Source organism: Mesorhizobium sp. CA7 (genome assembly GCF_020165015.1).
In the GTDB taxonomy this organism is placed as follows: Bacteria; Pseudomonadota; Alphaproteobacteria; order Rhizobiales; family Rhizobiaceae; genus Mesorhizobium.
In genome coordinates this window covers 1-110,886 of the sequence record NZ_JAIUHH010000019.1, presented here as the reverse complement: position 1 = coordinate 110,886, position 110,886 = coordinate 1, and the positions used below count along the sequence as shown (strand labels likewise).

Here is a 110,886-nt window from a genome sequence, read left to right as displayed (position 1 = left end):
GCGGCAGTTTTGCCATGGCGCCGACCGCGGTGACCGGCGCGACCATCGCGCAGCTCAACGACACCTGTGGCAACCTCATTCAGCTTTCGCAACTGGCGCACTGGTAGAGAGCTCGATCCGTATCGTCATTCGCAAGGGAGGTTATATTGAACTGGAGCAAGTGGATCAGGCAGCTTCACCGCTGGCTTTCGATCATCTTCACCGTCACCGTCATTGCCAATTTCGCTGCCATGGCCATGGGCCCGCCGCCCGCCTGGATCGTCTATTCGCCGTTGATTCCGCTTTTCCTGCTGCTGTTCAGCGGCCTCTATATGTTCGTGCTGCCCTATGCCGCCAGATGGCGCGGGGAGCCGGCGGGCGAGCGCACGGGATCGGCCTGATGGCAAAGACGAAATCGAAGGCTGCCGGATCCGCGGACGCCAAACCTGTCCTGCTTTCGGGCGGCAACCCGCAGATCGCCAAGGGCTATGGCGATGCTCCGGTGCAGGCCTATATCGCGGCGATGCCGGGCTGGAAGAGCGAGGTCGGGCGCCGGCTCGACCAGCTCATCATGCAGGCCGTCCCTGGTGTGCAAAAGGCTGTCAAATGGAACTCTCCCTTCTACGGCATGGAAGGCGAAGGCTGGTTCCTCGGCATCCATTGCTTCGCCAAATACATCAAGGTGGCGTTCTTCCGCGGCCTGTCGCTGAAGCCCGTGCCGCCTGTCGAATCCAAGAGCAAGGACACACGCTATTTCCACATCCACGAGAACGAGCCGATCGACGAGGAGCAGTTCGTCTCCTGGGTGAAGCAGGCAAGCCGGCTGCCCGGCGAACGGATGTAAGCGCACGAAAAATCAAGCGCCATCTCCCCGAAAGGGCCATGGTGGCGATCTCTTATTCAGCATCGAGGAGAACCGTACATGCAACAAGGCGACGTACAGGACGGCAAGTCTGCGTCCGAACTGATCGACGGACGAATCAAGGAGCTGGGCGACTGGCGGGGCGAGACGCTTGCCCGACTCCGCGCTCTTATCAGGGAGGCGGCGCCCGAAGCCGTCGAGACATGGAAATGGCGCGGCGTCCCTGTCTGGGAGGATGCCGGCATGATCTGCACCGGCGAGACTTACAAGGCAGTCGTCAAGCTGACCTTCGCCAAAGGCGCGGCGCTGCCCGATCCCAAGAAGCTCTTCAACTCCAGCCTGGAAGGCAACACCCGGCGCGCCATCGATTTCAAGGAAGGCGACAAGATCGACGCCGACGCCCTGAAGGCGCTCGTCCGCGAGGCCGTTGCGCTCAACAAATCCAAGACCAGGCGCTGAGACGAGACTGTCGCGCGGCGCTATCGGATTGATGTTGCCGGCTTTTCTTCCGCGCCCTCGCACCGTAAACCGATATTAGGCACGAAATATCGGCATCAAGCGTGTAAGCGTCCTTCTGTTGCTGAGCAATAACTCATGAAACAAATACTGGGCAAATTTATCGACCGTTAATCCAGGCACGTTATTTGGATTGATGTCGCCAGTAACCGGACGACATGTGGGGAAGAACATCGTCTCAACCGGCGGATGAGCCAGTCGGACAGACACCGAGGGGGCCTGCGCACGCGCCATGGGAATGGGATGAAGCTCTCATCGACCGATGCCGCCCCGCGTCTCATCGGGCTGGTCTGGCCCTTCGTCGCGGTCGTCCTGATCCAGGCGCTGATTGCGACCCTCAGCCTCCACACGTTGTCAGCCGTCCGCGCCTATGTCGGCGGAGAAAGCCAATGGTCGAAGGGGCAGAAGCACGCCATCTATTTCCTCAGCCTTTATGCCGACACCGGCCGGGAAGAGTATTTCAGCGAATATCGTCAGGCCATCGCCGTGCCGCTGGCCGATCGCGCCGCGCGGCTTGCGCTCGAACAGGCTGAGCCCGACACGAATGCGGCCAGGCTTGGCTTTCTCGGCGGCAACAACCATCCCGACGATGTCGCCGGCCTGATCTGGCTGTTCCGGAATTTCCGCGGCGTCAGCTATCTCGACACGGCGATCCGCCACTGGACGGCTGCCGACGAGATGATCCTCGCCATCCAAAGACTTGGCGACGACATGCATCGCAGGCTCGAAAAAAGGCCGCCATCGTCAGCCGAGATCGCTCTCTGGAAAGTGCAAATCCACCAGATCGACCATCGGATCGGGCCGCTCGCCAAGGACTTTTCGGACAGTCTCGGCGAGGGATCGCGCTTCATCAAGACGGCGCTGACGGCGGCCAATCTCGCGACAGCCGCGCTGCTTATCCTGCTCGCCGTCTGGCGCACGCGAAAGCTGATGAAACAGCGCCAGGCATTTCAGACAGCCCTCAGCGCCGAGCGCGAGCGGGCTCAGATCACATTGGCCTCGATCGGCCAGGCTGTCATCAGCACCGATGCCAAGGGGCGGCTGGACTATATGAATGCCGGAGCGGAAAGGCTGCTTGCCTGCTCTTTACCCGCCGCCAAAGGCAGATCGGTCGCCTCGTTGTTCCGGCTCGTGGACAAGGACAGCGGCGTCGAGGAGACCGATCTGATCCCGCGCCTGCTGGCGGGCGAGCCGCGCCGCTCCAATGTTCGCCCGCAGCTTCTGGAGCGCCCCGACGGTTCGGTCGTGCCGGTGGCGCTGAACGGCGCTCCGCTGATCGTTTCCGGCTCGATCCTGGGTTGCGTCCTGGCCCTGCAAGACATGACGCGCGAGCAGGACTATATCGAGCGCCTGTCGTGGCAGGCATCGCATGATGCGCTGACCGGTCTCGTCAACCGCCGCGACTTCGAGAAGCGTCTGGCGAGTGCGATCTCCGAAGACCCGGAGAAGTCGCGCCGGCACGCGCTGATGTATCTCGACCTCGATCAGTTCAAGCTGGTCAACGATACCTGCGGCCACGCCGCCGGCGACCAGTTGCTGCGCCAGATCTCGGCGCTGCTCGCCAACGAGCTGCCGCCCGGCGACATCCTGGCGAGACTGGGCGGCGACGAGTTCGGCGTGCTGCTCTTCGATTGCGATGCCGACTGTGCCGCCGCCACCGCCGAACGATTGCGCGCCACGGTCCAGGATCTGCACTTCTCCTGGGAAAGGCGTCCCTTCAACATCAGCGTCAGCATCGGCATGGTCGAGGTCGCCAATGTCGGCATGACGCTGGAGGAGGTGCTGCGCGCCGCCGACGTCGCCTGCTACATGGCCAAGGAAAAGGGCCGCAACCGCGTCCAGCTCCACAGCGACGGCGACACCGCACTTCGCGAGCGCTTCGGCGAGATGGCCTGGGTGCAGCGCCTGCATGCTGCGCTGGATGAGAACCGCTTCCGGCTGCATGCGCAGGAGATCGCGCCGTTGCGCGACGATATTGCCGAGGCAGGCGCGCATGTCGAAATCCTGCTCAGGCTGACCGACGAGGACGGCAGCTTCGTCACCCCGCAGAGCTTCATTCCGGCGGCGGAGCGCTACGGACTGATGCCGGCGATCGACCGCTGGGTGGTACGCAACGCCTTCGCCATATTGGCGTCGCGACGCACCGATCCGCACGCGGCGCCGATATCCACCTGCGCGATCAATCTCTCCGGCGCCACATTCGGCGACGAGACGTTTCTCGGCTTCATGCGTGAGCAGTTCGCCGCGCACGCCATTGCGCCCGAAACGATCTGCCTGGAGATCACCGAGACCAGTGCCATCGCCAATCTGACCGAGGCCATGCGCTTCATCGCCGATCTGCGCAGCCTGGGCTGCCGCTTCGCGCTCGACGATTTCGGCTCCGGCATGTCGTCCTTCGCCTATCTGAAACATCTGCCGGTCGACTACCTCAAGATCGACGGCGGCTTCGTCAAGGACATGCTCGACGACCGCATCGATCGCGCGATGGTCGAGATGATCCATCACATCGGCAAGGTGACGGGAAAACGCACCATCGCCGAATTCGTCGAAAGCGATGGCATCGTCGAAGCCTTGAAGGCGATCGGCGTCGACTACGCGCAGGGCTATGCCATAGCGAGGCCTCAGCCATTCGACGCGACGACGGTGCTGGGCAGCCTTCCAGGTGCAAAGGCGGACGCGTGGAACGGAGTGGCAGGGGCCTTGCGCCGCAAGGCGGGTTAAGCGCTTTGCTTTCCGGATCCGGCCTGCCGTTCCAGCAGGATCGTCGGCTTCTCGTGGTAGGTGGTCCGCAAAATTTCTTTATAGCCGTTCCTTTCGGCCAACTTCTGCGAAGCGCCGTTTTCCGGATCGATGATGCAGACGGTTCTTGCCTGTCCGAACGTCTCGTCACTCCAGGCGACGATCCGCCCCACGACTTCGCTCGCAAGCCCTTGGCCATGCGCCTCCGAGGCCAGCGCCCAGCCGGCCTCCGGCACGCCTTCGAGAGACGGCACGATCTCGCGCTTGAGGTCGTGGAAGCCGGCCTCGCCGATGAAGCTCCCCCTCGCCTTGTCCTCGATCGCCCAGAATCCATAGCCGATCAGCGACCATAGGCCGGCATGGCGCAGGAAGCGCATCCAGCTCTCCTCCCGCGTGCGCGGCTTGCCGCCGATGAAACGGGTGACGGCGGGCTCCGCCCACATGGCGGCATAGGCTTCAAAATCGTCCAGCCTGTGCGGCCGCAAAACGGTGCGCGCCGTTTCGAGAAGCGGCACGCCGGCTTCGATCTTGATGCTCATGGCATTGCCCTCCATTGACGCGACCGCGCTTAGCAAAACAGCACGCTCGATCAAGAGCCAGGCCAATGCGTTGGCTCTTCCAGCCATAAAAGCCATGGCACGGCAGCATCGCTATGGGCTTTTTCCCCGGCGATGCTAGTTTGCGCGCGAAGCCGACCCAGACGCAAGTCGACCGAAGGAAGAACCATGGACACCACAGACCTGTTGCTGGCGATCGCGCATCACCTTCTGGTGTTCTCGCTGGCCGGCATCATCGGCGCCGAGTTCGTGCTGGTGCGCGGCGATTTGGCAGCGGCGACGCTGAAGCGCCTTGCCGGCATCGACCGCCACTACGGCATTATCGCCGCGCTGATCGTCATCGTCGGTATCTGCCGGGTGTTCTTCGGTCTGAAGGGCTGGGAATTCTACGTCTACAATTGGGTGTTCTGGGCAAAGATGGCGGCCTTCGTCATCGTCGGCCTGCTGTCGATTGTGCCGACTATGCGCTTCCTCTCCTGGAACAGGCAGGCGAGCGGCAATCCGTCTTTCGCGGTGCCGGCGGCGGAACTGGCATCGGTGAAGAACTATGTCCGCGCCGAGGGCTTTATCTTCCTGCTCATTCCAGTTTTTGCCGCGGCCATGGCGCGCGGCTACGGATATTAAAACTTTACTGAGTCAGACGGCCTCGACCGGAAACGTCTCATCCAGCGGCGCGATCGGCACCAGCGGGGCGGGCACGTCGGTGGTCTTTTCCTTCGACTTGCAGATGTCGGCGATGACGCAGACCGGGCAATCGGGCTTGCGCGCCTTGCAGACATAGCGGCCATGCAGGATCAGCCAGTGATGCGCATGGCGCATATATTCGGCGGGGATGACCTTGAGCAGCCCCTGTTCGACCTGATCCGGCGTATTGCCGGGCGCCAGCCCGATACGGTTGCCGATGCGGAAGATATGCGTGTCGACCGCCATGGTATGCTGGCCGAAGGCGACGTTGAGCACGACATTGGCGGTCTTGCGCCCGACGCCCGGCAGCTTCACCAGCTCGTCGCGATCCGGCGGCACCTGGCCTGCATAATCGTCGATCAGCGCCTTGGACAGCGCGATCACGTTCTTGGCCTTGTTGCGCCACAGACCGATGGTGCGGATATAGTCGCCGACCTTGGCCTCGCCCAATGCCAGCATCTTGGCCGGTGTGTCGGCCGCGGCGAACAGCGCCTTGGTCGCCTTGTTGACGCCGGCGTCCGTCGCTTGCGCCGACAGCACCACCGCGACCAGCAGGGTGAAGGCGTTGACATAGTCGAGCTCGCCTTTCGGCTCAGGCCGCTGCACGGAAAAGCGCTGGAATATCTCATGCACCTCGGCGGGGCTGTAGAGCGACCGCGTGGCGGCTTTTCGCGGCCGTCGACCAGGCGCCCGTCCGCCGCCCGGGATAGCGGGCTGAGGTTTTTTGACAGCTGCGGATTTTTTCGACTTGGGAGGCGCCATTTCCCTCCTATAATATTCCCTCATGAGCGACACAAACGCCTCGTTCCAGGCCGACGAGCCATTTTTCCAGGCCTTGCTGACGCCGCACCGCTCGCTCGGCCGCACCGGCTTCCTGATCCTGATGGGAGCGCTTCTGTTCGGCTGGGCGGTCACCGGCGCGTTCTTCCTGGCGCATGGCGCCTGGCCGGTGTTTGGCTTCTTCGGCCTCGACGTGGTCGCCGTCTACATCGCTTTCCGCGCCAATTACCGGGCTGCGCGCGCCCGTGAGGAGATCTCGGTCTCGCGCACCAGTCTCGACATTCGCAAGACAGCGCCTTCCGGCCGCTCGGAAAACCATCGCTTCAACCCGTTCTGGACGCGGTTCTCGATCGCCCGCCATGCTGAGATCGGCATCACCAAGATGGCCGTCGAGGCGCAAGGCAAGAGTGTCGCGATTGGCGGCTTCCTCAATCCCGACGACCGCGAAAGTTTTGCCACCGCCTTTTCGCGCGCGCTGGCGACCGCCAAGACGCGCTGATACGTCCAGTGTCTTCGCCCGGATGCAAATCTTAGCCCGAGGTTGCCGCCGACCTTGAGCCTTGAGAAATCATAGTCGATCCTGCGCACCGCCTCGTCGGCAAAGCGATCCTGGAGCAGCGAATTGGCCAGCCGGCTCTCCAGCGCCTTGCCGTAGAGCGTCATCAGCAAGGTCTCTCTTGCCCCGGTCAGATCAACCTTTTCGACGGTCATGATCGTCCTCTTCGGCGCGAAGCTGACTCTATCTGGGTGCGGATGGCGGGAAGGCAAGTTTCGGGTGGTGGCAAAGCTCTGGAGGACCGATATTCGCGGTCAAGGAGATATTGCCATGAACGCTCAGATGACCATGAATACGCGGATGAAACCAACCGCGATCCTTGAGAACGACATCACACCGGAAGGCAGCGACTACGACGTCGTGCGCCGCGCCATCGAGAAGATCAGCCTCGACTATCGCGACCAGCCCTCGCTCGAGGTGCTGGCCGAGGAAGTCGGCGAGACGCCTACCGGCCTGCAGAAACTGTTCACGCGCTGGGCCGGCCTGTCGCCCAAGGCCTTCCTGCAGGCGGTGACGCTCGACCACGCGCGCAGGCTGCTCGATTCAGGCATGCCGCTGCTGGAGACCTCGTTCGAACTCGGCATGTCCGGTCCGGGCCGGCTGCACGACCTCTTTGTCACCCATGAGGCGATGTCGCCCGGCGACTATAAGACCCGGGGCGCGGGTCTCACCATCCGCTACGGCTATCACATCTCGCCTTTCGGCATCGCGCTCATCATGGTCACCGACCGGGGCCTGGCGGGCCTCGCCTTCTGTGACGCCGGCGGCGAGCGGGCTGCCTTCGCCGACATGTCCGGCCGCTGGCCGAACGCGACTTACGTCGAGGACATGTCCGCCACCCAGGCTTACGCCGCGCGGGTCTTCGACCCGACGCAATGGCGCGCCGACCAGCCGCTGCGCGTGGTGATGATAGGCACTGATTTCCAGCTTCGCGTCTGGGAAGCATTGCTGCGCATCCCGATGGGTAGGGCCTGCACCTATTCCTCGATCGCGGCAAGCATCGGCGCGCCAAGCGCGAGCCGGGCCGTGGGCGCGGCGGTGGGCGCCAACCCGATGTCGTTCGTGGTGCCCTGCCACCGGGCGTTGGGCAAGTCCGGCGCGCTCACCGGCTATCACTGGGGCCTGACGCGCAAGCGCGCCATCCTCGGTTGGGAAGCGGGACAAGTGACGTCCTGAAAACAATCGATTTTTTCGCGCCTCCTTGCGAAAAACCGCGCATCAAATATAAAGCGGCACAAGCTAAACAAATAAACAGCCTTGTTCATGAAATGCAACCGGCGACAACCTCCGGTTATCGCCGCTTTCTTTGAAGTTGCTTTCCGTTGTTATTTCACTTAACGCTAAATTAACCACGATAAAGAGAAGATAACCCTACATTGAGCCGCATTATCCGGCTCGAAAGCGGGGTCTCAATGAAGTTCTTTCGCGCCGTCATGGCTGCGAGCGTGCTCGCCGCCTGCGGCGGCCAGGCAGCATCGGCCGCCACCACCGGAAATGTGCTGTTCAATGGTACGATCACCGCGACCTGCACGGTCACGATCAACTCCAACGGTACGATGACCGTCAGCAGCAATCTTCAGTCGCTGAGCTCGCATAATGCCGGCGGCTCAGCCGGCAGCGCTCAGGTCGATACCACGGGCGGCGTCTCGCTCAGCGTAGACCCGGTAACCACGACGACCGTGCCGGCTTCGGACGTTACGGCGACGACATGGACCCCCACCTTCGCCACTTCCGGCGCCCAGACGATTGCGGAAACCGGCACTGCGACGGCCCTGACGGTGCCAGGCACATCCACTGTCGCCGTCAATCTTTCCGGCACCAAGAGCGGCACGAACCGCTTCTCCGCCGGCAACTACCAAGCAACGGTGACGCTGCGCTGCGAATAGTCTTGTCGCGAAAGGAGTGATCCTTGAGAACGATTGCAATTCTGGCGGCGGGCCTGACTGCCGTGCTGTTTCCCATCGCCGCGACCGGCCAGTCGATGACGCCGATGCGGGGTGAGGTGCGATCCTTCGCGGATGCCTTCGCCGTTCGTGTCTTCCCAGGCAACCCGTATAACCAGCGCATACGTGTCGAGGTTCATGTCTATGACCAGGATTTCCAGCCGGTCGACGCCAAGATCACGCCAAGCGCCTTCCTTCTGGCCGGCCAGGCGTCGCGTCCGGTTCTGGTGGTCGTCCCGTTCGACGGCGCGAACGAGCGCAAGGTGCGTATCTGTACCGAGAGTATCCCCTTTCCAAGCGAGCAGACCCAGATAAGGGCACAGATATGCGGAAAGTTTTTCGGGCATCGCAGGTTCTGACCTTGTCCCTGTTGTCCGCCTTGGCTGTCGTAAGTCAGGGGCTTGCCGAGGACATCCTGAACCTGAATCAGAACCAAACCGGTTTCAGTCTGCCCGGCGTCAGCCTGCCTCAGGGCCAGGACGAGGTTCATGCCAGCGACGGCACGACCTGCCGCTCAGCCGTCTCCGGCAGCGGCGCCTATCTCGACCTCGGCGTCATCCGGGGCAACAACAGCAGCAATCAGGCCAATAGCGACATCGCAACATACGGCCGCGTGGTGATCCCGATCGGGCGGACGCCGAAACGCGTCGATTGCAGCCGCCTCTACGAGCTGGAAGTCGAGCGCCTGCAGCTTGAATTGAAGCTCCTGAAAATGGGCCTTGGCGCCGATGGTCAGACAACGGGGAGCACGACGGGCATCGCTGCCACGGCTTCCGAGGCTCCTACGGCTCGCTCGGCCGCATCGGCGGGATGGGCCAACGAAGGCTGGAGCATCAGAGGCACGACCGGCAATGAAAAGAAAAAGAAGAGGAAATAGCCGCGCGCTGCTTACGACGGCAGCGCTTGCCGGCTTCTGTCTCCCAGCACAGGCGGCGATCATCGGCACCTGCACCATCATGATCGGTGCCTCGGGAACGATGAAGTCGAACCCCTCTATCAACATATTCGGTTCCAAGCAGGCGGGCGGGTCGAGCGCCGGCGCCACCATCATCGCGAACTCGACGCTGTGTTCGATCCTGAACCTGCTAGACTGCTATACCGTCTCCGCGCCGGCGCCGATCGCCTTCACCTCGGCTCCGAGCGGCGGCGACACCGACGTCTCTTTCGCCTCAGTCTTTCGCCTCGACGGCTCGGGGCTGGATAACCCAGGCGGCTCGCCGCAGCGGCTGACCAACGGCACCCATACCATCCAGGTCGATCTGACCGCCACGAAATCGCCGGGCATCTTCCCGGCCGGCAGTTACCAGGCGGAGGTCACTGTCCGTTGCGAATGATGCTGTGGGCCAGACCGCGCCAGCGACGACATGATCTGGCAACCGGCGGGCTTTGCGGCTAGCTTCGCGCCCAGCCTGCAATTCCAGGGGAAAAAACACGCCATGCATTTCCCCTGGAATTGCGCAAGAAAGCAGAAGTCTTGGAGCAGGTCCGCCTTTCAGCACAGGCTGACCCGCCTCACCGGGAGGCAGTTTTTTGATTATCGTTGTCGGTTCGATCAACCTCGACCTCATCGCCAATGTCGACCGCTTGCCGGAACCCGGCGAGACGGTGCGCGGCTCCGGCTTCGCCACCGCGCCCGGCGGCAAGGGGGCCAACCAGGCGCTGGCCGCGGCGCGCGCCGGCGCGCAAGTGCGCATGGTGGGCGCGGTCGGCAAGGATAGTTTTGCCGCCGAGGCGCTCGCCCTTCTCAGGGCCGGCAATGTCGATCTGTCCGGTGTCGGCGAGACCTTCGCCTCCACCGGCACGGCGTTGATCCTGGTCGGCGGCGACGGCGAAAACGTCATCGCCGTCGTGCCGGGCGCCAATGATTCGGTTGTGCCGGGCGATGTCGCCAAGGCCTATCTCAAGAAAGGCGACGTCGTGCTCCTGCAGCACGAGATCCCGTTGCAGACCGTCGAGGCCACGCTCGACGCGGCGCGCGCGGCGGGCGCCGTCAGCGTGCTCAACACCGCCCCCTTCCGTGCCGAAGCCGCCGACCTCCTCGGCAAGGCCGACTATGCCGTCGCCAACGAAACCGAGTTCGATCTCTATGGCGAGGCGCTCGCGCTTTCGGGGCGCGACCGCCCGGCCCGCATGCGCGACTATGCCAAAAAGACAGGCCGCATCATCGTCGTCACGCTCGGAGGCGACGGGGTGCTGGCCGCCACACCGGGCGATTTCCTTGCCGTTCCGGCGCTGAAGATCACCCCGGTCGACACGGTGGGCGCCGGCGATACGTTTTGCGGCTATTTCGGCGCCGGCCTGTCGTCCGGTCTCTCACTTCAGGATGCGCTCACCCGCGCCGCCGCGGCCGGGTCGCTCGCCTGCCTGAAGCCAGGCGCGCAACCGGCGATCCCACTGGCCAAGGATGTCGACGCGACTTTGGCGGGCACCCGTTGAGCGATGCGCCCCGTCACAAAACATGCCGTGCCGCCGGCCGGCGATATCTGCCGCCTCTCCGCCGTTGAGCTCGCTGAAGGCATCAGACGGCGTCGCTTTTCGGTTCGCGAGGTGGTCGGCGCGTTCCTCGACCGCATCGAGGCCGTGAACCCACAGGTCAATGCCATCGTCTCGCTGCGCGAGCACGCCGACATCCTTGCCGAGGCCGACAGGGCCGATGCTCATCTCGCCCGTGGCGGCGAGGCCGGATCGCTGTACGGCCTGCCGATCGCCATCAAGGACCTTGCCCAGACCAAGGGGCTCAGAACCACCTTCGGCTCGCCGATCTTTGCCGATTTCATTCCCGACACGGACGACTTCTTCGTCGAGCGCGTCCGCGAGGCCGGGGCCATCATCATCGGCAAGACCAATGTTCCGGAATTCGGCCTCGGCTCCAACACCTACAATCCGGTTTTCGGGCCGACGCTCAACGCCTTCGACCCGGCGCTGACCGCCGGCGGCTCGAGCGGCGGCGCGGCCGTGGCGCTGGCGCTCGATATGGTGCCGATCGCCGACGGCAGCGACTTCGGCGGTTCGCTGCGCAATCCGGCGGCCTACAACAATGTCTACGGCTTCCGCCCCTCGCAGGGCCTTGTGCCTGCTGGCCCGGACTTCGATGTCTTCCATTCCCAGATGGGGGTCGAAGGGCCGATGGGCCGCAACATTCGCGACATCGCGCTGCTGCTTGATGAGCAGGCCGGCTATCACCCGCATGCACCGCTTTCGCACGACAAGACGGGCTCGTTCCTTGAAGGTTTGCGGACCAAAGCGTCAGGCGGCCGCATCGCCTGGCTGGGCGACCTCGGCGGTCGCTTGCCGACGGAGCCCGGCGTGCTTGACCTTTGCGAGGCCGCGCTTGCCCGCTTCGCCGATGCTGCCTTCCACAGCGAGGCCTTGGTGCCGGATGTTGACTTCGAGGCGCTGTGGCAGGCTTTTGTCACCTTGCGCCAGGCGAGCAGCGGCTGCGGGCTGAAGGCGCATTACGACGATCCGGCAAAACGCAGGCTTCTGAAGCCCGAGGCTGTCTGGGAAGTGGAGCAGGCGATGCGCCTGACCGCGCCGCAGATCCATGCCGCGACCGTCCGGCGCACCTCGTGGCACCGCACGCTGCTGTCGCTGTTCGAGCGCTTCGACCTCATCGCCCTGCCGACCGCGCAGGTCTTTCCGTTCGACGTGACCACCCATTGGCCGCGCGAGGTCGCGGGGCGAACTATGGACAGCTATCACCGCTGGATGCAGGTCTCTGCCTTTGCCACGCTGGGCGGCTGCCCGGCGCTCAACGTGCCGGCCGGCTTCGACGAGAAGGGCCGGCCCATGGGCATGCAATTGATCGGCCGCCCGCGCGGCGATCTCGCCGTACTCAAGGCCGGCGCCGCCTACGAGGCAACCCTGCCATGGGCGGCGGGAGCTGCATGACGGGCCGCCCTGCCCGGCCAGCTTGCGCCAGCGTCAATCCCGTGCATTGATCGCGCTCCGCCCAAGTCGGCGCTGTCCTGTTCGGGGGAAGATCATGTCGCTGGAACTCTACGCCACCTACGTCGTCGCCTGCATCGTCATCATCCTGGTGCCGGGACCCACGGTCACGCTGATCATCGCCAACAGCATCCGCCACGGCTCGCGCTCCGGCTTGGCCAACGTCGCCGGCACGCAGGCCGGGCTCGCCATCATGATTGCCATCGTCGGCATCGGCCTCAACACGCTGATCGCCGGCATGGGCCACTGGTTCGAATGTGTGCGGCTGCTCGGCGCCGCTTATCTCATCTGGATGGGCGTGCAAATGTTCCGCGCGAAAGGCGCGCTGAACCCCGACGGCTCGGCCAAAAAGCCGCGCGGCGGCTTCTTCCTGCAGGGTTTTCTGGTGGCGATCTCAAATCCGAAGACTTTGGTGTTTTTCGGCGCCTTCTTCCCGCAGTTCATCGCGCCGCAGGGCAATTATACGCTGCAGATCGTCGTCATGGGCCTGACAGCGATGATCTTCGCTGCCATGTCGGACTCGACCTATGCCCTTGCCGCAGGCCGCGCCGGGCGCGTTCTGTCGGCCAGCCGCGTCAAGCTGATGTCGCGCATCAGCGGCAGCTTCCTGGTCGGCGGCGGACTGTGGCTGGCGTTCTCGAAGGCGAAATAGCACCCCACCTTCTCCCCTTGTGGGAGAAGGTGTCGCCGAAGGCGACGGATGAGGGGTGTTCCAGGGAATGCCGACGTCTCACTCCGCTGGAGCACCCCTCATCCGTCTCGGCGCTTCGCGCCGATCCACCTTCCCCCACAAGGGGGGAAGGAAGAAGCGGCCCTTATAGCCGCCCGAGCCGCTCCACCAGCAGCGCGAAGAAGCCGTCATGGTCGATGTCGCGCATCACCATGGCGTTCTTTTTGCGCTTGGCGACGCCCCACCAGTCGATCACCGTCATGCCCATGGTGAGCTCGGAGGTCGTCTCGACGCTGACATTGCAGTGGCGGCCCTTGAACAGCTCCGGTTTGACGAGATAGGCGATCACGCACGGGTCGTGCAGCGGCCCGCCATCAGTGCCGTATTTTTCCTCGTCATAGCGCTCGAAGAACTCCAGCATCTCGGCGGTCGCGGTGCCGACCTTGGTGCCGAGCTTGCGGAAGGCCTGGATGCGCTCGGACGTGGTCAGCGCCTGGTGGGTGACGTCGAGCGGCATCATCACGATCGGAATGCCCGATTTGAACACCAGATCGGCGGCCTGCGGGTCGACATAGATATTGAATTCGGCGGCCGGCGTGACATTGCCGCCCTCGAAGAAGCCGCCGCCCATCAGGACGATTTCCTTGATCCGCGGCGCGATCCTGGGCTCGCGGATCAGCGCCAGCGCGATGTTGGTGAGCGGTCCGAGCGGGCAGAGCGTGATGGTGCCGCTTTCCTCGCGCATCAGCGTCTCGACGATGAAATCGACGGCATATTGTTCCTGGAGCGGCATGGTCGGCTCGGGCAGCTGCGGGCCGTTCAGGCCGGTCTTGCCATGCACCTCCTCGGCGGTGACGAGTTCACGCGCCAGCGGCCGGATGGCGCCGGCATAGACCTTGATGTCGGGCCGGCCGGCCAGCTCGCATATCTTGCGGGCGTTGTTCTGGGTCAGATTCAGCGGCACGTTGCCGGCTACCGCGGTGATGCCGACGATCTCCAGCTCGGAACTGCCGAGCGCCAGCAATATGGCGACGGCATCGTCCTGGCCGGGATCCGTGTCGATGATGATCTTTCTGGACTGGGGCATTTCAATTCCTTTTGGGAAGTCTTTTTGGGCGGGTTTTAGAGCATGGTTCCCGAAAGGTGGGAACCGGTTTTCGGACGAAATCATGCTCCAATGAAAGGCTGGATGAAGATGACGGTTCGACGAAACGCCATCCTGATTTGGCGGCTTGAACTTGATCGCGCGACGGACCATATCAAGACCATCGGGAAAAATGCCATCCGGGTTTTTCCAGTTTGTGTCGCTCTTCAGAGGACAGTGTAACAATGAGTCGAATGACGCCTTTCTCCAGCCCGCTTCTCCTGGGTTTTGATGCCATGGAAAAGACGCTTGAGCGTCTGGCGAAGTCCGGCGACAGCTACCCTCCGTACAATATCGAGCGCCTCAATGCCGCCGACGGCAAGGCCGAAAGGCTGCGCATCACGCTGGCCGTTGCCGGTTTTGCAGAAAGCGACCTCGATGTCACCACGGAGGAAAACCAGCTGATCGTGCGCGGTCGTCAGACCGACGACACCGAGCGCGAATTCCTGCACCGCGGCATCGCCGCGCGCCAGTTCCAGCGCTGCTTCGTGCTGGCCGACGGCATGCGGGTGATCGCGGCGGAACTGAAGAACGGTCTGCTGTCGATCGATCTCGATCGGCCGGAGTCCGAGCGGATGGTACGGAAAATAAACATATCGGTGAAAGACTGACCTTTGCCGATGGCTCTATGCGAGGCGGCCGATCCTGGCGTCCTCGCGCCAAGGAGGCTTGAAATGACCAGAACTGACGAAACGATCACCATGACCAGCGGCGAACTCGCCCATCTCGGCGAAGGTTCGGTCGCTTATCTCAGGAAAGTGTCGAGCGACGACCTGCGCGGCCGCTTCCCCGGCCTCGGCGAGATCGCGCCCGGCCTGGAGCTGTGGGCGCTGTTTGCCGCCAACGGCCAGCCGATCCTGCTTTCCGACGCCCGTGACCGGGCACTGGCGGGCGCGCTGGAGAACGACCTCACCACCGTCGCCATTCACTAAGGCGATTGCTGGCAGCCTGAAATGGAAAGGGCCGCTCCCGGCGGCCCCTCTAGGGTTTCATCCCAAAAACCAGGTTCGATCCCAAAACGTCAGGCCGCGTGCGAGGCCTGCGTATCAGACAAGAGCGCGTGGATCGCCACCGCGTCGCGCGTTCCCCTGATCTTGGCCACCGTGTCGGCATCGCGCAGCACGCGCGCGATGCGCGACAGCGCCTTGAGATGGTCGGCGCCGGCGCCTTCCGGCGCAAGCAGCAAAAACACTAGGTCGACCGGCTGGTCGTCCAGCGCCTCGAAATCGACCGGCGTTTCCAGCCGGGCGAAGACGCCGGCGATTCGCTTCACGCCGGCGAGCTTGCCGTGCGGAATGGCGATGCCGTTGCCGACGCCGGTCGAGCCCAGCCGCTCGCGCTGCAGGATGGTGTCGAACACCTCTCGCTCCGGAATCCCCGAAATCGCCGCCGCCCTCTCCGACAGCAATTGCAGAAGCTGCTTTTTGGAATTCGCCTTCAACGCCGGCATGATCGCCGGAACGCTGATGAGATCGCTGAGATCCATGCTTGAAACATCCCTTGCTCGCCTGCCGCGCCAGTCGTCGCCCCCTTGCGCGGCTGGCTTTTTAGCCTTGCGCGACTTTGGTCGTCGACGGATCGATCCAGCCGATGTTGCCATCCGGCCGGCGGTAGACGATGTTGAGATGGTCGGTTCCGGCGTTGCGGAACAGGAAGACCGGGCTGTCGCTGTTGTCGAGCTCGATGACCGCCGAAGCCACCGACATGGTCCGCAGCGTCAAGCTTGATTCGGCGACGATGACCGGAGCGAAGTCCTCCGGAATGTCTTCCTCGTCGTCGGCGAGGGGAGCCATCACGGTGTAGGCGATGTCGGTCGGCTCTTCGCCATTGCCGTTGCCGGTGTTGCGCGACTTCAGCCGGCGCTTGTAGCGCCGCAGCCGCGTTTCCAGGCGCTCGGCCGCCGCCTCGAAGGCAAGCGTCGGGTCCTGGGCATCGCCGGTCGCCTGCAAAGAAGCGCCGGAATCGAGCCGGACCATGCAGTCGGCGGAGAAACGCGACCCCGATTTGATGACCGTGACATGTCCTGAAAAACCCCGATCGAAATATTTCTCGATCGCCTCGCCGACCCGGTCGTTGATGCGCGTGCGGAACGCATCGCCGATGTCCATGTGTTTTCCCGAAATGCGTAGATTCATCTGAAAACTGACCTTCCTTGCTCAGGCTTCAAACTGTTCCCGAGTTTATACCCGTGGTGCGCGCGCACAAGCTTTGCAGCGGCATGCGCGCCGATTTTAGACCCGAACTTTCCGGTTGATCACAAGTCGCCTTCTTGGCCGTCCATGGCCGTGTCTGACGGACCCATTCGCTAGCGGGCATCACCGCCCTGCTCCATGCGGGCGGGCTTCTAGACACTTCATTGCGGCTTGTCAATGAAACTCGGGAATTGTGGGAAATCAGCACCGTCTCGCACCGGCCAGGGCTTGTCGAGATTCGCATCGGCTTAGCGGCCGGCGTTCGCGAGCGCCCGCTTCTCCCGCCGCCGCTGCACCGACGAGGGAATGTTCATGCCTTCGCGATATTTCGCGACGGTGCGGCGCGCGATGTCGACCCCGCTTTCCTTGAGCATGTCGACGATGGCGTCGTCGGAAAGCACGTCGATGGGCTTTTCCTCGTCGATCATCTGCTTGATGCGGTCGCGCACGGCCTCGGACGAATGCGCTTCGCCGCCTTCCGCGGAGGCAATTGACGCGGTGAAGAAATAGCGCAGCTCGAAGACGCCGCGCGGCGTCAGCATATATTTGTTGGCGGTGACGCGGCTGACCGTCGATTCATGCATGCCGATGGCGTCGGCCACCGTACGCAGGTTGAGCGGCTTGAGGTGACGCACGCCATGGACGAGGAAAGCGTCCTGTTGCCGCACGATCTCGGACGCCACCTTGAGAATGGTTTTGGCCCGTTGATCGAGACTGCGCGTCAGCCAGTTGGCGTTCTGCAGGCATTCGGCGAGAAACTCTTTTTCCGCCTGGTCCCTGGCATGGCTCGAAATGCGGGCGAAATAGACATTGTCCACCAGCACGCGAGGCAGCGTATCGGCATTGAGCTCCACCGCCCAGCTGCCGTCATTGGCGGCGCGCACCTCGACATCGGCGACGATCGCGTCGCTCGCGCCGCCCGAAAACGCCAGGCCGGGCCGCGGATCCAGCGCGCGGATCTCGGCCAGCATGTCGAGCAGGTCTTCCTCGTCGACGCCGCAGATGCGTTTCAGCGACTGGAAATCCCGCCGCGCCAGAAGCTCGAGGTTGGCGACCAGCGCCTTCATCGCCGGATCGAGCCGGTCGCGCACCGCCAGTTGCAGCGACAGGCACTCGGCAAGGTCGCGCGCGAAAAGTCCTGCTGGCTCGAAGGTCTGGCACACGCCAAGCACCCGCGCCACCGCCGCGCCGTCCGTGCCGAGCCGAACCGCGATCTCGTCGAGTTCGGTGCGCAGGTACCCGGCTTCGTCGAGCCCTTCGGCTAGCTCACCCGCGATAAGGCGTTCGCCGGGGCTCAAGGAGGCAAGCGCGATCTGCTCGCCGACATGTTCGCGCAGTGTGATGGCGGCCGCGGCCATGTCGCCGACGTCGAACCCCTCGGACGATGCTGCGCCCGCGCCGCCCCCGGCGGCCGACTTCCATTGCGCCGAGAGATCCGGCCCCAGCCTCTCGCTGGTGCCTGGGTCGTCGGGAAACAGGTTCTCCAGGGAAGAATCGAGCTTTTGCGAGATCGCTTCCGCGCTCCACTCCATCTCGCCCTCGAACCAGTCGCCTTCTCTGTCCTTTTCCGGGGATGTCTCGCTTTTCTGGGATAGATCGCCGGCGGCATCGTCCTGCGGCTCGGCCCGTTCCAGCAGCGGATTGCGCTCAATCTCCTCGTCGATGAAGCGCTCGAGCTCGACATGGGTGAGCTGCAGCAGCCGGATCGACTGCATCAGCTGCGGCGTCATCACCAGCGACTGGGATTGTCTGAGCTGCAGTTTGGCTGCCAGCGCCATGATGGACTTCAAACGCCTCGTCTACGCGTCGACTGTTTTTCGGTCGGGCATAGAAACTGGCCCGGCTTTTGCTTGTCAAGCAAAACGCTAGCAGCTGCGGCTTACCGGAGCGTTATCGAGCGCTAAAATGACCGAAAGCCGTGACGCGGTCATTGAAACCGCATCGAAACCCGCGGTCAGAGCGTGAAACCCTCGCCCAGATAGAGACGCCGCACATCGGCGTTGGCGACGATCTCGTCGGCGCGGCCATGCGTCAGCACCTGACCGGCATGGATGATGTAGGCGCGGTCGATCAGGCCGAGCGTCTCGCGCACATTGTGGTCGGTGATCAAGACGCCGATGCCGCGCGCCGTGAGATGGCGAACGAGTTGCTGGATGTCGGCGACGGCGATCGGGTCGATGCCGGCGAAGGGCTCGTCGAGCAGCATATAGGCAGGCCGCGTCGCCAGCGCCCGCGCGATTTCGAGGCGACGCCGTTCGCCGCCCGACAGCGACATGGACGGCGCCTTGCGCAGATGGCTGATGTGAAACTCCTCGAGCAGCTCGTCGAGCGTGCGCTCGCGTTCCTTGCGGCTCTTTTCCACCACCTCCAGCACGGCCCGGATGTTCTGCTCGACATTCAGGCCGCGGAAGATCGACGCTTCCTGCGGCAGATAGCCGATGCCGAGGCGGGCCCGCCGGTACATCGGCATCGAGGTGACATCGAAGCCGTCGATCTCGATCGAACCTTCGTCGACGGGAACAAGGCCGGTGACCATGTAGAAACAGGTGGTCTTGCCAGCGCCGTTGGGGCCGAGCAGGCCGACAGCCTCACCGGCGCGCACGCCGAGCGTCACACCGCTCACCACCTTGCGGCCCTTGTAGCTCTTGGTCAGCCCCTTGGCGATCAGGGTGCCCTTGAACTTCGCCTTGTCGGCGCCGACCGTCGCCGGCGCAGCGGGTTGTGCGGCTGCCCGTCCCGGGAGACGGGCCAGCAGCGAAGTCACGCCGGCCATTACTTGCTCGACGCTCCCTGCTGCGCGTCCTGTTTCTGCGGCTTGAACATCATGATGACGCGAGGACAGCCTTCGACATTGCCGAGGCCGCTCTTCATCTGCACGGTGAGCTTGCAGCCTTTGAGCACATTGTCGCCCTGCGACAGCACCACTTCCTTGCCGGAAAGCACCAGCACCTGCGTCTTCATGTCGAATTTGCCGGTGTCGCCGGTGGCGATCTGGTCGTTCGATTTGATGTAGACTTTGTTCTCGACCTCGAGATGGTCGATATTGGCGGCGCCCGTCATCGCCGATGCGCCTGCTGCGGCACTTTTGCCGGCATTGGCATCCTTGACATAGTAGACCGTCATCTTGCCGGCCTTGAGCAGGGTCGGCCCCTGATTAACCGTCACATTGCCGCTGAACACGGCCATGCTTTCGGCCTGGCGGACCTCGAGCTTGTCGCTTTCGATCTGGATCGGCTGGTCACCCGACAGCTTGAGCCCGGGAATCTGGCTGGTCGCGCTCGACTGCGCGAACGAATGCGCCGTTGCCAAAAACAGCAATGCGGAAGCAGCGCCCGGAAGCCATGCGGATTTACTGCGACGCATTCTGTTCTCCACCGTTTACCCCCGCTGCCTTCAGCGCAGTTGGATCTATGTTGACGCGAACCCGGCTCTCGAAGACCACGAGCCTGCCATTGTCCTCGACCGACATCGAGTCCGCGGTGATGCGCGACCCGCCACGGCTGACGTCGACCGGATTGCTCGTCTTCATAGAGCCTTTGCCCATGTCTAGGAAGATCGATTTGAACTTCGCCATCAGGCCGTCCGTCGTCGTCACGCTGACTTCGCTGGTCAGATCCATCGTGTTGGCGTCGCGATTGTAGATACCGTGCGCGGCATCCACCGACACGATGTTGTCAGTGGCGACGGGCAGTCTGGCGTTGATGCCTTCGAGGTCGATGACGGCCTGCTGGCCGACATCCTGCGTCGCCCTGGTCGCCGTCAGCGAATATGGCAGCTTCTGCTTGGTGAAGCCGTTGAGCTTCGGATTGGCCATCACCAGCTTGCCGTCGGAAAACGCCGTGCCGTCGGCCTGCACCGATACCGACAGCGGCGCTTTGAGGTAGGAATAGACCGGAAAGGCGACGGCGATCGCGACCGCGACCAGCGGCACCGCAAATTTCAGCACGCGGACGCGGCGCGAGTGCCGCCGGGCGCGGTTGAACGCATCGCCACGCGTGCCGCCTTGGTTCGCGGGAGCCGATGCCTCACCGGCATCGCTCGTTTCGTCAGATCGCGCCAACATCACTTTTCTAATGGACCTTTGCCCGCCCAAACACCGCCTATAGGTGGTATGCCGGCACCTACAAGCAAGCACAAGCGGAGGAAAACTGCAAAAATGTGACAGCTGCCGCCCGCAAAATCGAAAGGAATTCGGCGAGATGGCCTGTACTTCATAGCAGATACGGACTGCTTGCGTTAATTTTTCGTGAGCCTGGCGTCGACGCCCGAGGCCGAAGCCGGGCCTTTCGGAACAGTTCCGGGAAAGCTGCGAGCGGTTTCCGACAGGAATTGCATCAGGACAAGAAAGTAGAGGGGTCACCGTTCTGTGAAGCGGATGACCCGCGCCAGGAAACGGTAGCCGTGCGTAGAAGCTTGCTTTAAAAGCGTGCTTTCCCACCACCCACGAGGCTGACAATGGCAATGAGAGCCGACGACTTGATCGACCGCCGCCGCTTGCGCCGCAAGCTGACGTTCTGGCGCGTGGTCGCGTTTCTGGTTCTGGCGGCAGCGATCATCGCTTTCTCGAGCTGGGTCTATGACGACAATTTTACCGGCCGGGCGGTCCCCCACATCGCCAAGGTCAAGATTGAAGGCACCATCACCGAGGACGAGGAACTGCTCAAAAGACTGGAATCGATCCGCAAGTCGCCGGAGGTGAAGGGCGTCATCCTGTCGATCGATTCGCCCGGAGGCACCACGGTCGGCGGCGAGTCCACATTCGACGCCGTGCGCAAGCTTGCCGGTGACAAGCCGGTGGTGGCCGAAGTCGGCACGCTGGCGGCATCGGCCGGCTATATGATCGCAAGTGCAGCCGACCACATCGTCGCCCGCAAGACATCGATCGTCGGCTCGATCGGGGTGCTGATCCAGTATCCCGACGTCAGCGGTCTCATGGACAAGCTCGGCATCAAGCTGGAAGAAGTGAAATCCTCGCCGCTCAAGGCTTCGCCCTCGCCCTTCAAGCCGACCAATGACGACGAGCGCGCCATGGTGCGCAAGCTGATTCTCGACAGCTACGACTGGTTCGTCGGCATCGTCGCCGATCGCCGCAAGATGTCGCATGAGCAGGCGCTGGCGCTTGCCGACGGTTCGATCTTCACCGGCCGCCAGGCTTTGGCCAACCACCTGGTCGACGCCGTCGGCGGCGAGCAGGAGGCGATCGACTGGCTGGCGACGAAGGGCGTGGACAGCAAGCTCAAGGTCGTCGAGTGGAAGGACAAGGACAGGCGTGGCGGTTTCCTGTTTTCCCAGTCGATGGCAAAAGTGGCGGCCAAGGCGCTCGGCCTGCCGGATGCCGGCGGCGATATCATTCACGAACTTGGCGCCGACCGCTTGTTTCTTGACGGTCTCGTTTCGGTCTGGCACCCTTAAGGTGCCGTTGGGACGAGCCGAAAAAGCAATAAAATCATCCTGATAATCGGTTGCAGTGGTTTTACGGGGAATGTTCTATGATCAAATCCGAGCTTGTGCAGATCATTGCTGCACGCAACCCGCACCTTTTCCTGCGCGACGTCGAAAACATCGTCGGCGCGATCTTTGACGAGATCACCGACGCGCTTGCTGAGGGCAACCGGGTCGAGTTGCGCGGTTTCGGCGCCTTTTCGGTGAAGAACCGTCCGGCCCGCACCGGCCGCAACCCGCGCACCGGCGAGTCCGTCGAGGTCGAGGAAAAATGGGTGCCGTTCTTCAAGACCGGCAAGGAGTTGCGCGAAAGGCTGAACGGCGGCAAATAGGCGCCGGGCCGGCGGGTCGAAACGGCATCTTGGCGCCTAAAGGCATGTCTCCCGAAAGTGGAGACCGGTTTCAGGACAAGGACATGCGCGCCTCAAGAAGCCTCTCCATGGAGATTTGATGTTCAATCGCTTCGTCCTCGTCGTGGTCTTCGTGCCGCTGGCCGTCATCCTGATCGCGCTCGCCGTCGCCAATCGCGGCCCTGTCGCCTTCACGGTCGATCCATTTCATCCCGGCAATCCTGCGCTGACGCTGAACCTGCCGCTTTTCATCTTCCTGTTCCTGGCTTTGGCCATCGGCATGGTCGTTGGAAGCCTGGCCACCTGGGTGAAGCAGGGACGCTATCGCAAGCTCGCGCGCCAGCGCGGCCTCGAGGCGGAAAACCTGCGCCAGGCGGTGAGCCGCACGCCCGTGGCGCCCAAGGGACCGGCGCTGCCCAGCCCGACGAATTAATGCATGTCGCCCAGAAGTGCGCAGCGGTTCTGGGACAACGGCATGCATCGAACAAAGGCTTAAAGCGCGTCGCCTGAATCTGTTTTCAGCGCGACGCGCTTTAGCAATTCCAGGCAAAGTGCGTAGCGGTTTTCCGTCCGGAATTGCTTAGAAGACAGTCGAGCGTCATTTCGACACCACGGAGCTTTGAATGCTGACCATTTCGGCCGCCGAGGTCGACCGCGCGCTGACCTTTCCGGGCCTTGTCGAGACTCTGCGCACCGCCTTCCGCGATGGCGCCGTGCAGCCGGTTCGCCACCATCATGGCGTCGAGCGGCCGGACGGCGCCGCCTCGACCTTGCTTTTGATGCCGGCCTGGACCGACTTCAACGCCGCCGGCACCTCCGAGGGAGGCCATATCGGCGTCAAGATCGTCACCGTGTCGCCGGACAACAATGCCATCGGCAAGCCGGCGGTCATGGGCCTTTACCTTTTGCTCGACGGCGTCACCGGCGAGCCGCAAGCGCTGATCGACGGCCAACGGCTGACGCAGTGGCGCACGACCTGCGCCTCCGCGCTCGCCGCCTCCTATCTCGCCCGCAAGGACGCCTCGCGGCTTCTGGTGATCGGCGCCGGCGCGCTGTCGCCCTTCCTTGCCAAGGCGCATTCGGCGGTCAGGCCGATCACATCCATCCGCATCTGGAACCGCACGCCGGCCAATGCCGAAAAAGTGGCCGCCGCGTTGCGCGCCGAAGGCCTTCCGGCAAATGCCGCCGGCGATCTCGACGCGGAGCTTGCCGAGGCTGACATCGTCGCTTCCGCGACCATCTCGAACACGCCGCTGGTCAAGGGCGCGCTGCTGAAGCCGGGCGCCCATGTCGATCTCGTCGGCGGCTTCACGCCGACGATGCGCGAAAGTGATGACGATGCGATCACGCGTGCCCGCGTCTATGTCGACACCCGCGCCGGCGCCACCAAGGAGGCAGGCGACATCGTCCAGCCGCTGGCCTCCGGCGTGTTGAAGCCGGAAGCGATTGTCGCCGACCTGCACGAGCTCGCGCGCGGCGAGAAACAGGGCCGGCAAACCGACGACGAGATCACGCTGTTCAAGTCGGTCGGCGCTGCGCTTGAGGACCTCGCCGCAGGCGTCGCCGTCTACAAGGCGCTCAAATAGGCAATAGGGATTGGGCAGTAGGCAATAGGGAAGATAGGCCTGCTGCCTACTGCCCATTCGGCCAATAGACGCGCAGGCGATGATTGTCAGGATCGAGGGCAACGAAGGTGCGGCCGAAGTCGAGATCTAGTGGCGCCTGCAGTACCTTAAGGCCCCTGCCAGTCCAATCCGCATGGGTGGCGTCGACCGCAGCCGCATTCTCGACCGCGACCACGAGCTCGCCGCCACCGCCTGCCGCCGCCGCAGCCGGCTCGACCGTGTGGCGCGACCAGAGGCCGAGCTTGAAACCTTTGTCGAGCACGAACATGACGAAGGTCGGCGAGGATTCGACCGGCTCGCGTCCGAGCAACCTGGCGTAGAAAGCGCCACTGTTTTCAGGGCTGTCGACATAGAGGATCACGAAATTCGGCGTGGTCATATCTGATCTCCAAAGCTGTCTGAACCTTGGAGACCATACGCGGGCATGCTGCCAAATTCTGGCAGCAGCGATCAGCCGGAGGCGTCTTTCGCTCCATTTTGGCCCGGCGCATCGAGGGTTGCCCGCCACTCCTTCAGCATTGCCTGTCGGCGGCGCGGATAGCGGATGTCTGTCACCGTCAGGCCGGACATCCGGTCGGCGCGGAAATGCCGGAAATCCTGGCGCGTTTCGCACCACGCCACCATCACCCGCACCTTGTCGAAAAAGGCGAGCGCGAACGGCCAGACCAGACGCTTCGATGTCGCTCCCCCGGCGTCGCGATAGAGGAAGCCAAGCTTGCGCTCGTCGCGGATCGCCTGCCGCACGATGCCGAGGTCGATCGCTTCGGCATTTTCCGAGCGCGGCCCGACGAGCAGCGTCGTCGCGTCGAGATCGTTGCGCAGATCATCCGGCAGCACCGCCGCGATCTTGGCCAGCGCATCCGCCGCGGCCGCCGCCAGCCTTTTGTCCGGCTGCTTCGCCACCCAGCGCGAGCCGAGCACGATCGCCTCGATCTCCTCGTCGGTGAACATCAGCGGCGGCAGCATGAACCCGGGCTTCAGCACATAGCCAAGCCCCGCCTCGCCCTCGATCGGCGCGCCCTGCCCCTGCAGCGTCGCGATGTCGCGATAGAGGGTGCGGATCGACACGCCGATTGCGTCCGCAAGCGTGCGGCCGCTCACCGGCCGGCGATGGCGGCGAAGGATCTGGACGAGGTCGAGCAGGCGGGCTGAACGGGACATGAATGGCTAACCGGCGTGCCGGACAATAGGGCTGGCCTGCACATCGCGGCAAGCGACCTTCTGCCAGGGAACGCCCGCGTCCCGTTCCCGTTCTCCCCACAATGGAGATGCGCGGGACCCTGCTGTTCTGGTCGGTGCTGACCGCTTTCGTCGCGGCGCTCAGCCTTGGGCCGTCCTTTGCCCATGTGCTGGAATCGCTGCCCAGGCTGACGAAATGGTCGCCGGCGCTCTGGCGAGAGGCGACGGTCTTCAACGGTCAGTTCCTGCTCTTTGCCGTCATTGGAGCGCCGCTCGATATCGCAGCGATCCTCTGTCCGGCGTTGCTTGCCTGGATGCTGCGCGGCCAAGCGACAGCTTTCTGGCTCTTGCTCGCCGCCACACTGCTTTATGCCGTCTCGCTGGCGCTCTGGTTCGGACTGGTCAAACCGGCCAACGACATTCTTGCGACCTGGGCGCCCGGACCGATCCCGGACAATTTCGAGGCCGTCCGGCTGCGTTGGGAGACCGGCCACATGGCGGTGGCCGCGGCGAAGGCGCTTGGCTTCGTTTCGCTTTGTTTCGGCCTGCTCGGTATCCGGCATGGTTGATGACAGCACCATTGAATGAGCCAGGCTTTGTTGCGCCGGTGGGCTGAGCTGTGGCAGAAGCGGGCCGAACCGCCGGAGATGACCCTTCTTGAAATCTTTTCGCGACAAACGCCGCGATGGCCGCCCGCATCCCGCAAGGGCGGAACAGCCCCGCCCGCGTGATGCGTTCGCGGCCGGACGGCAGCAGGCCGCGCCTGCCGAGCGCCGCGAAACAAAGCCGGCGGAGCGGCAGGAAGCCAAGCCGGCGCCGCGCGTGCTTGCGCGCCGCGAAGGCGCGTTGCCTGCCGAGCGCCTGCCGTTGATCCTCGAAGTCGCGCCAAACGCCGATTACGCCCTGCTTGACAGCGGCGCCGGCGAGAAGCTCGAGCAATACGGCCCCTACCGCATCGTGCGCCCCGAGGGCCAGGCAATCTGGCAGCGGGCCCTGCCGGCGAAGGAATGGGAGCGCGCCGACGCCATCTTTACCGGCGACACCGACGAAGAAGGCATCGGCCGCTGGCGGTTTCCCAAAACGCCGCTCGGCGAAACCTGGCCGATGAAGCATGACGGCATCGATTATCTCGGCCGCTTCACCTCGTTTCGCCATGTCGGCGTCTTTCCGGAGCAGGCGTCGCATTGGGACCATATGGCGGGACTGATCGCGTCGGCGAGACGCCCAGTCAAGGTGCTTAACCTGTTCGGCTATACCGGCCTCGCCTCGCTGGTGGCGGCCCGCGCCGGCGCCGAGGTCACCCATGTCGATGCCTCGAAGAAGGCGATCGGCTGGGCGCGCGAGAACCAGGAGATGGCCGGCCTTGCCGACAAGCCGATCCGCTGGATCGTCGAGGACGCGATGAAATTCGCCGAGCGCGAGGAACGCCGCGGCAGCCGCTACGACATCGTGCTGTTCGATCCGCCGGCCTATGGCCGCGGACCCAAGGGCGAGGTCTGGCAATTGTTCGAGGACCTGCCGGGCCTCACCGAGCTTTGCCGCTCGATCCTGACGCCGAAACCGCTGGCTGTCGTTCTCACCGCCTATTCGATCCGCGCTTCCTTCTTCGCCATCCATGCGCTGATGCGCGATACCTTCGCCGGTATGGGCGGCACGGTCGAATCCGGCGAGCTGATCATTCGCGAGAAATCCGCCGGCCGCGCGCTGTCGACTTCGCTGTTCTCGCGCTGGGTGGCTTGAATGACGGCACATGACGGCGCTCGCCCGGTCGGGCAGGTCAAGGAAGTCACCAGCCTTGCCAATCCCCTGGTCAAGGACATCAAGGCGCTGGCGCTCAAGAAATTCCGCGACCAGCAGAACGCCTTCATGGCCGAGGGCCTGAAGCTGGTCATCGATGCCCTCGACCTCGGCTGGTCGATCAGGACCTTGGTCTTCGCCAAGGCCGGACGCGGCAACCCGGCCGTCGAAAAAGTCGCAGCGCGGACCGTTGCCGTCGGCGGCATGGTGCTCGAAGTTTCCGAAAAGGTGCTCGCTGCCATCACCCGCCGTGAGAACCCGCAAATGGTGGTCGGCGTCTTTGCGCAGCAGACGGTGCCGCTGAAGGACATCCGCGCCAGGGACGGCGATGTCTGGGTGGCGCTCGACCGGGTGCGCGACCCCGGCAATCTCGGCACCGTGATCCGCACCGTCGACGCCGTCGGCGCCAAGGGCGTCATCCTGGTCGGCGACACCACCGACCCGTTCTCGCTGGAGACGGTGCGCGCCACCATGGGCTCGATCTTCGCCGTGCCGGTCGCCAGGGCGACCGAGCAGGCCTTCCTCGCCTGGCGCCGCGATTTCTCCGGCCTTGTCGCCGGAACCCATCTCAAGGGCGCGGTCGACTATCGCTCGGTCGATTTCTCCAGGGGACCGGTCCTGCTGCTGATGGGCAACGAGCAGCAGGGCCTGCCGGACAGTCTCGCCGAAAGCTGCGACCGGCTGCTCAGAATTCCCCAGGCAGGCCGGGCCGATTCGCTCAATCTGGCGGTCGCCACCGGCGTGATGTTGTTCGAGATCCGGCGCGGCGCGTTGAAGCTCGAGCCTGCCAATGACATGCGATGAGGACCGCCAAATGAAATACTGGTCGCCTTACGTCGTGCTGGTCGTCATCGCCATTGCGCTCGACCAGTGGATCAAGCAGCTGGTCGAGAACGGTCTCGCCTTTCAGGAGAAGGTCGATCTGCTGCCATTCCTGGCGCTGTTTCGCACCTACAACACCGGCATCGCCTTCTCGATGTTCCAGTCCTTCGGCGATACCGGCCTGGTGGTCATCGCCGTGCTCGTCGTCGCCTTCGTGCTCTATCTCGCCACGCGCACGTCGGCCGGCCATGTCGTCGCTCGTATCGGCTTTGCGCTGATCATCGGCGGCGCGCTCGGCAACCTCATCGACCGCGCCGTTTACGGCCACGTCATCGACTACATCCTGTTCCACACGCCCGTCTGGTCCTTCGCGGTCTTCAATCTCGCCGACACCTTCATCTCGGTCGGCGCAGCGCTTGTCGTCTTCGACGAACTGATCGGCTGGCGGCGCGAAGCCAAGTCCCAGGACCTTGGCAATTGACCTCACGCTGTTGAAACCGCAGACTTCCTCATCAGCCAGAGGCGAGGAGAAAATCATGCCCGACACCTTCAAAGCCATCCTCGTCTCGCGCGATGCGGACAAGAAGCAGTCCGTCGATGTCGTCGACCTCGCCGAGGCCGACCTGATGGAAGGTGACGTCACCGTCGCCGTCGAGGCGACGACGGTGAACTACAAGGACGGGCTCGCCATCACCGGCAAGGCCCCGGTCGTGCGCCGCTGGCCGCTGGTTCCAGGCATCGATTTCGCCGGCACCGTGATCTCCTCCTCGCATGCCGACTGGCGCAAGGAAGACAAGGTGATCCTCAACGGCTGGGGCGTCGGCGAGACGCATTACGGCGCCTATGCCGGCCGCGCCCGCGTCAAGGGCGACTGGCTGGTGCCGCTGCCCGAGGGCATGAGCGCGCATGATGCGATGGCTGTCGGCACGGCGGGCTACACGGCAATGCTCTCGGTCATGGCGCTGGAGCGGCACGGAATCGTGCCGGACCGCGGTCCCGTGGTGGTGACGGGCGCTGCCGGCGGCGTCGGCTCGGTCGCCATCTCGATCCTGTCGAGCCTCGGCTATCATGTCATCGCCTCGACCGGCCGCAACGCCGAGAGCCCGTATCTGATCGATCTTGGCGCGGCCGAGGTGATCTCGCGCGAAGAGCTCAGCCAGCCCGCGAAACCGCTCGCCAAGGAGCGCTGGGCAGGCGGCGTCGACTCGGTCGGCAGCCATACCTTGGCCAATGTGCTGTCGATGACCTCCTATGGCGGCGCGATCGCCGCTTGCGGCCTGGCCGGCGGCATGGACCTGCCCGGAAGCGTCGCGCCCTTCATTCTGCGCGGCGTCTCGCTGCTCGGCATCGATTCGGTAATGGCGCCGAAGCCGGTACGCCTGGAAGCATGGCGCCGCATCGGCACCGACCTCGACTCCAAGAAGCTGTCGACATTGTCGCGCACGATCGGTTTCGACGGCATTGTCGCCGCCGCGCGCGATATCGTCGAAGGCAAGATCAGGGGTCGCGTCGTTGTCGATATGTAGCTCGCAACGACCTCGCGAAGCTCGGTTTCGCCCGCGCATGCGGGCGGTCGGAATCCGCGCGATTCGCTAAAATTCGAACGATCCCTCCCAGCCTTCCATAATTTCTGTCTGGCATGGTCTGCGCATGGTCGCGGACTCCGACATCAGACAGGACACCAAAGCCGCCGGCGCTGACAGGCTCATCCCCGATGCGCCGAAGCGGCAGGTGCTCGTCGCGCCGCCGCTGGCTCCCGACCTGCCGGGGGCCAGCCACGACGGCCTGCCCTTCCTGACGATCGTCGCTATCGCCATCATGGCGGGGCTCGCGCATCTCACCGGAGCGCCGCTCATCATCACCGCCGGCCTCGCCGCCATAGCCTTTGCGGGCTTGGCCATGCATCTGCGCAGCCGTCGCGATGAGCGCCGCACCGCAGCGCTTCTCGACGAGACCGCCGCGCGCAGCCGCGCCGAGATCGAAACCCTCGCCGACCGCATGTGGGAGATGCAGGAGAGCGAGGAGCGCTTCCGCGGCCTGATCGACGCGCTTGGCGACCTCGTCGTCCATCGCGATCGCGACGGCCACATCGTTTATGCCAACAGCGTCTTTGCCTCGCTTGTCGAGCTCGATGCGCGCGATCTTGCCGGCAAGACCTTGTCCGAGCTTGGCATCGATGTCGGCATCGTTCCCGACGCCGCCTTCTCCGATCATGAATGCCTGAGCTCGACCGATGTCGCGATCCGCACCCCGAACGGACCACGCTGGTTCTCCTGGATCGAATTGTCGGTGCGCGACAAGGACACGGGCGCAGTCTCGCACCGGGCGATCGCCCGCGACATCACCGCCCGCAAGCGCGCCGAATCCTCGCTGATCACCGCGCGCGAACGGGCCGAATATGCCAGCCAGGCCAAGTCACGCTTCCTCGCCACCGTCAGCCATGAGATCCGCACGCCGATGAACGGCATCATGGGCATGGCGAAGCTGCTTGCCGATACCGACCTCTCGCCCGAACAGCGCACCTATGTCGGCGCCATTTCCACCTCGGCCAGCGCGCTGCTCGCGCTCATCGAGGACCTGCTCGACTATTCCAAGATCGAGGCCGGCCGCTTCGAACCCGAGCCCCAGCCGACCTCGCTGCGCGAGATCGCCGACAACATCATCGAACTTCTGGCCGCAAAGGCCTTCGCCAAGAACATCGGCCTCGGCTGCCATGTCGAGCCCGATGTGCCGCAGATGATCACCGCCGATCCAGGCCGCGTGCGCCAGGTGCTGCTCAACCTCATCGGCAATGCGGTGAAGTTCACCGACACGGGCGGGGTGCTGCTGACCGTGGCGCGCGCCCGCAGCGAAACCACTGACCGTATCTGCTTCACCATCGCCGACACCGGCCCGGGCCTGCGCGAAGAGGACATGGAGCGCATTTTCGAGGAATTCGAGCAGTCCGACGGCACCTCGACCAGGGTGCATGGCGGCGCCGGCCTTGGGCTTGCCATCTCGAAGCGGCTGGCGACGGCGATGGGCGGCTCGATCTCGGTTTCGAGCCGGCTCGGCGAAGGATCCGAATTCGTTTTGGAGCTTCCGGCGGTCGCCGCGACCGAGCCGCCGCCGCATCGCCACAACATCCTTGCCGACCGGCGGGCGGTGATCGTGTCGAAAAACGCCATCGAGGCCGATGCCATCGCCCGCGCGATCAGGGCCCATGGCGGCATCGTCGAGGTTGCCGCGACACCGGGCCAGGCCGCCACCTTCGCTGCGGGCTGCAACGTCCTTCTGATCGATGCCGCGCTCGAAAACAGCGACGGGAGGCTGCTCAAGCGGCTGCGCGATTCTGGCTTTGCTGACTGCGAGGCCATCACCCTGATTGCGCCGACGGATCGCGGCATGCTCGGCGAATTCCGGGCCAGCGGCTACGCCACCTTCCTGGCCCGGCCGGTGCGGGGCGAGACCCTGCTGCGTGTGCTGTTGACCAGCCATGGCTCGGCGCTAGCCAAGCCGCTGCCGAAGCCGCGCGGTGCCCCCTCGGTGCGCAAGCGCGACCAGGGCCTGTCGGTGCTGATCGCGGAAGACAATGACATCAACGCCATGCTCGCCCGCGCCACGCTGCTCAAGGCCGGACACCGCGTCAAGATCGTCGGCAACGGCAAGGCCGCGGTCGATGCCGTTACCGATGCCGGCCTCAAGTTCCGCTTCGATGTGGTGCTGATGGACCTGCATATGCCTGTCATGGACGGGCTGGACGCGATCGCCGCCATCCGTCGCCATGAAGAGTCCCTGGCCATGCCCCCGATTCCGATCATGGTGCTTTCGGCCGACAGCCAGGAAAAGACCCGGCATGCCGTGCTCGCCCATGGCGCCAGCGGTTTCGTGACCAAGCCGCTCGACCCGGACGCGCTCGTCCAGGCGGTCGAGGGCCAGGTTGCCGCCTGAGGAAATTTCTAACCGTTGAACGCCTTGGCTTGCTTGGCTTTCGCGATCACAAGATAGCCGGTTGAGTGTATTGCCCAGCCGACAAAGTATTGCCCGCCACGTCGTATCACGGTACTGTCACAATCCTGTTGCACCTACACCGTATCCCCGTGCCAAGAGGGATGGCTCGAAGGAGAATCACTCGTGCATACAGTCGTGCCTGAATGTGACACTCGGCCGAATGCCGGCGGCGCCCTGCTCGCCGCCCGCACCGCCGACGCCGTCGCAAGCGGCGCTCCGCTGGGCCGCATCGGCAATCTCGAAGTGCGGCTCGCCCGCAACGAGGCCGAGATCGCCGCCGCCCAGGAAGTGCGCTACCGGGTATTCTACGACGAGCTTGGCGCGAGGAAGGACCTGTTCCAGGCGCAGGACCGGCGCGACGCCGACCGGTTCGACCCGCTCTGCGATCACCTTCTGGTGTTGGACAATTCCCTTCCCGGCCCTGAGCACCGCCGCATCGTCGGCACCTACCGCCTGCTGCGGCAGGAAATCGCCGCGACGGCCGGCGGCTTCTATTCCGAGGGCGAGTTCGAGCTTACCAAGCTGATCGCGCGGCATCCCGGCCAGCGCTTCCTCGAGCTCGGCCGTTCCTGCGTTCTGCCGGAATACCGCTCCAAGCGCACCATCGAGGCGCTCTGGCAAGGTATCTGGGCCTATATCAACCACTACGACATCGGCGTGATGACCGGCTGCGCCTCGTTCCACGGCATCGTGCCGGCGGCGCATGCCGAGGCGCTGACCTATCTCGCCCATCATTGCCGCACCAACTCCGCCTGGGATGTTCGCGCGGTTCCGGGACGCTACTGTTCGATGGACCTGATGCCGATCGAGGCGGTGAACGCCAAGGCGGCGATCGCCGCCATGCCGCCGCTGGTCAAGGGTTATCTGCGTGTCGGTGCCCGCATCGGCGACGGCTGCGTCATCGACCACGAATTCTCGACCGTCGACGTCTTCGTCGTCATGCCGGTCAAAGAGATCGGCGCCCGCTATGTCAACTACTATGGCGGCGAAGGGCAGCGTTTCGCGGCATAGCGGATAGCGAATAGCGAATAGCGAATAGCGAATAGCGAATAGCGAATAGCGAATAGCGAATAGCGAATAGCGAATAGAAGAAAGTGGCGGGATCTGTTCCGTTCAACCCCTATTCGCTACTCCCTATTCGCTCCTCGCTCCCTCAGGGAATATCTTCCGGCCTTCGCCCCGGCCGGCTCTTATAGGCCGGAAACGACCAGCCGAATTTAAGCGCTCCGCCGCGCACCGCGAATGCCCCCGCGAAGCCGAGCAGGCTGGACGCCAGCTCCGGCAGGCCGGCAAGATCGCCAAGGGTGAAGATGGCGGCGCCGGCAAGGGCGGCCGTGACATAGATCTCGGGCCTGAGCAGCACCGACGGCTCGCCGGCAAGCAGATCGCGCAGAATGCCGCCAAAGGTCGCCGTCAGCACGCCGGTGATGACCGACACGACGGGCGAGCCGGTGATCGCCAGCCCCTTGGCCGCGCCCATCACCGAAAAAGCGGCAAGGCCGACGGCATCGAGCCACAGCAGCAGCTTGTAGCGGGATTCGAACCGGTGGGCGCTGAAGAAGACCAGCACCGCGACGACGGCGCAGATCAGCACATAGCCGCTGCTGGTGACCCAGAACACCGGCAGGTTGAGGATGACGTCGCGCAGCGTCCCGCCGCCGATGCCGGTGACGCTGGCCAGGAACAGAAAGCCGATGATGTCGAGTTCTTTGCGCGATGCGGCAAGCGCACCCGTCGCCGCGAACACGGCGACGCCGGCATAGTCGAGCAACGCGATGGGATTCATGGGCGAGCGAGTAGCGAGTAGCGAATAGTGAGTAGGGAAATAGCACGAAGCCGCGGATAAATATCAGCCCCGACTCACTACTCCCTATTCGCTACTCCCTCTCACGCATCCTTCTCGGCCTGCTCGTTCACCGGGCCCGGCTCGACCTTGGCCTCGGCGGCCGCCTTCGGGCCGCCCTTGGCGACACCGACCATCGCTGGCCGCAGCACGCGCTCGCCGATCGAATAGCCCGGCTGCACCACCTGGACGACAGTGCCTGCGGGAACATCCGGATTGGGGATCTCGAACATCGCCTGGTGGAAGTTCGGATCGAACTTCTCGCCTTCGGGCGCGAGTCTCTTCACGCCGTGGCGCTCCAGCGCCGAAAGCATGGCGCGCTCGGTAAGGTCGACCCCTTCGATCAGCGATTTGAAGCCGGCGTCGCCGCTGGCCTTTGCCTCGGCGGGAATCGCGTCCAGCGCGCGGCGCAGATTGTCGGACACCGACAGCATGTCGCGCGCGAAGTTGGCGACGGCATAGGCGCGGGCGTCCTGCACGTCGCGCGCGGTGCGCCGCCGCAAATTCTCCATTTCGGCCGCCGCGCGCAGCGCACGGTCCTTCAGTTCCTCGTTTTCCTTCAGCAGCCGCACCAACGCTTCGTAGTCGCCGTCGACGCCGCCCTCCGCACGCTCGCCGGAAGCCTCGGCGGCTTCGATCTCTTCGGGCGTGCGTTCGTCTTTTGCCTGGTCGCTCATCGCGTTTCCCGTCATTTCGAATTGCTCTGGATTTGCGCCCGATATCGAGGTTTGGAGGGCAAAAATCAAGGGGCAAGCGCAGGCGGCTGGTGGCAGGCTGCCGTTCCAAATTAATTCAAACTTTACCGTATCACGCAGCTTTGCTTGCTCTCGAGCACTGCCACGGGAACCATGAACCGCCCGCGGGAGTTTCGAAGCCGACACAGGATTTTGGGACGATGAACGGCAACAACGGCAACAGGCGCGCCGAATTGGCCAACGATATCAGGCGGCAGGCGGGCAGCGAAGCGACGAAGCGCTTTCTGCGCACCTTGCCGGTATTTCGCCTGGAAAGGGAGATGCCCCGGCAGTTGACCGACCTGCTTGACCGCCTCGACGGCGCCGAGGCGGAGAACGCGGACGACCCGCGGCGTCAGTAGCCGCGCGCCGCAACTGACAAGTTTCAGGCCGCCTTCCTGTCGTCGCGCATCAGCACTTCGCCGTGACGGATCTCGGTGCCGAGCACCTTCAGGCATTCCCGCATGAAAGCGGCTAGGCCCGGCCAGCCCTTGGCTGAAACCAGATTGCCGTCGACATGGGCGCCGGTCGGCGCGACATCGATATAGATGCCGCCGGCAAGCGTCACTTCCGGCTCGCAATAATGCAGCGCCGCCACTTCCTTGCCGCGCACCACGCCGTCGACCGCGATCAGGATCTGCGCGCCATGACAGATGGTGAAGATCGGCTTGCCGGTTTCATGGAAATGCCTGACCAGCGCCTGCACGCGCTTGTCGATGCGGATATATTCCGGCCCGCGGCCGCCCGCCGCATAGACAGCATCGTAGTCGGCAGGGTTCACTTCGGCGAAGGTCTTGTTGAGGATGTAATCGTGACCGGGTTTTTCGGTATAGGTCTGGTGGCCCTCGAAGTCGTGCAATGAGGTCTTGAGCACGTCGCCGGCCTTCTTGTCCGGGCACACGACATGGACGGTGTGGCCGACCGCGTGCATGGCCTGCTCGAAGACGAAAATCTCGTATTCCTCGCTGAACTCGCCAACGAGCATCAATATCTTCTTGCCTGCCATGCTGCTTCCTCCCTTAGCTGGCCGTTATTTCGTGGTCCGAAGTAATGGCCCTATCCTAAGGGCAGGTCGGCCGAAGCGGAAGCCCGAATCGCCAATGTGGTCTGACCAGACCAGCGCAGCGAGCTTTCCAAACCTATCTTGAGCTGAGCTGACCAACAAAATGTGTGACGCTGGTCGGACCACAGCGATTTCATTTGCCCTATGAAATGCCGCGTCAGCTGGGGCGCTTGCGCCGCCAGGAATATTTTGGACCCTTGGCCTCCGGTTCGACGGCCGGCTGGTAGTAAAGCGGCAAGCCGCCGGTTCGGCCTTCCTCCAGTCGCTTCAGCAGCACCGGATTGGAGACCTCGAACTCGTCGAAGCCGAGCCGCAGCATATGCGGCAGCTGGTCGACCAGCACCTGCCCGGTGGCGCGCACCGCGCCCTTGAATTGATGCCGGGCGCGCAGCAATTCGCCTTTGGAAAAAGAGCGGCCGTCATTGAAGGCCGGGAAGGCCAGCGCCACCAGCGACAGCTGGTCGAGCAGGCTAGTTATCTTGTCCAGCTCGTCGCCGGGCTGCAGCAGGACGCCGAGACGCTCCTTGGCTGACTTACGAACGTCTTCATCCAGCCCGAGAAAGGCCTGCAGAGGCAGGATGAAGCGGCCGTTGCCGGCAAGCGCCTCGGCGCTTTCGGCGTAGGTCCACTCATCCTCGCGAAAACCGTCACGGGTCCAGAGGCGGGTCCCCGCTGTCGTCGATCCTGTCATCAAAAATCCCAAAGTCACAAAATTTCGAGGCGAGCCGGCAGGCCGCCAGCAACCGGAAGCCGCTTGCGGACCGGCATCACGTGAATAGCGATATACCCTAAAGCGAGGCGTCGGTCAGCGACTTCTCCAAACCGGAGAGGTGAATACCGCACTCGGTCTTGGCGTGGCCCGCCCAGCGGCCGCTGCGCGCATCCTCGCCCGGCTGCACCGGCTGCGTGCAGGGAAAGCAGCCGATCGAGAGATAGCCATAGGCGACCAGCGGATTTTCGCGCAGCGCATGCGCCCGCATATAGTCGGCCTGGTCCGATGTCGTCCAATGCGCCAGCGGATTGATGCGGATGCGCGAGCCGACGGCCTCGAAGACGGGCAAAGCCGTGCGCGTCGAAGCCTGGAAGCGCTTGCGCCCCGTGAACCAGGCGCGGAACGGCTCGACGCCGCGCGCCAGCGGCTCGACCTTGCGCACATTGCAGCAGGAATCGGTGTCGGTCTCGTGCAGCCTGCCGGTCGGATCGACGCGTTGGAGCGCGGTCTCTTCCGGCTTGATCACCCTGATGTCGGTGAGGCCGAAATCGGCGACCAGCGCGTCGCGATAGCCGAGCGTCTCCTCGAAATGCTTGCCGGTGTCGAGAAAGATGACCGGCAGCGCGCGGTCGATCTCCGAAATCATGTGCAGCAGCACGGCGGAGTCCGCGCCGAAGGAAGACACCGCGGCGACCGCGCCGCGGAATTCGTGCGCCGACCGTTCGATGATCTCGATCGGCTTCAGATGGCCCAACAGCGCGTCGAGCCCCGCTGCCTCGGCGGCAACGCCGGTCTCGACTTCGCCTGTCCGGTCAAGCGGCCTTGGTTTCGCCAGCATAGAGCGCCTCCTTGAACGGCGCGGGACCGACACGGCGGTAGGCGTCGATGAAACGTTCGTCGGGACTGAGCCGAAGGCCGAGATAGGTATCGACGATCTGCTCGATGGCATCGGTGATCTCATCGGAGGAGAAGCCGCGGCCGATGATCTCGCCGACGGATGTGTTTTCGTCGGCCGAGCCGCCGAGCGTCACCTGATAGAGCTCGGTGCCTTTCTTCTCCACGCCCAGAATGCCGATATGACCGACATGGTGGTGGCCGCAGGCATTGATGCAGCCGGAGATCTTCAGCTTCAACTCGCCGATTTCGCGCTGCCGCTCCAGCGAGGCGAAGCGGCGCGAGATTTCCTGCGCTACCGGGATCGAGCGCGCCGTGGCCAGCGCGCAATAATCGAGGCCCGGGCAGGAGATTATGTCGCTGATCAGATTGGAATTGGCTGTCGCCAGGCCGATCTCGACCAGCGCGTCGTAGACCGCCTTGAGGTCGGCGCGCGCCACATGCGGCAGGATCAGGTTCTGTTCGTGGCTGACGCGCAATTCGTCGAAGGCGTATTTCTCGGCGATGTCGGCAACCGCTTCCATCTGGCTGTCCGTCGCGTCGCCGGGCACCTCGCCGATGCCCTTGAGCGAGATCGTCACCGCCGCATAGTCGGGATGGCGATGCGTCACGACATTCTGGTCGAGCCATTCCGAAAAGCTCTTGGAATCGAGCCTGGCCTGTTTCACCGCGTCATCGCCTTCCGGCCGGGAAACCAGCGCCGGCGGCGCGAAATAGGCGTTGATCGCCTGGATATCGGCTTCCGGCAGCTTGAGCTCGGCGTCCTTCAGCTCTTGCCACTCGGCCTCGACCTGGCGGGTAATCTCCTCCACGCCGGTCTCGTGCACCAGGATCTTGATGCGCGCCTTGAACTTGTTGTCGCGACGGCCGTAGAGGTTGTACACGCGCAGGATGGCCGTGCAGTAGGACAGCAACTCCGCCTCCGGCAGGAAGTCGCGGATCTTTCTCGCCACCATCGGCGTGCGGCCCTGGCCGCCGCCTATGTAGACGGCAAAGCCCAGCTCGCCGGCGGCGTTCTTTTTCAGATGCAGACCGATGTCATGCGTCTGGATGGCGGCGCGGTCGCGCTCGGCGCCGGTCACCGCGATCTTGAACTTGCGCGGCAGGTACGAGAACTCGGGATGCACCGACGACCATTGGCGCAGGATTTCCGCATAGGGGCGCGGATCGGCGACCTCGTCGGCGGCGGCTCCGGCGAAATGGTCGGCGGTGACGTTGCGGATGCAGTTGCCGCTGGTCTGGATGGCGTGCATCTCGACGCTCGCCAGATCGGCGAGGATCGCAGGGATGTCCGACAGCGCCGGCCAGTTGAACTGGATGTTCTGGCGCGTGGTGAAATGGCCGTAGCCCTTGTCGTATTTGCGCGCGATGTGGCCGAGCATGCGCAATTGCCTGCTGTTCAGCGTGCCGTAGGGCACGGCGATGCGCAGCATATAGGCGTGCAGCTGCAGATAGACGCCATTCATCAGCCTGAGCGGCCGGAACTGGTCCTCGGTGATCTCGCCGGCAAGCCGGCGCTGCACCTGGTCGCTGAACTCGGCGACACGGGCGTGAACGAAATCCTGGTCGAACTCGTCGTAACGGTACATGCTTCGTCTTTCAGGGCGCGTCCGCCCGCTGCTTTTCTTGGGTTTAAGCCGCCCGCGCCGCTTCCGGGCTTGCCTGCTTGCCGAGATCGGTGCGGATGGTCGGGCCCGCGGCGCGGATCTTTTCGCGCAGCCGCACCGGCTCGACCAGGCCATCGACCACCGTGACGTCGATCAGGTTGACGTCGACCACCTCATTGTTGGCGCCAGCCGCGGCGCCGATCGCTTCCAGCCGGTCCTCCGCCGTCTTGTCATGCGCGATATCGGCGTGACCAACCGTCTCCGCCCAGCCGCCGGCGGCGTACCAGACGGCGATGCCGTCGGAGAGCCTGTTCGCGGTGAGAACCTTCATTGCCGGACTCCTTCGGCCACGGCTGAAGCCGCGCCCTCATGCTTATGTGCCGCGAGCGGCTCGGATTGTTCAAAATTGGCGCCGGCGACGGCGTCGCCGATGATCGTCATCACCGGTCCGGTGAGATCGGCGCGCTCCTCCAGCGACGGCAGGTCGGCAAGCGTGCCGTGGAAACGGCGGCGGTTGACGAGGCTGGCATTCTCGACGACGGCAACGGCAGTATCCGGCGACAGTCCCGCTTCGATCAGCCGGCCGGCGACTTCGGCAGCGACCGAACGGCCCATATAGACCGCAACGGTCGCGCCCGAAATGGCAAGCTTGGCCCAGTCGGGCAACGAGTTGCCCTTGAGGTCGTGGCCGGTGGTGAACACCATCGAGGACGAAACGCCGCGCAGCGTCAGCGGCAGCTCGAAGTCGGCGGCGGCGGCGAAGGCGGCGGTGACGCCCGGAACCACTTCATAGGCGATCCCGGCCTCGCGCAGCGCCGCCATCTCTTCGCCGGCACGGCCGAACACCAGCGGATCGCCGGACTTCAGCCGCACCACGCGCTTGCCGGCGCGGCCCAGCTCGATGAGCAGCGCGTTGATCTCTTCCTGGCTCTTGGAATGGCAGCCCTTGCGTTTTCCGACCGGCAGGCGCTCGGCGTCGCGGCGGCCCATGGCGACGATCACCTCCGGCACCAGCGCGTCGTAGACGATGGCGTCGGCGTCCAACAGCAGGCGATGCGCGCGCAAGGTCAAAAGGTCCTCCGCACCCGGACCGGCGCCGACCAGCGCGATATGTCCCTCGACCGGAGCATCGTGAGCCAAAAGCTCGAGCGCCGCGTCATGCGCCTCGGCGAGGTCGCCGGCTTCGATGGCCTTGGCCGGCGAACCGGCGAAGAAATCGCTCCAGAAGCGGCGGCGGCGATTGCCTTTCGGCAGCGTCTCGGCGGCGGCGCGGAAAGACGCGGCAAGTGAAGCCAGCCGGCCGAGCGACGGCGACAGCATGCGGTCGATGCGCCCGCGCAGCATCTGCGCCAGAACCGGTCCGGCGCCCTCTGTGCCGATGGCGATCGCCACCGGCGCCCGATTGACCAATGCGGGCGTGAAGAAATCGCACAGCTCCGGACGGTCCACGGCATTGACCGCAATGCCCAGCCGCCGCGCGTCCTCGACGACGCGGCGATCGAGCGCCTCGTCGCCGCTGGCGGCGAACACCAGGGCGGCACCTTGGAGATGCGCGGCCTGATAGGCTGCGTTGATGTGAACAGCGCCGGCCGACGCGATGAAATCCAGCAGGCCGTCGCTGGCATCGTCGGCAACGATGCGCAACACCGCGCTCGATTGCGAAAGCAGCCGCGCCTTGGCGAGCGCCTCCTCGCCATTGCCGATGATGGCTACGGCTTCGCCGTCGACCCGCATGAAGACGGGAAAGGCATTGAGCTTGGCGTTGGCTGGCGACATGGCAATGAGCAATATTGGAATAGTTTGGCAGTTTTACGCGGCCACGCCCAAAATCAGAAGGCAAGCACTCGCGCGTCGCCGAACGGCAGGCAATCGCTTTTTCGCAACTGCGAAGGCCAAGAGAAAAAAATTCTACTTTGACGGTGAGACGGCCGGAGCGGCATAAGAAACAGCCTTGATCCGTCGTAATTTTTAGCGCCTGACCGAGAAAGCCGCAAAACAGTTTATTCTAAATTCTACTAACTTAGTAGATTAAAGCTGACCCTGCGGGATAGGCGCTCGACCGAGTCTGCCGGAAGCGATCGAGACGCCATCGCCGGATCGGAACAATCATGCCTCGCGGCTCGTTTGCCTAGCAATCCATTTGCGGATCCCAAGCTCCATCTATCGGCAAGCAGCAAGCAAGGAGGAACGCCATGAGCATCAAGCTGAAACACGGACTGTGGGTCATCGTGGCTGATGGCGAAAAGGCGCTTTTCCTGCGCAACCAGGGCGACGCCAAGTTCCCGAACCTGGAAGTGGTGCAGGAGATGGAGCAGGAGAACCCCGCCACGCGCGAGCAAGGCAGCGACAAGCCGGGCCGCCAGAGCAACGAGGGTCCCCGCAGCGCCGTCGAGGAAACCGACTGGCACCGTCTCGGCAAGGAGCGCTTCGCCGTCGAGATTGCCGACCGGCTCTACAAGCTGGCGCACCGCGGCGCGTTCGACGCGGTCGTGCTGATTGCGCCGCCGCAGGTGCTTGGCGAGATGCGCCAGAAGCTGCACAAGGAGGTTTGCGAGAAGGTGCAGGCGGAAATCCCGAAGACACTCACGAACCATACGATTCCCGACATCGAGAACCTGTTGCAAGCGGCATAAGGCGCCGAAAAAAAGCGGCTTCGAGGCTGGGTCGCGTCCCGAAGCCGTCTCTTTGTCGGCGCGGCGCCGATTTCCGGTGCGCGCCGACTTCAGCGTCGAATTCTGCGCGGCGGCGGTTGCATCATCGCCGCTGCGTCCATCATATTGCCGAAGGCGACGGCCTCGGCGGGCGCCCATCCGACATCGTGAATTTTCGAAAGGCGCGCAAAAGACAATGCCGCATGACACGCCCCTTATCGCCACCATCGTCGCCGGTCTGGGGCTTGCATTCGTCTTCGGGGCGCTAACCAACCGTTTCCGCATCCCGCCGCTCGTCGGCTATCTTGTCGCTGGCGTCCTTGTCGGTCCGAACACGCCCGGCTTCGTCGCCGACGCCAGCCTTGCCAATGAACTCGCGGAAATCGGCGTCATCCTTTTGATGTTCGGCGTCGGCCTGCATTTTTCGCTGAAGGACCTTCTGTCCGTCCGCGCCATCGCCGTGCCGGGCGCCATCGTACAGATCGGCTTTGCGACCTTGCTCGGCGTCGGACTTGCCTGGCTGCTCGGCTGGTCGCTTGGCGCCGGCCTGGTCTTTGGCCTGGCGCTTTCGGTCGCCTCGACCGTGGTGCTTTTGCGCGCCATGCAGGAGCGGCGGCTGATCGAAACCGAGCGCGGCCGCATCGCAGTCGGCTGGTTGATCGTCGAGGATCTCGCCATGGTGCTGGCGCTGGTGCTGTTGCCGGCGCTCGCCGGCGTGCTTGGCGGCCAGCCGCAGATCGACGACCATGCGAGCCTGCTCTCGCTGCCCGCCAGCTACGGCATTTGGGGCGTGGTCGGCGTCACGCTTGCCAAGGTCGCCGCCTTCGTCGTCGTCATGCTGGTGGTCGGCCGCAGGGTCATTCCGTGGATCCTGCACTACGTCGCTCACACCGGCTCCCGGGAATTGTTCCGGCTCGCGGTGCTGGCCATCGCGCTCGGCGTCGCCTTCGGCGCGGCGAAGCTGTTCGGCGTCTCGCTGGCGCTCGGCGCCTTCTTCGCCGGCATGATCATGAGCGAATCCGAGCTCAGCCACCGCGCGGCGGAAGAATCGCTGCCGCTGCGCGACGCCTTTTCGGTGCTGTTCTTCGTCTCGGTCGGCATGCTGTTCGACCCGTTCAGCCTGATCAGCAACGGCCTGCCGATTCTCGCCACCTTGGCCATCATCATTATCGGCAAGTCGATCGCCGCTTTCGTTATCGTGATCGCCTTCCGCTATCCGATCGCGACCGCGCTGATGATTTCGGCGAGCCTTGCCCAGATCGGCGAATTCTCCTTCATCCTGGCCGAGCTTGGCGTCGGCCTGAAACTGTTGCCCGAGCAGGGCCGCGACCTGATCCTCGCTGGCGCCATCCTCTCGATCCTGCTCAACCCGCTGATGTTCCTCGTTGTCGACTGGATGAAGCCGTGGCTGGAAAAGCGCGCCGGCAAGGCCGCGCCGGCCGAAGAGCAAAGGCCTATCGGCCCGGCGACCGAGCCCGGCCAGGTCGCTTCGGTGTCGGCGGCTCCAGAAAAGGAAGACGGCCCGCCGCCGAAGACGACCCTCGCCGGCCATTCCATCCTCATCGGCTATGGTCGGGTCGGCAGCCTTGTGGGCGCTGCGCTGAAAGAAGCCGCCCTGCCCTTCCTGGTGATCGAGGACGCCGACAAGACGCTGGCCAAGCTGCGCGACGACGGCGTCGAGACCATCGCCGGCAACGCCGCCAATGCGGACGTCTTCGCGGCCGCCAACCCGGAGGGCGCGAAGCGGCTGATCCTCGCCATTCCCAACGCCTTCGAGGCAGGACAGATCGTGCTTCGGGCCCGCAAGGCCAATCCGGCGATCAACGTCATTGCCCGCGCTCATTCCGATGCCGAGGTCGAGCATCTCAAAGGGCTCGGCGCAGACATCGTGATCATGGGCGAGCGCGAGATCGCTCGCGGCATCGTCGAGGTGGTGACCGGCAAGACCACCGATCCGGCCGCGCCTGGCATGGAGATCGATCCGCAGCCCGCTTGATGGATGTCAGGCCAGGAACGCGGAGCCGCCATTCTGCGCGATATCGCTGAGGTATTTTGCCGGCGGCTTGCCCAGCGCCTTTTTGAACATGGTGATGAAAGCGGTCACGGATTCATAGCCGAGATCGCCCGACACCTGCTGCACGCTGGCGCCGGAAGACAACTCCCTAAGTGCCACGATCAGATGCAGCTGCTGGCGCCAGCGTCCGAAACTCAGGCCCGTCTCCTTCACAACGAGCCGCGCCAGGCTGCTCTCGCTGAGCGCGACGCGGCCGGCCCATTGCGCCAACGTGCTGCGATCGGCGGGGTCGTCGGCCAGCGCTTCGGCGATCCGCCGCAGCCGCGGCTCGGCCGAGATCGGCAAATGCAATTGCTGCACAGGCATACGCGGCAGTTCCGCGAGCAGCACGCTTCCCAGGAAGTTGCCGCGTGCATCGTTCGGCGCGCACTCCGACAGTTCGATGATCAACTCGCGCAGCAGCGGCGAGATCGAAAGCGTGCAGCACCGGTCCGGCAGGTCGGCGGCGCCGGGCTCGATATAGACGAAGAAAATCCGCGCATTCGCCGTCGCGATGTTGCTGTGTTCCATGCGGCTCGGCACCCACACCCCGCAATGCGGCGGCACCATCCAAAGCCCGCTCGGAACGCGGCAGGTGACGCCGCCGCCGAGCGCGAAGACGAGCTGCCCCTTGCGGTGCCAGTGCTCGCGCACCTCGGCCCTGGTCTCGGTCACATCGACGCCAACGGCGATCGCCGGCGCAGCCACGTCGTCGACGTCGAAATCCAGCCACGGCCAGCGAAGCGGCTGTCTCATCCTTGACTGCTTTCAGCGATCATCTGGCCTTATCTCTAAATTCTTCGAGCGCGAAGGTCGATAGGCTCCAGCCGTTTCGTCATCGAAATCGCGATTCCCAAGCCAATTTCAAAAGGAGGGCCCTGTGCTCGCTCTCGCTATTTCTTCCGACAGCCCCAACCGGCTGAAGCTCACCGGAGCCGAGGAGCCAAACTGCAATGGAAATGAAGCGATGGTGGCAGTTCATGCAACATCGTTGAATCGTGGCGAGCTGCGCCTGCTCGGCATCCGACCTGACGGGTGGATACCTGGCCAGGACATCGTCGGCATTGTCGAGCGCGCGGCGGCCGATGGCTCGGGGCCGACCGCGGGCACGCGCGTTGCCGCCTTGGTCGACCAGGCCGGCTGGGCTGAACGGGTGGCCGTTCCGACCGATCGTCTCGCCGTCGTGCCGGATGCAGTCAGTTTCGCGTCCGCAGCCACGCTTCCGGTGGCGGGCACGACGGCGCTCAGGACCTTGCGCCACGGCGGCGATCTCGCCGGACAGCGGGTCCTGATCACCGGCGCGAGCGGCGCGGTCGGCCGCTTCCAGGTCCAGATCGCCCGCGAGCAAGGCGCTTCAGTGACAGCGGTCGCTTCGGCCCGGCACCACGATGATCTTCGCGATCTGGGCGCCGAGCAGGTCGTCGCGTCGATCGAACTGGCCGAGGGATCGTTTTCATTGATCACCGAGTCGGTCGGCGGCAAAAGCCTTACCGACGCAATCGAACATGTCGCGCCCGGCGGGACCATCGTCATGTTCGGCTCGAGCAGCGGCGAGCTCACGCCGATTGGGTTCCGCCAGTTCGTTCCGGGCCACGAAGGCGCGAGGCTTCAGACCTTCGCCTATTACACGTCCGGTTCAGCCATCGGCGCCGACATCGCCGCGCTGCTCGATCTTGTCGCGGTCGGCAGGCTCGAAACGCGCGTGGCCATGACCGTGCCGTGGACGGAGATCGGCCGGGCCCTGGACGCGCTGCGGCAACGCAGCTTCAGCGGCAAGGCCGTTGTCACCATGATCTGAAGTCAGCCATCAAACGTGCTGGCCGCCATTGATGTGGATTTCCGAGCCGGTCACGTAGGACGCCTGGCCCGAGCACAGGAAGAAGATGATGTCGGCCACTTCCGAAGTGGCGCCCAGTCGTCTCAGCGGGATCGTCTCGACTATTCTGTCGGTGCCGGGCGAAAGGATCGCGGTGTCGATCTCGCCCGGCGCGATCGCGTTGACGCGGATGCCGTGCGGGCCGAAGTCATGTGCCATCTCGCGCGTCAGCGAGCCGAGCGCCGCTTTCGATGTGGCATAGGCCGTGCCGGCGAACGGATGCACACGTGTGCCGGCGATCGAGGTGACATTGACGATCGAGCCCTTGGCAGCGGCGAGTTCCTTGAACAGCCCCCTTGCCAGCATGATCGGCGCGAAGAAATTGACCTGGAACACGTCGCGCCAGACATGCATCGGCGTCTCGATCGAGTCCATGCGCCTGCCGTCTTTCAGCTTCGGCGAAATGCCGGCGTTGTTGACCAGGGCGTGCAGCTGTCCGCCATGCGCCTCAAGCCGGTGACGGATTTCCGAAACGGCGATGCCGACATCCTCCTGGTCGGCGAGGTCGACCTTGATGTGGTCCTCGGGGCCGGCCGGCCACGGGCAATCCTCGGCGAAGGCCTGGCGCGAGCAGGTGATGACGCGCCAGCCCTCGCGCGAAAAGCGCTTCACCGTAGCATGGCCGATGCCGCGGCTGGCGCCGGTGAGCACGATGGTTTTTCTGCTGTCGGTCTCGGCCATGGTTTTGTCTCCGGCCGGACATGTAGCCGAAGGCGCTTGCCATTGCGAGAGGCGAAGTTGCCGCTCTAACCGCCGCCCAGAATATCGAGGATCGAAGTCTGGCGCTTTTTCGTCGGGCCGCCGACATTGCCGGGCGGCACCGGATGCTTGATCGAGGCGGTTTCGCCGCTGTCGCTCGGCATATCGAAGCCGGCGGCATCGACGGTCTCGGCAGGTCGCGCGGTCCGCACCGGACGCGCGGGCGCCTGGGCGACAGGCTGCGATCGAGCAGCAGGCTGTGACTGGCCGACAGCCGCGGGCGGCGCAGGCGGCGGCTGCGAGGCATCGGCCGACGGGATCTCGTCCGGCACGATCGTATCGGACGGCGTCGACTTCCAGGTGCCGGGCAGCGGCCGCACAGGCACGCCCTCATGCGCGGCCACCATGAATTCGTGCCAGGCCTGCGCCGGCAGGGCGCCGCCGGTGACCTTCTTCGTCGGGCTGCCGTCGTCATTGCCGAACCACACGCCGGTGGTGAGATTGGCGGTGTAGCCGACGAACCAGGCGTCGCGCGAGTTCTGGCTGGTGCCGGTCTTGCCGGCCGACGGCCAATTGAAGGCCGCCTTCTTGGCGGTGCCGATCTCGACCGTGCCGGTCATCATCGAATTCATCATGCCGACGGTGTCGGCCTTGACGACGCGCGGCGCGCTGCCGCCGCTGTTCTCGTAAAGCACCTTGCCCTCGCCGGTGGTGATGCGCCGAATGAAATGGACGTCCGGCTTGTAGCCGCCATTGGCGAACGGGACGTAGGCGGAAGTCAGCTCCAGCGGCGTCACCTCCGAGGTGCCGAGCGCGATCGAGGTGTTGGCCTGCAGGTCGGACTGGATGCCCATGCGATGCGCGGCTTCCACCACCGCGTCGGGCCCGACTTCCATGGTGAGCTGCGCCGCCACTGAGTTCAGCGACTTGGCCAAAGCCGTGGCCAGCGTCACCTTGCCGTAATATTTGCCGCCGTAATTGTCCGGCGTCCATTTGCCGATTTTGATCGGCGCGTCGTTGCGCACGCTGTCCGGCGTGCGGCCGGCCTCCAGCGCCGCCATGTAGACGAACGGCTTGAAGGCCGAGCCCGGCTGCCGGCGCGCTTCCGAGGCGCGGTCGAACTGGCTGGTCGAATAATCATAGCCACCGACCATGGCGCGCACCGCGCCGGAATCGTCGATCGACACCAGCGCGCCTTGGCTGACGTTGAGCTTCTTGCCGCTTTCGTCGATCAGCCGGCGGATCGACTGTTCGGCAAGCTTCTGCAGGGTCAAGTCGACGGTGGTGTCGACGATGATGTCGCCGCGCACCTCGCCGATGAGATCGGGAAGCTCCTCCATCACCGTGTCGGCGACATAGTTCTCGGAGCCGGTCCAGTAGGACGGCGCGCGCGTCGCCGGCGCGCTCAGCGCCACCTTGTATTCCTTGTCGCTGATCTTGCCTTCCGCGCGCATGGCCGCGAGCACGAGCTGCGCCCGCTCCTCGGCCGCCTTCGGGTCGCGCGCCGGCGAAAGCTTGGACGGTGCCTTGAGCAGCCCCGCCAGCAGTGCTGCCTCGGAAAGGCTCACGTCGCGCGCGCTCTTGCCGAAATAGCGCCGCGAAGCCGCTTCCACGCCATAGGCGCCGGATCCGAAATAGACCCGGTTGAGGTACATTTCGAGGATCTGGTCCTTGCTGTGCTTGTGTTCGAGCCACAGCGCGAGCAGCACTTCCTGCACCTTGCGCTCCAGCGTGCGGTCCGGCGTCAGGAACAGGTTCTTCGCCAGCTGCTGCGTCAGCGTCGAGCCGCCCTGCGAGAAATGACCGCCGAGAACGTTGGTGACCATGGCGCGTGAAAGCCCGATCGGGTCGATGCCGAAATGCGAATAGAAGCGGCGGTCCTCGATGGCGACGACGGCTTGCGGGATATAAGGCGACATTTCGTGCAGGCCGACGGCCTCGCCGCCCGACATGCCGCGATTGGCGATCAGCCCGCCATCGACCGACACGATCTTGATGTTGGGCGCGCGGTCGGGGATCGACCAAGTGGTCGCCGCCGGCATCTTAGCACCGTAATAGACGACGATGCCGGCCGCCGCGATGCCGCCCCAAATACAAAGCACGAAGCACCAGTAGACCAGGCGGGTTGCGATGCCGAGCAAGCCCCGCCGGCTGCGGTCGCGGCCGCGACCGCGTGATTTCTTTGCGGATCTGCCCTTTGCAGTGGATTTACGGCTGCGCGGCACGACGCGATCCTCCTCGCTCACCGAAAAGCCTTCGGAGGATTTCGCGCGCGGCGCCTCCTCGAAGCTCGGTTCGATGCGACTGTCTCTGCGGTTCGCCATGCGCTCTTGCTAACCTGCCCCGGGTGCCGATGGCGTTCGGGTTGAAGACTAGATGCGGCGGTTTAAAGGCGGGTTAAAGCAGGGTTTATGCAGCGTTTTGAAAACCCTTAGGATTTTCTAAATCCAACGGCATCGCACTATCCTTCGCTGTCGAATTCGCGCCTGCGGGACGCCGTATCATCGCGGGTGGACGGTTGCTCAAAGTCCCGCTGCCTTGGCCAGGTAGGGAGCCAGCGCCAGCGCGTAGGTTGCCGTGAGATGATGGTTGTCGCGCAGCACGACGATGTTGCCGACCACCGCCGGGCAACTGTCCTTGCCGCAGAGCGCATCGTTCATGTCGACCACGGTCACCCCGGCCACGGACCGGGCGGCGAGCGCGTAGATGTTTTCCCGTTCGACCTCGGCGCGCGGGTTGATGCATTTGGCCGGGTCCGTGCCCAGGCAGGTGCGCGGGTCGAACAGGCTGAAAGGTGTGTTGCGGATGGCGACGACGCGCACGCCCTGACTTGTGAGCTCGCCCCAGACGCTGCGCAATCCCTCAATCATCGCGCCCTGGGCAACGCTGGTATAGTTGCTCTGGCTGGTGATCACGAAATCGGGCTTCAATTTGGCGATTTCAGCGAGAACTTTCTCCCGCCACAGCGCGCATTGCTGATACGGCTTGCCGTCGTCAAGGATAGTGACCCGGGTTACCGGGCATGCCGCCTTGGTGAAGGTGACGAGCCTCCATTTTCTGTCTTTGGCGATTTTGTCGACTGCCGGCACCCATTGCGCCGCGTGGGAATCGCCCATCACGACAATGGTCCTCGTCCCCGCCGGGTCGCCGAGCTGGCAACCGGTCGCGTCGGTTCCCTTCTGCTGCTGATGACACTTCATCCTGTAGATGACGGGCACGTCGCTGCCGATCTTGCTCAAAGGCGGCAACGGCTTGACGCCCTGGGGCACGACAGCGTTCGCCAGCAAGGCCGCAGGTCCTGGATAATTCGGCGTTCCGATCAGTCCGGTGTCGATGGGCTGCCGGTCGATCGCGTAGACGAGTCCGCCGGCCACCGCCACGCACAACCCCACCGCCACCGTGCCGTCGATCAGTGGCCGCCATGCCGGGGACGAGCGCGAATGGCGATAGGGCTGTTCGACGAATCGGTAGGAGAGTTCGGAAACCACTAGGATGGCGACGATCAGCAGAACACCATCGGCAAGGCCGATCGCGCCGCGTTGCGCGGCATAAAAAATGATCAGCGGCCAATGCCACAGGTAGATCGAATAAGAGCGATCGCCGACATAGCGCAGCATGGCGATGTCGAGGCCGCGAAAGCGGCCCATGCGTACATTGCCGGCCGCAATGATCAAGGCCGTGCCGAGTGTCGGCAGCAGCGCCTTGAAACCCGGAAAATCGGTCGAGCTTGAAAACAGCATCGCCGATGCGAGCGCCGCCAAGATGCCGGCGACAGCCACCGCTGTCCGCACGCGGCCGTTTGGCCGGAAGCGGTCCGAGGTCAGCGCCAGCAGCCCGCCGAGGGCCAGTTCCCAGACCCGCGTATGGGTGACGAAATAGGCCCAAGCCGGATCGGAACGGGTGAGAGCGACGGAAGCCGCGAGCGAGCCCGCCATGACCACGCCGAGTACGAAGACGAGCGTCTGCATCGGCGAACGTCCGCGGCGCCTGGCCCACCACAGGGCCGCCATCATCAGCAGCGGCCAGACGATGTAGAACTGCTCCTCGATCGACAGCGACCAGAAATGCTGCACGGGGCTCGGCGCGTCCTCGGCGCCGAGATAATCCACGGCCTGTTCGGCAAGCCGCCAGTTCTGCATGTAGATCGCGCTTGCAATCACCTGTTTGGCGGTTTCTTCCCACCATGCGTCCGACACGAACAGCAGCGTTCCCGCGAGCGTGACCAGGAGGGCGACGATCGCCGCGGGCAGCAGCCGCCTGACCCGGCGCGTGTAAAAGCCGACCAGCGAGATGCCGTCCTCGCTGAGCGCCATGCGGGTGAGCAGGCCGGTGATCAGGAAGCCGGAGATGACGAAGAAGATGTCGACCCCGACATAGCCGCCGGGAAGCGCTGCCGGCCAGACGTGGAAAATCACCACAAAGGCGACGGCAAGCCCGCGCAGCCCCTGTATCTCCGGCCGAAATCCCCCCGGCGCAATGTCGTCTCGCAAAGCCGGTCTAGCCCCTCACCGCGCCGGTCTCCCGGCTGGCCACATGGTCAATTCTGCTGGATCGAAATGCCTTTGTCGTCGATCTTGAGTTCGACGCCTTTCGGCCTGGTCTGCTCGCGATAGACATAGATGCCGAGCGCGATGACAACCGCGACCAGCGCCCCGATGATGAGATAGAGCGTGTTCTGTCTCATTGCGCCCCCTTGTTGCGGCCAAGCCTCGCACCCGCCCTGAAATTGTCAGGTGAGGATCGCCTACTGGCCGTCGTCCCCATCATCGGTTGCCGGCCGCCAGCTCGTCGGTTCGACTTTCTTCTGCGTGTCGCTGTCGGTGTAGACCCACCAGCCGCCGTCGCGATATTGCCCGACGGATTCGTTGACGACGCCGTCGCGGTCCTTCCACATGATCGTTACCTTGGAGCCGTCCTTGGGCGCGCTCGCGATCGGTTTGCGCTCTGCCATTTCACTTCTCCACGGGCTGGGTCGACGGACCTTCGTCCCTCAACTATGCGCGAAAATATCTTCCTCCGCCCAGCCCATCAGGTCGAGCTTGGCGCGCGTCGGCAGGAAACGGAAGCAGGCGTCCGCCTCCTTGGTGCGGTTCTCGCGCGCCAGGCGCGCGCCCAGCACCTCGCGCAACCTGTGCAGGTAGAGCACGTCCGAGGCGGCATATTCGAGCTGTTCGGGCGAGAGCGTCTCGGCCGCCCAGTCGGAGGATTGCTGCACCTTGGACAGCCCGATGCCGAGCAGTTCGCCACAGAGATCCTTCAGCCCGTGGCGGTCGGTATAGGTGCGGGTGAGCCGTGAGGCGATCTTGGTGCAGAACACCGGCTCGGCCATCACGCCGAAGGCATGGTAGAGCACGGCGATGTCGAAGCGGCCGTAGTGAAACAGCTTGGTGATCGTGTTGTTTCTCAGCAGGCTGGCGAGGTTCGGCGCCTCCTTCTGGCCTGGTGCGATCTGGATGACATCGGCGCTGCCGTCGCCGGGCGAAATCTGCACCACGCAGAGCCGGTCGCGATGCGGGTTGAGCCCCAGCGTTTCCGTGTCGATGGCCACCGCCCCGACATTGTATCGCGACAGGTCGGGCAGATCGTTTTTGTGGAAACGGATATCGGTCATTCTCTTCTCCGGGTCGCGCCTGCGGCGTTGGGGCATCCTCGCAACACCGCAGCACTTCGCGCTAGCTAATTCGTCCTCGCCGCGATCCGGAGAAAAATCAACAGAAAGTTGAATCTCAAGGCTTTCGTGATTTTCGCTCAGCGGGTCAGCGCGTCGAGAATGCGCGCCCAGGACCGCTGCCCCTTGTGGAACGAGGTCAGCTCATACTTCTCGTTCGGCGAATGGATGCGGTCGTCGTCGAGGCCGAAGCCGACCAGCAGCGATTCCATGCCGAGATAGGTCTGGAAATCGCCGACCACGGGAATGGAGCCGCCGCCGCCGGTGGTGACCGCCTGCTTCTCCCATTCGTCGGACAGTGCATCCTTGGCCTTGGCCAGGAACGGCGAGTCGTAGGAGAGCTGGATCGCCGGCGAGCCGCCATGCGGGTGGAATTCGACCGAGCAGTCGCCGGGGATACGTTCGCGTACGAAGGCCTGGAAGGCGGCGCGGATCTTCTTTGGATCCTGCTTGTGAACGAGCCGGAACGACACTTTCGCCGACGCTTGCGCCGCGATTACCGTCTTGAAACCCTTGCCGGTATAACCGCCGATGATGCCGTTGAATTCCGCGGTCGGCCGCGCCCAGGTGAGCTCGAGCACCGAGCGGCCCTTCTCGCCGGCGGGAATGGAAAGGCCGACCGGTCCGAGGAAGGTCTCGGCCGTCTCGCCAAGTCCCTCCCAGGATTTCAGCACCTGCGAGGGCGTCTCCTCGACGCCGTCATAGAAGCCCGCAATGGTGACGCGGCCGTCCTTGTCGTGAATATCCGCCAGCACCTTGGCCAGGATGCGGATCGGATTGGCGGCCGGGCCGCCATAGAGGCCCGAATGCAGGTCGCGGTTGGCCGCCTTGACGGTGACCTCCTCGCCGACCATGCCGCGCAGCGACACGCAGATCGACGGTGTCTCGCGGTTCCACATGCTGGTGTCGCAGACCAGCGCGAAATCCGCCTTCAGCTCGGCCGCGTTGGCTTCCAGGAACGGCTTCAGCGACGGCGAGCCGGATTCCTCCTCGCCTTCGAACAGGATGGTGACGCGGCAAGGCAGGTTGCCATGCACCTGCTTCCACGCGCGGCAGGCCTCGACGAAGGTCATCAGCTGGCCCTTATCATCGGCCGAGCCGCGGCCGGTGATCACTTTGCGGCCGGGCTCGATCTCCTTGATCGACGGCGCGAACGGATCGGTTTCCCACAATTCGATCGGATCGACCGGCTGGACGTCATAGTGGCCGTAGAACAGCACATGCGGCGCGCCCGCCGGTCCCTCGTGATGCGCCACCACCATCGGATGTCCGGGCGTATCGCGCACACTGGCGTCGAAGCCGATCAGCTTGAGCTCGGCGACCAGCCATTCGGCGCCCGCGCGGCAATCGGCGGCAAAGGCCGGATCGGTGGAGATCGACTTGATGCCGAGCAGGCCGAACAGCCGCTCCAGGCTCTGGTCGAGATTCTGGTCGAGACGGTCGAGGACGGGGGAAATTCTGGACATGCTTTTTGCCTTTCGATTTTGGGCAGACCCTAAAGGGCCATGCCGAAAACGAAAAGCCCGCGATCATTGGACCAAGCGGCAAAGGCTTGCCTGAAGGCAAAAAAGAACCGCCGTGGTGGAGGGGGAACCACGGCGGTCTCTACTCGAAACGTTGCGGCAGCCCGGAGAGGGGGGATAGGCTGCCGCAGTTTGCCCGGGATAGGCGGGGGACGGGCCTTACTCCGGACTTCGGCGAAAAACTGCCGATGACGTGTATTTGGGTCTGTGAACATGGCGATTCAAGGGCACGAAAATTACACTTTTGTAACATACCCGTGAGCGGCAAATTTCCAGCCGGACAAGATGTGTCAGGGGTGTTGCCCGAACCGGTGGGTTCCACAGCCTTAGCCATGGACCGCGAAGCCGGGCCGCGCTATCCCTGCCGGCATGAAAAAAGGCGATCACCTCTTCCTCGTCGACGGCTCCGGCTACATTTTCCGCGCCTATCACGCGCTGCCGCCGCTCAACCGCAAATCCGACGGCCTGCCGACCAGCGCCGTGCTCGGCTTCTGCAACATGGTGTGGAAGCTGATGCAGGACGCCCGCAACACCGATGTCGGCGTGGTGCCGACGCATTTCGCCGTCATCTTCGACTATTCGTCGAAAACCTTCCGCAGCGATCTCTACCCCGAATACAAGGCCAACCGCTCTGCGCCGCCGGAAGACCTGATCCCGCAATTCGGCCTGATCCGCCAGGCGACCGCAGCCTTCAATGTCCCTTGCATAGAGACGGAGGGTTTTGAAGCCGACGATATCATCGCGACTTATTGCCGGCTGGCTTGCGAAGCCGGCGCTGATACCACCATCATCTCCTCCGACAAGGATCTGATGCAGTTGGTCGGTCCGACGGTCGGCATGTACGACCCGATGAAGGATCGCCAGATCGGCATTCCCGAGGTGATCGAGAAATGGGGCGTGCCGCCCGAAAAGATGATCGACCTGCAGGCGCTGACCGGCGACTCGGTCGACAATGTTCCGGGCGTGCCGGGCATCGGCCCGAAGACCGCGGCGCAATTGCTGGAACAGTTCGGCGACCTTGACGGGCTGCTGGCGCGCGCTTCGGAGATCAAGCAGGAGAAACGGCGCGAGACCATCATCGCCAATGCCGATAAGGCGCGCATCTCGCGCGAGTTGGTGACGTTGAAGAACGACGTGCCGCTGAAGGAAGGGCTGGACGATCTTGTCCTGCATGCGCCGGATGGCCCGAAGCTGATCGGCTTCCTGAAGACGATGGAGTTCACCACACTGACCCGACGCGTCGCCGAAGCGACCGCAACCGACATTGGCGACGTCCAGGCCACCGCCGTCACCATCGAGCGCGCCGATACCGCGCATGGCCCCGATGTCGGCGCCGGCGCCCCGCCGGTGCCAAGGCCGGCGGCCGCTCCGAACGATGCCGCAAAGCCGGCGGCGCCGGTCAGGGGCGAGGACGCGCCGCCACAAGGCGATACCCCATCGCTCCTCTCTGCCCTGCGGCTGGAGCAGGCGGCCGCTCGCAAGATCGACCCTTCGGCCTATGCCCCCATCCGCGACACGGCCGCGCTCGAGGCCTGGATAGCCGAAGCCCGCGACGCCGGTGTCCTTGCGTTCGACGCCGAGACCAGCTCGTCCGACCCGATGCGGGCGGACCTGATCGGCCTGTCCATGGCGCTCGCGCCTGGCCGCGCCGTCTATGTGCCGCTTGCCCACAAGAGCGGCAATGGCGACCTGCTCGGCGGCGGCAGGCTGGAGAACCAGATCCCGGTCCGCAAGGCGCTGGCGCTGCTGAAGCCGCTGCTTGAGGACCGATCGGTCCTCAAGATCGTCCAGGATATGAAATACGACATCGTCGTGATGAGCCGGCACGGCATCGAGGTCGGCCCGTTCGATGACACGATGCTGATCTCCTACGTGCTCGATGCGGGCACATCCGGCGGTCACGACCTCGTCTCGCTGTCGGAGAAATGGCTCGGCCATGCGCCGGCCTCCAAGAAGGAACTCGCCGGCTCGGGCAAGAGCGCCATCGGCTTCGATCAGGTCGATATAGAGCGTGCGACCGCCTACGCTGCCGAGCAGGCCGACCTGACGCTGCAGCTCTGGCGGGTGCTGAAGCCGAGGCTTGCCGCCAAGGGCCTCGTTTCCGTCTATGAGCGTCTGGAGCGGCCGCTGGTGCCCGTGCTCGCCCGCATGGAACAGCGCGGCATCTCGGTCGACCGCCAGATCCTGTCGCGGCTCTCCGGCGAGCTGGCTCAAGGCGCGGCTCGCGTCGAGGAAGAGATCTACGGGATCGTCGGCGAGCGCATCAACATCGGCTCGCCAAAACAGCTCGGCGACATATTGTTCGGCAAGATGGGGCTGCCGGGCGGCTCGAAGACCAAGACCGGCCAATGGTCGACCTCGGCCCAGCTTTTAGAAGATCTCGCCGCCGAGGGCCACGAGCTGCCGCGCAAGATCGTCGACTGGCGCCAGCTCACCAAGCTGAAGTCGACCTATACCGACGCGCTGCCCGGTTTCATCAACCCCGGCACCAATCGCGTCCACACTTCCTATGCGCTGGCAGCAACCACCACCGGGCGGCTGTCATCCTCCGATCCCAATCTGCAGAACATCCCGGTGCGCACGGCGGAAGGCCGCAAGATCAGGACCGCCTTCATTGCGGAGAAAGGCCACAAGCTGGTCTCGGCCGACTACAGCCAGATCGAATTGCGCGTGCTTGCCCATGTCGCCGAGATCCCACAGCTCAAGCAGGCCTTCGCCGACGGCGCCGACATTCATGCCATCACCGCGTCGGAAATGTTCAATGTGCCGGTCGAAGGCATGCCTTCGGAAGTGCGCCGGCGCGCCAAGGCGATCAATTTCGGCATCATCTACGGCATCTCGGCCTTCGGCCTCGCCAACCAGCTGTCGATCCCGCGCGAAGAGGCGGGCGCCTACATCAAACGCTATTTCGAGCGTTTTCCGGGCATCCGGGACTATATCGAGGAGACCAAGGCCTATGCGCGGGAGAACGGTTTCGTCGAGACGATCTTCGGCCGCCGCATCCACTATCCGGAGATAAGGGCTTCCAACCCGTCGGTGCGCGCCTTCAACGAGCGCGCCTCAATCAACGCCAGGCTCCAAGGCACCGCCGCCGACATCATCCGCCGCGCCATGGTGCATATGGAAGAAGCACTGGAGAAGGCGAAGCTCTCGGCCCGCATGCTGTTGCAGGTGCATGACGAGCTGATCTTCGAAACGGTGGAAGCGGAGGTCGAGGCGACGATCCCCGTGGTTCGCAAGGTGATGGAGAATGCGCCGATGCCGGCGGTCTCGATGTCGGTGCCGCTGCATGTCGATGCGCGGGCCGCGGATAATTGGGATGAGGCGCATTAGGCGTCTCACGTTCGTTCGTCATCCACGGGCGGAGCAAGGAGCGAAGCGACGCGCGCAGACCCGAGGATCCATGCCGCGACGCGCGCCGTAGTGCGCGGCGGTTGTGGATAGCTTGGCGAGCACGCCGCTTGTCAATGCAGATTCTGCACCGTGGCGGTGCGTGTATGTCACGGAATGGATACTAGGGTCTGCGCGCGTCGCTTCGCTCCTTGCTCCGCCCTAGTATGACGAAGTGAAGCTTACGCAGCCTCAGCCCTGCACTTGGCGCATACACCGCGAAACTCGATCACCGCCTTCTTGGCTGCAAATCCCGTCGAGCGCACCCATTCGTCCAGCCGGTGGCCGACATCGTGGTCGGACATCTCGGTCACCTGGCCGCAATTATCGCAGATGGCGAAGGCCGTCATCGAATGGCTGTGGTCGTGCGGCTCGGCGCAGGCGACGAAGGAGTTGAGGCTTTCGAGCCGGTGTACGAAGCCGGACTTCACCAGCGTATCGAGCGCCCGGTAGACCTGCAGCGGCGCCCGGAAACCGCGCTCGCGCAGTTGGTCGAGCAAAGTATAGGCGCTGAGCGGCCCGCTGGACGCCTCGAGCTTCTCGAGCACGCAGAGCTGGTTCTTGGTCAGCGCATCTCTTGCCGTCATCTTGTTCGCCCAATCGACGTCCGCACGTGATCTCGCATGCGCACGACTTCAATTCCCTGAGATAGCGACGAACGAACAATTTTGCCACCGTTTCCACAGCGCCTCCCTTCAGGTACGGGGCGGACGGAAATGGCTCACCGGCCAATCGCTACTTGCGCGGCGGTCCCTTGCGTTCGGCCGAAGCCGCCCAGAGGTTGATGTCGGACTCGCGGGCGTGGCTGTCGATCTCGGCGAGCTCGGCGTCGGAGAACTCGAGCGCCTTGAGCGCGCCGACGCAATCCTCGACCTGTTCCGGCCGACTGGCCCCGATCAGCGCCGTGGTCACGCGGCCTTTGCGCAGCACCCAGGCCAGCGCCATCTGTGCCAAGGTCTGGCCGCGGCGGCCGGCAATGGCGTTGAGCGCCTTGATGTTGGCGATCGACTTGTCGTTGATGAAGGCCGGTCGCAACGACTTGCCCTGAGATGCGCGGCTGCCCTCGGGGATGCCGCCGAGATATTTGTCGGTCAGCATGCCCTGCGCCAGCGGCGAGAACACGATCGAGCCGATGCCGAGCCCCTCCAGCGTATCGAGCAGCCCATCCTCCTCGACCCAGCGGTTGAGCATCGAATAGCTCGGCTGGTGGATGAGGCATGGCGTGCCGAGCTGGCGCAAAATATCGGCTGCTTCCCGCGTGCGCTGCGAATTGTAGGACGAGATGCCGGCATAGAGCGCCTTGCCCGAGCGCACCGCGTGGTCGAGCGCGCCCATCGTTTCTTCGAGCGGCGTCTCGGGATCGAAACGGTGCGAATAGAAGATATCGACGTGGTCGAGCCCCATGCGCTTGAGACTCTGGTCGAGGCTGGCCAGCACATATTTGCGGCTGCCCCATTCGCCGTACGGACCGGCCCACATCTCGTAGCCGGCCTTGGTCGAGATGATCATCTCGTCGCGATAGGCGGCGAAATCGGTGCGCAGAATCTCGCCGAACGCGGTTTCCGCCGAGCCGGGCGGCGGGCCGTAATTGTTGGCGAGATCGAAATGCGTGATGCCGAGATCGAAGGCCTTGCGCACGATCGCCTGCTTGGTCCTGTGCGGCGTGTCGTTGCCGAAATTGTGCCATAGCCCAAGCGAGATCGCCGGCAGCTTCAGGCCGGACCGTCCGCAGCGGTTATAGATCATCTTCTCGTAGCGATTTTCGGCGGCGGTATAGGGCATGGGAATCCTCGGGATCGAAACGGCGCGGCGACCACCGCCAACCTGATTTGAATCGATGCTTGCCCCTAACCCTTACCCTCTCCCCGCCGGAACGGGGAGAGGGGTTGCCACCTACTTTTTCTTCGCCAGCAACGCCTTCGCGTCCTTGACGCCGAGCGCGGCCGGCCGCTCGCAGGTCGTCTGCATGGCGACATATTTGCCGCTTTCGCCGGAGCGCAGGATGCCGGTCATGACATCGACGGCGTGCAGCGCCAGCTCCATCGAGCAGCGGTGCGGCCGCCCTTCGCCAATCGCGATTGCCATGTCGGCAAGGCCGGCGGTGCGATAATTAGCCATCATGCCCTGGCCATGCATCTCGTTCGGCACGCCGAACGGATGGTTCCACTTGGGCAGCCTCTTCACCGGCTTGGCCGAGTCGGTGAAGCGTACATCGCCGCCGAAGAAATTCGGATCCGGCACGAAGACGGTGCCCAATTCTCCGTAGAGCTCCATCGGCGCGTGGCCATGGCTCCACACGTCCCAGCTGGTGTTGAGCGTGATCACCGCGCCATTCGCGAATTCGAGCAGCGCATGGATGGTGGTCGGCGTGTTCACCGGGATCTTCTCGCCCGCCCGCGGTTTGGAGATGATGGTGCGCTCCTTGGCCGGCGTCGTTGCGAAGGCGGCCACCTGCTTCACCGGCCCGATCAGCTGAATCAGGTTGGTGACATAGTATGGCCCGATGTCGAGCACTGGGCCGGCGCCCGGCTGGAAGAAGAAATCCGGGTTGGGGTGCCAGTGCTCCATGCCGTGGCCCATCACATGGCAGGTGCCGCTGGTGATCGCGCCCAGCTTGCCGCTGTCGATGAGATCGCGGACCAGTTGGTGCGCGCCGCCGAGGAAGGTGTCCGGCGCCGAACCGATGCGCAGGCCCTTCTTCTCGGCCCGTTTCTTGAGATCGAGCCCTTCCTCGATCGACAAGACGAACGGCTTTTCCGAATAAACATGCTTGCCGGCGTCGAGCACCGCTTTGGAGATCTCGTAGTGCACGGCCGGAACCGTCAGGTTGACGATGATGTCGATCTCGTCGTCCTTGAGCAGGTCGTTGACCGTCTCGGCGCGCAGCTTGAACTCCTTCGCCCGCGCTTTCGCGGCCTCCATGTTGATATCCGCGCAGGCGCGCATCTTGATGCCGCGGAACAGCGGCGCCAGCGAGAAATACGCCTTCGAGATGTTGCCGCAGCCGATGACGCCGATGCCAAGTTTCTCTGCCATTTCGATTACTCCTGCCAGCTCTTGGCTGCTGCGATTGAGCGGCGGGCATAGCGCTCGATATCGTTGGGGTTGTCCTGCTCCATGACGAAATACTGCGCCGCGCTCTTGGCGCGCAACGTCTTGAACAGGCCCGCCCAGTCGATCGTGCCGTGACCGACATCGGACCAGCCGTCCTCGTCCAGCCCCTCGCCCGGCTTCGCCATGTCCTTGACGTGGACGGCAACGATCCGCTTGCCATGCTTCTCGATCCAGGGCAGCGGATCGGCGCCGCCGCGCACCACCCAGGCGACGTCCATTTCCCAGCCGATGTCCGGTGCTGCGGACAGGATGTGATCCTGCGGCAGCGAGCCGTCCGCAAGCGCCTTGAACTCGAAATCATGGTTGTGCCAGGCAAAGCCGTAGCCGGCCTTTTTTGCCGTCTCGCCGACCTTGGCGAGGCGCTCGCCGAAGCCGCGCCAGCCGGCGGCGTCGGACGGGCGCTGATCGGGCATCAGATAGGGGCAGATCACAAGCCTGATGCCGAGCGCGTCGGCGATCTTGCGCACGCCGTCGAAATCGTTCTCCAGCGCCTCGATCGAGAAATGCCCGGTCGGCATGGCAAGCCCGTTCTTGTCGAGCTCGGCGCGAAACGCCTTCGGGTCGTCATAGACGCCGCCAAAGCCTTCGACCTGGCTGTAGCCGAGCTCGCCGAGCATTTTCACCACGTCGTTCCATGGTTGAAAATTGCGAGCGCTGTAGAGTTGGAATGACCAGTTCATGTCCTGTCCGTTCTGCTTGGGAGGTTAAAGGCGGTTGCCGGTCTGGGCGTCGAAGAGCGAAGCGCGCATCGGATCGAAGCCGACGGTCACCGCCTCATCATTCCGGGGCGTACGCTCCGAGGTAACCCGGACGCTGAATTTCTGTTGGGCGAGCTGTAGCCAGACCAGCGTGTCAGAGCCCATCGGTTCCACCACTTCGACTTTGCTGGCCGCCGAGAATGGCCAGCCGGCGCCGCTGTTCAGACTCACATGTTCGGGCCTGATGCCGAACACGGCTGGTCCGGGTTCCGGCTGCCGATCGAAATCATAGGTACTGAGTGGAATCTTCAGACCGTCGGCGAGAAAATGCCAGCCGCCATCCGCGTTTTCCAAATGGCCGTCGACAAAGTTCATCGCCGGCGAGCCGAGGAAGCCGGCAACGAAGCGATTGACCGGACGGTTGTAGATGGTCTGCGGCGCGTCGAGCTGCTGGATGACGCCGCCCTTCATCACCGCGATGCGGTCGGCGAGCGTCATTGCCTCGATCTGGTCGTGGGTGACGTAGATCATGGTGTTTTCGAGCTTGCGGTGCAGCAGCTTGATCTCGACGCGCAGTTCCGCCCGCAGCTTGGCATCGAGATTGGAGAGCGGCTCGTCGAACAGGAAGACGTCGACGTCGCGCACCAGTGCCCGCCCGATCGCCACGCGCTGGCGCTGGCCGCCGGAGAGCGCCGAGGGCTTGCGCTGCAACAGCGGCTCGATCTGCAGGATCTCGGCGGCGCGTGCGATGCGCTTGGCGATCTCGTCCTTGGCCAGGCCGGCAACGCGCAGACCGAAGGACAGGTTCTTCTCCACCGTCATCTGCGGATAGAGCGCGTAGGACTGGAACACCATGCCGATGCCGCGGTCCTTAGGCTCCTCCCAGGTGACGTTCTTGCCCTTGATGAAGATGCGGCCTTCCGAAATGTCGAGCAGGCCGGCGATGCAGTTGAGCAAGGTGGATTTGCCGCAGCCGGACGGTCCCAGAAGCACGATGAACTCGCCCTCGGCGACGTCGAGATTGAGCGTTTTCAGCACCGACATCACACCGAAATTGAGCGACAGGTCCTGGATCGAAACGCTGGGATTGGCGATTGCCGCTGCCATCATCATCCTTTCACTGCGCCAGCCGCGATGCCGCGCACGAAGAGCTTGCCGGAAATGAAATAGACGATCAGCGGAAGGAGCCCGGTGAGGATCGTCGCGGCCATGTTGACGTTGTATTCCTTCACGCCCTGCACCGAATTGACGATGTTGTTGAGCTGCACCGTCATCGGATAGGTGTCGGGGCGCGTGTAGACGACGCCGAACAGGAAGTCGTTCCAGATGCCGGTGACCTGCAGGATGATGGCGACGACGAAGATCGGCAGCGACATCGGCAGCATGATGCGCAGATAAATGCCCCAGAAGCCGGCGCCGTCGACGCGCGCCGCGCGGAACAGTTCCTCCGGCATCGACGTGAAATAGTTGCGGAACAAGAGGGTCAGGATCGGCATGCCGAAGATCGAATGCACGATCACAAGGCCGGTCAGGGTGCCGTATATGCCGATCTCGCGCAGGATGATGACGATCGGATAGATCATCACCTGGTAGGGAATGAAGGCGCCGACGATCAGGATGATGAAGAAGGTGTCGGCGCCCTTGAAGCGCCAGTTGGCCAAGGCATAGCCGTTCACCGAGGCGATCGCGATCGACAGCAGCACCGACGGCACGGTGATGCGCACCGAATTCCAGAAACCGCGCGAGAGCCCGTCGCAGTTGAGGCCGGTGCAGGCGGTCGCCCAGGCTTTCACCCAGGGTTCGAAGGTGATTTCCACCGGCGGCGAGAAGATGTTGCCGAGGCGGATTTCCGGCATGCCCTTCAGCGACGTGACGATCATCACGTAGAGCGGCAAAAGGTAATAGAGCGCCACCACGATCAGCGTGCCGTAGAGAAAGATGTTGCGGCGCGAGAGCGCATGCCGCGGCTTCGCGCCGGCAGGCCCAGCTTCGTCGCGCCGAAGGACGCCCGCATCGGATGGGGAGGCAGCGACATCAACCACGCCGGCGGCCTCCGAATTCGAGATAGGCCCATGGCACGATGACGATCATCACCGAGAGCAGCATCATGGTCGAGGCGGCGAAACCTTGGCCGAGATTCTGGGCGAAGAACATGTAGTCGTAGACGTATTTTGCCGGCACTTCGGAGGCGATGCCCGGCCCGCCGCTGGTCTGCGCCACGACGAGGTCATAGACCTTGACGATGCCGGCGGCGATGATGACCAGCGTGGTGATGAAGACCGGCCGCATCATCGGGATGACGATGAACACGTAGGTCTTCCACATCGGGATGCCGTCCACTCGCGCCGCCTTCCATATGTCTTCGTCGATGCCGCGCAGGCCGGCAAGCATCAGGCACATGATCAGCCCCGTGCCCTGCCAGAGCGCGGCGATGGAAATGCCGTAGATGACGATGCTTGAATTATAGAGCGGGTCGAAGCTGAAGCTCGCCCAGCCGAGGTCGCGCACGACGCGCTGGATGCCGAAATCCGGGTTGAGCAGCCATTGCCAGACCAGCCCGGTGACGATGAAGGACAGCGCGAAGGGATAGAGGAAGATGGTGCGGAACGTATCCTCGAAGCGGATCTTCTGGTCGAGGAGCGCCGCCAGGACGAAGCCGATCACCAGCGAGAACACCAGCGAGATCACGCCATAGATCAGGAGGTTCTCGATCGAGATCAGCCAGCGCGGCGTCGCCCACAACCGATAATACTGGTCGAGGCCGACGAAGTTGAGCCGTGGCAGCAGCTTCGAATTGGTGAAGGAGTAGAGAACCGTCCAGGCCGTGCCGCCGACGAACACCACAAGCGCGGTGAGCACCATCGGAATCGATGCGATCTTCGCATTGAGGTTACGGAAAAGCTGGTTAGGACGTTCACTATTGCTCATCTCGACAGCCGGGCTGGGGCAATGAGGACATCATGCTCCCGACCCCTGTTAGGCAGGGACCGGGAGCTGGCGGGGCGCCGGTAGATCAATCGGCCGAAGCGATGATGGCGGCGAAGCGCTTCTGCGCCTCTTCGACCGTCATGTCCGGCTTGGCGAAGAACTCGGAGAACAGGTCCTCCTTCTGCTTCTGGCTGTCCTGCGAAAGCAGTTGGTCCGTCCACGGCATGACGGCGCCCTTGGCGAGGATGGCGAGGCCCTTCTTCATGCAGTCGTTCGCCGCGTTGAGGTCGACGTCGCCGCGCACCGGCAGCGAGCCCTTCTTGAGATTGAAGGCGACTTGCGTCTTCGGATCGAGCAGCGTCTCGGCCAGCACCTCCTGGGCCTTGGACTTGTCGGCATCTTTCAGCAGCGGGAAGTAGAAGGCGTCGCCGCCCGTGGCAATGACTTCGTTCAGGCCGAGGCCGGGCAGGCAGGTATAGTCCTTGCCGGCCGTCTTGCCGGCAACCTGGAACTCGCCCTGCGCCCAGTCACCCATGATCTGGCCGGCGGCCTTGCCGGTGATGACCAGATTGGTGGCCTGGTTCCAGTCCTGCACATTGGTGTTCTTGGCCATCTTGCGGGCGTCGTCCGCCGCCTTGAACACCTTGGCGATCTCCGGGCCTGCCGCGAAGGCGGCATCCTTGTCCTTGTAGACCTTGAGGAACGTGTCGGTGCCCCCGGTCGCGGCCATCAGCACGTCGAAGGCGCCCGAGGCTTGCCAGGCCTGTCCGCCGACCGCGAGCGGAATGATGCCCGCCTTTTCCAGCGCCGGCGCATCCGCCACGAATTCATTCCAGTCCTTCGGCACAGGCAGGCCGGCCTTCTGGAAGGCCTCGTTGGACAGCCACAGCCACTGCCAGGAATGGATATTGACCGGCACACAATAGATCTTGCCGTCGATGGTGCAACTATCGAGCAGGCTCTTCGGCCGCACGATCTCCGTCCACTTGTCCTTGGTAGCGATATCGGTGAGGTCGCGCATCAGCCCGGCCTGCACCAACTCCTCGGCCTGGCGCCCGTGGTTGAACTGGGTGGCGCCCATTGGATCGCCGCCGGTGATGCGGCTGATCATGATCGGCCGCGCCGTGCCGCCGGAGCCTGCAATGGCACCGTCGACCCAGTGGTTGCCCGTCGCGTCGAATGCCTTGGCAAGCTCGGCCACCGCTGCCGCCTCGCCGCCGGAAGTCCACCAATGGGTGACTTCCAGGTCGGTCGCGGCCGCCGGACCGGCGAAATTGAGCGCAACTGTCGCGGCAAAGGCAGCAGTCAGGAATTTGTATCGCATTTCGGCTCCTCCCAGAATCTGAAACGTTACAGATTTTCGATACGGCAAATGATCCGCCTAGGCAACCCCTCGCCTTGAGGCCGGCCAAGATTTTTTCGCGACGCGAACAAAATCTTTCTCCCGAGGCGGCAATGTCGGTGTCAGATCAGTCGATTGGTGCCAAAAGAAGGCCAAGACCGATATTTCTTTGTGATTCCAGCGACTTTCGGCTCCTCTCCGCATCCGCGATGCCGGCGGCGCGACCTTGCCGGTTGATCACGAAGATTGGCAATCTGTAACGTTTCAGTATATTGAGCCGAGCCGCAAACTGAAGGTCGCGCAAATGTCACCGCCGCACGATTGCCGGTCGGCCCCGCGACTGCTATGCGCCTGACGGGCGGGACGATGGATAGACGGATAACGAAGAAGGGCGACGACGACACGTCGGGCAAGGAACGGCCGACGCTGAAGACGCTTGCCTTCATGACCGGGCTGGGCGTCACGACAGTCTCGCGCGCGCTGAAGGATGCGCCCGAGATCGGCGCCGACACCAGGCGTCGCGTCCAGCTCGTCGCCAAGCAGATCGGCTATCGCCCGAACCGCGCCGGCGTGCGCTTGAGAACCGGCAAGACCAACGTGATATCGCTTGTACTGAACACCGAGCACGAGCTCATGAGCTTCGTCTCGGACATCATCTACGGAGTCACCGAGGTGATCGCCGATACGCCCTACCATCTGATCGTCACGCCCTATTCGCGCTCGCAGGATCCGCTGGACCCGGTGCGCTATCTGGTCGAGACGGGCTCGGCCGACGGCGTCATCATCTCTCGCACCCAGCCCAATGATCCACGGGCGCGCTATATGCTGGAGCGCGGCATTCCCTTCGCCACGCATGGCCGCACCGACATGGGGCTGGTGCATCCCTATCACGACTTCGACAATTATGCCTTTGCCGGCGAAGCCGTCCGCTACCTCGCCGGCAGGGGCCGCCACCGGCTTGCCCTGGTGACGCCGCCGGTCGGCCTCACCTATCACGGCCATACGGTTGCCGGCTTTGCCGATGCGCTGAGCGAGGTGGGTGCCAGCGAGGTGCCGTTCAACACCGTCTCCATCGATCAGTCGATCGAGCAGATCAGGATGCGGACCGCGCAATTGATGCGGCGCAAGGACCGTCCGGACGGCTTCGTCAGCAGCGCCGCCGCAGCGACGCTCGCCATCGTGGCCGGCATCGAGGATGCCGGGCTGAAGCTGGGTCGCGACGTCGACGTGGTGTCGAAACAATCGTCGGAGCTGCTGCATCTGTTCCGGCGAGAGCTGCTCGTCGTCAACGAGAATTTCCGGCTCGCCGGCTCCGAGCTCGCCCGCGCCGTGCTCGGCTGGATCGGCGGCGCCGATCCAGGCACGCTGCAATCGCTCAGCACGCCGAGCGAGGTTTTGCCTTACCGCGGCTGACTGGCGCGACTTGAGGGGCAGGTCAGGCCGAGTCGAAAATGGTGGCTTCCGAGAACCGGAGCGGAGCGTACTTAAAGTACGTGAGCACCGGAAGCGCAGGAAGCCGCCATTTGCAGGCCGGCCTCACCTGGCCCTAGGCGGCCCCACTCCCCCATGGACCATGAAACGCCCCCTCTTCCCCGATGCGCTCGAAGCCGTGCGCGCCGAAGAAGTCGCGCTGCGCCTGGATCAGGTTTGAGGTGCCGCGTCCCTGGCGGTAGCTGTCGAAATAGGCGAGCGCCGACGACAGCGCCGGCACCGGCGAGCCGGCTTCGGAAGCGCGCGCCACGACGCGCCTCAGCGACGGATGCGCCTCCTTCATCATGGCGATGAAGGCCGGCGCCATCAGCAGATTGGTGGAAGCGCTGCCCGAACCGAACGCCTCGGCCATCGTGTCGAGCATCTGCGAGCGGATGATGCAGCCGGCGCGCCAGATCTTGGCGATGGTCGGCATCGGCAAGTTCCAGTTGAATTCCTTGGAGGCGCCGCTCATCACCGCGAAGCCTTGCGCGTAAGCCGCGATCTTGCCGGCGAACAATGCCAGCTCCAGGTCCTTGAGCAGCGCGCCCTTGTCGCCGGAGATCTTTTCGACACCGATATTGCCGTAGGCCTTTTCCGCCGCCTGTCGCTCGTCCTTGAGCGACGACAGCACGCGCGCCGCGACCGCCGCCTCGATCGCCGTTGCCGGAATGCCGAGCTGCTGCGCTTCGATGACCGACCATTTGCCGGTGCCCTTCTGCCCGGCACGGTCGAGGATAATGTCGGCAACCGGCTTGCCGGTCTTGGGATCGTCGGCGGCGAGAACTTTTGCGGTGATCTCGATCAGGTAGGAGTTGAGCCGGCCCTTGTTCCATTCTTCGAAGACCTTGCCGATCTCCTTCGGCGCCATGCCCAGGCCGTCGCGCAAGATGCCGTAGATCTCGGCGATCATCTGCATGTCGGCATATTCGATGCCGTTGTGGATAGTCTTGACGAAATGGCCGGCGCCGTCGGTGCCGAGCCAGGCGGCGCAGGGCTCGTCCTTGAACTTGGCCGAGATCGCCGTCAGCACCTTCTCGACGCGCTTCCAGGACTCTTCGCTGCCGCCGACCATGATCGAGGGGCCGTGCCGCGCGCCCTCCTCACCGCCCGACACGCCCATGCCGATGAAGGTCAGGCCCGAGCCGGACAGCTCCGAGAAGCGGCGCATCGTGTCGCGGAAATTGGCGTTGCCGGCATCGATGACGATGTCGTTGTCGGAAAGCACGCCGCGCAACGCCGCGATCTGCTCATCGACCGGCTTACCGGCCAGCACCATGATGATGATCGGCCGCGGCGGGCGGATCGCCGCGGCAAGTTCCTCCAGGCTGTAGCAGGGAACGACCATGTCCTTCAGCGAACCGGCGCTCTCGACGAAGGCGTCGGTGCGCGATGCCGTGCGGTTGAAGACGGCGATGCGGTGCCCGTGCTCGGCGATGTTGAGCGCCAGGTTGGAACCCATCGTGCCAAGGCCGATCAGGCCGATTTCGGCTTTTTCCATCGTTTCTTCCCTGCGTTCGGATGCTTGTTGTGGGTTGCGTCCTGGAGAACGCCTTTCCCAGATGAATGACGGGCCTTGGCGGCTGCGTCAACCGTCTCGCCGAATTGTGTCGAGATCGGTGAGACCGAGGGTGAAGACTGAGGGCGAATGGTGAATGGTGAATAGTGAAATGGACAGGCGAACGCCGTCGCGACGCGGAAACGAAAATCGCCTGCTATTCACCATTCACTATTCACCATTCACTCTCAATTTCACTCTGCGCGAATATTAATTGGCGCCTCGATCTTCACCACCTCGAAGTCCGAAACGAGGATATCGAGCCGGGCGTCCCAGCGGCCCGGCAGCGGGATGACGAGATTGTCGATACGCCAGGTGCCGTCGCCGGATTTTCTCGCCGGCCGCTTGATCGGCTCGATGCCGGAATCCGGCTTCGACAGCACCAGCGTCACCTCCTTGGCGTCGAGCGGCCCGAATTCGCCGGTCATGATCATCATCGAAGCGGCAACCTCGCCGGCATGGCCCGGCGTGATGCCGAGATCGGCCATCGCCTTCAGCGTGTGGATGTGGATCGAAACCGGTTGCGCGGCGGCGATCGCCAACGCGCGTGGCGGCGGGGTGAAGCGCCAGCCGGCGGCGACGCCGAAAATGGCGAGCGCGATCAGCATCTCGATGCCGATCGAGCGCACCATCCGCCGCTGCACCTCGGTGTCGCCGGCCACGGCGGGCGCTGTCAACGTCCAGCGGTTGATGGAGGCCAACGTGAACAGGAAGAGCAGCAGGGTGAGCTTGAGCAGCAGCAGCCGGCCATAAGCGGTATGGATCAACGCTGCCGGCTGCTGCAGCTGGATGATCGCCAGCACGATGCCGCTGGCGGCAAGGACAGCCACGACCGGCAGGATCGCGCGCGAGAAGCGCCGCAGAAAGACTTTCGCTTCCGCCGGCTGCTGCCGCAGCGCGAGGCCGAGCGGCGCCAGCGCACCCGCCCAGAAGGCGATCGCGGTGCCGTGCAGGAATACCAGCGGCCGCGTCAGCCATTGCGGTTCGGCGGCGCTGGCGTGACCGCTCGCGGCAAGGGCCGCGCCAACACCGAGCAGTGCTACGGACGCCGCCAGCTTGCGCGAGCCCGACGGTCCGGCAAGAGAAAGCAAAGCCAAGCCGAGCGCGATCAGGCCGAGCAGCACCGTCCAGACGAAGCTCGTCTCGAGCGCGGTCTTCCAGACAGCCGGTGTCGCAAACCGGGCGAGCGGCGCGCCGAGCGCATCCAGCCCCTGCAGGCCGAGCGAAAGCGGCGCTCCGACGAGACCGATAAGAAGCGCCGCGATGACGAAGCGTCGGCCGCGGCGCCGGTCCTCGGCCAGCCAGGCAAGTGCGAACGCGCCGCCGATGCCGAGAAAAAGTCCGGTATAGAGAAACAGCTTGCCGAGCCAGATCGCCGTCCGCAGCACCCAGTCGACGGCCTCGCCCGCCACTGGTGCCGCGCTTGGCGCGCCTATGGAAAACAGTGCTGAGCCGCCGACCGGATGGCCGTCGACCGACACGACCCGCCAACTCAGCACATGCGTGCCGGATTTGAGCGCTTCGGGATTGTCGATCTCGACGGTCCGGTCCTTGAGACGGAAAGATGTCGGCGCAAGCTGCGAGCCGTCCGGCCGCACAAGCGTCAGCACCAGCGGCGAGACGGGCTCGCTGAAGGTCAGCGAGAATTTGCCGGGACTTTGCGTCAGCACGGCGCCGTCGGCCGGATCGGTCGCGACCAGCGCCGCATGCGCCAAAGCGCGGCCGGGCACGACGAGCAGCGCCATCGCCACGAGCATTGCCGCCAGCCAGACAAGCGAGCCGGCAAGCATGCGGTTCATCGAGGAAGGCAGTGCTGCGTTCATGCCGTCATAACTGGAAATGTTGGCGCATCCCAAGGGAGCGCGCCAACAGAGATCATTTCTTCGGCAGCAATTTGATGCCGGGCGCAGGCGTTTCAAAGGCGTCCTCGTCCTGGCCGGCCGCCGGGATCTCGATCCAGCGCTCGGCGGCGTCGCCGCATTCCTGCACCACCGGGAAATAGAGCATCTGGCCGGCCGGCAGATCGGCCGCCAGCGAGGCGCGGAAGACGAACTCGTCATAGAATTCGTCGGGCAGATTGCCGCCGCTCCAGTCGACTTCCTTCACGCCGGTGGTCAGCGTCTCGCCATAGAGCTGGTAGGATTTCTCGTATTTGCCCTTCTTGATCTGCAGCGTCCAGCCGGGCTTGGGCATCGGCTTCACCGCGATGACGCCTTCGGGTATCTGCACACGCACCGCGGTCGTTGCCTTGCCCTCGCAGCCATGCGGCACGCGCAAGACGGCCTTGTAGGTCGAGCCGACGGCCGCTTCCTGCGTTTCGAGCGTGATGTGGGCGAGCGCGGCATTGGTCCCGAGCGCGCAAAGCGCGCCCGCCGCCAAAACATACTTTTTCATGAATTGTCCCTCTGATTTCGAATTGGCGGATTACTCGGCGTGATCCATGTCGCCCATATCGCCACTGCCCGTCTCGCCGATACCTTCGACGGCGAAGTCGACGGTGACGCTGCCCGCCCTCTCGAAGGTCAGCGTCGCGGAGAATTTCTCGCCCTGCTTCGGCTGCCGCTTCAAGCCGGTGAACATCAGGTGATAGGCGCCCGGCTTCAGCGCGACCTTGCCGCCGGCCGGGATCTCCAGCCCGCCCTCGACCGGCCGCATGGTCATGACGCCGTCCTTGACGCCCATCTCATGCAGTTCGGCCTTTTCGGAGATGTCGGAGGAGATCGACAGCAGCCGGTCCGGCGCGCTGCCCTTGTTGATCACGGTGAAATAGCCGCCGCCCACCTTGGCGCCCGGCGGCGTCGCCCGCGACCAGGGATGCTCGATCTCGAGATCGCCGACCTTGAACTCATGCGCTAGGGCGGCGGGAATGCAGGCCAAGAGAAAGAAAAGGCTGAGCACGGCAAGGCCAACGCGCAGCGGGAGGTGAAACGGCGGCGCGCCGCGAAGGGCGAAGGCTTGCGCTTTGGGAAGAAGATTGGACATGGTTGCTCCATGAGTACGGGATCGCGCCGGAATGCGGCCGCGAACAGTCTGATCTTTGGATGAATAGGCCTGCGGAAGGTTCCGCGGATCAGACCATCGCCGGCGGCGCGCGCGGATTGGCCGGAGAGCGGTCGCGGGCGAAATCCTGGTGCCGGAAGGCCGGAAGCTGGAAGGCGACGGCTTCGAAAAGCTGGGTCCTGGCCAGGGCGACGGCCTCCGGCGGCGGCATATGCGCCGCCGAAACCATGTTGCAGCCGAGCGAGCAGCAGGCCGGCAGATGTTGTTGGTGGGGATCGCCGCCGGGGAGTTTTACAGCCCCTTCATGCGTGCAGATGACGTTGCCGAAGGCGTCGACCTGCGAAGGCGCGCCGAAGGCGAAAGCGCCGAGAGAGGACTGCAGCAATAGAAGCAGCGCCGCGACGAACGCGGCCGGCATGCTCCATCGTCTCAGCCGGATACCCAACGCAAAGCCTCTCCCGGAAACGCGTCGACGGTAGCACGGGGAATGCGCGCGGGAAATCGGCAAAACCGCGCTGCGGCAACGCGGCGCGACGCGCTTGTTTTTATGCATGTCGTTGTCCCAAAACCGCTGCACGCTTCTGGACGACATGCGTGAGGGTCTGTCGAGATTCAGGTCAGGCCGAGCCGAGAATGGTGGCTTCCGAGAACCGGAGCGGAGCGTACTTAAGGTACGTGAGCACCGGAAGCGCAGGAAGCCGCCCTTCGCAGGCCGGCATCACCTGAATCTCGACAGACCCTAGGCGGGCTGCATCTGCCGCCCTTCGGGAATGGAGGTCAGCAGCGTCTGGCGCGCCGACTTCAGGTGCTTGCGACAGGCGGCGTCCACCTTGCCGGGATCGCGCGATTTCAGCGCCGCGATATAGGCGAGATGCTCCTGAATAGCGACCTCGTTGCGCTGGCGCTCCTCAGCCTTGTTCCACTGATAGTGGTAATGGAAGATCATCGCGATGACATCGTAGAAGTCGACGATGAAGCGATTGTGCGAGGCGCGGTGGATCAGCCGGTGGAAGCGCTCGTCGAGCTCGGAGAATTCGTTGAAGCGCGTGGCGATCTCGCTGGCGAGCTGGCGATGCTCGAGCTCCAGCCGGTCAAGATCGGCCCATACGGCGCTATCTTCCGGCAGCGCGGCGAAAGCCGCCGCCGAACGCAGCTCGAAAATCTCGCGGATCTCGGTCAGCTCCAGCGCGAAGGCGCGCGTGAAACCCTTCAGCACCCAGTGGCTGTTGCGCCGCTTCTCGATCAGCCCGAAGCGCGAGAAGCGGATCAGGAATTCGCGCACGCTGGTGGTGCCGACGCCGATCTCGCGCGCCAGCTCCAGCTCGTTGATCTGCATGCCGGCTTCGGCGCCTCCCGCAAGCAGACGCCGCATGAAAGAGCGCTCGATGATCTCGGCCAGCGAGTCGGTCTCCTCCTCGGGGAAGAAGTCCTCGGACCGCGGCGCCCTGAGCACGGTCTTATTACGCTTGTTCCAGTCGATAAGCCCGGTTTCTTCCATGCGCGCAAGGATGCTGCGCACCGTGGTGCGGCTGACGCCGAGCAGCGTGCCGAGCTCAGGCTCCGACGGCAGGCTCTTGGTCTCGTCGAGCAACCTGAGGCAGCGGTTGAAGGCGTCCTTGTAGACATTGTTGCTTTTCGACATGCCCCGTATCCCCCAACGCTTGCGGCGGCCTGCCGGAAACGCGATATGATCGGTGTTCCTAGAGCAGTTCAGCGTTTCTCGGAATCGCCGAACTGCGCTAAATCTTTGTTTCTGCGCAATTCCGGACGGAAAGCCGCTACGCCCTTTTCCTGGAATTGCTCTGGCGCAAGCCTCCGAAAAGCGGAACGCTTTTCGCCGGCTTGCCAAACGGGCGGCGCGGGCGTCCAAAAGACGAGCGCCGACCGAGCGAAAAAACAATTGACGCAAAATTGTTTTTTCCCGATAAAAGACATTACCTTTAAACGGGCGCAAGTCAATCCGCCCGCATTCCCAGGATCACCCAGGACAGCCGCCCGTGAACGTTGCAAACACCATCCTTCTCTCACCCTCCGATAATGTCGCCGTTGCCAACGGGCGCATCGAGATTGGAACGCCATTGCCGGGCGGCGCAACCGCGACTGCCGTGATCGAGCCGGGCCACAAGGTGGCGATCAAGCCGATCCCGGCGGGCGAAGCGGTTGTGAAATACGCCCAGGCGATCGGCCGCGCCACGCAAGACATCGCGCCCGGCGAGCATGTTCATTCGCACAATCTGGTTTTCGAGAGCGGCCGCTTGCCGGTGGTGCCGCCGAGCGAGGCCGAGCACGCCACCGAGGCCGACCGCAAGCGTACCTTCATGGGCTACCGCCGCGCCGATGGGCGCTCCGGCACGCGCAACTTCATCGGCATCATCGCCAGCGTCAATTGCTCGTCGACCGTCTGCCACGCCATTGCGGACGAAGCCAACCGCACACTTCTGCCGAAATATCCCGGCATCGACGGCTTCGTGCCGATCGTGCACGGCCAGGGCTGCGGCATGAGCGCCACCGGCGACGGCATGATGGTTCTGCACCGCACTTTAGCCGGCTATGCGCGCCATCCGAATTTCGGCGGCGTGCTGATGGTGGGCCTGGGCTGCGAGGTCAACCAACTCACGCTTTACGGCCAGAAGGGCGTGGCCGCGGGAAAGCGGCATTTCAACATCCAGGAAGCCGGCGGCTCGCGCAAATCGGTCGAGCGCGCGATGGGCGTTCTGGCCGAGATCGCCGAGGAAGTGGGCCAGCTGCAGCGTGAGCCGATCCCGGTCTCGGAGATCGTTGTCGGGCTGCAATGCGGCGGCTCGGACGGCATGTCCGGCATCACAGCAAATCCGGCATTGGGCGCCGCCGTCGATATCCTGGCAGACTGCGGCGGCATCGGCATCTTGTCGGAGACGACCGAGATCTACGGCGCCGAGCATCTGCTGGCCTACCGCGCCGCCTCGCCCGAGATCGCCGCCAAGCTTGACGGCTTTGTGAAGTGGTGGGAGGACCATACCGCCAAGCACGGCGCCTCGATCGACAACAATCCCTCGCCCGGCAACAAGCGCGGCGGCCTGACCACGATCCTCGAGAAATCGCTGGGCGCGGTCGCCAAGGGCGGCCAGACGCCGCTCAACGGCGTCTTCGGCTATGCCGAGAAAGTCTCGGGCCGCGGCCTGGTGTTCATGGACACGCCCGGCTACGACCCGGTCTCGGCCACCGGCCAGGTCGCCGGCGGCGCCAATGTCATCGTCTTCACCACCGGCCGCGGCTCCTGCTTTGGCTGCCGGCCGACGCCGTCGATCAAGGTCGCCACCAATTCGACCATGTATCACCAGATGGAAGAGGACATGGACGTCAATTGCGGGGTTATCGCCTCGGGCGAGAAGACCATCGCCGGCATGGGCCGCGAGATCTTCGAGCTGATCATCGAGACGGCGTCCGGCCGCAAGACCAAGAGCGAGGCGTTCGGCTACGGCGACAACGAATTCGTGCCGTGGCATCTCGGCGCGACGCTTTAATCAAAGGCCGTTATCGCGTCGGAAGCGCCCCCCGACAACAGGAGGCGACCTTCACAACCGTGCAGGCTTTTCTATGGAATGAATATTCCATATTGACAGAAATATGAAATTATTGTTCCATGCCGATAAGGAGGAACGGGAGCATCCGAGCACTGCCCAGGGACGAGCCGAACGGACTTAGCCCGCATCGCGCACGGCAGCAGACATCGCTTGCATCGGTCACGGCAATGCTCTATCAAAAAACGGTATCTGTTTTTTATTGATAAAGTTCTGTTTGGGCCGCGCCTATCCAGATGGAGCTTCCGCAACCTTCACCAGGCGACTTAGGGAGGAACCTAATGAAATTCGTGACCAGCCTTCTCAACCGCCGCGCCTTCGTGGCTTTGGCCGCCGCTTCGATGCTCGCCGGCGCAATGCATTCCGCGCCCGCCTCGGCGGCCGACGTGACCATTCCGATCATCGTCAAGGATACCACATCCTTCTACTGGCAGATCGTTCTGGCCGGCGCCCGCAAGGCCGGCAAGGATCTCGGCGTCAACGTGCCGGAACTCGGCGCCCAGGCCGAAACCGACGTCAACGGCCAGATCTCGATCCTGGAAAACGCCGTCGCCAGCAACCCGGCGGCCGTCGTCATCTCGCCGACCGAGTTCAAGGCGCTCGGCAAGCCGATCGACGAGGCTGCCTCCAAGGTCAAGGTCATCGGCATCGACTCCGGCGCCGATTCCAAGGCCTTCACCTCCTTCCTGACCACCGACAACGTGCAGGGCGGCCGCGTCGCCGCTGACGGCCTCGCCGCCGCAATCGGCGCCGCCAACGGCGGCAAGGTGGAAGGCAAAGTCGCGCTGATCACGGCACTTCCCGGCGCCGGCTCGCTCGAGCAGCGCAAGCAAGGCTTCATCGAACAGATCAAGGCCAAGTATCCGGGCCTCGAGCTTGTCGCCGACAAATATGCCGACGGCCAGGCCACCACCGGCCTCAACATCGCGACCGACCTGATCACCGCCAATCCGGACCTCAAGGGCATCTTCGCCTCGAACCTGATCATGGCGCAGGGCGTCGGCCAGGCGATCGCCGAAAACAATCTCGGCGGCAAGGTGGCGCTGATCGGCTTCGACAGCGACGAAAAGCTGATCAAGTTCCTCAATGACGGCGTCATCTCGGGCCTGGTCGTCCAGGATCCGTACCGGATGGGCTATGACGGTATCAAGACCGCCTTGGCCGCCTCGAAGGGCGAGAAGGTCGAGGCCAATGTCGACACCGGCGCGAACCTCGTCACCAAGGACAACATGAAGGATCCCAAGATCGACGCGCTGCTCAACCCGAAGCTCAAGTGAGCAGCATCGCGACAGTCGTTTCCGGGGCCTCGCGCCCCGGAAACATCCATCGGGGCGATTTGGAAATTCGCCGGCCCGATTTAGGCTCCGCCTTCAAGATGCGCGCCAGACGCATCGCTGCGTACCCAATGGTTGAGACCAATCTGGGAGGATTGTCATGACGTCGACGGCGCAGGAATTGCATCCGGCCCCCACGCTGGAACCGGGCAGGACGATCCTCGAGCTCAACGGCCTGGAAAAGCGCTACCCCGGCACGCATGCGCTGAAGCCTGTGCATCTTGCCTTCAAGGCAGGCGAGATCCACGCCATCGTCGGCGAGAACGGCGCCGGCAAGTCGACCCTCATCAAGCTTCTGACCGGCGTCATGCCGCGCACTTCCGGCGAGGTGATCTGGGAAGGCAAGCCGACCGCCTTGGCCACGCCGCATGAGGCGATGGCGCTGGGCATCAACGCCGTCCACCAGGAGGTGGTGCTCTGCCGCCATCTCACCGTCGCCGCCAACATGTTCCTCGGCGAGGAGGAGTCACGCTTCGGCCTCCTGCAGCAGCGCGCCATGGTCAAGGACGCGCAGAAGATCATCGACGGGCTGGGCTTCGACTTGCCGGCGCATGTCATGCTCGGCGATCTCACCATCGGGCAGCAGCAGCTGATCGCCGCCGCCCGCGCTACCGTGCGCGGGACAAAATTCCTGATCTTCGACGAGCCTACCGCTTATCTCACCCGCAAGGAGGCCGACCAGCTCTTCAAGCTGATCCGCCGGCTCAAAGGCGAAGGCGTCACCATCATTTATATCAGCCACCGCATGGAGGAAGTGTTCGAGCTCGCCGACCGCGTTTCCGTGCTGCGCGACGGCACTCTGGTCGGCACCCGCAACATCGCCGAGACCGACGAGCCCGAACTGGTCAAGCTGATGATCAACCGCTCGATCGAGCAGATCTACCACAAGGAACATTTCACCCCCGGCGCCACGATTGTCGAGACGAGGAACCTTTCGGGCAAAGGCTTCGAGAATGTCTCGGTGACCGTGCGCGCCGGCGAGATCGTCGGCCTCTATGGCCTGATCGGTGCCGGCCGCAGCGAGTTCGTCACCACGCTTTACGGCCGCCACAGGAAGTCGGCCGGCCAGATTCTCTGGCAAGGCAAGGAGGTCCAGGTCAACTCCGAGCACGATGCGATCCGGCTCGGCATGGCGCTGGCCCCGGAAAGCCGCCGCGACCAGGGTCTGTGCCTCAATTTGCCGGTCGGCATCAACCTCAACCTGCCTATCTACAAGCGCATCTCCAGCAATTTTCTGATCTCCGGCGCCAAGGAGAAGGCCGAGGCCGACCGCCAGATCGCCGACCTGCGCATCAAGACGCCGACGCGCCATGCGCTCGCCTCCAGCCTGTCGGGCGGCAACCAGCAGAAGATCGTCATCGGCAAATGGCTGGCGCATGGCGCCAAGCTGTTCATCTTCGACGAGCCGACGGTGGGCGTCGATGTCGGCACCAAGGCCGAGATCTACCGCCTGTTCTCGACGCTCTTGTCCAAGGGCGCCGGCATCATCCTGATCTCGTCCTATCTGCCGGAAGTCTATGAGCTTGCCGATACGCTGCACGTGTTCCGGCGCGGCAAGCTGGTCGCGACCCATGGTTTCCGGACCGCCAGCCACGAGGATATTTTGGGTCAGGCACTGGCCGAGAAACAAGAAAAGTCGGGAGGACAAAAATGAGCACCGAGGCGATCCCCGCCGAAAAACCCAAGCGCAATTTCAACGCCCTCTTCGGCCTGACGCTGCTTGGCCTTTTGCTCCTGATGTGGATCGTGCTGGCCGTCGCCACGCCGTCCTTCGCCACGACGCTCAACATCACCAACCTTCTGCGTCAGGGATCGCTGATCGCCATCCTCGCCGTCGGCCAGACCTTCGTCATCATCACCGGCGGCATCGATCTGTCGGTCGGCGCGGTGGTCGGCTTCACCACCGTCATTGTCGCGCTTTTGATCAACGCCGGCTGGCCGATCTGGGCCGCGGTGCTGATCACGCTGCTGGTGGGCGTCGCCATCGGCCTCTTCCACGGCTTCGGCATCGTCAAGATGGGCCTGCCGCCCTTCATCATCACCTTGGCCACCATGACCTCGCTGCGCGGCATCGGCCTCCTGATGACGAACGGCAACTCGATCTCCATCAACAGCGACTCGTTCCAGGCTTTCTCGCGCGGCTCGCTCGCGGGCATTCCCTACCTGTTCTGGATGGTGATCCTGGTCGCCATTCCGTCCTACGTCTTCCTGCACCACACGCGCTGGGGCCGCTACCTGTTCTCGGTCGGCTCCAACGCCGAGGCCGCGCGTCTGTCCGGCGTCAACGTGCCGCGGACCATCTTCATGGCCTACATCCTGTCCGGCCTGCTTGCCGCCATCGTCGGCGTGCTGCTGGCCTCGCGCATCGGCATCGGCAACCCCACGCAGGGCGACACCTATGAGCTTCAGGCCATCGCCTCGTCGGTGATCGGCGGCACGTCGCTGTTCGGCGCCATCGGCTCCGTGCATGGACCGCTGATCGGCTCCTTCATCCTTTCGACCATCAACAACGGCGCCAACCTGCTCAACGTCAACACCTTCTGGCAGCGCGTCATCACCGGCCTGCTGATCATCGTCATCGTCTACTTCGACGGCCTGCGTCGTCGCGGCAAATGACTCCTACGTGAAACTAACGCGCCGGCCCCGCTCGAGCGGCGCCGGCGCTCTTTGCCTGGATTTGCGATATGAAAGCCGTTGTCTGCCGTTCGCCCGGCGAGCTTGTCCTCGAAGACCGCGCCGGGCCCGGCGCACCGCCGCCCGGCTGGGCGCGCGTTGCGGTCAGCCATGTCGGCATCTGCGGCACCGACTACCACATCTTCGAAGGCAAGCACCCGTTTCTGGCCTATCCGCGCATCATGGGCCATGAGGTTGCCGGCACGATCGTCGAGAAGGGCGAAGGCGTCGAGATCAGCGTCGGCGAGCCGGTCGTCATCAACCCCTATCTTTCATGCGGCAAATGCATTGCCTGCCGGCGCGGCAAGCCGAACTGCTGCGTGAAGATCGAGGTGCTGGGCGTCCATCGCGACGGCGCCATGTGCGACGAAATTCTGGTGCCGGCGCAGAACCTCTACCCGACGAACGGCCTGTCGCTGGCCGACGCCGCGGCGGTCGAATTCCTGGCCATCGGCGCGCATGCCGTGCGCCGATCGCTCGGGCTGCCCGGCCAGCGCACGCTGGTCATCGGCGCCGGCCCGATCGGCCTCGGCACGGCGATCTTCGCGCGCATCGCCGGGCTGGATGTCAGCCTACTCGACATGAGCGCTGAACGTCTCGGCTTCGCCGAGAAGCAGCTCGGCTTTGCCCCGCTGGACAGCTCGAAGACGCCGGCTGCCGAGCTGGTCCAACAGGCAACAGCCGGCGAAGGGTTCGACCTCGTGTTCGACGCGACTGGCAACACCCAGTCCGTGCAGTCGGCCTTCGCCCACGTCGCGCATGGCGGCACGCTGGTGCTGGTCAGCGTCGTCAAGGACGACATCACCTTCTCCGACCCTGAATTCCATAAGCGCGAGATGATGCTGGTCGGCAGCCGCAACGCGCTGAAGGCCGATTTCGACCATGTCGCAGATTCGATCCGCAACGGCGCTGTGCCGTTGAACAAGCTCGTCACCCATCGCACCACGCTCGCCGGAACGCCGCGCGACCTTGCCCGATGGACGCACGAGAAGTCAGGACTGATCAAGGCGGTCATTGAGGTCGGGTGATAACATGACAGGCGGTGAACTCAGCCCGAATTGACGGAGCGCCGCACAGGTCGACCCCCCACTCCGTCTCGGCTTCGCCGAGCCACCTCTCCCCCGATCGACGGGGGAGAGGAAGGGTGCGAGCCTTGCAGCCAACGCTCTTCAACCGGACACACTGCTTCTCCGGCCGCCAGCGTGCTCCTTTCCTCTCCCTCCGGAGGGGGGAGAGGTGGCTCGGCGAAGCCGAGACGGAGTGGGGGAAGGCGAGCCTCAAACGCCAAGCCGCTGACAAGTAAGCGACCTGACATCAGCGTGAAGCAGATCAATCACGGTCTCGTACAAGGCTGGCACTCCCTACAACACCGACAACTTCAGCTCCACCCGCTCTGCCGGAAAGCGCGACTCCGCGAACTGGATCGGCTCACCGTCGAGCGTGACGTTCACGGCGACGGTGACCAGCACGATGGCGCCGGGCTGCAGATCGAGGGCTGCAAGGTCGTCGGCATCGGCATGGCGCGCCGACAGCACGGTCGAATGCCGCAGATAATCGTTGATGCCGAAGCGCTTCAGTGAGGCGGTGATCGACCCCGTTTCCGCCATTGCCGCCTCGATTCCGGCGAAGCGCTTGGCATCGAACCAGGTCGTCGCGCGCGACACCGCATGACCGTCGGCCTCGCCGCGCGTCTCCAGGCGGATGACGGCAGCGCCTTTGGCGATGCCCAGCGCCTCGGCGATGCGCCGGCCGGCCGGCTCGGTCGACGACGACAGCAGCGCGATATGCCGCTCGCTCGTCTGCCCCTGCAGCCCGGTCGAGAAGCGCGTCCGCGCGCCGATCGGATAGGACAGCCGCTTGCGCGACAACACGAAGGTGCCGCGTCCCTGCTCGGCCTTCAGCACGCCTTCCTGCACCAGTGCTGCAATGGCGCTGCGCACCGTGTGGCGGTTGACGCCGTAGCGCTCGGCCAGCGCGACTTCAGGCGGCAGCGCGGCATTCTCGGCGAAATCGCCATTGGCGATCGCCTGCAGGATCCTGTCGGCGATCTGCCGCCATAGCGATACGCCATTGCGCCTCTCGATGCTGCTTGCCAGCCCGGTCATTTCCCCGCCCCCAACGTCATCACCCTAAACTTTTGCACCCGTTGTCATCCACCCGTCATGGACTCCCGTTACCAAGTGAGTATAATTTGTATAGTTGTCTATATCAATAGACAAATTTCTTTATGCAAGGAGCGATGCCATGCGAGGACAGGAAGCGCGCGAGCAGGCCGGGCGGAAAGCCTTGATGGCGACGCTGGCGCATGCCGCGGCCGATGAAATCGCTCGCCTGTGGAACGAGTCGGGCCTGCCCTCCGAGGCCGAGCTTTTGCGCGGTCCTGAAACCGGATTGGTGACGGTGCGCGGGCGGATCGGCGGCGGTGGCGCACCGTTCAATGTCGGCGAAGCGACGGTCACCCGCGCCACGGTGCGGCTGCCCTCCGGCCAGGTCGGCCACTCCTATGCGCTTGGCCGCGACAAGGGAAAAGCCAAGCTAGCGGCGATCGCTGACGCGCTGTGGCAGGACCCAGCGCACCGCGAGGCGGTCGAGACAAAGCTCGCCGCGCCCTTGCGCGCCGCGCTTGCTGCGGCGCGCGAGACAAAGCGCGTCGAAACGGCGGCCACGAAAGTGGATTTCTTCACCATGGTGCGCGGAGAGGACTGATGGATATCGCCACGCAATCGATCGACGGCGGCTTCGCGGAGCCGGTCTTCAACGCCCAGGCGGTGTTCCGCGCCATCATGGACGCGATGGCCCGCCCCGGCACCGTCCAGCCGCTGCCGCAGCTCGCCCGCCCGCCGGCGCCGCTGTCGGCGACGGCCGGCGCCGTGGCGCTCTCGCTCTGCGACAACGACACGCCGGTCTGGCTCGACCAGCCGCTGCAGGCGGAAGCCGCGGTCAAGGCCTGGCTCGGCTTCCACACCGGCGCGCCCTCGGCAAACACGCCGGCCGACGCGCATTTCGCCCTGATCGCCAATCCGAAGGAGATGGCGGCGCTCGATGGTTTTGCGCAAGGCACGCAAGAATATCCCGACCGCTCGACGACGCTGATCCTCTTGGTCGACGATCTTGCCTCGGGCCCATCGCTGCTGCTCGAAGGTCCGGGGATCGAAAAGACGTCGATGATCGCGCCTCCCGGCATGCCGCGCCATTTCGTCGAGCAGTGGAAGCAGAACAACCAGCGTTTCCCGCGCGGCGTCGACATCATCCTGGCGGCGCCCGGCCACCTTGCCTGCCTGCCGCGCACCACCCGCATCAAGACGATGGAGGCATGACATGTATGTCGCGGTGAAAGGCGGCGAAGCCGCCATTGCCAATGCGCATCGCCTGCTTGCCGACCGCCGCCGCGGCGACCGCTCGGTACCGGCGCTGCGCCTCGACCAGATTGTCGAGCAGCTGGCGCTCGGCGTCGACCGGGTGATGAGCGAAGGCTCGCTCTATGATCGCGAGCTCGCGGCTCTCGCCGTTACCCAGGCGCGCGGCGATATGATCGAGGCGATCTTTCTGGTGCGCGCCTACCGCACCACGCTGCCGCGCTTCGGCTACACCAATCCGGTCGACACCGGCGCCATGCAGGTCGAGCGTCGTGTCTCGGCCACCTACAAGGACCTGCCGGGCGGCCAGGTGCTCGGCCCGACCTTCGATTATACGCACCGCCTGCTCGATCCCGAGCTTGCCGCCGGCGCCGAGGTCGAGATGCCGGCGCGGCGTCCGGCCGAGCCGGAGGCCATGCCGCGCGTTTCGGCGATCCTCGCCCATGAAGGCCTGATCGAGGCCGATGGCGAGATGCCGCTTGACCACGTGCCCGGCGACATCACGCGCGAGCCGCTGCAATTCCCGATGGCGCGCGACATCCGCCTGCAGGCGTTGTCGCGCGGCGACGAAGGTTTTCTGCTGGCGCTCGGCTATTCGACGCAGCGCGGCTACGCCCGCAACCATCCCTTTGTCGGCGAGATACGCATTGGCGAGGTCGAGCTGGAGCTCGACGTGCCGGAGTTGCCCTTCGCCGTGCCGCTCGGCTCCATCCGCGTCACCGAATGCCAGATGGTCAACCAGTTCAAGGGCTCGGCCAAGGCGCCGCCGCAGTTCACGCGCGGCTACGGCCTGGTCTTCGGCCAGAGCGAGCGCAAGGCGATGGCGATGGCGCTGTGCGACCGGGCGCTGCGCGCCACGGAGCTTGGCGAGGATGTCGTCGCCGCCGCGCAGGACGAGGAATTCGTCATCTCGCATTCCGACAATGTCCAGGCCACCGGTTTCGTCGAGCATCTGAAGCTGCCGCATTATGTCGACTTCCAGGCCGAGCTCGGCCTGGTTCGCCGCATGCGCGCCGAATACGAAGCGCGGGAAAACGAGGACAAGGCCGCCGAGGAGAAGCGCGAGGCGGCGGAATGACTTCAGTGTCCGCTACCGGAATGCCCGCCGAAGCCGCCAGTATAGTCGCCGCCACCGAAGGACTCGCCGTACGGAGGTTCCCTTGGCGCGGGGAGAACCATTTTCCGCAGCGCAAAGGTCGCGAAGCCGGCGAACACCAGCAGCAGCACGCCAAGATGCAACCAACCGGTAGAGTCCATTCGGGCGTCCTTCCGCGTCTTGGGCGCCAATTTCATAGCAGAGAGCGGACGTGATCGCCATGACCGACATCGCCACCTACAACTTCGCCTATCTCGATGAGCAGACCAAGCGGATGATCCGGCGCGCCATCCTGAAGGGCATCGCCATTCCCGGCTATCAGGTGCCCTTTGCCTCGCGCGAGATGCCGATGCCTTATGGCTGGGGCACCGGCGGCGTCCAGGTCACCGCCTCGATCATCGGCCCGGATGACGTGCTGAAAGTCATCGACCAGGGCGCCGACGACACCACCAACGCCGTTTCGATCCGCGCTTTCTTCAGGAAAGTCGCCAATGTCGCTGTCACCACCGACACGGCAACCGCCACCATCATCCAGACCCGGCACCGCATCCCCGAGCATCCGCTGACCGCGGGCCAGGTGCTGGTCTTCCAGGTGCCGATCCCAGAGCCGCTGCGCTTCCTCGAGCCGCGCGAGACCGAGACGCGCAAGATGCACGCGCTGGAGGAATACGGCCTCATGCATGTGAAGCTCTATGAGGACATTGCCAGGCACGGCCGCATCGCCACCACCTACGCCTATCCGGTCAAGGTCGAGGGCCGCTACGTGATGGATCCTTCGCCGACGCCGAAATTCGACAATCCGAAGATGCACCGCTCGCCCGCCTTGCAATTGTTCGGCGCCGGCCGCGAGAAACGCATCTATGCGGTGCCGCCCTTCACCGACGTCGTCAGCCTCGACTTCGAGGACCATCCCTTCGAGGTGCAGACCTTCGACCAGCCCTGCGCGCTCTGCGGCGCCGGGAATGTCTATCTCGACGAGGTCATCCTCGACGACCATGGCGGCCACATGTTCGTCTGCTCCGATACCGACCATTGCGAGAAGCGCCGCGCCGACTCTACCTCCCCCTCGTGGGGAGGTCGCGCCGAAGGCGCCGGTGGGGAAAACGGCCAATCTTCTCTTTCTTCAATCCCCACCCCGGCGCTGCGCGCCGATCCTCCCCACAAGGGGGAGGGTAAGGAGGCCGAATGACCGACGAACCGCTGCTCCGCGTCTCGGCGCTGTCCAAATTCTACGGCTCGCGCATCGGCTGCGAGAACGTCACCTTCGACCTCTGGCCGGGCGAGGTTCTGGCGGTGGTCGGCGAATCCGGCTCCGGCAAGACCACGCTGCTCAACTGCCTGTCGACCCGCCTGCTGCCCTCCTCCGGCACGGCCAGCTATCGCATGCGCGACGGCCAATGGCGCGAGCTCTACCGCATGAGCGAGGCCGAGCGCCGCTTCCTGATGCGCACCGACTGGGGCTTCGTCCACCAGAACCCGGCGGACGGGCTGCGCATGACAGTGTCGGCCGGCGCCAATGTCGGCGAGCGGCTGATGGCGGTCGGCGACCGCCACTATGGCAGGATCCGCGCCACCGCCGTCGACTGGCTGTCGCGCGTCGAGATCGACGAGGACCGCATCGACGACGAGCCGCGCGCCTTTTCCGGCGGCATGCGCCAGCGCCTGCAGATCGCCCGCAACCTGGTGACTGGGCCGCGGCTGGTGTTCATGGACGAGCCGACCGGCGGTCTTGACGTCTCTGTGCAGGCGCGCCTGCTCGATCTGTTGCGCGGGCTGGTCACCGATCTCGGGCTGGCGGCGATCGTCGTCACCCACGACCTCGCCGTGGCGCGGCTTCTGTCGCAGCGCATGATGGTGATGAAAGACGGCCGCGTCGTCGAAAGCGGCCTCACCGACCGCGTGCTCGACGATCCGCGCGCGCCTTATACCCAGCTTCTCGTTTCTTCCATCCTGCAGGTGTGATGATGGCCACTCCTCTCGTTGTCTCCGATGTCGCCAAAAGCTTCACCATGCATCTGCGCGACGGCGTCACGCTGCCGGTGGTGACGGGTGTCTCCTTCTCGATCCGCGCCGGCGAATGCGCCGTGCTCGGCGGCCCGTCCGGCGCCGGAAAAAGCTCGATCCTGAAGATGCTCTACGGCAATTACGCCGTCGATGAAGGTCAGATCATCGTCCAGCATGGCGGCGGGCTGATCGACCTCGCCTCCGCCAGCCCGCGCACCGTGCTTTCCGTGCGCCGCCATACCATCGGCTATGTCAGCCAGTTCCTGCGCACCGTCCCGCGCGTTTCCGCGCTCGACGTCGTCGCCGAGCCGCTGGTCGAGCGCGGCGAGGACAGGGAAAGCGCGCGGGCGAGAGCGCGTGCCCTGTTGGCGCAGCTCAACCTGCCGGAAAAGCTCTGGGCCTTGCCGCCCGCGACCTTCTCCGGCGGCGAGCAGCAGCGCGTCAACATCGCGCGCGGCTTCATCACCGAGCATCCGATCCTGCTGCTCGACGAGCCGACCGCCTCGCTCGACGCGAAGAACCGCGATGTCGTGGTCGAGCTCATCGCCGCCAAGAAGGCGGCGGGGGTCGCCCTGCTCGGCATTTTCCACGACCTCGATGTGCGCGAGGCTGTCACCGACCGCGTCATCGACGTCACGGCCTTTGCCGCCGGAAAGATCGCCGCATGAAGAAGCTTTCGGAGGCGCCGCTGATCCATCCGACGGCGCAGGTCGAAAACTCGACGCTCGGCCGCTGGACCGAGATCGCCGAGCGCAGCCGCGTCGCCGAATGCGAGCTCGGCGACTATTCCTACATGATGCAGGACTGCGCCGTGTGGTGCGCGACCATCGGCAAGTTCTCCAACATCGCGGCAAGCGTGCGCATCAACGCCACCAACCATCCGACATGGCGTCCGACGCTGCACCACTTCACCTACCGCGCCTCCGATTATTGGGACGACGCCGAGCATGAAAGCGAGTTCTTCGCCGAGCGCCGCGCCAAACGCGTCACGATCGGCCACGACACCTGGCTCGGCCATGGCTCGACCATCCTGCCCGGCGTCACCGTCGGCGATGGCGCGGCCGTCGGCGCGGGCGCCGTGGTGTCGAAGCATGTCGCGCCCTACACAATCGTCGGCGGCGTGCCGGCGAAGCCGATCCGCGAGCGCTTCGACCGCCGCACCGCCGAGCGCTACCAGGCTTTAGCCTGGTGGGACTGGGACCATGCAAGGCTGCGCGCTGCACTCGACGATTTCCGCGAGCTGTCGGCGGAGGCGTTCCTGGAGAAGTATGGCGGCTAGGCGCGGTGAATGGTGAATGGTCAATAGTCAATAGTGAATGCAACGAAGCCCTTCTTTCTCACCACTCACCACTCACCACTCACCACTCACCATTCACACCGTTGACACATGACTCGGACAGGACGCCATCTCCCCAAGGAGATCGCGATGCTCGCCACAGTCAGACCCTCGCTCGCCGGATTTTTCGAAGGCACCAACCCGACGGCGCCGGTGCATCTCGGCACCCGTTACGACAGCTCGGGCAACTTCCTCCCCGAACCCGGCAACACGGTCGTCAGTCACCTCGTCGGCGGCTCGCCTTCGCAAGCCGCGATCATCGAGGTGCGCGAGCGCATCCGCGCCATGCCGGACGCGGACCGCCTCGCCTTCACGCCGGTCTCAAGCCTGCACATGACACTGTTCCAGGGCATCATCGAATACCGGCGCCGGCTCCCCTACTGGCCCTCCGACGTGCCGCTCGACACCAGCATCGACGACATGACCCGCCTCTATCTGCAGCGCCTGGAGGGCTTTGAGGCCTGCCCTCCGTTTCGTATCAAGACCCTCGGCGTTACGCCAAACGGCCTTACGGTTGCCGGTGCTTCCACTGAGGACGAGCGCATCCTGCGCCTGTGGCGCAACGCGCTGTCGGTGCCGTTCGGCTACCGCCATCCGGACCACGACGCTTATGTCTTCCACATCACCTTCGCCTATCAAATCCGCCGTCTAGCCGACGAGCGAGCCGCAGCCTGGCAGGATCTGTTCGATGACTGCCTGTCGTTCCTCGAACGCGAGGCTCCTGTGATCGAGCTCGAGCCTCCGGCCTTCTGCAGCTTCAAGGACATGAAGCATTTCGAGGAATTGCTGAATCTCCAAGCCTGTGACTCGTAACAAAACTGACATCAATCCGACACCCCAGCTTCATCGGCCTGCGCTAGCGAAGGTTAACAGACCTGCAAAAGCGCGACGGACTGGAGTTATGGTATGTCAGCATCATCGGCCACGCTTGAGATCCGCGGCGTAACCCGACGATTTGGCAAGAACACCGCCGTCAGCGATATCAACATCTCGATCCCGCGCGGCCAGATGGTCGGCATCATCGGCCGTTCCGGCGCCGGTAAGTCGACGCTTTTGCGCATGATCAACCGTCTCATCGATCCGAGCCAGGGGTCGATTTTTTTTGAGGGCGCGGAGGTTTCCAGCCTGCAGGGCTCGCCGCTGCGCCGCTGGCAGCGCGACTGCGCCATGATCTTCCAGCAGTTCAACCTCGTGCCACGTCTCGACGTGCTGACCAACGTGCTGCTCGGCCGCCTCAACCATCGCTCGACGATTTCCAATCTGCTCGGCATGTTCACGCGCACCGAATGCGCCGAGGCCGTGGCCGCGCTCGAGCGCCTCGACATCGCCCGCACCGCGCTGCAGCCGGCCGGCACGCTGTCGGGCGGCCAGCAGCAGCGCGTGGCGATCGCCCGCGCCATGATGCAGCAGCCGAAGGTGATTCTGGCAGACGAGCCGATCGCCTCGCTCGACCCGCTCAACGCCAAGGTGGTGATGGATTCGCTGCGCGACATCAATCTGCGCGAAGGCATCACCGTCGTCACCAACCTGCACACGCTGGACACGGCGCGCGCCTATTGCACCCGTATCATCGGCATGGCCGCCGGCAAGGTCGTCTTCGACGGCGCTCCGGAAGACCTCGACCGCGATGCCGTGCGCACCGTCTACGGCGCCGATGCCAGCGGCGCCGAGATCTCGGAAGCCATCACGTCGACCGCCGTGACCATCAAGCCGAAGATCACCGCATCCGCCGGACCGCTCGAACCAGCCTTTCCTGGCTACTGAATCCACCGTCCCGGCCCCAGCCGGTGCGGGCAAATCGTGGATTTCAGCAGAGCAACCCGGATCGCCCGCCAGCGTCAAAGGCAAGACTTGAAAAAATCAGAACGCCGCCGGCGCGCAGCCGGAGCAACAGGAGAGAGACAAAATGTTCAGGAAGATGGTTTTTGGGGCGGTTTCGCTGCTCGCCATGGCGGCCAGCGCCGCGCACGCCGCTGACATCAAGGAATTCCGCGTCGGCATCCTCGGCGGTGAGAACGAGACCGACCGCCTGCGCAACTACCAGTGCCTCGCCGATCACCTGAAGTCGGAATTCGGCTTCGAAAAGGTGTCGCTGTTCCCGGCCGCCGACTATGACGGCGTTATCCAGGGCCTGCTCGGCGGCACGCTCGACTTCGCCGAGCTCGGCGCGTCCGGTTACGCAAGCGTCTATCTCAAGGACCCGAAGGCGGTCACGCCGATCCTCACCACCAAGCAGACCGACGGCTCGACCGGCTATTATTCGATCGGCCTGGCGCTGAAGTCTTCCGGCATCACCGACATCAAGTCGGCCAAGGGCAAGAAGCTCGGCTATGCCGATCCGGATTCGACCTCCGGCTATCTGATCCCGCTGACTCAGATTCCGAAGGACACCGGCGCTTCCAACGAAACCTATTTCGCCTCGACCCAGTTCAACGGCGGCCATGAGAACAACGTGCTGGCCGTGCGCGACGGCAAGGTCGACGTGGCGGTGGACGATTCCTCCGGCATCGGCGATTTCAAGAACGGCTACACCTCCGGCACCTTCCACAAGGAAGTCGCCAAGGGCGCCGTCGACCCGAACGACTTCGTCGAAGTGTGGCGCTCGGGCCTGATCCCGAACGGCCCGCTGGTTGTCCGCACCGCGCTCGGCGACGAGATGACCGCCAAGCTCACCGCTTTCTTCACCGCGCTGCCGGCCAAGGACAAGGCCTGCTTCGAAGGTGTCGAGGGTGGCGATTTCACCGGCTATGTCCCGGTGAAGCCTGACTTCTACAGCGTCATCGTCGAAGCCCGCAAAGCCGCCATCGGCGGTTAAAGGCATCAGGAAAAAGGGCGGCGTTCGAAACGCCGCCCTTTTTGCATGTCCCGATCATGACATCAGCGACACTCCATTCCGACGCCACCCGCCAGCAGGCCGATGCCTGGCGGCGCCAGACCTCGCTGCGCCGCTTCTACACCGGGCTCGGCGTCGGCCTGCTGCTTGTCGCCATGTGCGCGACCATGTGGTTCGCCGACGAGGCCAATGCCGGCCATTTCTTCGACCGGCTGCCGCACATCCTCGATTTCCTGAGTTGGCTGGTCCCGAAGGACTGGAACGATGTCTGGCGCGCCCTGTTCGACATCGCCTCGCCCAACGACAAGGGCACGCAGGAGTTCAATTTCCCGCTTGGCCGCGTTTACATCTGGGGCGGCTTCTACATCCCCGAATATTTCGAGCTGATGCTGACCACGGTGAACGTGGCGCTGGTCTCGACCTTCATCGGCTTCGTCTTCGCCGTTCCCTTCTCCTTCATCGCCGCGCGCAACCTGACGCCGAACCCGGTCCTGCGGCTCATCGTCAAGCGCTTCATGGAATTGCTGCGCGCCTTCCCCGAAATCGTCATTGCCGGCCTGTTCGCAGCCATCGTCTCGATCGGCCCGGTCGCCGCCATCATCGCCATCGGCCTGCATTCGATCGGCGCGCTGGGCAAGCTGTTCTACGAGATCAACGAGAACATCGACATGCGCGCGGAAGAGGGCCTGCGTGCTGTCGGTGCCAACTGGTTCGAGCGCGTGCGCTTCGCCGACCTGCCGCAGGTGTTGCCCAATTTCATGTCCTACACGCTGCTCAGAATCGAGATCAACGTGCGCATCTCGACCATCATGGGCGCGGTCGGCGGCGGCGGCATCGGCGAGGAGCTGAAGCTTTCCATTTCACGCGGCTTCGGCGCCAAGACCCTGGCGCTGGTGCTCTTGCTCTTCGTCACCATCTTCCTGGTCGACCAGTTCTCCGCCTGGCTGCGCCGCAAGCTCGTCGGTGAGCAGGCCTTCCTGATGAGCGCTTGAAATGGCCGCCATGACCGCCTCCGAACTGAGCGCCATCGAAGGCCGCCATCCGCAGATATTCCAGCGGCCGGCCTATAAGCGTTTCTGGCCGCTGCTGCTGATCGCCGGCACCGTGCTCTATCTCGCCTATGCCTTGTGGTTCTTCAGCCTGCCGCAGGTGCTGCGCGAATCGCATTGGGAGCGCCTGCCGCTCTTCCTGTCGCAATGGATCAGCTACGACCTGCAGCCGGAATTCCGGCTCGACCAGCCCGAAATTACGCCGAAATTTCCGCGCTTCTCGGCGCTCGGCGAGCATCCTGATCCCGACTGGGTGATCAAGAATCCGGACGGCACCTTCACCGTCCTGATCGACGGCCGGGACAAGTCCGTCACCTTCGACAAGATCAGGGCAACGATCGTCGCCAACGGCCAGACGGTGCCGGTGTCGCTCACCGGCGGCAAGCCGGTGGTTACAGGTCCGGTGCCCGACTGGGTGACCGTCCATGACGACGAGGTCGTCGCCAAGATGGGCTTTGTCGGCGAGGTGCGCGTCACCGTCGATCGCGTCAAGGTGCGCAAGCGCTTCCTCGGCTGGGCAAATTTCGTCTTCGACACCCGCTCGCCCTTCTTCGGCAAATCGGCCGGCGAGGTCATCTCGCTCATCGCCTCCGGGCCAGAGCTCAAGCCAGGCACCTCGAACCTCGCTTTGGCCGCCGACAACATCTGGAACAACGCGCAGTGGCAGCATGGCGATGTCTGGACGAAGCTCCTGCAGACCATCGTCATGGCGTTTCTGGGCACGCTGCTCGGCGGCATCGTCGCCTTCCCGCTCGCCTTCTTCGCCGCCCGCAACATCACGCCGAGCGGGTTGCTCAGCCAGGTGCTGAAGCGCTTCTTCGATTTCATGCGCTCGGTCGACATGCTGATCTGGGCGCTGTTCTTCACCCGCGCTTTCGGCCCCGGGCCGCTGGCCGGCAGCGCCGCGATCTTCTTCACCGAAATCGGTACGCTCGGCAAAACCTATTCCGAGGCGCTGGAGAACATCGACGACAAGCCGCGCGAGGGCGTGCTTTCGACCGGCGCCAACGGCTTGCTGGTGCAGCGCTACGGCGTGCTGCCGGAAGTGGTGCCGGTCTTCATCAGCCAGACGCTCTACCAGTGGGAATCCAACACCCGCGGCGCCACCATCATAGGCGCCGTCGGCGCCGGCGGCATCGGCCTGAAGCTCTGGGAAGCGATGCGTACCAATTCCAACTGGGCCAACGTCTTCTACATGGTGCTGCTGACGCTGCTCGTCGTCTTCATCTTCGACAACATCTCGAACTTCCTGCGCCGCAGGCTGAGCCGCACGCTGCATGATTACAATCGGCTGCAGGCTGCGCAGGGGTAACCTTGTGATGCAGAAGCGCAAGCATCGTCTCGCCTGCGCCAAGGTCGACCCCCACTCCGTCGAGCTTCGCTCGACACCTCTCCCCCGATCGACGGGGTAGAGGAAAGGCGCCAAGCTGTCCGAGTCGCGCCTGTCCTCGAAGGCCGAGGCTTTTTTCCTCTCCCGGCGCCACCAGGCTCCCTTTCCTCTCCCTCCGGCGGGGGGAGAGGTGTCTCGGCGAAGCTGAGACGGAGTGGGGGAACCACCTGGCAACCGTTGCCACGGCAAATAGAAAATGGATCAGGCGCAGGGCCCCTAAGCCGCCTTCTTCCACCCGTCCCTGATGTGCCGATACCCCTCGCGATAAACCGCCTCCGGGCTCTCCGCGAAATCGCGCCAAACCTTGGTCGCCGCCGCCAGGTCCTTGAGCGAGCGCCCGAAGGCTTCGATGGTCAGCCAGTCGTCATAGCCGCTCTTGCGGATGGCGGAGAACGTCTCCTTCCACGGGATGTTGCCGCGCCCCGGCACGCCACGATCATTCTCCGAAATGTGGATATGGACAACGTTCCGGCGATGCTTTGTATAGGCGCCGATCGGATCGGCCTCCTCGATATTGGCATGGAACGTGTCGTACATCGCCTTGATGTGCGGCCGGTCGATCGCGTCGACATGTTCCGACAGGTCGGCCATGGTGTTGACGAGATAGCATTCGAAGCGGTTGAGCGCTTCCAACCCAATGGTCACGCCTCTCTTGCCGGCATGGTCGCCGATCGCGCGTTGCGAGGCGACCGAGCGCTTCTTTTCGGCGGTAGTCGGCCCGCTGCCGGAAAAGGCGCCGAGTGTCGAATGCAGCGGCCCGCTGAGCGTGTCAGCGCCGAGGGCTGCGCTGCAGTCGATCGCCCATTTCATATAGTCGATGCCGGCCTTGCGCGTCGCGGCGTCCGGCGAGATCAGGTTCATCGCCGGATCGCCCATGGCCGAGACCGCGGTACGCTCCAGCCCGATGCGGTCGAGCATCTCGCCCAACTTCTTGTAGTCGTCGGGCGCGCCCGCGAAGACCGGTATCTCGACGCCGTCGAAACCGGTCGCCTTGATGTCCTTGAGCAGCGCCTCGTGCTTCTTCGAGACGCTGGTGGTCCACAAGAACATGCACATGCCGATTTTCATCGACACCCCCTCATCATCTTCGGCCGAGGGGTGACGAGATTCAGGTCAGGCCGAGTCGAAAACGACGGATTCCGAGAACCGGAGCGGAGCGTACTTTTCGTACGTGAGCACCGGAAGCGCAGGAAGCCGCCGTTTGCAGGCCGGCCTCACCTGAATATCGTCACCCCTAAAGCTTCGTCCACGCCCCATTCTTCTTCGACGACCTCACGCAAGCCTCGATGAAGGCCATGCCTTCGACGCCGTCCGCGACCGTCGGGAAGACCACATCCTTAGCTGGCTTGCCGCCTTTCCTGCGCGCCGCTCGGATGGCGCGGGCCGCTTCCTGGTAGATGTTGGCAAAACCTTCGAGATAGCCCTCCGGATGGCCCGACGGCACGCGGCTGACGCGCGCCGCGACGGGCATTGCACCAGCTCCGGCGCGGGTGAGCAGTTGCTTCGGCTGGCCGAACGGCGTGTACCAGAGATAGTTCGGGTCGGCCTGCACCCATTCCAGCCCGCCCTTGGTGCCGTAGATGCGCAGCTTCAGCCCGTTCTCGTGGCCGGGCGCCACCTGGCTGGCCCAGATCATGCCCTTGGCCGGATGCTTGTTGCCGACCGGCTTGAAGCGCAGCATCACGTTGACATTGTCGTCGAGCTGGCGCCCCGGTACGAAGGCGTCGAGATCGGCTGACAGCGTATCGAGCTCAAGTCCCGAGACGAAGCGAGCCAGGTTATAGGCATGCGTGCCGATATCGCCGAGCGCGCCGCCGGCGCCGGCCTGCTTGGGGTCGGAGCGCCAGGAGGCCTGCTTCTGGCCGGTGGCGGCAAGGTCCTCGGTCAGCCAGTCCTGCGGATATTCCGACTGCACGATACGGATATCGCCGAGCATGCCCTTGGCCACCATCTCGCGTGCCTGCCGGATCATCGGATAGGCGGTGTAATTGTGCGTCAGCACGAACACCTTGCCGGTCTTTTCGACCAGGGCGGCAAGCTTCTTGGCCTCGGCCAGCGAGGTCGCCAGCGGCTTGTCGCAGATGACATGGATGCCCGCCTCTAGGAAGGCTTTCGCCGCCGGCACATGCACGTTGTTCGGCGTCACGATCGCCACCGCCTCGATGCCGTCTGGACGCTTGGCTTCGGCCTTGGCCATCTCGGCATAGGAGCCGTAGCTGCGCGCGGGATCGAGCCCGAGTTCTTCGGCCGATGCCTTGGCCCGCGCCGGATCCGACGACAGCGCGCCGGCCACCAGCACGAAGTCGTTGTCCATGCGCGCCGCGATGCGATGCACCGCGCCGATGAAGGCGCCCTGCCCGCCGCCGACCATGCCATAGCGGATCGGGCCGCCTCCCGCTTCCGACTTCGATGCGCCGACCATTCTTGTCCTCTCTCTTTAGTTCCTCACCCTCCCCCTTGTAGGGAGGGTCGACGCGCAGCGTCGGGGGTGGGGGTATAAGAGTCCGCCACGACTTGGGATTCAACCCCACCCGGACCTGCGGCCGAACCTCCTCAAGGGAGCTGCAGTCAAATCCCCATCATCGCCCGCAGCAGCTTTTTATCGGTTGTGCCGGCGGCGAAATCGTCGAAAGCCTTCTCCGTCACCCGGATGATGTGGTGCTGGATGAAAGGCGCGCCTTCTGCGGCGCCGTCCTCGGGATGTTTCAGGCAGCACTCCCATTCCAGCACCGCCCAGGAATCGTAATTGTACTGGGTGAGCTTGGAGAAGATGCCGCTGAAATCCACCTGCCCGTCGCCCAGCGAGCGGAAGCGCCCCGCGCGGTTCACCCAGCCCTGGTAGCCGGAATAGACGCCTTGCCGCCCGGTCGGGTTGAACTCGGCGTCCTTGACGTGGAAGGCCTTGATCCGCTCGTGGTAGATGTCGATGAACTCGAGATAGTCGAGCTGCTGCAACAGGAAGTGCGACGGGTCGTAGTTGATGTTGCAGCGCTTGTGGCCGCCGACCGCGTCGAGGAACATCTCGAAGGTGGCGCCGTCGAACACGTCCTCGGAAGGATGGATCTCGTAGCCGACATCGACGCCATTGTCTTCATAGACGTCGAGGATCGGCTTCCAGCGCTTGCCGAGTTCGCCGAAGGCTTCCTCGATGAGGCCGGCCGGGCGCTGCGGGAACGGATAAAGGTAAGGGAAAGCGAGCGAGCCGGTGAACGACACCGAGGCGTTCAGCCCGAGATTGCGCGACGCCTTGGCGCCGAACTTCATCTGCTCGACAGCCCATTTTTGCCGTGCCGTGGGATTGTTGTGCACGGATGGCGGCGCAAAGCCATCCATCTGCGCGTCATAGGCGGGATGCACCGCGACCAGTTGCCCCTGCAGATGCGTCGACAATTCGGTGATCTCGACGCCTGCATCCGCGCAGACGCCTTTCACCTCGTCGCAATAGGCCTTCGACGACGCCGCCTTCTCGAGGTCGAACAGGCGCGCGTCCCAGGTCGGGATCTGCACGCCCTTGTAGCCCAGCCCCGCTGCCCATTTGGTCATGGAACCCAGCGAATTGAACGGCGCGGCGTCGCCCGCGAACTGCGCCAGAAACAGGCCGGGGCCCTTCATCGTCGTCGGCATCGGCATCCTCCCTCGTTTGTTTTCGCGACCAAGCATAGCGCCTATTGAAATGAGGGCCAGCCTGTTTGGTCAACCCTGTCGGCGTCTATGCATTGCGCCATTCTGGTATTACCAAATCCCGGAATTCGGTCAAGCGGCCGAAAACCGCGGAGGCGAGCCGAGCTTGCAAACAGATAAGTGGAATTACCACGTAAAATCAGACTATTGCTCGGCTGATAGAGCTTCAGCCGCCCACTTGTTGCCGTGCATGAAAATTTGCTGTAGAGGTCATGGAGGGCCCAATTGGTCGAACCAGTTTCGAGGAAAATGCTGGCAACGCCTTGGGGAGGAATCATACGCCCGCCTCTGCTGGAGGCGTCGCGAGGTAGAATGTGACAGGCGAATTCTGGGAAGGATAGACCATGCATCTTTCGACTCACAATTGGATGCGGGCGGAACCGCTGGAGGTGACGCTCAAGCGCATCAAGAAATTCGGCTACGAATCGATCGAGATTTCCGGCGAACCCGAGCAGTACAAGACCAAGGAGACGCGCGCGCTCCTGAAGGAGCACGGCATCCGCTGCTGGGGCTCGGTGACTCTGATGCTCGGCGAGCGCAATCTCGCCGCCAGGGACCAGGGCCAGCGCGAGCGGTCCGTCCAATACGTCAAGGACGTGCTCACCATGGTCAGCGAGCTCGATGGCGAGATCATCACGCTGGTGCCCGCGACCGTCGGCAAGGTCGTGCCCGATGGCACCGAGGCCGAGGAATGGGGCTGGGTGGTTGACGCCACGCGCGAATGTTTCAGCCATGCCCAGAAGGTCGGCGTCAGAATCGCCGTCGAGCCGCTCAACCGCTTCGAGACCTACCTCTTCAACCGCGGCGCCCAGGCGCTGGCGCTCGCCGACGCGGTGAGCCCCGAATGCGGCGTCTGCCTCGACGCCTACCATATCCACATGGAGGAATTTAACGTCTATGACGCGATCCGTCAGGTCGGAAAGCGCCTGTTCGATTTCCATGTCGCTGACAACAACCGCTTCGCAGCCGGCCTTGGCCAGATCGACTGGCCGAAGATCGTGCGCACGTTGAAGGAAGTCGGCTATGACGGCGCGCTGACCAACGAGTTCGTCGCGCCCGTCGACCGCACGCCGGCGGCGCCCTATCCGGAGATGGTCGAGCGCAATCCGGTCGACATCTCGCCCGAGCAGCTCAAATTCATCCAGGACCACGGCTCCAGCGTGCTCACGGAAAAATTCTACACCGACCAGATGCGCATCACCGCCGAAACGCTGCTGCCGCTGATCAAGTAGGCCTCCGATCGAAACCTGTCCCTTCCACCCGGCGGGCGGAGGGGCCGAAGGGAAAACATGCGCATCAAGAGCGTCCAGGCCTGGTGGGTTCGTATCCCGATCGAAGTCGCGAAGCAGCATCGCAGCGACTTCGGTCAGGTGACGACGTTCGACGCCGCCATTCTGCGCATCGAGACCGCTGACGGCCTGGTCGGCTGGGGCGAGGGCAAGAACGCCGCCGGCAGCGCCGGCAGCTATGGCGCGCTCGTCCATATGCTCAACCACGAGATCGGCCCGCAGCTGATCGGTTGCGATCCGGCCGACATCGGCATCATCTGGGAAATGCTCTATAACGGCGTGCGGCATGAGACGGCGGCGCATGCCGGCCATGCCATGCCGCAGCTGGCGCGGCGCGGCATGAGCGTGGCGGCGATCAGCGCCGTCGACATCGCGCTCTGGGACATCCTCGGCAAGTCGCTGGGGCAGCCGGTGTGGCGGCTGCTCGGCGGCCGCAAGGTCGAGCGCATGCAGGCCTATGCCTCGGGCGGCTGGGCCTCAGCCGACGCCATCGGCGAGCAGTTGACATCCTACATCGCCAAGGGCGGCTTCAAGGCGCTGAAGATGCGCATCGGCGCCATGGACGGCGCCCCACATGTCTCGGCCGCGCGCGTGCGCGCCGCAAGGCAGGCGATCGGGCCGGATGTCGATCTGATGGTCGACGCGCACGGCACCTATACCGTCGCCGAGGCCAAGCGCTTCATCAACCTCACCGCCGATCTCGACCTTGCCTGGTTCGAGGAACCGGTGACCGCCGACGACAAGCCGGGCATGGCCGACGTGCGCGCCTCGGGATCGACGCCGATCGCCACCGGCGAAAGCGAGGCGACGCGCTATGCCTTCCGCGATCTGGCTGTGCTGAAGTCGGCCGACATCTTCCAGCCGGATCCCGCCTTCTGCGGCGGCATCAGCGAGGCGATGAAGATCGGCACCATCGCCAGCGCCTTCAATCTGCGTTTCGCGCCGCATCTATGGGCCGGCGCGCCCTGCTTCTTTGCCGGGCTGCATGTGTGTGCCGCCTCGCCCGCCAGCTTCACCATTGAATATTCGCTCGGCGCCAACCCAATGATCCACGACCTCGTCGAGGAGACTGTCGAGGCGAAGGACGGTATGATAGCGATCCCTGAAAAGCCTGGATTGGGATTCACCATCTCCGAGCGATTCCTGGAGGCGCACGCGCAACGTATTTGACGATGAAAGAAAAGAACCTTCTCGCGGAACTCGCCGCCTATCTCTTTTCCAACTCGGACAAGGAGTCCGGCCGCACGCCCTCGGAGCGAGAGCTGGCGGAACATTTCGGCGTCAGCCGCGGCCAGATCCGCGAGGCGCTCGCCATCCTCGAGGCCATGCGTATCGTCGAGCGGCGCGCCAAATCCGGCATCTATATCGACACCAAGCAGGCGAGCGTGGAAGCGCTGGCGCTGTTCGCCCGCGCGGGGCTGCCGCTCGACCCGGTGCAGATCTACGAGACCGTCGAGCTGCGCAAGATCCACGAGATCAAGGCGGCCGAGCTTGCCTGCTCGCGCGCCACCGAGGAGAACTTCGAGCGCCTGCGCGAAATCCTGAAGGCTTCCGAAGAGCGCATCGCCGCCGGCGAAGGCCTCGCCAAGGAAGACCGCGAGTTTCACCTCGAGATCGTGCGCGCGACCAAGAACAGCGTCTTCCACAATATCTGCAGCGTTTATTACCTGATGGGCGAGCAGCGCCTGCCGATCTATTTCAACGATCCCGAACGCTCGGTGCGTTCGCATGCCGAGCATATCCAGATCTACGAAGCGCTGTTGCGCCGCGACGGCAACCTCGCCCAGGCCCTGATGAATGCCCATTTGCAGGGCGCCGAGAGCTACTGGAAGGGGATCATCGAAGGCCGCGGAATGGAGCCGAAAAGCGCGGCACTCGAAAAGGCTTAAGCAACTCTAGGAAGATGTGGACCGTCAGGTTCGGCACCTTCGCCGTAGCCTTTCGTCCGAAACTGCGTCAACCCGCAGAAACGGGGCAGTTCTCCGTTTCCGTGAAACGGCGAAATGCCCTTGAGCATTTTGCAGCCAGACGTTTAGCTTGGCATCGCACAAATGCTGAAATGGAACCCCATGCGCAAGATCCTGTCGACGCATCCGCTGCACCCACGCGCCACGGCGATGCTGGCCGGCGCCGGGCGGCTTGCGATCGCTTCCGCGCTCGATGCCAAGACACTGACCACCGAGGCCCACGACGCCGACATCATCATCGTGCGCGCGCCGCTGCCGCCGGAGCTGTTTGCGGGTGCTTCGAGCCTGCGCGCCGCGATCCGCCACGGCGCCGGACTGGACATGATCCCGGTCGAGGCCGCGACCGCCGCCGGCGTGCTGGTGGCGAACGTGCCCGCCGTCAACGCCCGCTCGGTCGCCGAGCATGTGATGTTCACCGCCCTTGCGCTGCTGCGGCGCTTCCGCGTGATGGACCGCGACCTGCGCGCCAAGGGCTGGCTTGCCGGCCGCGAGCACGCCAACTCGACCAGCGAGCTGGCCGGCAAGACCATCGGCATCGTCGGCCTCGGCGCGGTCGGCCAGGCTGTCGGCCACATCGCCGCCCACGGCTTCGACCTCAATGTCGTGGCGACCACGCGCAGCCTGCGCCCCGCGCCCGAGCGTGTCGGCTTCCTGTCTATCGACGCGCTGGTCGAGCAGAGCGACATCATCGTGCTCTGCTGCCCGCTGACGCAGGAGACGCGCGGCCTCATCAGTCGCGAGCGCATCGCCCGCATGAAGCCCAACGCGCTGTTGATCAATGTCTCGCGCGGCCCGGTGGTGGATGATGAGGCGCTGATCGAAGCGCTGCGGGAGGGACGTATCGGCGGCGCCGCGCTCGATGTCTTTTCCACGCAGCCGCTGCCGCCCAACCATCCTTATTTCGGTTTCGACAATGTCATCGTCACCCCGCATATGGCCGGCATCACCGAGGAATCGATGATGCGCATGGGCGTCGGCGCCGCCGGCGAGGCGCTGCTGGTACTCGCCGGCAAGCTGCCCGTCAATCTGCGCAATCCGGACGTTATCGAGCACTATCGCCGGCGTTTTCCGGTCGGCGGTTAGCTCGCCGAGGGCGTTGCGACGATGCAGACCGGAGACGTGACTGATCGGGCCTAAGGCTTGATTGCCACGTGGTTCCCCCAATCCGTCGCTGCTCCGCAGCGCCACCTTTCCCCCTCCGGAGGGAAAGGAAGGGAGCGCTGCTGGATGGCGCCTTTCCTCTCCCCCCGTCGATCGGGGGAGAGGTGGCTCGGCGAAGCCGAGACGGAGTGGGGGTCGACCAGCGCTACATTAGCCAATTCATGTGCCAAGCAAAGCCTCGACCGCGGCGGCAATGCGCAGCAGATGACTGTCATGCCCGTGTTTGCCCACCAGCATCAATCCGGCCGGCAGGTTCGTGCCGGGCATCAGCAGCGAGATCGCGCAGAGGTCGAACTGGTTGACGACCTGCGTGTTGCGCAACAGCAGCCCTTCCGTCTTATCGCGCAATTCTTCGTCGCCAGCCATGGCGGCAATGGAGGGCGCGATCATCGGCACGGTCGGCAATGCCAGGAGATCGACCGCCTCCAGCCGTTCCGCCATGGCCGCCACAAGCTCGGCGCGCCGGCGGATCGTGCGGATATAGGCGGAAGCGGGAACAGCCAACGCGCGCGTCAATGGTCCGGTGACATGCGGATCGACTGGCACCGAGGCGCCGCTCGCCAGCCAATCGGCATGCACCTCCGCGCCTTCCATGGACGCGATCGTGCCGCGCCTGGTTGCCGCGCGCATCTCGGCGATAAGATCGTCGATGGACAAATCGGCGACGTGGGCGCCGGCGCGTCCGATCCTGTCGATGCAGACCTCGAAAGCTTCGGCGACCTGCGCCTGTGTCTCGCCGAACAAGACGCCGCGTGGAATGCCGATGCGCAGGCCGGCGAGCGAAACCGGCTGAAGCGCCGCCGGCTCTTCTCCCGCCATGATCGCATCGGCAATCGCGCAATCGGCGACGCTGCGGGCAAGCGGACCGATCGAATCCAGCGTCATCGACAGCGGAAAGGCTCCCGTCAAAGGCACGCGCCGCGCCGTCGGCTTGAAGCCGACAACGCCGTTGAGCGAGGCGGGGATGCGCACCGAGCCGCCGGTGTCCGAACCGATCGAGATGTCGCTTGTGCCCTCGCCGATCGCAACGCCGGCTCCAGATGACGAGCCGCCCGGGATCAGGCCGAGATCGGCAGCGTTGCCCGGTGTGCCGTAATGCGGATTGTCGCCGATCGCGGTGAAGGCGAACTCGGTCATGTTGGTCTTGCCGAGGATGACCGCGCCCGCCTGGCGCAGCCTTTGCACGATCGCTGCGTCCCGCGCCGCCGGTTCGGCGCTGGCGCGGATCAGCGATCCGGCCGCTGTCGGTTCGCCGGCGACGTCGAACAGATCCTTGATTGAAACGATGCGCCCGTCGAGCGGCCCAAGGCTGACGCCGGCCTTGCGGCGGGCATCGGACGCATCGGCGGCTGCCCGCGCGGCCTCGGCATAGAGCTTCGTATAGACCTTCTCATCCCCCGCCCGATTGGCAAGACGTGACAGGATGATTTCAAGACGGTCGCGGATGGATTGCATTTTCGATGTCGGGCCTTGCAAAACTGCAACGTCTTTTAAGCGTGCGGCCTGGTCTTGGCCGGCGAAGAGATAACCCGGCAAGTGTGCCTTTGCACCCTGCCAGCGATGGAAAGATGCTGATGCTGTACAAAGGCAGCTGCCACTGCGGCAAGGTGGCGTTCGAGGTCGAGGGGGAGATCGGCGGCGCGGTGCGCTGCAACTGCTCGATCTGCTGGCGCAAGGGCGCGCTTTTGTGGGCCGTGCCGCATGAGAAGCTCAATCTGGTCGCCTGGGGCGACGACCTCGGCCTACACCTTCGGCAAGGCTCAAATCGCGCACCGCTTCTGCCGCACATGCGGCATGCACCCCTTTGCCGAGGACGTCGGCCAGGGCAACGAACGGTCCGCCTATATCAACATCAACTGCCTCGACGATGTTGATATCACCGCAATCGAGGTGTTCGAGTTCGACGGCCGCTCGGCTTGAAGCCAATTAACGGCCCGACGCTCCTGAGAGCCGCCGGGGCCGATACTCGCAAGGGCGAGCGGGCTGGCCTATTCGGCGGCCGGCTTGGGCCCCATCAGGAAGGCCACAGCGCCGCGAGCAAGTCAGCAGGCTAAGACTTCTATCCGGCGTGCCGCAGGCTCACACCGCTGCCTTTATCGAACATCACCACCTTGTCGGGGTTCCAGGCAAAGCGCACCGGCTCTTCGATAGCCACGTCGGTTCTGGCCGGCACCGTGGCCCGCAGCATCGTGTCGCCGACCCTGAGCGTCAGGATCTTTTCCACGCCATGGTTCTCGACATCGTGCACGCGTGCCTCGACCGGAGCCCCGCTCTCCAGATAGACGTCCTCCGGACGGATGCCGAAGACGAGCGGGCGACCGTCGGCCGCGCCGCTCGTCCTGCCCCCGCCAAAGCTCTTGGCGCCAATTGTGAGCGGCAGTTCGAAATTCACCGGCGCCATCACCGCGCGGTCGTTGACCAGCCTGCCGTCGATGAGGTTCATCGGCGGCGAGCCGACGAAGCTCGCGACATAGGTGTCGCGCGGATTGTTGTAGATCTCATGCGGCGTGCCCGTCTGCACGATGCGGCCATGGTTGAGCACGCCGACCTTGTCGCCCATCGACATGGCCTCGATCTGGTCGTGTGTGACGAACAGGAACGTGGCGCCGAGTTGCATCTGAAGGTTCTTCAACTCCGTGCGCAGCGCTTCGCGCAGCTTGGCGTCGAGCGCCGAGAGCGGCTCGTCCATCAGGAACACGCGCGGCTTGCGCACGATCGCTCGGCCGATCGAGACGCGCTGCATCTCGCCGCCGGAAAGCCGGTCGGTCTTGCGGTCGAGCAGATGTTCGATCCTGAGCGTGCGGGCGGCGCGCGCGACACGGTCCTTGATCTCGGCATCCGGCAGCCGACGGATCTTCGGCTTCAGCGGAAATTCGAGGTTCTGCCGCACAGTGTAGCGCGGATAAAGCGAATATTGCTGCAGCACCAGCGCGACGTCGCGCTCGGCCGCGCCCCAGTCGGCGACGTCGACGCCGTCGATGAGAACCTGCCCCTCAGTCGGCTTATCCAGTCCGGCGATCAGGCGTAGCGTCGTCGTCTTGCCGGCGCCGGTCTCGCCAAGCAGCACGAAGAACTCGCCGTCGGCTATGTCGAGGTTCAGACCCGTCAGCGCGGTGTGGCTGCCGTATTTCTTGGTGATGTTCTTCAGTTCGATATGGGCCATTACAGCCTTACTCCCAGCGACTTGCCGCTTGCCGTGTCGAAAAAGTGCGCCTGCTCGGGATCGATGCGGACATGGACTTTCTCACCGGGACCCGAGACGTAGCCCGCCTTGGTGCGGGCGCGCAGCATCGTGGAGCCGAGCCTGAGATCGACAATGTCGAAGGACCCGAGCGGCTCGATGATGCTCGCCTCGACTGGCATGTAGCCGGGCGCCGCATCGTGCCGCACGAGTACGCCCTCCGGGCGGATGCCGAGCGTCAGGCCGCCATTGGCTGCATGCCCGTTGAGTCTGGACAGGAGCTGGCGCGGGAACTCGAAGCCAGCCGGCGCATCGCCGACGGTTACGGAGGCGGTGCCCGCCTGATCCGCGACATTGACCTCGGCGATGTTCATCACCGGGCTGCCGACGAACTGCGCCACGAACAGGTTTGCCGGATGCGAATAGACCTCATCCGGCGTTCCGACCTGCTGGATGAAGCCTTCATGCATGATGACGATGCGGTCGGCGAGGCTCATCGCCTCGATCTGGTCGTGCGTGACATAGATCGTGGTCGACCCCTGCTTGACGTGCAGGCGCTTGATCTCGGCGCGCATCTCCTCGCGCAGCTTGGCGTCGAGCGCGCCGATCGGCTCGTCCATCAGCATCGCCTTCGGGCGCCGCACCAGCGCACGACCGATGGCCACGCGCTGCATGTCGCCGCCCGAGAGCGCCGACGGCCTCTTGTCGAGCAGATCGGTGATGCGCAGGACCCGGGCGACCTCGCGGACGGACTTGTCGACTTCGCCGCTGCTCATGCGCATTGCACGCAGCGGAAAGGCGACGTTCTCGAACACCGTCATGTGCGGGTAGAGCGAGAAGGACTGGAACACCATGGCGATGTCGCGGTCCGCCGCCTTGAGGTGCTGCACCGGCTTGCCGTCGATCAGGATGTCGCCCTGGTCGATCGTCTCCAGCCCTGCCACGGCGCGCAGCGTCGTGGTCTTGCCGCAGCCCGACTGGCCGAGCAGCACGATGAACTCGTTGTCGGCGATGGCCAGGTTCAGATTATGGATGACCTGGACGGCACCGAAGAATTTCTCGATGCCGCGAAGTTCGATCTGCGTCACTGGCGGGCTCCCTCATGCGTCGCGGCGCCGGTTTCCTCGCTCTGCTCCGGTGCGATCTTGGACGTGATGTTGAAGCCGATCAGCCCGATCAGAATGATCGTCACACCGTATGAATGCAGGCCGAGGCTCCATGGTTGGCAGAGCGCTACGATGCCCAGCACCATGAGGATTTGCGAGGCCGGCAGCAGGTACTTCTCGTTGGTGGAGCGAAAACTCATTTGCGGATTGCTCCGAACGTCACGCCGCGAAGCAGATGGTTGCGCAGCAGAAAGGTGAAGATTGCGACCGGCAACAGGAACAGGAAGGTGCCCGCCGCGATCGTCGTCCAGTCCGGCAGGCCGGAGCCGATCTGCGAGGGGATGAAGGGCGGCGCCGTCTGGGCGCGCCGGTTGGTCATGATCAGCGCAAAGGCGTATTCGTTCCAGGCAGTGATGAAGCAGAACACGGCAGTCGCCGCGATGCCCGTCGCCGCCTCCGGCAGCACGATCTTGAAGAAGGCCTGCATGCGCGTGTAGCCGTCGACGAGTGCCGCCTCCTCATACTCCTTCGGGATCTCGTCCATGAAGCCCTTCATCAGCCAGACCGAGAAGGACAGGTTGAAGGCGACGTAGAGGATGATTAGCCCGATATGCGAATCGTTGAGGCCGACCATCCGGTACATCAGGAACATTGGGATTGCGACCACCACCGGCGGCAGCATGCGGGTCGACAGGATGAAGAAGAGAAGGTCCGCCTCGCCCGCGATCTTGAAGCGTGAGAAGCCATAGGCGGTGAAGGTTCCCATGCCCACAGCCAGCACCGTGCTGATCACAGCCACGATCAGGCTGTTCATGAACCGGTCGGGATATTGCGAAAGCTGCACGTCCTTGCCGACCTTGAGAACCCGCTCGCCGCCGTCATAGATGCGTTTTTCCCACCAGGGCGCGGCATCGTAGACTTGCGGATCGACGGGCTTCTGCATCTGCACGCGCTTGGTGAAGAGCCGCACGAACGGCGTTACCTCCGGCTCGAACAGCACGGTGGGCGGGACGCTGACGGCGAGCTCCTTCGGCTTGAAGGCCGTCGAGGCGATCCAGTAGATCGGTGCCAGGAAGATCAGCGTCGCGATCAGCACCGCGGCGATGGCGATGCGGTTGAAGGCGACCTCGGAAGAAGTGCGGACGGCGGCCATGTCAGCGCTCCTTCACCTTGTTGAGATACTTCACGTAGAGGTTGGTGATCGCCAGCACCATGATCAGCACGATGTAGGCCAGCGCGCAGGACTTGCCCGTATCCCACTGCTGGAAGGCCTGCTTGTAGAGCCGGATCGCAATCAGCTCGGCGGTCGGCTGGGTGGTCATGGTGTAGGCAATGTCGAAGGTCTTGAAGGCTTCCATGGTGCGGAAGATCAGCGCGATCAGAAGGATCGGCGAGACCAGCGGCAAGGTGATGCGAGTGAAGGTGTACCACCACCCGGCGCGGTCGATCGCGGCCGCCTCGTAGAGATGCTGCGGCACGGCCGAGAGACCGGCGAGCGACAGCAGCATGACGAAAGGCGACCACATCCAGATATCGGTGATCGCGACCGCGTAGAGCGCGCTGTCGGGATTGGAGAGCCAGGCGAAGTCGCCAAGGCCGAAGACATAGTTGATCGGTCCCCAGGACGGGCTGTAGAGCAATTGCCAGAACAGGCCGACGACCGCCGCCGACATCATCATCGGCAGCAGCAGCAGCGTGGTGATCAGGCCCTTCATCGGAAAGCTGCGGTTGAGCAGAAGCGCAAGGCCGAAGCCGACGATCATCTGCCCAGCCACCGAAACGATCACGTATTTGGCGGTGATGACGAAGTTCGACCAGATGTGATCGTCGCTCAGCAGCTCACGATAGTTCTGCAAGCCGACGAACTGCCAGGGTTCGCTGCGGTTCGCGGCGAAGTTCGTAAAGGAATAGCCGAGCGAATAGATCAGCGGGAAAATATTGAAGACGATCAGAAAGACCAGCGTCGGGATAATGAACAGGTTGCGGATGGTCAGATCGGACCAGCCGCGAGCGGCGGCCCTGGACGCTGGATCAAGATTGGTAAGGGCTACCGAAGCCAACTTTGTCTCCTGAAAACAGGAATGCCGGAGGGGGAAACCTCCTCCGGCATTCTGACTGCGATGCTTACTTGTAACGATTGTATTTGGTGAAGGTCGCCTTCCAGTCGGCGGCCGTCTTGTCGAGCGCCTCCTGGGCGGTGCCCTTGCCGCCGACCACGAACGGATAGATGTTCTGATTCAGCTGATCGAGCACTTCGGCGTATTCAGGCGTTGCCCAGAAGTCCTTGACCATGAACATCGTGTCGTAGAACGCCTTGTTGTAAGGCGTCGCGTTCTGGAAGGCTTCGGACTTCAGCACGGCCTGGCTGCAGGTGTAGCCGCCGAGCTCGGCCCACTTCTTCTGGGTCTCGTCCTTGATGAACCACTCGAGGAATTTCATCGCCTCGTCCTTGTTCTTCGAATACGAGACGACCGAGATGCCCTGGCCGCCGAGCGCGGCGAAGCGCTTGCCGTCCGGGCCGGCCGGATTGGCGAAGAAGCCGGTGACGTCGGCATAGGGGTTGGTGGCCTTGTTCACCAGCGGCGGGAAGAAGGCGAAGAAGTTCATGCTCATCGCTGCCAGGCCGCCGGTGATCGCCTGGTTGTCTTCCACGAAGAAGGTCTTGCCCCAGCCCGGAGGCGTGAACTTGTAGAGTTGCTTGTACATGTCGAGGCCGGCGGCGGCTTCCTTGGAGTTGGTGATGCCGTCGACCTTGTAGGTCGCGTAGTCGCCGAGATCGCCGCCATAGCTGAAGATGGCGCTTTCGACGCCCATCGCCATCGCGTCATAGGAATTGTCGGTGTAGATGGCCACGCCGTACCGCTTCTGGTCCGGACGGTGGAAGAACTCGGCGATGTCGCGCAGCTGCGCATAGGTCGTCGGCACCGCGAGGTCGTAGCCGTATTTGGCCTTGAAGGCTTCCTTCTCCTTCGGGTCCTCGAACCAGTCCTTGCGATAGGACCAGCCGATCGCGTCGCCTTCCAGCGGGATCGCCCAGTATTTGCCGGAACCGCCCGGATACTCGGCGTAATACTTGATGGTCGCGGGCGCCATCACGTCGCCAAGCTTGTGCTGGTTGAAGAAGTCGGTCAGGTCGACATAGTGGCCTTGCGTCGAACCGGCGCCCAGCCATTGCGAGTCGCCGACGACCATGTCGTAGGCATCGCCATGCGCGTTGAACTCGGTGAAGGCCTTGGTCTGGAAGTCGGGCCACGGCGTCGTCTGAACGGTGACCTTCACGCCGGTTTCGGCCGTGTAGTCGTTGACGAGCTCCTGCAGGTAGTTCGCCGGGTCCCATTCCGCCCAGAAGATGGTGAGTTCTTTGTCCTGCGCGCGGACGGATGTCCCGCAGGCAAGCGCCAGCCCAATACCAGCAATCACGCTGGTCATAATCTTGCGCATAGTTTTCCTCCCTTGTGCGCATTCTACCGTCTCATGCGAGCCGGCGGCGAAGCCGGCCTTGGTAGTTCCTCCTGTGATGGCACCTCTCCGGTCCAGGCCTCCCACCCTGTCGGAAATGGATCGCAGCCTTCACTTTGATCCGCTTTATCGGTCCTAAATCTGGTATTACCAATTCCCGCTTGACGTCAAGCGCTTTCTTGGGAGGCTAGGCGCAGACGAACGAGGCCACCATTATGGCATCTGCCTGTTTTCCCTTGTTTTTCCTACTCCTTGATACGCCGATCCCTTGTAAGGGCCAGCTCACCCCATTTAACATTCAAAATCGTCCTCACAATCTGGTCGAACCAGATTTACCCGATCGTCGCCCCAGGCGCCGCAGCCATTCCTGCCGATTTCGCCTCCGATTCCGCCATTGCGGCGCGCACCAGCGCGCCCGCCGCCCATTGCGCCACCGACACCATCTCGGCGCTGTTCAGCCCCCAGATATCCTTCAGCACCGTGACCACCTCGACGCCGAACATCAGCGACAGCGCCTGGGCAAGGCGCGTGAGCTGGCGCGGCTTCAGGCGTCCCTTGAGCGGCGCGATCGCATCCTTCAACAGGTCGACGCGATGACCGCGAATGAAGGCCGGCTCGGACCCGAGCGTGCCCGCCTGGCGCCGCGCCCATTGGTCGAGGGACAGTTTCAGCGCCGCTTTGAAGGTCGCCTCGAAGGCTTCGATGCGCGGCATCGCGGTCGCGAACAGATCTGCCACGCGCCGCTCGGCATCGTCGGATGTCGACTTCCAGGTAAGGATAGGGCCGAGCCCTTCATCGACCACGGCCTGCACCAGCGCCGCCTGGCTCGGGAAATACCGGTAGGCGGTGGCGCGCGACACCTCTGCCGCCTCCGCGACCTCGCTGACCGAAGGGGTCATGCCTGATTGCATCAGCCTCGTCGCCGTTTCCAGCATCAGCCGCTTTGTGCGGGCGCGCGGCCCCTTCTCGGCGGCCGGCGCCTGTGCGGCGTCATCGATGGAGGCGGCTTGTTGACGTGAGACATCCATATCAATACGATACGCGCGTCTCAAAAATTTGCAATGGCGCAATGCCGGTCAATAACGGGTCCCCACCAGCGACGAGGCTTTGCCGAGGAGCTTAAGGGTGGGGCAAAAAATACGGTCCCCACCAGCGACGAGGCTTTAGCCGAGGAGCTTAAGGGTGGGGCAAAAAAAGGCCGGCGGCAGAGCCGGCCATGCCGGACGGGGAACCGCGGATGAAGCGCATCTATGTGATCGGCACCGCCGACACCAAAGGCGAGGAACTCGCCTTCCTGGCCGATGCCGTCGCCAAGGCCGGCGGCGCGGTCGTCCTTGTCGATATCGGCACGCGAGGCGCGACCGTCCCGGTGGATATCCCTGCCAGCGAGGTCGCCGCGCATCATCCCAAGGGAGCCGGCGCTGTTCTCGGCATCGACGATCGCGGCACCGCCGTTGCCGGCATGGGCGCGGCCTTTGCCAATTTCATCCAGTCACGTGACGACATCGCCGGGGTGATCGGCATCGGCGGCGGCGGCGGCACCTCGATCATCGCCGCCGGCATGCGGGCGCTGCCGCTCGGCCTGCCGAAGATCATGGTCTCGACATTGGCCTCCGGCGATACCGCGCCTTACGTCGACATCTCCGACATCATCATGATGCCGTCGGTCACCGACATGGCGGGACTGAACAGACTCTCCCGCATTGTGCTGCACAATGCCGCCCAGGCGATCGCCGGCATGGCCGCGAAGCCCGCCTCGGCCGCCGCCGGCAAGCCGGCGCTGGGACTCACCATGTTCGGCGTCACCACGCCCTGTGTGACGGCGATCGTCGACCGATTGCGCCCCGACTATGACTGTATGGTCTTCCACGCCACCGGCACTGGTGGTCGCTCGATGGAGAAGCTCGCCGACAGCGGTCTGCTGGCCGGCGTCATCGACATCACCACGACCGAGGTGTGCGATTTCCTGTTCGGCGGGGTGCTGCCGGCGACCGAGGATCGCTTCGGCGCGATTGCGCGCACGAAATTGCCCTATGTCGGCTCGGTCGGCGCGCTCGACATGGTGAACTTCTGGGCGCCGCCGACCATTCCGGAAAAATATCATGGGCGGCTCTTCTACGAGCACAATCCCAATGTCACGCTGATGCGCACCACGGCCGAGGAATGCCGCAAGATCGGCGAATGGATCGGCGGCCGCCTTGCCCGATGCGACGGTCCGGTCCGCTTCCTGATCCCGGAAAAGGGCGTATCGGCGCTCGATATCGAAGGCGGCGCCTTCTTCGATCCGGAAGCCGACGCCGTGCTGTTTGAGGCCATCGAGCGCACGATCGAACCGACCAGGAACCGCACCGTGACGCGCCTGCCGCTGCACATCAACGACCCCGCCTTCGCCAAGGCCGCGGCGGAGGCCTTCCTCGACATCGCCAAGAAGTGAGACAAGACAAGCATGGCTGCCATTCCGCGCAAAACGATCCTGGAAAAATTCCGCAAGATGATCGCCGACGGCGTGCCGATCATCGGCGGCGGCGCCGGGACCGGCCTGTCGGCCAAGGCCGAGGAAGCCGGCGGCATCGACCTGATCATCATCTACAATTCCGGCCGCTATCGCATGGCCGGCCGCGGCTCGGCCGCCGGCCTGCTTGCCTACGGCAACGCCAACGAGATCGTCAAGGAAATGGCCTATGAGGTGCTGCCGGTGGTCAAGAAGACGCCGGTGCTGGCCGGCGTCAACGGCACCGACCCCTTTGTCATCATGCCGCTGCTGCTCGCAGAGCTGAAGACGATGGGCTTTTCCGGCGTGCAGAATTTTCCGACCGTCGGCCTGTTCGACGGCACCATGCGCCAGAGTTTCGAGGAGACCGGCATGGGTTTTGGCCTCGAGGTCGACATGATCGCCGAGGCGCGCAAGCTCGACTTGCTCACCACGCCCTACGTCTTCAACCCCGACGAGGCGCGCGCCATGGCACGTGCCGGCGCCGATATCGTCGTCGCCCATATGGGCGTCACCACCGGCGGCTCGATCGGCGCCACTTCGGCGAAAACGCTCGACGCCTGCGTCAAGGAAATCGACGCCATTGCCGATGCCGCGCGCTCGGTGCGCAAGGACGTCATCCTGCTTTGCCATGGCGGACCGATCTCGATGCCCGACGACGCGCGCTACATTCTCGAACGCTGCGAGGGCTTGCATGGCTTTTACGGCGCAAGCTCGATGGAACGGCTACCGGCGGAAGCGGCGATCGCCAGGCAGACAGCGGATTTCAAGACGGTCGCGATCACGAAAAAGAAGGGATGAGGCAATGGCCGACAGGAGCAAGGTGTTCGTCTACCCGAAGGATGTCAGCGCCTTCGGCTTCGACTGGGGCAAGCTGTCGCTGACCGTCGCGCCGGAAGTGAACGGCGCCGAGCGCTTTTCCGGCGGTGTCGTCGACTTGCCGCCGGGCAAAGGCCACACCCGCCACAACCATCCGGGCGCCGAAGAGATCATCTTCGTCATCTCCGGCAATGGCGAGCAGATGGTCGAGGATGAGAAAGGCAATCCGGTAGTAGCGAAGGTCGGCCCCGGCTGCACCATCTATGTGCCGGAAAGCCGCTTCCACTCGACGCTCAACACTGGCGACCAGCCGATGCAGCTCTTCGTCGTCTATTCGCCCGCCGGACCGGAGCTGGCGCTGCGCGACCTGCCTGATTTCAGGCTGCTGCCGGCTGGCAAATGATGATGTTTCCTTTTCCCCGTTCCAGCGCTGGTCGACCCCCACTCCGTCTCGGCTTCGCCGAGCCACCTCTCCCCCGATCGACGGGGGAGAGGAAAGGCGC

Annotated in this window: 111 protein-coding genes and 2 pseudogenes (1 of these 113 only partly in view); 59 read left to right on the top strand and 54 right to left on the bottom strand. The window is 64.1% G+C overall.

Features of this window, described 5'->3' with window-relative positions:
- The 5 genes from LB552_RS25400 to LB552_RS25380 all read left to right on the top strand — a co-directional run.
- A protein-coding gene (locus LB552_RS25400) for a VOC family protein (RefSeq protein ID WP_224610890.1) crosses the window boundary here: on the top strand, nt 1–107 show its final stretch. The gene continues 286 nt to the left of window position 1, outside the view; only the last 107 of its 393 coding nucleotides appear in the window; its start codon lies beyond the left edge, outside the window; the stop codon is at nt 105–107.
- Between the two features lie 39 nt (nt 108–146).
- Nucleotides 147–380 (top strand): hypothetical protein, encoded by a 234-nt coding sequence (locus LB552_RS25395; protein WP_095769283.1) that lies wholly within the window; start codon nt 147–149, stop codon nt 378–380.
- The gene (locus tag LB552_RS25390) at nt 380–823 is read left to right on the top strand and encodes a DUF1801 domain-containing protein (RefSeq protein ID WP_224610888.1); all 444 of its coding nucleotides are present in this window, start codon (nt 380–382) and stop codon (nt 821–823) included. The genes LB552_RS25395 and LB552_RS25390 overlap by 1 nt, the downstream gene beginning before the upstream one ends.
- Before the next feature lie 78 nt (nt 824–901).
- Nucleotides 902–1,300: a DUF1801 domain-containing protein gene (locus tag LB552_RS25385; RefSeq protein WP_224532207.1), complete on the top strand. Its 399-nt coding sequence runs from the start codon at nt 902–904 to the stop codon at nt 1,298–1,300.
- 300 nt (nt 1,301–1,600) lie between these two features.
- Nucleotides 1,601–4,078, top strand: coding sequence for an EAL domain-containing protein (locus LB552_RS25380; protein ID WP_224610886.1), 2,478 nt, complete (start codon nt 1,601–1,603; stop codon nt 4,076–4,078).
- On the opposite strand, the gene LB552_RS25375 is transcribed toward LB552_RS25380, so the two are convergent.
- Nucleotides 4,075–4,635 (bottom strand): GNAT family N-acetyltransferase, encoded by a 561-nt coding sequence (locus LB552_RS25375; protein WP_224610885.1) that lies wholly within the window; start codon nt 4,633–4,635, stop codon nt 4,075–4,077. The genes LB552_RS25380 and LB552_RS25375 overlap by 4 nt on opposite strands.
- Before the next feature lie 186 nt (nt 4,636–4,821).
- Here LB552_RS25375 and LB552_RS25370 point away from each other — a divergent pair, with 186 nt between their 5' ends.
- Nucleotides 4,822–5,277 carry a DUF2214 family protein gene (locus LB552_RS25370; protein ID WP_140636930.1) on the top strand — a complete coding sequence of 152 codons (456 nt, stop codon included), beginning with the start codon at nt 4,822–4,824 and terminating at the stop codon, nt 5,275–5,277.
- Nucleotides 5,278–5,289: 12 nt separating this feature from the next.
- On the opposite strand, the gene nth is transcribed toward LB552_RS25370, so the two are convergent.
- On the bottom strand, nt 5,290–6,099 hold the full coding sequence (nth, locus tag LB552_RS25365) for an endonuclease III (protein ID WP_224610884.1): 810 nt from the start codon (nt 6,097–6,099) through the stop codon (nt 5,290–5,292).
- 22 nt (nt 6,100–6,121) lie between these two features.
- Here nth and LB552_RS25360 point away from each other — a divergent pair, with 22 nt between their 5' ends.
- The 9 genes from LB552_RS25360 to LB552_RS25320 all read left to right on the top strand — a co-directional run bounded on the left by LB552_RS25360 (nt 6,122) and on the right by LB552_RS25320 (nt 13,216).
- Complete coding sequence (locus LB552_RS25360) at nt 6,122–6,616, top strand: DUF2244 domain-containing protein (RefSeq protein ID WP_140846281.1); 495 nt, start codon at nt 6,122–6,124, stop codon at nt 6,614–6,616.
- A gap of 327 nt (nt 6,617–6,943) precedes the next feature.
- On the top strand, nt 6,944–7,849 hold the full coding sequence (locus tag LB552_RS25355; RefSeq protein ID WP_176477139.1) for a methylated-DNA--[protein]-cysteine S-methyltransferase: 906 nt from the start codon (nt 6,944–6,946) through the stop codon (nt 7,847–7,849).
- Nucleotides 7,850–8,085: 236 nt separating this feature from the next.
- Entirely contained in the window at nt 8,086–8,559 is a 474-nt protein-coding gene (locus tag LB552_RS25350; RefSeq protein WP_224548052.1) for a hypothetical protein, read from the top strand.
- A gap of 23 nt (nt 8,560–8,582) precedes the next feature.
- The gene (locus tag LB552_RS25345; protein ID WP_140546269.1) at nt 8,583–8,975 is read left to right on the top strand and encodes a hypothetical protein; all 393 of its coding nucleotides are present in this window, start codon (nt 8,583–8,585) and stop codon (nt 8,973–8,975) included.
- Nucleotides 8,942–9,493 (top strand): hypothetical protein, encoded by a 552-nt coding sequence (locus tag LB552_RS25340; protein ID WP_095769275.1) that lies wholly within the window; start codon nt 8,942–8,944, stop codon nt 9,491–9,493. The genes LB552_RS25345 and LB552_RS25340 overlap by 34 nt, the downstream gene beginning before the upstream one ends.
- On the top strand, nt 9,468–9,950 hold the full coding sequence (locus tag LB552_RS25335; protein ID WP_095769274.1) for a hypothetical protein: 483 nt from the start codon (nt 9,468–9,470) through the stop codon (nt 9,948–9,950). The genes LB552_RS25340 and LB552_RS25335 overlap by 26 nt, the downstream gene beginning before the upstream one ends.
- A gap of 196 nt (nt 9,951–10,146) precedes the next feature.
- A complete protein-coding gene (locus LB552_RS25330) occupies nt 10,147–11,052 on the top strand; it encodes a ribokinase (RefSeq protein ID WP_095769273.1) in 906 nt (301 codons plus the stop codon).
- Nucleotides 11,053–11,055: 3 nt separating this feature from the next.
- Nucleotides 11,056–12,507, top strand: coding sequence for an amidase (locus tag LB552_RS25325; RefSeq protein WP_224610883.1), 1,452 nt, complete (start codon nt 11,056–11,058; stop codon nt 12,505–12,507).
- A 94-nt stretch (nt 12,508–12,601) separates the two neighbouring features.
- Nucleotides 12,602–13,216 carry a LysE family translocator gene (locus tag LB552_RS25320; RefSeq protein WP_224610882.1) on the top strand — a complete coding sequence of 205 codons (615 nt, stop codon included), beginning with the start codon at nt 12,602–12,604 and terminating at the stop codon, nt 13,214–13,216.
- A gap of 163 nt (nt 13,217–13,379) precedes the next feature.
- Here the strand turns inward: LB552_RS25320 and LB552_RS25315 are convergent, their stop codons facing one another.
- Nucleotides 13,380–14,321 (bottom strand): nucleoside hydrolase, encoded by a 942-nt coding sequence (locus LB552_RS25315; protein ID WP_095769270.1) that lies wholly within the window; start codon nt 14,319–14,321, stop codon nt 13,380–13,382.
- Between the two features lie 242 nt (nt 14,322–14,563).
- On the opposite strand from LB552_RS25315, the gene LB552_RS25310 reads away from it, so the two are divergent.
- The gene (locus LB552_RS25310) at nt 14,564–14,989 is read left to right on the top strand and encodes an Hsp20 family protein (protein WP_095769269.1); all 426 of its coding nucleotides are present in this window, start codon (nt 14,564–14,566) and stop codon (nt 14,987–14,989) included.
- Nucleotides 14,990–15,052: 63 nt separating this feature from the next.
- On the top strand, nt 15,053–15,310 hold the full coding sequence (locus tag LB552_RS25305) for a DUF1150 family protein (RefSeq protein ID WP_036257920.1): 258 nt from the start codon (nt 15,053–15,055) through the stop codon (nt 15,308–15,310).
- 89 nt (nt 15,311–15,399) lie between these two features.
- On the opposite strand, the gene ptsN is transcribed toward LB552_RS25305, so the two are convergent.
- The 6 genes from ptsN to lptC form a co-directional block, all read right to left on the bottom strand.
- The gene (gene ptsN / locus LB552_RS25300; protein ID WP_042641064.1) at nt 15,400–15,864 is read right to left on the bottom strand and encodes a PTS IIA-like nitrogen regulatory protein PtsN; all 465 of its coding nucleotides are present in this window, start codon (nt 15,862–15,864) and stop codon (nt 15,400–15,402) included.
- 61 nt (nt 15,865–15,925) lie between these two features.
- Nucleotides 15,926–16,513, bottom strand: coding sequence for a ribosome hibernation-promoting factor, HPF/YfiA family (gene hpf, locus LB552_RS25295; protein WP_224548067.1), 588 nt, complete (start codon nt 16,511–16,513; stop codon nt 15,926–15,928).
- Between the two features lie 305 nt (nt 16,514–16,818).
- Nucleotides 16,819–18,348, bottom strand: a complete 1,530-nt coding sequence (rpoN, locus tag LB552_RS25290; protein WP_224610881.1) for an RNA polymerase factor sigma-54 — start codon at nt 18,346–18,348, stop codon at nt 16,819–16,821.
- A gap of 176 nt (nt 18,349–18,524) precedes the next feature.
- Nucleotides 18,525–19,343: an LPS export ABC transporter ATP-binding protein gene (lptB, locus tag LB552_RS25285; RefSeq protein ID WP_095769266.1), complete on the bottom strand. Its 819-nt coding sequence runs from the start codon at nt 19,341–19,343 to the stop codon at nt 18,525–18,527.
- The gene (locus tag LB552_RS25280; protein WP_224532219.1) at nt 19,343–19,933 is read right to left on the bottom strand and encodes an LptA/OstA family protein; all 591 of its coding nucleotides are present in this window, start codon (nt 19,931–19,933) and stop codon (nt 19,343–19,345) included. Before LB552_RS25280 ends, lptB begins: the two co-directional genes overlap by 1 nt.
- Entirely contained in the window at nt 19,920–20,633 is a 714-nt protein-coding gene (gene lptC, locus LB552_RS25275) for an LPS export ABC transporter periplasmic protein LptC (RefSeq protein WP_224610880.1), read from the bottom strand. The genes LB552_RS25280 and lptC overlap by 14 nt, the downstream gene beginning before the upstream one ends.
- A gap of 392 nt (nt 20,634–21,025) precedes the next feature.
- On the opposite strand from lptC, the gene sppA reads away from it, so the two are divergent.
- The 4 genes from sppA to LB552_RS25255 all read left to right on the top strand — a co-directional run bounded on the left by sppA (nt 21,026) and on the right by LB552_RS25255 (nt 23,948).
- A complete protein-coding gene (gene sppA, locus LB552_RS25270) occupies nt 21,026–21,982 on the top strand; it encodes a signal peptide peptidase SppA (protein WP_224610879.1) in 957 nt (318 codons plus the stop codon).
- Nucleotides 21,983–22,059: 77 nt separating this feature from the next.
- Nucleotides 22,060–22,344: an integration host factor subunit beta gene (locus LB552_RS25265; RefSeq protein ID WP_027165368.1), complete on the top strand. Its 285-nt coding sequence runs from the start codon at nt 22,060–22,062 to the stop codon at nt 22,342–22,344.
- A 118-nt stretch (nt 22,345–22,462) separates the two neighbouring features.
- Nucleotides 22,463–22,795: a LapA family protein gene (locus LB552_RS25260; RefSeq protein ID WP_224610878.1), complete on the top strand. Its 333-nt coding sequence runs from the start codon at nt 22,463–22,465 to the stop codon at nt 22,793–22,795.
- Between the two features lie 190 nt (nt 22,796–22,985).
- A complete protein-coding gene (locus tag LB552_RS25255; protein WP_224610876.1) occupies nt 22,986–23,948 on the top strand; it encodes an ornithine cyclodeaminase family protein in 963 nt (320 codons plus the stop codon).
- Between the two features lie 46 nt (nt 23,949–23,994).
- Here the strand turns inward: LB552_RS25255 and LB552_RS25250 are convergent, their stop codons facing one another.
- Nucleotides 23,995–24,366: a VOC family protein gene (locus LB552_RS25250; RefSeq protein WP_224610874.1), complete on the bottom strand. Its 372-nt coding sequence runs from the start codon at nt 24,364–24,366 to the stop codon at nt 23,995–23,997.
- Between the two features lie 71 nt (nt 24,367–24,437).
- Nucleotides 24,438–25,148: a helix-turn-helix transcriptional regulator gene (locus LB552_RS25245; protein WP_224610872.1), complete on the bottom strand. Its 711-nt coding sequence runs from the start codon at nt 25,146–25,148 to the stop codon at nt 24,438–24,440.
- 101 nt (nt 25,149–25,249) lie between these two features.
- Here LB552_RS25245 and LB552_RS25240 point away from each other — a divergent pair, with 101 nt between their 5' ends.
- From LB552_RS25240 to LB552_RS25210, 7 genes are all read left to right on the top strand, one after another.
- Nucleotides 25,250–25,735 carry a hypothetical protein gene (locus tag LB552_RS25240; protein ID WP_095769258.1) on the top strand — a complete coding sequence of 162 codons (486 nt, stop codon included), beginning with the start codon at nt 25,250–25,252 and terminating at the stop codon, nt 25,733–25,735.
- Nucleotides 25,736–25,823: 88 nt separating this feature from the next.
- The gene (locus LB552_RS25235; RefSeq protein ID WP_224610870.1) at nt 25,824–26,906 is read left to right on the top strand and encodes a class I SAM-dependent rRNA methyltransferase; all 1,083 of its coding nucleotides are present in this window, start codon (nt 25,824–25,826) and stop codon (nt 26,904–26,906) included.
- A complete protein-coding gene (locus LB552_RS25230; RefSeq protein WP_224610868.1) occupies nt 26,907–27,767 on the top strand; it encodes a TrmH family RNA methyltransferase in 861 nt (286 codons plus the stop codon).
- Nucleotides 27,768–27,777: 10 nt separating this feature from the next.
- Nucleotides 27,778–28,266: a signal peptidase II gene (gene lspA, locus LB552_RS25225; protein ID WP_095769307.1), complete on the top strand. Its 489-nt coding sequence runs from the start codon at nt 27,778–27,780 to the stop codon at nt 28,264–28,266.
- 55 nt (nt 28,267–28,321) lie between these two features.
- Entirely contained in the window at nt 28,322–29,311 is a 990-nt protein-coding gene (locus LB552_RS25220; protein WP_224610866.1) for an MDR family oxidoreductase, read from the top strand.
- Nucleotides 29,312–29,435: 124 nt separating this feature from the next.
- Complete coding sequence (locus LB552_RS25215; RefSeq protein WP_224610865.1) at nt 29,436–31,715, top strand: PAS domain-containing hybrid sensor histidine kinase/response regulator; 2,280 nt, start codon at nt 29,436–29,438, stop codon at nt 31,713–31,715.
- A 183-nt stretch (nt 31,716–31,898) separates the two neighbouring features.
- Entirely contained in the window at nt 31,899–32,786 is an 888-nt protein-coding gene (locus LB552_RS25210; protein ID WP_095769253.1) for a GNAT family N-acetyltransferase, read from the top strand.
- Between the two features lie 142 nt (nt 32,787–32,928).
- On the opposite strand, the gene LB552_RS25205 is transcribed toward LB552_RS25210, so the two are convergent.
- Both LB552_RS25205 and grpE read right to left on the bottom strand, forming a co-directional pair.
- Nucleotides 32,929–33,561 (bottom strand): trimeric intracellular cation channel family protein, encoded by a 633-nt coding sequence (locus LB552_RS25205; protein ID WP_224610863.1) that lies wholly within the window; start codon nt 33,559–33,561, stop codon nt 32,929–32,931.
- 101 nt (nt 33,562–33,662) lie between these two features.
- Nucleotides 33,663–34,295 (bottom strand): nucleotide exchange factor GrpE, encoded by a 633-nt coding sequence (gene grpE / locus LB552_RS25200; RefSeq protein ID WP_224606873.1) that lies wholly within the window; start codon nt 34,293–34,295, stop codon nt 33,663–33,665.
- Nucleotides 34,296–34,513: 218 nt separating this feature from the next.
- Here grpE and LB552_RS25195 point away from each other — a divergent pair, with 218 nt between their 5' ends.
- Nucleotides 34,514–34,714 (top strand): hypothetical protein, encoded by a 201-nt coding sequence (locus tag LB552_RS25195; RefSeq protein ID WP_140845241.1) that lies wholly within the window; start codon nt 34,514–34,516, stop codon nt 34,712–34,714.
- Between the two features lie 23 nt (nt 34,715–34,737).
- Here LB552_RS25195 and LB552_RS25190 read toward each other — a convergent pair whose 3' ends face one another.
- The 6 genes from LB552_RS25190 to cysG form a co-directional block, all read right to left on the bottom strand.
- The gene (locus tag LB552_RS25190; RefSeq protein ID WP_095769249.1) at nt 34,738–35,358 is read right to left on the bottom strand and encodes a DJ-1/PfpI family protein; all 621 of its coding nucleotides are present in this window, start codon (nt 35,356–35,358) and stop codon (nt 34,738–34,740) included.
- 214 nt (nt 35,359–35,572) lie between these two features.
- Complete coding sequence (locus LB552_RS25185; protein ID WP_224610861.1) at nt 35,573–36,106, bottom strand: DUF934 domain-containing protein; 534 nt, start codon at nt 36,104–36,106, stop codon at nt 35,573–35,575.
- Nucleotides 36,107–36,203: 97 nt separating this feature from the next.
- A complete protein-coding gene (locus LB552_RS25180) occupies nt 36,204–36,965 on the bottom strand; it encodes a phosphoadenylyl-sulfate reductase (protein ID WP_095769247.1) in 762 nt (253 codons plus the stop codon).
- Entirely contained in the window at nt 36,940–38,610 is a 1,671-nt protein-coding gene (locus LB552_RS25175) for a nitrite/sulfite reductase (protein WP_224610859.1), read from the bottom strand. The genes LB552_RS25180 and LB552_RS25175 overlap by 26 nt, the downstream gene beginning before the upstream one ends.
- A 43-nt stretch (nt 38,611–38,653) precedes the next feature.
- Entirely contained in the window at nt 38,654–38,959 is a 306-nt protein-coding gene (locus LB552_RS25170; protein WP_095769245.1) for a DUF2849 domain-containing protein, read from the bottom strand.
- Nucleotides 38,956–40,404: a siroheme synthase CysG gene (cysG, locus tag LB552_RS25165; RefSeq protein ID WP_224610857.1), complete on the bottom strand. Its 1,449-nt coding sequence runs from the start codon at nt 40,402–40,404 to the stop codon at nt 38,956–38,958. The genes LB552_RS25170 and cysG overlap by 4 nt, the downstream gene beginning before the upstream one ends.
- 416 nt (nt 40,405–40,820) lie before the next feature.
- On the opposite strand from cysG, the gene LB552_RS25160 reads away from it, so the two are divergent.
- Together LB552_RS25160 and ybaL are read left to right on the top strand one after the other, a co-directional pair.
- The gene (locus LB552_RS25160; protein WP_095769243.1) at nt 40,821–41,261 is read left to right on the top strand and encodes a host attachment family protein; all 441 of its coding nucleotides are present in this window, start codon (nt 40,821–40,823) and stop codon (nt 41,259–41,261) included.
- A 214-nt stretch (nt 41,262–41,475) separates the two neighbouring features.
- The gene (gene ybaL / locus LB552_RS25155) at nt 41,476–43,275 is read left to right on the top strand and encodes a YbaL family putative K(+) efflux transporter (RefSeq protein ID WP_224610855.1); all 1,800 of its coding nucleotides are present in this window, start codon (nt 41,476–41,478) and stop codon (nt 43,273–43,275) included.
- A gap of 6 nt (nt 43,276–43,281) precedes the next feature.
- On the opposite strand, the gene LB552_RS25150 is transcribed toward ybaL, so the two are convergent.
- Nucleotides 43,282–44,088: an AraC family transcriptional regulator gene (locus LB552_RS25150; RefSeq protein WP_224610853.1), complete on the bottom strand. Its 807-nt coding sequence runs from the start codon at nt 44,086–44,088 to the stop codon at nt 43,282–43,284.
- A 124-nt stretch (nt 44,089–44,212) separates the two neighbouring features.
- On the opposite strand from LB552_RS25150, the gene LB552_RS25145 reads away from it, so the two are divergent.
- On the top strand, nt 44,213–45,130 hold the full coding sequence (locus tag LB552_RS25145) for a zinc-binding dehydrogenase (RefSeq protein WP_224610851.1): 918 nt from the start codon (nt 44,213–44,215) through the stop codon (nt 45,128–45,130).
- Nucleotides 45,131–45,139: 9 nt separating this feature from the next.
- Here the strand turns inward: LB552_RS25145 and LB552_RS25140 are convergent, their stop codons facing one another.
- The 7 genes from LB552_RS25140 to LB552_RS25110 form a co-directional block, all read right to left on the bottom strand.
- A complete protein-coding gene (locus LB552_RS25140; protein WP_095769240.1) occupies nt 45,140–45,889 on the bottom strand; it encodes an SDR family NAD(P)-dependent oxidoreductase in 750 nt (249 codons plus the stop codon).
- A 65-nt stretch (nt 45,890–45,954) separates the two neighbouring features.
- The gene (locus LB552_RS25135) at nt 45,955–48,231 is read right to left on the bottom strand and encodes a transglycosylase domain-containing protein (RefSeq protein ID WP_224610849.1); all 2,277 of its coding nucleotides are present in this window, start codon (nt 48,229–48,231) and stop codon (nt 45,955–45,957) included.
- Nucleotides 48,232–48,429: 198 nt separating this feature from the next.
- Nucleotides 48,430–50,397, bottom strand: a complete 1,968-nt coding sequence (locus LB552_RS25130; RefSeq protein ID WP_224606845.1) for an acyltransferase family protein — start codon at nt 50,395–50,397, stop codon at nt 48,430–48,432.
- A gap of 47 nt (nt 50,398–50,444) precedes the next feature.
- Nucleotides 50,445–50,591 carry a hypothetical protein gene (locus LB552_RS25125; RefSeq protein ID WP_140644594.1) on the bottom strand — a complete coding sequence of 49 codons (147 nt, stop codon included), beginning with the start codon at nt 50,589–50,591 and terminating at the stop codon, nt 50,445–50,447.
- A gap of 60 nt (nt 50,592–50,651) precedes the next feature.
- Nucleotides 50,652–50,858: a hypothetical protein gene (locus LB552_RS25120; RefSeq protein ID WP_095769236.1), complete on the bottom strand. Its 207-nt coding sequence runs from the start codon at nt 50,856–50,858 to the stop codon at nt 50,652–50,654.
- Nucleotides 50,859–50,897: 39 nt separating this feature from the next.
- On the bottom strand, nt 50,898–51,518 hold the full coding sequence (locus LB552_RS25115) for a ribonuclease D (RefSeq protein WP_095769235.1): 621 nt from the start codon (nt 51,516–51,518) through the stop codon (nt 50,898–50,900).
- Between the two features lie 137 nt (nt 51,519–51,655).
- Complete coding sequence (locus LB552_RS25110) at nt 51,656–53,041, bottom strand: M20/M25/M40 family metallo-hydrolase (protein ID WP_224606843.1); 1,386 nt, start codon at nt 53,039–53,041, stop codon at nt 51,656–51,658.
- Nucleotides 53,042–53,467: 426 nt separating this feature from the next.
- Between LB552_RS25110 and polA the strand changes: the two genes are divergently transcribed.
- On the top strand, nt 53,468–56,431 hold the full coding sequence (gene polA / locus LB552_RS25105; RefSeq protein ID WP_224606841.1) for a DNA polymerase I: 2,964 nt from the start codon (nt 53,468–53,470) through the stop codon (nt 56,429–56,431).
- Nucleotides 56,432–56,670: 239 nt separating this feature from the next.
- Here polA and LB552_RS25100 read toward each other — a convergent pair whose 3' ends face one another.
- The 8 genes from LB552_RS25100 to LB552_RS25065 form a co-directional block, all read right to left on the bottom strand.
- Entirely contained in the window at nt 56,671–57,075 is a 405-nt protein-coding gene (locus tag LB552_RS25100; RefSeq protein ID WP_042640862.1) for a Fur family transcriptional regulator, read from the bottom strand.
- 148 nt (nt 57,076–57,223) lie between these two features.
- Nucleotides 57,224–58,270 (bottom strand): L-glyceraldehyde 3-phosphate reductase, encoded by a 1,047-nt coding sequence (mgrA, locus tag LB552_RS25095; RefSeq protein WP_224610846.1) that lies wholly within the window; start codon nt 58,268–58,270, stop codon nt 57,224–57,226.
- A 111-nt stretch (nt 58,271–58,381) separates the two neighbouring features.
- Nucleotides 58,382–59,524 carry a Gfo/Idh/MocA family protein gene (locus LB552_RS25090; RefSeq protein ID WP_224610844.1) on the bottom strand — a complete coding sequence of 381 codons (1,143 nt, stop codon included), beginning with the start codon at nt 59,522–59,524 and terminating at the stop codon, nt 58,382–58,384.
- A gap of 5 nt (nt 59,525–59,529) precedes the next feature.
- The gene (locus LB552_RS25085; protein ID WP_224610842.1) at nt 59,530–60,282 is read right to left on the bottom strand and encodes a sugar phosphate isomerase/epimerase family protein; all 753 of its coding nucleotides are present in this window, start codon (nt 60,280–60,282) and stop codon (nt 59,530–59,532) included.
- A 24-nt stretch (nt 60,283–60,306) separates the two neighbouring features.
- Entirely contained in the window at nt 60,307–61,407 is a 1,101-nt protein-coding gene (locus tag LB552_RS25080; RefSeq protein WP_224548191.1) for an ABC transporter ATP-binding protein, read from the bottom strand.
- A gap of 2 nt (nt 61,408–61,409) precedes the next feature.
- Nucleotides 61,410–62,342, bottom strand: a complete 933-nt coding sequence (locus LB552_RS25075; protein ID WP_224610840.1) for a carbohydrate ABC transporter permease — start codon at nt 62,340–62,342, stop codon at nt 61,410–61,412.
- A complete protein-coding gene (locus LB552_RS25070; RefSeq protein WP_224610838.1) occupies nt 62,335–63,228 on the bottom strand; it encodes a carbohydrate ABC transporter permease in 894 nt (297 codons plus the stop codon). Before LB552_RS25070 ends, LB552_RS25075 begins: the two co-directional genes overlap by 8 nt.
- 85 nt (nt 63,229–63,313) lie before the next feature.
- Complete coding sequence (locus LB552_RS25065; protein ID WP_224610837.1) at nt 63,314–64,552, bottom strand: ABC transporter substrate-binding protein; 1,239 nt, start codon at nt 64,550–64,552, stop codon at nt 63,314–63,316.
- Nucleotides 64,553–64,936: 384 nt separating this feature from the next.
- On the opposite strand from LB552_RS25065, the gene LB552_RS25060 reads away from it, so the two are divergent.
- Nucleotides 64,937–65,983: a LacI family transcriptional regulator gene (locus LB552_RS25060; RefSeq protein WP_224610836.1), complete on the top strand. Its 1,047-nt coding sequence runs from the start codon at nt 64,937–64,939 to the stop codon at nt 65,981–65,983.
- 133 nt (nt 65,984–66,116) lie between these two features.
- On the opposite strand, the gene gndA is transcribed toward LB552_RS25060, so the two are convergent.
- The 6 genes from gndA to LB552_RS25030 form a co-directional block, all read right to left on the bottom strand.
- Nucleotides 66,117–67,604 (bottom strand): NADP-dependent phosphogluconate dehydrogenase, encoded by a 1,488-nt coding sequence (gene gndA, locus LB552_RS25055; protein WP_318012066.1) that lies wholly within the window; start codon nt 67,602–67,604, stop codon nt 66,117–66,119.
- Between the two features lie 188 nt (nt 67,605–67,792).
- Complete coding sequence (locus LB552_RS25050) at nt 67,793–69,355, bottom strand: copper resistance CopC/CopD family protein (protein ID WP_411966403.1); 1,563 nt, start codon at nt 69,353–69,355, stop codon at nt 67,793–67,795.
- A gap of 118 nt (nt 69,356–69,473) precedes the next feature.
- A complete protein-coding gene (locus LB552_RS25045) occupies nt 69,474–69,992 on the bottom strand; it encodes a YcnI family protein (protein ID WP_224610833.1) in 519 nt (172 codons plus the stop codon).
- Between the two features lie 30 nt (nt 69,993–70,022).
- Nucleotides 70,023–70,580 (bottom strand): copper chaperone PCu(A)C, encoded by a 558-nt coding sequence (locus tag LB552_RS25040; RefSeq protein ID WP_224610832.1) that lies wholly within the window; start codon nt 70,578–70,580, stop codon nt 70,023–70,025.
- 88 nt (nt 70,581–70,668) lie between these two features.
- Nucleotides 70,669–71,016 (bottom strand): DUF2946 family protein, encoded by a 348-nt coding sequence (locus LB552_RS25035; RefSeq protein ID WP_140845197.1) that lies wholly within the window; start codon nt 71,014–71,016, stop codon nt 70,669–70,671.
- Between the two features lie 321 nt (nt 71,017–71,337).
- Nucleotides 71,338–72,240: a GntR family transcriptional regulator gene (locus LB552_RS25030; RefSeq protein WP_095769222.1), complete on the bottom strand. Its 903-nt coding sequence runs from the start codon at nt 72,238–72,240 to the stop codon at nt 71,338–71,340.
- 355 nt (nt 72,241–72,595) lie between these two features.
- Between LB552_RS25030 and LB552_RS25025 the strand changes: the two genes are divergently transcribed.
- The 5 genes from LB552_RS25025 (at nt 72,596) to LB552_RS25005 (ending at nt 79,193) form a co-directional block, all read left to right on the top strand.
- Nucleotides 72,596–74,101, top strand: a complete 1,506-nt coding sequence (locus LB552_RS25025) for a UxaA family hydrolase (RefSeq protein WP_095769221.1) — start codon at nt 72,596–72,598, stop codon at nt 74,099–74,101.
- A gap of 338 nt (nt 74,102–74,439) precedes the next feature.
- A complete protein-coding gene (locus LB552_RS25020; protein WP_095769220.1) occupies nt 74,440–75,435 on the top strand; it encodes an ABC transporter substrate-binding protein in 996 nt (331 codons plus the stop codon).
- Nucleotides 75,436–75,592: 157 nt separating this feature from the next.
- Entirely contained in the window at nt 75,593–77,146 is a 1,554-nt protein-coding gene (locus LB552_RS25015) for a sugar ABC transporter ATP-binding protein (protein ID WP_224532064.1), read from the top strand.
- Nucleotides 77,143–78,108, top strand: a complete 966-nt coding sequence (locus LB552_RS25010) for an ABC transporter permease (protein ID WP_224532065.1) — start codon at nt 77,143–77,145, stop codon at nt 78,106–78,108. Before LB552_RS25015 ends, LB552_RS25010 begins: the two co-directional genes overlap by 4 nt.
- Nucleotides 78,109–78,176: 68 nt before the next feature.
- Entirely contained in the window at nt 78,177–79,193 is a 1,017-nt protein-coding gene (locus LB552_RS25005; RefSeq protein ID WP_224606817.1) for a zinc-binding alcohol dehydrogenase family protein, read from the top strand.
- A gap of 333 nt (nt 79,194–79,526) precedes the next feature.
- Here the strand turns inward: LB552_RS25005 and phnF are convergent, their stop codons facing one another.
- A complete protein-coding gene (gene phnF / locus LB552_RS25000; protein ID WP_224610831.1) occupies nt 79,527–80,270 on the bottom strand; it encodes a phosphonate metabolism transcriptional regulator PhnF in 744 nt (247 codons plus the stop codon).
- Between the two features lie 139 nt (nt 80,271–80,409).
- Here phnF and phnG point away from each other — a divergent pair, with 139 nt between their 5' ends.
- The 3 genes from phnG to LB552_RS24985 are packed head-to-tail and all read left to right on the top strand — an operon-like array spanning nt 80,410 to nt 82,599.
- The gene (gene phnG, locus LB552_RS24995) at nt 80,410–80,871 is read left to right on the top strand and encodes a phosphonate C-P lyase system protein PhnG (RefSeq protein ID WP_140544525.1); all 462 of its coding nucleotides are present in this window, start codon (nt 80,410–80,412) and stop codon (nt 80,869–80,871) included.
- Complete coding sequence (gene phnH / locus LB552_RS24990; protein WP_224610829.1) at nt 80,871–81,482, top strand: phosphonate C-P lyase system protein PhnH; 612 nt, start codon at nt 80,871–80,873, stop codon at nt 81,480–81,482. The genes phnG and phnH overlap by 1 nt, the downstream gene beginning before the upstream one ends.
- Before the next feature lies 1 nt (nt 81,483).
- Nucleotides 81,484–82,599 carry a carbon-phosphorus lyase complex subunit PhnI gene (locus LB552_RS24985; RefSeq protein ID WP_224610827.1) on the top strand — a complete coding sequence of 372 codons (1,116 nt, stop codon included), beginning with the start codon at nt 81,484–81,486 and terminating at the stop codon, nt 82,597–82,599.
- 2 nt (nt 82,600–82,601) lie between these two features.
- Here LB552_RS24985 and LB552_RS24980 read toward each other — a convergent pair whose 3' ends face one another.
- Nucleotides 82,602–82,778, bottom strand: a complete 177-nt coding sequence (locus tag LB552_RS24980) for a hypothetical protein (RefSeq protein ID WP_224610825.1) — start codon at nt 82,776–82,778, stop codon at nt 82,602–82,604.
- A 59-nt stretch (nt 82,779–82,837) separates the two neighbouring features.
- Here LB552_RS24980 and LB552_RS24975 point away from each other — a divergent pair.
- The 9 genes and pseudogenes from LB552_RS24975 to phnE (LB552_RS24935) all read left to right on the top strand — a co-directional run.
- Nucleotides 82,838–83,671: pseudogene (locus tag LB552_RS24975) on the top strand (alpha-D-ribose 1-methylphosphonate 5-phosphate C-P-lyase PhnJ); the annotation flags it as partial.
- A gap of 131 nt (nt 83,672–83,802) precedes the next feature.
- Nucleotides 83,803–84,579, top strand: a complete 777-nt coding sequence (gene phnK, locus LB552_RS24970) for a phosphonate C-P lyase system protein PhnK (RefSeq protein WP_224610823.1) — start codon at nt 83,803–83,805, stop codon at nt 84,577–84,579.
- 2 nt (nt 84,580–84,581) lie between these two features.
- Nucleotides 84,582–85,289 (top strand): phosphonate C-P lyase system protein PhnL, encoded by a 708-nt coding sequence (gene phnL / locus LB552_RS24965; protein ID WP_224610821.1) that lies wholly within the window; start codon nt 84,582–84,584, stop codon nt 85,287–85,289.
- Nucleotides 85,286–85,900 (top strand): DapH/DapD/GlmU-related protein, encoded by a 615-nt coding sequence (locus LB552_RS24960; RefSeq protein WP_224610819.1) that lies wholly within the window; start codon nt 85,286–85,288, stop codon nt 85,898–85,900. Before phnL ends, LB552_RS24960 begins: the two co-directional genes overlap by 4 nt.
- Before the next feature lie 147 nt (nt 85,901–86,047).
- Nucleotides 86,048–86,770 (top strand): DUF1868 domain-containing protein, encoded by a 723-nt coding sequence (locus LB552_RS24955; protein WP_224610817.1) that lies wholly within the window; start codon nt 86,048–86,050, stop codon nt 86,768–86,770.
- Between the two features lie 93 nt (nt 86,771–86,863).
- The gene (gene phnC / locus LB552_RS24950; protein WP_224610815.1) at nt 86,864–87,721 is read left to right on the top strand and encodes a phosphonate ABC transporter ATP-binding protein; all 858 of its coding nucleotides are present in this window, start codon (nt 86,864–86,866) and stop codon (nt 87,719–87,721) included.
- A gap of 142 nt (nt 87,722–87,863) precedes the next feature.
- Entirely contained in the window at nt 87,864–88,772 is a 909-nt protein-coding gene (gene phnD / locus LB552_RS24945; RefSeq protein WP_095769301.1) for a phosphonate ABC transporter substrate-binding protein, read from the top strand.
- Between the two features lie 56 nt (nt 88,773–88,828).
- Nucleotides 88,829–89,782, top strand: a complete 954-nt coding sequence (gene phnE / locus LB552_RS24940) for a phosphonate ABC transporter, permease protein PhnE (RefSeq protein WP_224610813.1) — start codon at nt 88,829–88,831, stop codon at nt 89,780–89,782.
- Between the two features lies 1 nt (nt 89,783).
- Nucleotides 89,784–91,151, top strand: coding sequence for a phosphonate ABC transporter, permease protein PhnE (gene phnE, locus LB552_RS24935; protein WP_224610812.1), 1,368 nt, complete (start codon nt 89,784–89,786; stop codon nt 91,149–91,151).
- A gap of 294 nt (nt 91,152–91,445) precedes the next feature.
- Here phnE (LB552_RS24935) and LB552_RS24930 read toward each other — a convergent pair whose 3' ends face one another.
- From LB552_RS24930 to LB552_RS24920, 3 genes are all read right to left on the bottom strand, one after another.
- Nucleotides 91,446–92,297 carry a sugar phosphate isomerase/epimerase family protein gene (locus tag LB552_RS24930; protein WP_224610810.1) on the bottom strand — a complete coding sequence of 284 codons (852 nt, stop codon included), beginning with the start codon at nt 92,295–92,297 and terminating at the stop codon, nt 91,446–91,448.
- 166 nt (nt 92,298–92,463) lie between these two features.
- The gene (locus tag LB552_RS24925) at nt 92,464–93,651 is read right to left on the bottom strand and encodes a Gfo/Idh/MocA family protein (protein WP_224532078.1); all 1,188 of its coding nucleotides are present in this window, start codon (nt 93,649–93,651) and stop codon (nt 92,464–92,466) included.
- A gap of 146 nt (nt 93,652–93,797) precedes the next feature.
- Nucleotides 93,798–94,853, bottom strand: coding sequence for a sugar phosphate isomerase/epimerase family protein (locus LB552_RS24920; RefSeq protein WP_224610808.1), 1,056 nt, complete (start codon nt 94,851–94,853; stop codon nt 93,798–93,800).
- A gap of 401 nt (nt 94,854–95,254) precedes the next feature.
- Here LB552_RS24920 and LB552_RS24915 point away from each other — a divergent pair, with 401 nt between their 5' ends.
- From LB552_RS24915 to LB552_RS24900, 4 genes are all read left to right on the top strand, one after another.
- The gene (locus tag LB552_RS24915) at nt 95,255–96,142 is read left to right on the top strand and encodes a sugar phosphate isomerase/epimerase family protein (RefSeq protein ID WP_095769204.1); all 888 of its coding nucleotides are present in this window, start codon (nt 95,255–95,257) and stop codon (nt 96,140–96,142) included.
- Between the two features lie 57 nt (nt 96,143–96,199).
- Complete coding sequence (locus LB552_RS24910; protein WP_224610806.1) at nt 96,200–97,369, top strand: mandelate racemase/muconate lactonizing enzyme family protein; 1,170 nt, start codon at nt 96,200–96,202, stop codon at nt 97,367–97,369.
- A 2-nt stretch (nt 97,370–97,371) separates the two neighbouring features.
- The gene (locus tag LB552_RS24905) at nt 97,372–98,088 is read left to right on the top strand and encodes a FadR/GntR family transcriptional regulator (RefSeq protein ID WP_140545878.1); all 717 of its coding nucleotides are present in this window, start codon (nt 97,372–97,374) and stop codon (nt 98,086–98,088) included.
- A gap of 180 nt (nt 98,089–98,268) precedes the next feature.
- Nucleotides 98,269–99,249, top strand: coding sequence for a hydroxyacid dehydrogenase (locus LB552_RS24900; protein WP_224610898.1), 981 nt, complete (start codon nt 98,269–98,271; stop codon nt 99,247–99,249).
- 237 nt (nt 99,250–99,486) lie between these two features.
- Here the strand turns inward: LB552_RS24900 and LB552_RS24895 are convergent, their stop codons facing one another.
- Entirely contained in the window at nt 99,487–100,782 is a 1,296-nt protein-coding gene (locus tag LB552_RS24895; RefSeq protein ID WP_224610805.1) for an amidase, read from the bottom strand.
- 119 nt (nt 100,783–100,901) lie between these two features.
- On the opposite strand from LB552_RS24895, the pseudogene LB552_RS24890 reads away from it, so the two are divergent.
- Nucleotides 100,902–101,247, top strand: a pseudogene (locus tag LB552_RS24890) (GFA family protein).
- A 139-nt stretch (nt 101,248–101,386) separates the two neighbouring features.
- Here the strand turns inward: LB552_RS24890 and LB552_RS24885 are convergent.
- The 7 genes from LB552_RS24885 to LB552_RS24855 all read right to left on the bottom strand — a co-directional run bounded on the left by LB552_RS24885 (nt 101,387) and on the right by LB552_RS24855 (nt 108,101).
- Nucleotides 101,387–102,490: an ABC transporter ATP-binding protein gene (locus tag LB552_RS24885; protein ID WP_095769199.1), complete on the bottom strand. Its 1,104-nt coding sequence runs from the start codon at nt 102,488–102,490 to the stop codon at nt 101,387–101,389.
- The gene (locus LB552_RS24880) at nt 102,490–103,596 is read right to left on the bottom strand and encodes an ABC transporter ATP-binding protein (protein ID WP_140845151.1); all 1,107 of its coding nucleotides are present in this window, start codon (nt 103,594–103,596) and stop codon (nt 102,490–102,492) included. The genes LB552_RS24885 and LB552_RS24880 overlap by 1 nt, the downstream gene beginning before the upstream one ends.
- Nucleotides 103,593–103,814, bottom strand: a complete 222-nt coding sequence (locus tag LB552_RS24875) for a hypothetical protein (RefSeq protein WP_095769197.1) — start codon at nt 103,812–103,814, stop codon at nt 103,593–103,595. Before LB552_RS24875 ends, LB552_RS24880 begins: the two co-directional genes overlap by 4 nt.
- Nucleotides 103,811–104,767 (bottom strand): carbohydrate ABC transporter permease, encoded by a 957-nt coding sequence (locus tag LB552_RS24870; protein ID WP_095769196.1) that lies wholly within the window; start codon nt 104,765–104,767, stop codon nt 103,811–103,813. Before LB552_RS24870 ends, LB552_RS24875 begins: the two co-directional genes overlap by 4 nt.
- A gap of 1 nt (nt 104,768) precedes the next feature.
- Nucleotides 104,769–105,674, bottom strand: a complete 906-nt coding sequence (locus LB552_RS24865; RefSeq protein WP_095769195.1) for a carbohydrate ABC transporter permease — start codon at nt 105,672–105,674, stop codon at nt 104,769–104,771.
- 64 nt (nt 105,675–105,738) lie between these two features.
- On the bottom strand, nt 105,739–107,055 hold the full coding sequence (locus LB552_RS24860) for an ABC transporter substrate-binding protein (RefSeq protein WP_095769194.1): 1,317 nt from the start codon (nt 107,053–107,055) through the stop codon (nt 105,739–105,741).
- 350 nt (nt 107,056–107,405) lie between these two features.
- Nucleotides 107,406–108,101, bottom strand: coding sequence for a TetR/AcrR family transcriptional regulator (locus LB552_RS24855; RefSeq protein ID WP_224610803.1), 696 nt, complete (start codon nt 108,099–108,101; stop codon nt 107,406–107,408).
- A 209-nt stretch (nt 108,102–108,310) separates the two neighbouring features.
- Between LB552_RS24855 and LB552_RS24850 the strand changes: the two genes are divergently transcribed.
- Genes LB552_RS24850 through LB552_RS24840 form a run of 3 tightly spaced genes read left to right on the top strand, consistent with a single transcriptional unit; the run spans nt 108,311 to nt 110,786 of the window.
- Nucleotides 108,311–109,507, top strand: coding sequence for a Tm-1-like ATP-binding domain-containing protein (locus LB552_RS24850; protein WP_224610802.1), 1,197 nt, complete (start codon nt 108,311–108,313; stop codon nt 109,505–109,507).
- Nucleotides 109,508–109,519: 12 nt separating this feature from the next.
- Entirely contained in the window at nt 109,520–110,365 is an 846-nt protein-coding gene (locus LB552_RS24845) for a phosphoenolpyruvate hydrolase family protein (protein WP_224610800.1), read from the top strand.
- 4 nt (nt 110,366–110,369) lie between these two features.
- Complete coding sequence (locus LB552_RS24840) at nt 110,370–110,786, top strand: cupin domain-containing protein (RefSeq protein ID WP_224610798.1); 417 nt, start codon at nt 110,370–110,372, stop codon at nt 110,784–110,786.
- The last annotated feature ends 100 nt before the right edge of the window (nt 110,787–110,886 follow it).

Coding starts and splice junctions, on each gene's coding strand:
- cysG (WP_224610857.1), bottom strand. CDS start 40,404: ATGTCGCCAGCCAACGCCAAGCTCAATGCCTTTCCCGTCTTCATGCGG.
- LB552_RS24850 (WP_224610802.1), top strand. CDS start 108,311: ATGAAGCGCATCTATGTGATCGGCACCGCCGACACCAAAGGCGAGGAA.
- phnC (WP_224610815.1), top strand. CDS start 86,864: ATGTCAGCATCATCGGCCACGCTTGAGATCCGCGGCGTAACCCGACGA.
- LB552_RS25360 (WP_140846281.1), top strand. CDS start 6,122: ATGAGCGACACAAACGCCTCGTTCCAGGCCGACGAGCCATTTTTCCAG.
- LB552_RS25190 (WP_095769249.1), bottom strand. CDS start 35,358: ATGGCAGGCAAGAAGATATTGATGCTCGTTGGCGAGTTCAGCGAGGAA.
- LB552_RS25125 (WP_140644594.1), bottom strand. CDS start 50,591: ATGAGACAGAACACGCTCTATCTCATCATCGGGGCGCTGGTCGCGGTT.
- LB552_RS24925 (WP_224532078.1), bottom strand. CDS start 93,651: ATGGTCGGCGCATCGAAGTCGGAAGCGGGAGGCGGCCCGATCCGCTAT.
- LB552_RS24910 (WP_224610806.1), top strand. CDS start 96,200: ATGCGCATCAAGAGCGTCCAGGCCTGGTGGGTTCGTATCCCGATCGAA.
- LB552_RS24905 (WP_140545878.1), top strand. CDS start 97,372: ATGAAAGAAAAGAACCTTCTCGCGGAACTCGCCGCCTATCTCTTTTCC.
- LB552_RS25380 (WP_224610886.1), top strand. CDS start 1,601: ATGAAGCTCTCATCGACCGATGCCGCCCCGCGTCTCATCGGGCTGGTC.
- LB552_RS25265 (WP_027165368.1), top strand. CDS start 22,060: ATGATCAAATCCGAGCTTGTGCAGATCATTGCTGCACGCAACCCGCAC.
- LB552_RS25090 (WP_224610844.1), bottom strand. CDS start 59,524: ATGGCAGAGAAACTTGGCATCGGCGTCATCGGCTGCGGCAACATCTCG.
- LB552_RS25310 (WP_095769269.1), top strand. CDS start 14,564: ATGAGTCGAATGACGCCTTTCTCCAGCCCGCTTCTCCTGGGTTTTGAT.
- polA (WP_224606841.1), top strand. CDS start 53,468: ATGAAAAAAGGCGATCACCTCTTCCTCGTCGACGGCTCCGGCTACATT.
- LB552_RS25175 (WP_224610859.1), bottom strand. CDS start 38,610: ATGTACCGTTACGACGAGTTCGACCAGGATTTCGTTCACGCCCGTGTC.
- LB552_RS24955 (WP_224610817.1), top strand. CDS start 86,048: ATGCTCGCCACAGTCAGACCCTCGCTCGCCGGATTTTTCGAAGGCACC.
- LB552_RS25065 (WP_224610837.1), bottom strand. CDS start 64,552: ATGCGATACAAATTCCTGACTGCTGCCTTTGCCGCGACAGTTGCGCTC.
- LB552_RS25060 (WP_224610836.1), top strand. CDS start 64,937: ATGGATAGACGGATAACGAAGAAGGGCGACGACGACACGTCGGGCAAG.
- LB552_RS25020 (WP_095769220.1), top strand. CDS start 74,440: ATGAAATTCGTGACCAGCCTTCTCAACCGCCGCGCCTTCGTGGCTTTG.
- LB552_RS25050 (WP_411966403.1), bottom strand. CDS start 69,355: ATGCTCGTGGCGATGGCGCTGCTCGTCGTGCCCGGCCGCGCTTTGGCG.
- LB552_RS25070 (WP_224610838.1), bottom strand. CDS start 63,228: ATGAGCAATAGTGAACGTCCTAACCAGCTTTTCCGTAACCTCAATGCG.
- phnE (WP_224610813.1), top strand. CDS start 88,829: ATGACATCAGCGACACTCCATTCCGACGCCACCCGCCAGCAGGCCGAT.
- LB552_RS25080 (WP_224548191.1), bottom strand. CDS start 61,407: ATGGCAGCGGCAATCGCCAATCCCAGCGTTTCGATCCAGGACCTGTCG.
- LB552_RS25030 (WP_095769222.1), bottom strand. CDS start 72,240: ATGTCGAAAAGCAACAATGTCTACAAGGACGCCTTCAACCGCTGCCTC.
- LB552_RS25385 (WP_224532207.1), top strand. CDS start 902: ATGCAACAAGGCGACGTACAGGACGGCAAGTCTGCGTCCGAACTGATC.
- LB552_RS25170 (WP_095769245.1), bottom strand. CDS start 38,959: ATGAAGGTTCTCACCGCGAACAGGCTCTCCGACGGCATCGCCGTCTGG.
- LB552_RS25135 (WP_224610849.1), bottom strand. CDS start 48,231: ATGGCGAACCGCAGAGACAGTCGCATCGAACCGAGCTTCGAGGAGGCG.
- phnG (WP_140544525.1), top strand. CDS start 80,410: ATGCGAGGACAGGAAGCGCGCGAGCAGGCCGGGCGGAAAGCCTTGATG.
- LB552_RS25005 (WP_224606817.1), top strand. CDS start 78,177: ATGAAAGCCGTTGTCTGCCGTTCGCCCGGCGAGCTTGTCCTCGAAGAC.
- LB552_RS24855 (WP_224610803.1), bottom strand. CDS start 108,101: ATGGATGTCTCACGTCAACAAGCCGCCTCCATCGATGACGCCGCACAG.
- LB552_RS25220 (WP_224610866.1), top strand. CDS start 28,322: ATGCCCGACACCTTCAAAGCCATCCTCGTCTCGCGCGATGCGGACAAG.
- ptsN (WP_042641064.1), bottom strand. CDS start 15,864: ATGGATCTCAGCGATCTCATCAGCGTTCCGGCGATCATGCCGGCGTTG.
- LB552_RS25215 (WP_224610865.1), top strand. CDS start 29,436: ATGGTCGCGGACTCCGACATCAGACAGGACACCAAAGCCGCCGGCGCT.
- phnH (WP_224610829.1), top strand. CDS start 80,871: ATGGATATCGCCACGCAATCGATCGACGGCGGCTTCGCGGAGCCGGTC.
- LB552_RS24870 (WP_095769196.1), bottom strand. CDS start 104,767: ATGGCCGCCGTCCGCACTTCTTCCGAGGTCGCCTTCAACCGCATCGCC.
- LB552_RS25250 (WP_224610874.1), bottom strand. CDS start 24,366: ATGACCACGCCGAATTTCGTGATCCTCTATGTCGACAGCCCTGAAAAC.
- LB552_RS25040 (WP_224610832.1), bottom strand. CDS start 70,580: ATGTCCAATCTTCTTCCCAAAGCGCAAGCCTTCGCCCTTCGCGGCGCG.
- LB552_RS25390 (WP_224610888.1), top strand. CDS start 380: ATGGCAAAGACGAAATCGAAGGCTGCCGGATCCGCGGACGCCAAACCT.
- LB552_RS24985 (WP_224610827.1), top strand. CDS start 81,484: ATGTATGTCGCGGTGAAAGGCGGCGAAGCCGCCATTGCCAATGCGCAT.
- nth (WP_224610884.1), bottom strand. CDS start 6,099: ATGGCGCCTCCCAAGTCGAAAAAATCCGCAGCTGTCAAAAAACCTCAG.
- LB552_RS24845 (WP_224610800.1), top strand. CDS start 109,520: ATGGCTGCCATTCCGCGCAAAACGATCCTGGAAAAATTCCGCAAGATG.
- LB552_RS25120 (WP_095769236.1), bottom strand. CDS start 50,858: ATGGCAGAGCGCAAACCGATCGCGAGCGCGCCCAAGGACGGCTCCAAG.
- LB552_RS25320 (WP_224610882.1), top strand. CDS start 12,602: ATGTCGCTGGAACTCTACGCCACCTACGTCGTCGCCTGCATCGTCATC.
- LB552_RS25195 (WP_140845241.1), top strand. CDS start 34,514: ATGAACGGCAACAACGGCAACAGGCGCGCCGAATTGGCCAACGATATC.
- sppA (WP_224610879.1), top strand. CDS start 21,026: ATGGCAATGAGAGCCGACGACTTGATCGACCGCCGCCGCTTGCGCCGC.
- LB552_RS25355 (WP_176477139.1), top strand. CDS start 6,944: ATGAACGCTCAGATGACCATGAATACGCGGATGAAACCAACCGCGATC.
- lptC (WP_224610880.1), bottom strand. CDS start 20,633: ATGTTGGCGCGATCTGACGAAACGAGCGATGCCGGTGAGGCATCGGCT.
- LB552_RS25340 (WP_095769275.1), top strand. CDS start 8,942: ATGCGGAAAGTTTTTCGGGCATCGCAGGTTCTGACCTTGTCCCTGTTG.
- LB552_RS25100 (WP_042640862.1), bottom strand. CDS start 57,075: ATGACGGCAAGAGATGCGCTGACCAAGAACCAGCTCTGCGTGCTCGAG.
- LB552_RS25280 (WP_224532219.1), bottom strand. CDS start 19,933: ATGCGTCGCAGTAAATCCGCATGGCTTCCGGGCGCTGCTTCCGCATTG.
- LB552_RS24960 (WP_224610819.1), top strand. CDS start 85,286: ATGAAGAAGCTTTCGGAGGCGCCGCTGATCCATCCGACGGCGCAGGTC.
- LB552_RS25245 (WP_224610872.1), bottom strand. CDS start 25,148: ATGTCCCGTTCAGCCCGCCTGCTCGACCTCGTCCAGATCCTTCGCCGC.
- LB552_RS24875 (WP_095769197.1), bottom strand. CDS start 103,814: ATGAGTTTTCGCTCCACCAACGAGAAGTACCTGCTGCCGGCCTCGCAA.
- LB552_RS24840 (WP_224610798.1), top strand. CDS start 110,370: ATGGCCGACAGGAGCAAGGTGTTCGTCTACCCGAAGGATGTCAGCGCC.
- LB552_RS24895 (WP_224610805.1), bottom strand. CDS start 100,782: ATGCAATCCATCCGCGACCGTCTTGAAATCATCCTGTCACGTCTTGCC.
- LB552_RS25045 (WP_224610833.1), bottom strand. CDS start 69,992: ATGAAAAAGTATGTTTTGGCGGCGGGCGCGCTTTGCGCGCTCGGGACC.
- LB552_RS25140 (WP_095769240.1), bottom strand. CDS start 45,889: ATGGCCGAGACCGACAGCAGAAAAACCATCGTGCTCACCGGCGCCAGC.
- LB552_RS25115 (WP_095769235.1), bottom strand. CDS start 51,518: ATGACCGATATCCGTTTCCACAAAAACGATCTGCCCGACCTGTCGCGA.
- LB552_RS25350 (WP_224548052.1), top strand. CDS start 8,086: ATGAAGTTCTTTCGCGCCGTCATGGCTGCGAGCGTGCTCGCCGCCTGC.
- LB552_RS25255 (WP_224610876.1), top strand. CDS start 22,986: ATGCTGACCATTTCGGCCGCCGAGGTCGACCGCGCGCTGACCTTTCCG.
- LB552_RS25010 (WP_224532065.1), top strand. CDS start 77,143: ATGAGCACCGAGGCGATCCCCGCCGAAAAACCCAAGCGCAATTTCAAC.
- hpf (WP_224548067.1), bottom strand. CDS start 16,513: ATGAATCTACGCATTTCGGGAAAACACATGGACATCGGCGATGCGTTC.
- grpE (WP_224606873.1), bottom strand. CDS start 34,295: ATGAGCGACCAGGCAAAAGACGAACGCACGCCCGAAGAGATCGAAGCC.
- LB552_RS24900 (WP_224610898.1), top strand. CDS start 98,269: ATGCGCAAGATCCTGTCGACGCATCCGCTGCACCCACGCGCCACGGCG.
- phnK (WP_224610823.1), top strand. CDS start 83,803: ATGACCGACGAACCGCTGCTCCGCGTCTCGGCGCTGTCCAAATTCTAC.
- LB552_RS25110 (WP_224606843.1), bottom strand. CDS start 53,041: ATGTCCAGAATTTCCCCCGTCCTCGACCGTCTCGACCAGAATCTCGAC.
- LB552_RS25205 (WP_224610863.1), bottom strand. CDS start 33,561: ATGAATCCCATCGCGTTGCTCGACTATGCCGGCGTCGCCGTGTTCGCG.
- LB552_RS24885 (WP_095769199.1), bottom strand. CDS start 102,490: ATGGCCCATATCGAACTGAAGAACATCACCAAGAAATACGGCAGCCAC.
- LB552_RS24860 (WP_095769194.1), bottom strand. CDS start 107,055: ATGCGCAAGATTATGACCAGCGTGATTGCTGGTATTGGGCTGGCGCTT.
- LB552_RS24920 (WP_224610808.1), bottom strand. CDS start 94,853: ATGCCGACGACGATGAAGGGCCCCGGCCTGTTTCTGGCGCAGTTCGCG.
- LB552_RS25035 (WP_140845197.1), bottom strand. CDS start 71,016: ATGCCGGCCGCGTTCGTCGCGGCGCTGCTTCTATTGCTGCAGTCCTCT.
- LB552_RS25370 (WP_140636930.1), top strand. CDS start 4,822: ATGGACACCACAGACCTGTTGCTGGCGATCGCGCATCACCTTCTGGTG.
- LB552_RS25315 (WP_095769270.1), bottom strand. CDS start 14,321: ATGCCCCAGTCCAGAAAGATCATCATCGACACGGATCCCGGCCAGGAC.
- LB552_RS24915 (WP_095769204.1), top strand. CDS start 95,255: ATGCATCTTTCGACTCACAATTGGATGCGGGCGGAACCGCTGGAGGTG.
- LB552_RS25180 (WP_095769247.1), bottom strand. CDS start 36,965: ATGCTGGCGAAACCAAGGCCGCTTGACCGGACAGGCGAAGTCGAGACC.
- LB552_RS25240 (WP_095769258.1), top strand. CDS start 25,250: ATGGAGATGCGCGGGACCCTGCTGTTCTGGTCGGTGCTGACCGCTTTC.
- LB552_RS25375 (WP_224610885.1), bottom strand. CDS start 4,635: ATGAGCATCAAGATCGAAGCCGGCGTGCCGCTTCTCGAAACGGCGCGC.
- LB552_RS25335 (WP_095769274.1), top strand. CDS start 9,468: ATGAAAAGAAAAAGAAGAGGAAATAGCCGCGCGCTGCTTACGACGGCA.
- phnE (WP_224610812.1), top strand. CDS start 89,784: ATGGCCGCCATGACCGCCTCCGAACTGAGCGCCATCGAAGGCCGCCAT.
- LB552_RS25325 (WP_224610883.1), top strand. CDS start 11,056: ATGCGCCCCGTCACAAAACATGCCGTGCCGCCGGCCGGCGATATCTGC.
- phnD (WP_095769301.1), top strand. CDS start 87,864: ATGTTCAGGAAGATGGTTTTTGGGGCGGTTTCGCTGCTCGCCATGGCG.
- ybaL (WP_224610855.1), top strand. CDS start 41,476: ATGCCGCATGACACGCCCCTTATCGCCACCATCGTCGCCGGTCTGGGG.
- LB552_RS25260 (WP_224610878.1), top strand. CDS start 22,463: ATGTTCAATCGCTTCGTCCTCGTCGTGGTCTTCGTGCCGCTGGCCGTC.
- LB552_RS24980 (WP_224610825.1), bottom strand. CDS start 82,778: ATGGACTCTACCGGTTGGTTGCATCTTGGCGTGCTGCTGCTGGTGTTC.
- lspA (WP_095769307.1), top strand. CDS start 27,778: ATGAAATACTGGTCGCCTTACGTCGTGCTGGTCGTCATCGCCATTGCG.
- LB552_RS25230 (WP_224610868.1), top strand. CDS start 26,907: ATGACGGCACATGACGGCGCTCGCCCGGTCGGGCAGGTCAAGGAAGTC.
- LB552_RS25015 (WP_224532064.1), top strand. CDS start 75,593: ATGACGTCGACGGCGCAGGAATTGCATCCGGCCCCCACGCTGGAACCG.
- LB552_RS25305 (WP_036257920.1), top strand. CDS start 15,053: ATGACCAGAACTGACGAAACGATCACCATGACCAGCGGCGAACTCGCC.
- LB552_RS25085 (WP_224610842.1), bottom strand. CDS start 60,282: ATGAACTGGTCATTCCAACTCTACAGCGCTCGCAATTTTCAACCATGG.
- phnL (WP_224610821.1), top strand. CDS start 84,582: ATGGCCACTCCTCTCGTTGTCTCCGATGTCGCCAAAAGCTTCACCATG.
- LB552_RS25150 (WP_224610853.1), bottom strand. CDS start 44,088: ATGAGACAGCCGCTTCGCTGGCCGTGGCTGGATTTCGACGTCGACGAC.
- mgrA (WP_224610846.1), bottom strand. CDS start 58,270: ATGCCCTATACCGCCGCCGAAAATCGCTACGAGAAGATGATCTATAAC.
- phnF (WP_224610831.1), bottom strand. CDS start 80,270: ATGACCGGGCTGGCAAGCAGCATCGAGAGGCGCAATGGCGTATCGCTA.
- rpoN (WP_224610881.1), bottom strand. CDS start 18,348: ATGGCGCTGGCAGCCAAACTGCAGCTCAGACAATCCCAGTCGCTGGTG.
- LB552_RS25160 (WP_095769243.1), top strand. CDS start 40,821: ATGAGCATCAAGCTGAAACACGGACTGTGGGTCATCGTGGCTGATGGC.
- LB552_RS24930 (WP_224610810.1), bottom strand. CDS start 92,297: ATGAAAATCGGCATGTGCATGTTCTTGTGGACCACCAGCGTCTCGAAG.
- LB552_RS25185 (WP_224610861.1), bottom strand. CDS start 36,106: ATGACAGGATCGACGACAGCGGGGACCCGCCTCTGGACCCGTGACGGT.
- lptB (WP_095769266.1), bottom strand. CDS start 19,343: ATGGCCGGCGTGACTTCGCTGCTGGCCCGTCTCCCGGGACGGGCAGCC.